The organism is Clostridium neonatale, from assembly GCF_001458595.1.
Taxonomy (GTDB): Bacteria; Bacillota; Clostridia; order Clostridiales; family Clostridiaceae; genus Clostridium; species Clostridium neonatale.
The window spans coordinates 749,731-865,073 of sequence record NZ_LN890328.1; the positions used below are offsets into that span (position 1 = coordinate 749,731).

General features: G+C 26.9%; 107 protein-coding genes and 2 other annotated features (2 of these 109 only partly in view). Of the genes, 83 read left to right on the plus strand and 24 right to left on the minus strand.

Annotated features, from left to right (window positions below):
- The 10 genes from BN2920_RS10640 to BN2920_RS10685 form a co-directional block, all read left to right on the plus strand.
- Window positions 1-80: the end of a glycoside hydrolase family 13 protein gene (locus tag BN2920_RS10640; RefSeq protein ID WP_058294985.1), read on the plus strand. Its footprint begins 1,651 nt before the window's first position; the window shows 80 of its 1,731 coding nt (coding positions 1,652-1,731); its start codon lies off the left edge, out of view; its stop codon occupies window positions 78-80.
- A gap of 189 nt (window positions 81-269) precedes the next feature.
- Window positions 270-803 (plus strand): hypothetical protein, encoded by a 534-nt coding sequence (locus BN2920_RS10645; protein WP_058294986.1) that lies wholly within the window; start codon window positions 270-272, stop codon window positions 801-803.
- A gap of 15 nt (window positions 804-818) precedes the next feature.
- Window positions 819-1,217 carry a GntR family transcriptional regulator gene (locus BN2920_RS10650; RefSeq protein WP_058294987.1) on the plus strand — a complete coding sequence of 133 codons (399 nt, stop codon included), beginning with the start codon at window positions 819-821 and terminating at the stop codon, window positions 1,215-1,217.
- Complete coding sequence (locus tag BN2920_RS10655; RefSeq protein ID WP_058294988.1) at window positions 1,201-2,094, plus strand: ABC transporter ATP-binding protein; 894 nt, start codon at window positions 1,201-1,203, stop codon at window positions 2,092-2,094. The genes BN2920_RS10650 and BN2920_RS10655 overlap by 17 nt, the downstream gene beginning before the upstream one ends.
- Entirely contained in the window at window positions 2,078-3,139 is a 1,062-nt protein-coding gene (locus BN2920_RS10660) for a hypothetical protein (protein ID WP_058294989.1), read from the plus strand. The genes BN2920_RS10655 and BN2920_RS10660 overlap by 17 nt, the downstream gene beginning before the upstream one ends.
- Before the next feature lie 261 nt (window positions 3,140-3,400).
- On the plus strand, window positions 3,401-3,928 hold the full coding sequence (locus tag BN2920_RS10665; protein WP_058294990.1) for an ECF transporter S component: 528 nt from the start codon (window positions 3,401-3,403) through the stop codon (window positions 3,926-3,928).
- Window positions 3,929-4,034: 106 nt separating this feature from the next.
- Entirely contained in the window at window positions 4,035-4,316 is a 282-nt protein-coding gene (locus BN2920_RS10670; RefSeq protein ID WP_058294991.1) for a hypothetical protein, read from the plus strand.
- Between the two features lie 208 nt (window positions 4,317-4,524).
- The gene (locus BN2920_RS10675; protein WP_058294992.1) at window positions 4,525-5,241 is read left to right on the plus strand and encodes a pseudouridine synthase; all 717 of its coding nucleotides are present in this window, start codon (window positions 4,525-4,527) and stop codon (window positions 5,239-5,241) included.
- A gap of 194 nt (window positions 5,242-5,435) precedes the next feature.
- Window positions 5,436-6,332 carry a MurR/RpiR family transcriptional regulator gene (locus BN2920_RS10680; RefSeq protein WP_058294993.1) on the plus strand — a complete coding sequence of 299 codons (897 nt, stop codon included), beginning with the start codon at window positions 5,436-5,438 and terminating at the stop codon, window positions 6,330-6,332.
- A 68-nt stretch (window positions 6,333-6,400) separates the two neighbouring features.
- Entirely contained in the window at window positions 6,401-7,723 is a 1,323-nt protein-coding gene (locus BN2920_RS10685) for a CCA tRNA nucleotidyltransferase (RefSeq protein WP_058294994.1), read from the plus strand.
- Between the two features lie 84 nt (window positions 7,724-7,807).
- On the opposite strand, the gene BN2920_RS21750 is transcribed toward BN2920_RS10685, so the two are convergent.
- The gene (locus BN2920_RS21750) at window positions 7,808-7,951 is read right to left on the minus strand and encodes a hypothetical protein (protein WP_172437799.1); all 144 of its coding nucleotides are present in this window, start codon (window positions 7,949-7,951) and stop codon (window positions 7,808-7,810) included.
- Window positions 7,952-8,090: 139 nt separating this feature from the next.
- Between BN2920_RS21750 and BN2920_RS10690 the strand changes: the two genes are divergently transcribed.
- Both BN2920_RS10690 and BN2920_RS10695 read left to right on the plus strand, forming a co-directional pair.
- On the plus strand, window positions 8,091-10,130 hold the full coding sequence (locus tag BN2920_RS10690; protein WP_058294995.1) for a penicillin-binding transpeptidase domain-containing protein: 2,040 nt from the start codon (window positions 8,091-8,093) through the stop codon (window positions 10,128-10,130).
- Window positions 10,131-10,213: 83 nt separating this feature from the next.
- Window positions 10,214-10,483 (plus strand): late competence development ComFB family protein, encoded by a 270-nt coding sequence (locus BN2920_RS10695; RefSeq protein ID WP_058294996.1) that lies wholly within the window; start codon window positions 10,214-10,216, stop codon window positions 10,481-10,483.
- Window positions 10,484-10,648: 165 nt separating this feature from the next.
- On the opposite strand, the gene BN2920_RS10700 is transcribed toward BN2920_RS10695, so the two are convergent.
- Window positions 10,649-11,206, minus strand: a complete 558-nt coding sequence (locus BN2920_RS10700; protein WP_058294997.1) for an NUDIX hydrolase — start codon at window positions 11,204-11,206, stop codon at window positions 10,649-10,651.
- Window positions 11,207-11,473: 267 nt separating this feature from the next.
- Here BN2920_RS10700 and BN2920_RS10705 point away from each other — a divergent pair, with 267 nt between their 5' ends.
- From BN2920_RS10705 to BN2920_RS10720, 4 genes are all read left to right on the plus strand, one after another.
- On the plus strand, window positions 11,474-12,601 hold the full coding sequence (locus BN2920_RS10705) for a DUF6348 family protein (RefSeq protein WP_058294998.1): 1,128 nt from the start codon (window positions 11,474-11,476) through the stop codon (window positions 12,599-12,601).
- A gap of 59 nt (window positions 12,602-12,660) precedes the next feature.
- Window positions 12,661-15,867 (plus strand): J domain-containing protein, encoded by a 3,207-nt coding sequence (locus tag BN2920_RS10710; RefSeq protein WP_058294999.1) that lies wholly within the window; start codon window positions 12,661-12,663, stop codon window positions 15,865-15,867.
- 28 nt (window positions 15,868-15,895) lie between these two features.
- A complete protein-coding gene (locus BN2920_RS10715; protein ID WP_058295000.1) occupies window positions 15,896-17,596 on the plus strand; it encodes a molecular chaperone HscC in 1,701 nt (566 codons plus the stop codon).
- A gap of 74 nt (window positions 17,597-17,670) precedes the next feature.
- Entirely contained in the window at window positions 17,671-17,853 is a 183-nt protein-coding gene (locus BN2920_RS10720) for a hypothetical protein (protein WP_058295001.1), read from the plus strand.
- A gap of 75 nt (window positions 17,854-17,928) precedes the next feature.
- Here BN2920_RS10720 and BN2920_RS10725 read toward each other — a convergent pair whose 3' ends face one another.
- Window positions 17,929-19,257: an MATE family efflux transporter gene (locus tag BN2920_RS10725; protein WP_058295002.1), complete on the minus strand. Its 1,329-nt coding sequence runs from the start codon at window positions 19,255-19,257 to the stop codon at window positions 17,929-17,931.
- A gap of 393 nt (window positions 19,258-19,650) precedes the next feature.
- Here BN2920_RS10725 and BN2920_RS10730 point away from each other — a divergent pair, with 393 nt between their 5' ends.
- From BN2920_RS10730 to BN2920_RS10745, 4 genes are all read left to right on the plus strand, one after another.
- Complete coding sequence (locus BN2920_RS10730) at window positions 19,651-20,016, plus strand: hypothetical protein (RefSeq protein ID WP_058295003.1); 366 nt, start codon at window positions 19,651-19,653, stop codon at window positions 20,014-20,016.
- Between the two features lie 163 nt (window positions 20,017-20,179).
- On the plus strand, window positions 20,180-21,046 hold the full coding sequence (locus tag BN2920_RS10735) for an SDR family oxidoreductase (protein WP_058295004.1): 867 nt from the start codon (window positions 20,180-20,182) through the stop codon (window positions 21,044-21,046).
- An 87-nt stretch (window positions 21,047-21,133) separates the two neighbouring features.
- On the plus strand, window positions 21,134-21,976 hold the full coding sequence (locus BN2920_RS10740) for a DUF2971 domain-containing protein (RefSeq protein ID WP_058295005.1): 843 nt from the start codon (window positions 21,134-21,136) through the stop codon (window positions 21,974-21,976).
- A gap of 241 nt (window positions 21,977-22,217) precedes the next feature.
- Window positions 22,218-22,742 (plus strand): GNAT family N-acetyltransferase, encoded by a 525-nt coding sequence (locus BN2920_RS10745; RefSeq protein WP_058295006.1) that lies wholly within the window; start codon window positions 22,218-22,220, stop codon window positions 22,740-22,742.
- A gap of 277 nt (window positions 22,743-23,019) precedes the next feature.
- Here the strand turns inward: BN2920_RS10745 and BN2920_RS10750 are convergent, their stop codons facing one another.
- On the minus strand, window positions 23,020-24,042 hold the full coding sequence (locus BN2920_RS10750) for an IS6 family transposase (protein WP_058293044.1): 1,023 nt from the start codon (window positions 24,040-24,042) through the stop codon (window positions 23,020-23,022).
- A gap of 123 nt (window positions 24,043-24,165) precedes the next feature.
- Here BN2920_RS10750 and BN2920_RS10755 point away from each other — a divergent pair, with 123 nt between their 5' ends.
- The 6 genes from BN2920_RS10755 (at window position 24,166) to BN2920_RS10780 (ending at window position 30,062) form a co-directional block, all read left to right on the plus strand.
- Window positions 24,166-25,053, plus strand: a complete 888-nt coding sequence (locus BN2920_RS10755) for a DMT family transporter (protein WP_058295007.1) — start codon at window positions 24,166-24,168, stop codon at window positions 25,051-25,053.
- 169 nt (window positions 25,054-25,222) lie between these two features.
- A complete protein-coding gene (locus tag BN2920_RS10760) occupies window positions 25,223-25,639 on the plus strand; it encodes a flavodoxin (RefSeq protein WP_058295008.1) in 417 nt (138 codons plus the stop codon).
- A 20-nt stretch (window positions 25,640-25,659) separates the two neighbouring features.
- Complete coding sequence (locus tag BN2920_RS10765) at window positions 25,660-26,298, plus strand: DUF3793 family protein (protein ID WP_058295009.1); 639 nt, start codon at window positions 25,660-25,662, stop codon at window positions 26,296-26,298.
- Window positions 26,299-26,677: 379 nt separating this feature from the next.
- A complete protein-coding gene (locus tag BN2920_RS10770) occupies window positions 26,678-27,211 on the plus strand; it encodes an NUDIX hydrolase (protein ID WP_058295010.1) in 534 nt (177 codons plus the stop codon).
- Window positions 27,212-27,322: 111 nt separating this feature from the next.
- Window positions 27,323-28,456 carry a DUF116 domain-containing protein gene (locus BN2920_RS10775; protein ID WP_058295011.1) on the plus strand — a complete coding sequence of 378 codons (1,134 nt, stop codon included), beginning with the start codon at window positions 27,323-27,325 and terminating at the stop codon, window positions 28,454-28,456.
- 136 nt (window positions 28,457-28,592) lie between these two features.
- The gene (locus BN2920_RS10780) at window positions 28,593-30,062 is read left to right on the plus strand and encodes an IS1182 family transposase (protein ID WP_058295012.1); all 1,470 of its coding nucleotides are present in this window, start codon (window positions 28,593-28,595) and stop codon (window positions 30,060-30,062) included.
- Window positions 30,063-30,145: 83 nt separating this feature from the next.
- On the opposite strand, the gene BN2920_RS10785 is transcribed toward BN2920_RS10780, so the two are convergent.
- The 5 genes from BN2920_RS10785 to BN2920_RS10800 all read right to left on the minus strand — a co-directional run bounded on the left by BN2920_RS10785 (window position 30,146) and on the right by BN2920_RS10800 (window position 33,215).
- Entirely contained in the window at window positions 30,146-30,709 is a 564-nt protein-coding gene (locus BN2920_RS10785; protein WP_058295013.1) for a manganese catalase family protein, read from the minus strand.
- Between the two features lie 3 nt (window positions 30,710-30,712).
- Window positions 30,713-30,979 carry a spore coat protein CotJB gene (locus tag BN2920_RS10790; RefSeq protein ID WP_058295014.1) on the minus strand — a complete coding sequence of 89 codons (267 nt, stop codon included), beginning with the start codon at window positions 30,977-30,979 and terminating at the stop codon, window positions 30,713-30,715.
- A 17-nt stretch (window positions 30,980-30,996) separates the two neighbouring features.
- Complete coding sequence (locus tag BN2920_RS21005) at window positions 30,997-31,164, minus strand: spore coat associated protein CotJA (protein ID WP_083498770.1); 168 nt, start codon at window positions 31,162-31,164, stop codon at window positions 30,997-30,999.
- A 183-nt stretch (window positions 31,165-31,347) separates the two neighbouring features.
- A complete protein-coding gene (locus BN2920_RS10795; protein ID WP_058295015.1) occupies window positions 31,348-32,391 on the minus strand; it encodes an NADH:flavin oxidoreductase/NADH oxidase in 1,044 nt (347 codons plus the stop codon).
- A gap of 83 nt (window positions 32,392-32,474) precedes the next feature.
- Complete coding sequence (locus BN2920_RS10800) at window positions 32,475-33,215, minus strand: NADPH-dependent oxidoreductase (RefSeq protein WP_058295016.1); 741 nt, start codon at window positions 33,213-33,215, stop codon at window positions 32,475-32,477.
- Between the two features lie 194 nt (window positions 33,216-33,409).
- Here BN2920_RS10800 and BN2920_RS10805 point away from each other — a divergent pair, with 194 nt between their 5' ends.
- The 3 genes from BN2920_RS10805 (at window position 33,410) to BN2920_RS10815 (ending at window position 37,152) form a co-directional block, all read left to right on the plus strand.
- Window positions 33,410-35,062 (plus strand): LytS/YhcK type 5TM receptor domain-containing protein, encoded by a 1,653-nt coding sequence (locus tag BN2920_RS10805; protein ID WP_058295017.1) that lies wholly within the window; start codon window positions 33,410-33,412, stop codon window positions 35,060-35,062.
- A complete protein-coding gene (locus BN2920_RS10810) occupies window positions 35,059-35,781 on the plus strand; it encodes a LytR/AlgR family response regulator transcription factor (protein WP_058295018.1) in 723 nt (240 codons plus the stop codon). The genes BN2920_RS10805 and BN2920_RS10810 overlap by 4 nt, the downstream gene beginning before the upstream one ends.
- A gap of 153 nt (window positions 35,782-35,934) precedes the next feature.
- Window positions 35,935-37,152, plus strand: a complete 1,218-nt coding sequence (locus BN2920_RS10815; protein ID WP_058295019.1) for an L-lactate MFS transporter — start codon at window positions 35,935-35,937, stop codon at window positions 37,150-37,152.
- A gap of 219 nt (window positions 37,153-37,371) precedes the next feature.
- On the opposite strand, the gene BN2920_RS10820 is transcribed toward BN2920_RS10815, so the two are convergent.
- Window positions 37,372-38,571, minus strand: coding sequence for an IS110 family RNA-guided transposase (locus BN2920_RS10820; RefSeq protein WP_058293047.1), 1,200 nt, complete (start codon window positions 38,569-38,571; stop codon window positions 37,372-37,374).
- Between the two features lie 427 nt (window positions 38,572-38,998).
- On the opposite strand from BN2920_RS10820, the gene BN2920_RS10825 reads away from it, so the two are divergent.
- The 17 genes from BN2920_RS10825 to BN2920_RS10900 all read left to right on the plus strand — a co-directional run bounded on the left by BN2920_RS10825 (window position 38,999) and on the right by BN2920_RS10900 (window position 55,085).
- Entirely contained in the window at window positions 38,999-39,889 is an 891-nt protein-coding gene (locus BN2920_RS10825; protein WP_058295020.1) for an NUDIX hydrolase, read from the plus strand.
- A gap of 36 nt (window positions 39,890-39,925) precedes the next feature.
- Complete coding sequence (locus tag BN2920_RS10830) at window positions 39,926-40,462, plus strand: cysteine hydrolase family protein (RefSeq protein WP_058295021.1); 537 nt, start codon at window positions 39,926-39,928, stop codon at window positions 40,460-40,462.
- Window positions 40,463-40,494: 32 nt separating this feature from the next.
- Window positions 40,495-41,295 carry a histidinol-phosphatase HisJ gene (hisJ, locus tag BN2920_RS10835; protein ID WP_058295022.1) on the plus strand — a complete coding sequence of 267 codons (801 nt, stop codon included), beginning with the start codon at window positions 40,495-40,497 and terminating at the stop codon, window positions 41,293-41,295.
- A gap of 262 nt (window positions 41,296-41,557) precedes the next feature.
- Complete coding sequence (locus tag BN2920_RS22660) at window positions 41,558-41,986, plus strand: hypothetical protein (RefSeq protein ID WP_479680406.1); 429 nt, start codon at window positions 41,558-41,560, stop codon at window positions 41,984-41,986.
- A gap of 101 nt (window positions 41,987-42,087) precedes the next feature.
- A complete protein-coding gene (locus tag BN2920_RS22665) occupies window positions 42,088-42,768 on the plus strand; it encodes an HD-GYP domain-containing protein (RefSeq protein WP_338132743.1) in 681 nt (226 codons plus the stop codon).
- A gap of 151 nt (window positions 42,769-42,919) precedes the next feature.
- On the plus strand, window positions 42,920-43,159 hold the full coding sequence (locus BN2920_RS10845; RefSeq protein WP_058295023.1) for a hypothetical protein: 240 nt from the start codon (window positions 42,920-42,922) through the stop codon (window positions 43,157-43,159).
- Window positions 43,160-43,230: 71 nt separating this feature from the next.
- Window positions 43,231-43,938, plus strand: a complete 708-nt coding sequence (locus BN2920_RS10850; RefSeq protein WP_058295024.1) for a response regulator transcription factor — start codon at window positions 43,231-43,233, stop codon at window positions 43,936-43,938.
- The gene (locus BN2920_RS10855) at window positions 43,910-46,201 is read left to right on the plus strand and encodes a sensor histidine kinase (protein ID WP_058295025.1); all 2,292 of its coding nucleotides are present in this window, start codon (window positions 43,910-43,912) and stop codon (window positions 46,199-46,201) included. The genes BN2920_RS10850 and BN2920_RS10855 overlap by 29 nt, the downstream gene beginning before the upstream one ends.
- 206 nt (window positions 46,202-46,407) lie before the next feature.
- Window positions 46,408-46,749: a hypothetical protein gene (locus tag BN2920_RS10860; protein WP_058295026.1), complete on the plus strand. Its 342-nt coding sequence runs from the start codon at window positions 46,408-46,410 to the stop codon at window positions 46,747-46,749.
- Between the two features lie 177 nt (window positions 46,750-46,926).
- On the plus strand, window positions 46,927-47,970 hold the full coding sequence (locus BN2920_RS10865; RefSeq protein ID WP_172437914.1) for an alpha/beta fold hydrolase: 1,044 nt from the start codon (window positions 46,927-46,929) through the stop codon (window positions 47,968-47,970).
- An 84-nt stretch (window positions 47,971-48,054) separates the two neighbouring features.
- On the plus strand, window positions 48,055-48,609 hold the full coding sequence (locus BN2920_RS10870; RefSeq protein ID WP_058295028.1) for a GNAT family N-acetyltransferase: 555 nt from the start codon (window positions 48,055-48,057) through the stop codon (window positions 48,607-48,609).
- 21 nt (window positions 48,610-48,630) lie between these two features.
- Complete coding sequence (locus BN2920_RS10875) at window positions 48,631-49,029, plus strand: DUF2500 domain-containing protein (RefSeq protein WP_058295029.1); 399 nt, start codon at window positions 48,631-48,633, stop codon at window positions 49,027-49,029.
- Between the two features lie 202 nt (window positions 49,030-49,231).
- Window positions 49,232-49,531 (plus strand) — a binding site (T-box leader).
- A gap of 125 nt (window positions 49,532-49,656) precedes the next feature.
- Window positions 49,657-50,946, plus strand: coding sequence for an aspartate--tRNA(Asn) ligase (gene aspS / locus BN2920_RS10880; RefSeq protein WP_058295030.1), 1,290 nt, complete (start codon window positions 49,657-49,659; stop codon window positions 50,944-50,946).
- A 171-nt stretch (window positions 50,947-51,117) separates the two neighbouring features.
- Window positions 51,118-51,399, plus strand: a complete 282-nt coding sequence (gatC, locus tag BN2920_RS10885) for an Asp-tRNA(Asn)/Glu-tRNA(Gln) amidotransferase subunit GatC (protein WP_058295031.1) — start codon at window positions 51,118-51,120, stop codon at window positions 51,397-51,399.
- Window positions 51,400-51,411: 12 nt separating this feature from the next.
- Window positions 51,412-52,851, plus strand: a complete 1,440-nt coding sequence (gene gatA, locus BN2920_RS10890; RefSeq protein ID WP_058295032.1) for an Asp-tRNA(Asn)/Glu-tRNA(Gln) amidotransferase subunit GatA — start codon at window positions 51,412-51,414, stop codon at window positions 52,849-52,851.
- A gap of 12 nt (window positions 52,852-52,863) precedes the next feature.
- Window positions 52,864-54,303, plus strand: coding sequence for an Asp-tRNA(Asn)/Glu-tRNA(Gln) amidotransferase subunit GatB (gene gatB, locus BN2920_RS10895; protein WP_058295033.1), 1,440 nt, complete (start codon window positions 52,864-52,866; stop codon window positions 54,301-54,303).
- Between the two features lie 131 nt (window positions 54,304-54,434).
- Window positions 54,435-55,085: a trimeric intracellular cation channel family protein gene (locus BN2920_RS10900; RefSeq protein WP_058295034.1), complete on the plus strand. Its 651-nt coding sequence runs from the start codon at window positions 54,435-54,437 to the stop codon at window positions 55,083-55,085.
- A gap of 33 nt (window positions 55,086-55,118) precedes the next feature.
- Here BN2920_RS10900 and BN2920_RS10905 read toward each other — a convergent pair whose 3' ends face one another.
- The 3 genes from BN2920_RS10905 to BN2920_RS10915 all read right to left on the minus strand — a co-directional run bounded on the left by BN2920_RS10905 (window position 55,119) and on the right by BN2920_RS10915 (window position 59,064).
- The gene (locus BN2920_RS10905) at window positions 55,119-55,481 is read right to left on the minus strand and encodes a YccF domain-containing protein (protein WP_058295035.1); all 363 of its coding nucleotides are present in this window, start codon (window positions 55,479-55,481) and stop codon (window positions 55,119-55,121) included.
- Between the two features lie 122 nt (window positions 55,482-55,603).
- Complete coding sequence (locus BN2920_RS10910) at window positions 55,604-56,704, minus strand: HD-GYP domain-containing protein (protein ID WP_058295036.1); 1,101 nt, start codon at window positions 56,702-56,704, stop codon at window positions 55,604-55,606.
- Window positions 56,705-56,895: 191 nt separating this feature from the next.
- The gene (locus BN2920_RS10915) at window positions 56,896-59,064 is read right to left on the minus strand and encodes a putative bifunctional diguanylate cyclase/phosphodiesterase (RefSeq protein WP_058295037.1); all 2,169 of its coding nucleotides are present in this window, start codon (window positions 59,062-59,064) and stop codon (window positions 56,896-56,898) included.
- A gap of 305 nt (window positions 59,065-59,369) precedes the next feature.
- Here BN2920_RS10915 and BN2920_RS10920 point away from each other — a divergent pair, with 305 nt between their 5' ends.
- From BN2920_RS10920 to BN2920_RS10970, 10 genes are all read left to right on the plus strand, one after another.
- On the plus strand, window positions 59,370-60,269 hold the full coding sequence (locus BN2920_RS10920) for a DUF5780 domain-containing protein (protein WP_058295038.1): 900 nt from the start codon (window positions 59,370-59,372) through the stop codon (window positions 60,267-60,269).
- A gap of 103 nt (window positions 60,270-60,372) precedes the next feature.
- Complete coding sequence (locus tag BN2920_RS10925) at window positions 60,373-61,722, plus strand: ring-infected erythrocyte surface antigen domain-containing protein (RefSeq protein ID WP_058295039.1); 1,350 nt, start codon at window positions 60,373-60,375, stop codon at window positions 61,720-61,722.
- A gap of 119 nt (window positions 61,723-61,841) precedes the next feature.
- On the plus strand, window positions 61,842-63,581 hold the full coding sequence (locus tag BN2920_RS10930) for a DUF342 domain-containing protein (RefSeq protein WP_058295040.1): 1,740 nt from the start codon (window positions 61,842-61,844) through the stop codon (window positions 63,579-63,581).
- Between the two features lie 272 nt (window positions 63,582-63,853).
- Window positions 63,854-64,603, plus strand: a complete 750-nt coding sequence (locus BN2920_RS10935; protein ID WP_058295041.1) for an ABC transporter ATP-binding protein — start codon at window positions 63,854-63,856, stop codon at window positions 64,601-64,603.
- A gap of 3 nt (window positions 64,604-64,606) precedes the next feature.
- On the plus strand, window positions 64,607-65,524 hold the full coding sequence (locus tag BN2920_RS10940; RefSeq protein ID WP_058295042.1) for a SufB/SufD family protein: 918 nt from the start codon (window positions 64,607-64,609) through the stop codon (window positions 65,522-65,524).
- 187 nt (window positions 65,525-65,711) lie between these two features.
- Complete coding sequence (locus BN2920_RS10945; protein WP_058295043.1) at window positions 65,712-67,469, plus strand: helicase-related protein; 1,758 nt, start codon at window positions 65,712-65,714, stop codon at window positions 67,467-67,469.
- Between the two features lie 283 nt (window positions 67,470-67,752).
- Window positions 67,753-69,486: an ABC transporter ATP-binding protein gene (locus BN2920_RS10950; RefSeq protein ID WP_058295044.1), complete on the plus strand. Its 1,734-nt coding sequence runs from the start codon at window positions 67,753-67,755 to the stop codon at window positions 69,484-69,486.
- A gap of 326 nt (window positions 69,487-69,812) precedes the next feature.
- A complete protein-coding gene (locus BN2920_RS10955) occupies window positions 69,813-71,144 on the plus strand; it encodes a D-alanyl-D-alanine carboxypeptidase family protein (RefSeq protein WP_058295045.1) in 1,332 nt (443 codons plus the stop codon).
- A gap of 225 nt (window positions 71,145-71,369) precedes the next feature.
- A complete protein-coding gene (locus BN2920_RS10960; RefSeq protein ID WP_058295046.1) occupies window positions 71,370-72,173 on the plus strand; it encodes a Cof-type HAD-IIB family hydrolase in 804 nt (267 codons plus the stop codon).
- Between the two features lie 2,183 nt (window positions 72,174-74,356).
- A complete protein-coding gene (locus tag BN2920_RS10970; protein ID WP_058295048.1) occupies window positions 74,357-74,887 on the plus strand; it encodes a 2'-5' RNA ligase family protein in 531 nt (176 codons plus the stop codon).
- 444 nt (window positions 74,888-75,331) lie between these two features.
- On the opposite strand, the gene BN2920_RS21400 is transcribed toward BN2920_RS10970, so the two are convergent.
- Window positions 75,332-75,487 carry a hypothetical protein gene (locus BN2920_RS21400; protein WP_157065774.1) on the minus strand — a complete coding sequence of 52 codons (156 nt, stop codon included), beginning with the start codon at window positions 75,485-75,487 and terminating at the stop codon, window positions 75,332-75,334.
- A 284-nt stretch (window positions 75,488-75,771) separates the two neighbouring features.
- Here BN2920_RS21400 and BN2920_RS10975 point away from each other — a divergent pair, with 284 nt between their 5' ends.
- The 4 genes from BN2920_RS10975 to BN2920_RS10990 all read left to right on the plus strand — a co-directional run bounded on the left by BN2920_RS10975 (window position 75,772) and on the right by BN2920_RS10990 (window position 80,414).
- Window positions 75,772-76,890: an SGNH/GDSL hydrolase family protein gene (locus tag BN2920_RS10975; protein ID WP_058295049.1), complete on the plus strand. Its 1,119-nt coding sequence runs from the start codon at window positions 75,772-75,774 to the stop codon at window positions 76,888-76,890.
- 197 nt (window positions 76,891-77,087) lie between these two features.
- Window positions 77,088-78,263, plus strand: coding sequence for a serine hydrolase domain-containing protein (locus BN2920_RS10980; RefSeq protein ID WP_058295050.1), 1,176 nt, complete (start codon window positions 77,088-77,090; stop codon window positions 78,261-78,263).
- 329 nt (window positions 78,264-78,592) lie between these two features.
- Complete coding sequence (locus tag BN2920_RS10985) at window positions 78,593-78,970, plus strand: hypothetical protein (protein ID WP_058295051.1); 378 nt, start codon at window positions 78,593-78,595, stop codon at window positions 78,968-78,970.
- Window positions 78,960-80,414, plus strand: coding sequence for a nicotinate phosphoribosyltransferase (locus BN2920_RS10990; protein WP_058295052.1), 1,455 nt, complete (start codon window positions 78,960-78,962; stop codon window positions 80,412-80,414). Before BN2920_RS10985 ends, BN2920_RS10990 begins: the two co-directional genes overlap by 11 nt.
- Before the next feature lie 91 nt (window positions 80,415-80,505).
- Here the strand turns inward: BN2920_RS10990 and BN2920_RS10995 are convergent, their stop codons facing one another.
- Complete coding sequence (locus BN2920_RS10995) at window positions 80,506-81,798, minus strand: NCS2 family permease (RefSeq protein WP_058295053.1); 1,293 nt, start codon at window positions 81,796-81,798, stop codon at window positions 80,506-80,508.
- 241 nt (window positions 81,799-82,039) lie between these two features.
- Between BN2920_RS10995 and BN2920_RS11000 the strand changes: the two genes are divergently transcribed.
- The 4 genes from BN2920_RS11000 to BN2920_RS11010 all read left to right on the plus strand — a co-directional run bounded on the left by BN2920_RS11000 (window position 82,040) and on the right by BN2920_RS11010 (window position 86,158).
- Window positions 82,040-83,362 (plus strand): ATP-binding protein, encoded by a 1,323-nt coding sequence (locus BN2920_RS11000; RefSeq protein WP_058295054.1) that lies wholly within the window; start codon window positions 82,040-82,042, stop codon window positions 83,360-83,362.
- Window positions 83,363-83,412: 50 nt separating this feature from the next.
- Complete coding sequence (locus BN2920_RS21755; RefSeq protein ID WP_172437801.1) at window positions 83,413-83,553, plus strand: hypothetical protein; 141 nt, start codon at window positions 83,413-83,415, stop codon at window positions 83,551-83,553.
- Window positions 83,554-83,892: 339 nt separating this feature from the next.
- Window positions 83,893-84,585 carry a response regulator transcription factor gene (locus BN2920_RS11005; RefSeq protein WP_058295055.1) on the plus strand — a complete coding sequence of 231 codons (693 nt, stop codon included), beginning with the start codon at window positions 83,893-83,895 and terminating at the stop codon, window positions 84,583-84,585.
- A complete protein-coding gene (locus tag BN2920_RS11010; RefSeq protein ID WP_058295056.1) occupies window positions 84,563-86,158 on the plus strand; it encodes a sensor histidine kinase in 1,596 nt (531 codons plus the stop codon). The genes BN2920_RS11005 and BN2920_RS11010 overlap by 23 nt, the downstream gene beginning before the upstream one ends.
- Window positions 86,159-86,230: 72 nt before the next feature.
- On the opposite strand, the gene BN2920_RS11015 is transcribed toward BN2920_RS11010, so the two are convergent.
- The 3 genes from BN2920_RS11015 to ilvB form a co-directional block, all read right to left on the minus strand.
- Entirely contained in the window at window positions 86,231-87,172 is a 942-nt protein-coding gene (locus BN2920_RS11015; protein WP_083498771.1) for a DMT family transporter, read from the minus strand.
- A 343-nt stretch (window positions 87,173-87,515) separates the two neighbouring features.
- Window positions 87,516-87,812, minus strand: a complete 297-nt coding sequence (gene ilvN, locus BN2920_RS11020) for an acetolactate synthase small subunit (protein ID WP_058295057.1) — start codon at window positions 87,810-87,812, stop codon at window positions 87,516-87,518.
- Entirely contained in the window at window positions 87,805-89,544 is a 1,740-nt protein-coding gene (gene ilvB / locus BN2920_RS11025) for a biosynthetic-type acetolactate synthase large subunit (RefSeq protein ID WP_058295058.1), read from the minus strand. The genes ilvN and ilvB overlap by 8 nt, the downstream gene beginning before the upstream one ends.
- Before the next feature lie 85 nt (window positions 89,545-89,629).
- Window positions 89,630-89,885, minus strand: a binding site (T-box leader).
- Between the two features lie 207 nt (window positions 89,886-90,092).
- On the opposite strand from ilvB, the gene BN2920_RS11030 reads away from it, so the two are divergent.
- Entirely contained in the window at window positions 90,093-90,932 is an 840-nt protein-coding gene (locus BN2920_RS11030; RefSeq protein WP_058295059.1) for a CPBP family intramembrane glutamic endopeptidase, read from the plus strand.
- 1,084 nt (window positions 90,933-92,016) lie between these two features.
- Entirely contained in the window at window positions 92,017-92,640 is a 624-nt protein-coding gene (locus tag BN2920_RS11035; RefSeq protein ID WP_058295060.1) for a hypothetical protein, read from the plus strand.
- A gap of 237 nt (window positions 92,641-92,877) precedes the next feature.
- Here the strand turns inward: BN2920_RS11035 and BN2920_RS11040 are convergent, their stop codons facing one another.
- Complete coding sequence (locus BN2920_RS11040; protein ID WP_058295061.1) at window positions 92,878-93,537, minus strand: class I SAM-dependent methyltransferase; 660 nt, start codon at window positions 93,535-93,537, stop codon at window positions 92,878-92,880.
- A 252-nt stretch (window positions 93,538-93,789) separates the two neighbouring features.
- Between BN2920_RS11040 and BN2920_RS11045 the strand changes: the two genes are divergently transcribed.
- The 7 genes from BN2920_RS11045 to BN2920_RS11075 all read left to right on the plus strand — a co-directional run bounded on the left by BN2920_RS11045 (window position 93,790) and on the right by BN2920_RS11075 (window position 100,096).
- Window positions 93,790-94,053 carry a DUF2087 domain-containing protein gene (locus BN2920_RS11045; RefSeq protein WP_058295062.1) on the plus strand — a complete coding sequence of 88 codons (264 nt, stop codon included), beginning with the start codon at window positions 93,790-93,792 and terminating at the stop codon, window positions 94,051-94,053.
- Window positions 94,046-94,819, plus strand: a complete 774-nt coding sequence (locus BN2920_RS11050) for a DUF2087 domain-containing protein (protein WP_058295063.1) — start codon at window positions 94,046-94,048, stop codon at window positions 94,817-94,819. The genes BN2920_RS11045 and BN2920_RS11050 overlap by 8 nt, the downstream gene beginning before the upstream one ends.
- A gap of 49 nt (window positions 94,820-94,868) precedes the next feature.
- Window positions 94,869-96,245, plus strand: coding sequence for an aldehyde dehydrogenase (locus tag BN2920_RS11055; protein ID WP_172437802.1), 1,377 nt, complete (start codon window positions 94,869-94,871; stop codon window positions 96,243-96,245).
- 406 nt (window positions 96,246-96,651) lie between these two features.
- Window positions 96,652-97,755 (plus strand): RNA ligase RtcB family protein, encoded by a 1,104-nt coding sequence (locus BN2920_RS11060; protein ID WP_058295065.1) that lies wholly within the window; start codon window positions 96,652-96,654, stop codon window positions 97,753-97,755.
- 12 nt (window positions 97,756-97,767) lie between these two features.
- A complete protein-coding gene (gene prfH / locus BN2920_RS11065; protein ID WP_058295066.1) occupies window positions 97,768-98,361 on the plus strand; it encodes a peptide chain release factor H in 594 nt (197 codons plus the stop codon).
- 24 nt (window positions 98,362-98,385) lie between these two features.
- Window positions 98,386-98,907 carry a hypothetical protein gene (locus BN2920_RS11070; protein ID WP_058295067.1) on the plus strand — a complete coding sequence of 174 codons (522 nt, stop codon included), beginning with the start codon at window positions 98,386-98,388 and terminating at the stop codon, window positions 98,905-98,907.
- Between the two features lie 358 nt (window positions 98,908-99,265).
- Window positions 99,266-100,096 (plus strand): IS1/IS1595 family N-terminal zinc-binding domain-containing protein, encoded by an 831-nt coding sequence (locus tag BN2920_RS11075; protein ID WP_058295068.1) that lies wholly within the window; start codon window positions 99,266-99,268, stop codon window positions 100,094-100,096.
- Window positions 100,097-100,585: 489 nt separating this feature from the next.
- On the opposite strand, the gene BN2920_RS11080 is transcribed toward BN2920_RS11075, so the two are convergent.
- The 5 genes from BN2920_RS11080 to BN2920_RS11100 form a co-directional block, all read right to left on the minus strand.
- The gene (locus tag BN2920_RS11080; protein ID WP_058295069.1) at window positions 100,586-101,290 is read right to left on the minus strand and encodes an ABC transporter ATP-binding protein; all 705 of its coding nucleotides are present in this window, start codon (window positions 101,288-101,290) and stop codon (window positions 100,586-100,588) included.
- A gap of 10 nt (window positions 101,291-101,300) precedes the next feature.
- A complete protein-coding gene (locus BN2920_RS11085; RefSeq protein WP_058295070.1) occupies window positions 101,301-102,068 on the minus strand; it encodes an ABC transporter ATP-binding protein in 768 nt (255 codons plus the stop codon).
- A complete protein-coding gene (locus tag BN2920_RS11090) occupies window positions 102,061-103,098 on the minus strand; it encodes a branched-chain amino acid ABC transporter permease (RefSeq protein ID WP_097919291.1) in 1,038 nt (345 codons plus the stop codon). The genes BN2920_RS11085 and BN2920_RS11090 overlap by 8 nt, the downstream gene beginning before the upstream one ends.
- A 10-nt stretch (window positions 103,099-103,108) precedes the next feature.
- The gene (locus BN2920_RS11095) at window positions 103,109-104,008 is read right to left on the minus strand and encodes a branched-chain amino acid ABC transporter permease (protein ID WP_247607737.1); all 900 of its coding nucleotides are present in this window, start codon (window positions 104,006-104,008) and stop codon (window positions 103,109-103,111) included.
- A 94-nt stretch (window positions 104,009-104,102) separates the two neighbouring features.
- Window positions 104,103-105,290 carry an ABC transporter substrate-binding protein gene (locus BN2920_RS11100; protein WP_058295071.1) on the minus strand — a complete coding sequence of 396 codons (1,188 nt, stop codon included), beginning with the start codon at window positions 105,288-105,290 and terminating at the stop codon, window positions 104,103-104,105.
- Window positions 105,291-105,598: 308 nt separating this feature from the next.
- Between BN2920_RS11100 and BN2920_RS11105 the strand changes: the two genes are divergently transcribed.
- The 10 genes from BN2920_RS11105 to BN2920_RS11150 form a co-directional block, all read left to right on the plus strand.
- Window positions 105,599-105,940: a zinc ribbon domain-containing protein YjdM gene (locus tag BN2920_RS11105; protein ID WP_058295072.1), complete on the plus strand. Its 342-nt coding sequence runs from the start codon at window positions 105,599-105,601 to the stop codon at window positions 105,938-105,940.
- A gap of 671 nt (window positions 105,941-106,611) precedes the next feature.
- Entirely contained in the window at window positions 106,612-108,477 is a 1,866-nt protein-coding gene (locus BN2920_RS11110) for an alkaline phosphatase family protein (protein WP_058295073.1), read from the plus strand.
- Between the two features lie 381 nt (window positions 108,478-108,858).
- A complete protein-coding gene (aat, locus tag BN2920_RS11115) occupies window positions 108,859-109,536 on the plus strand; it encodes a leucyl/phenylalanyl-tRNA--protein transferase (RefSeq protein ID WP_058295074.1) in 678 nt (225 codons plus the stop codon).
- Window positions 109,537-109,634: 98 nt separating this feature from the next.
- The gene (locus tag BN2920_RS11120) at window positions 109,635-110,510 is read left to right on the plus strand and encodes an AraC family transcriptional regulator (protein ID WP_058295075.1); all 876 of its coding nucleotides are present in this window, start codon (window positions 109,635-109,637) and stop codon (window positions 110,508-110,510) included.
- Between the two features lie 227 nt (window positions 110,511-110,737).
- Window positions 110,738-111,316, plus strand: coding sequence for an RNA polymerase sigma factor (locus BN2920_RS11125; protein WP_058295076.1), 579 nt, complete (start codon window positions 110,738-110,740; stop codon window positions 111,314-111,316).
- An 8-nt stretch (window positions 111,317-111,324) separates the two neighbouring features.
- The gene (locus BN2920_RS11130) at window positions 111,325-111,789 is read left to right on the plus strand and encodes an anti-sigma factor family protein (protein ID WP_172437915.1); all 465 of its coding nucleotides are present in this window, start codon (window positions 111,325-111,327) and stop codon (window positions 111,787-111,789) included.
- A 3-nt stretch (window positions 111,790-111,792) separates the two neighbouring features.
- Window positions 111,793-112,470, plus strand: coding sequence for a DUF2953 domain-containing protein (locus BN2920_RS11135; protein WP_058295078.1), 678 nt, complete (start codon window positions 111,793-111,795; stop codon window positions 112,468-112,470).
- A gap of 64 nt (window positions 112,471-112,534) precedes the next feature.
- Window positions 112,535-112,924 (plus strand): GerW family sporulation protein, encoded by a 390-nt coding sequence (locus BN2920_RS11140; protein ID WP_058295079.1) that lies wholly within the window; start codon window positions 112,535-112,537, stop codon window positions 112,922-112,924.
- A 412-nt stretch (window positions 112,925-113,336) separates the two neighbouring features.
- Window positions 113,337-114,503, plus strand: coding sequence for a class I SAM-dependent methyltransferase (locus tag BN2920_RS11145; protein WP_058295080.1), 1,167 nt, complete (start codon window positions 113,337-113,339; stop codon window positions 114,501-114,503).
- A 169-nt stretch (window positions 114,504-114,672) separates the two neighbouring features.
- Window positions 114,673-115,343 carry the 5' portion of a chemotaxis protein gene (locus BN2920_RS11150; RefSeq protein WP_058295081.1) on the plus strand. Its footprint extends 235 nt past the window's final position, so the window shows 671 of its 906 coding nt (coding positions 1-671); its start codon is at window positions 114,673-114,675; the stop codon falls past the right edge of the window.

The window sequence follows — 115,343 nt, forward strand, 5'->3', positions numbered from 1 at the left end:
TTGATTCTAAAGAACAATATATAAAAAGTGATTTAAAGTTAGCTCCTATGGATTTTAAAATTTTAAAAGTAATTAAATAGTATTTTAAAAAAGGGCTGTTGCACATTTAATAAATAAGTTGTGAAAAAACACTTATTTATGTTGTGCAGCAGTTCTTTTATGTGCTTAATAATTTTACACATAATATATTGACAATAAAATATTAGGGCTGTATAGTATTAAGTGTACTAATTAATATAGTACACTTAATACACGTTTGGAGGATATATATGAAAAAAGGAAAAATAGCAATAGGAGTTGTGGGATTATTATTAATTACAATTTTGCTTGGAACAAGCTCAGGGAATATTTATTTAAAAAAGAAACATTTTAATACTACAAATGAACTTCTTTACAATCTAGAAACAAACAAATTACAAAGTTATAATAAGCAAGGAGTGAAATATGAGACGGACAGCTCTAAAGAATGTATGTCTAAAAGAAAGAGACTAACATACTCAGATTTCTATCCTTCTAAGATAGAAATAAAGGATATTATTGATCTTGATGAAAAATCAAAGAAAGCTATATTACATGATTACTATAGATTTACAGAAAACTATTTAGTTAGCAATAGAAAAATTAATTTAATTGAGCCAATAAGATTAAAGGCGAAAGTTTATTATGATAGTGGAGCTTCATATGAAGATGGCAAATATATAGAATCATATTCGGAAGAAAATAGTGTAATAACATTAGTAGCCATTGATGAAGGTGAAGGTTTCGTAATCGACTATATTGTTTCTGAAGAAGAAATACAATAAGAAGAGGATGAATATATGATAAAAGTAGATCCTAGGAGTAGCACTCCAATTTATGAACAAATAGAGCTTGGCATTAAAGAGCTTATAATGAAAGGCGCATTAAAGCAGGGAGAAAAGCTTCCATCAGTAAGAGAACTTGCTTCAATGTTAACAATTAATCCTAATACTATAAGCAAAGCTTATGGTGAATTAGAAAGAGAAGGCATAATAGAAACATTGAGAGGTAAAGGAACTTTTGTAAGTGAAAATATAGAGGGAAAGGTTGATGAAAGAAGAATGGAAGAAATTTCAGGAAGCTTAAAAAAAATTATTCTTGAAGCAAGTTATAGTGGAATTACTAAAGAGGATTTTATTGATTTGACCTTAAAAATATTTTCACAATTAGGAGTTGATAATAATGATAAAAGTAAATAACTTGTCATTTGAAATAGATGAAAATAAAATTTTAAATGATATAAATTTAAACATAAAAGAAGGAAAAATATTTGGAATTATTGGTCCAAATGGAGTTGGAAAAACAACCTTACTTAGATGTTTAAGTGGAATATATAGTACTACAAATGGTGAAGTGCTATATGATAATGAATCTGTATATGATAATCCAAAAGTAAAAAGTAAAATTGGATATGTAGCAGATGAAAATATAATGCCTTCAGGATTTAAAGTAGAAGAAATAATTAAATATAATAAATTAGCATACGAAAGTTTTGATGAAAAAAGATTCAATGAATTAAACGAGATATTTAAAATTCCAAGAAAACAATACATCTTTCAATTATCTAAAGGTATGAAAATGAGACTCTCACTTATGATAGCACTTTCTATTAAAGCAAAATATTTAATTTTAGATGAACCAACATCTGGGTTAGATGCAATACTTAAAAAGAAATTAATAAACATCTTGTTAGATGAAGTATTTGAAAATAATACTACTGTAATCATAAGTTCTCATCATTTAAATGAACTAGAACAAATATGTGATGAAGTAGCTATTTTAGAAAATGGAATTATATCATATGAAAATTCAATAGAAAATATGAAAAATAAAATAAAAAAGATACAGGTAGCATTTAAAGAAGATATTGATGAAAAAGAATTAAATTTAAAAGGAACATTTAAAATAGAGAGAATAGGAAGAGTATTTACAATCATAACAGATGAATATGATGAAGAATTTATAAATAAACTAAATATGCTAAATCCATTGTTTGTAGAGCAAATTGATTTGAGTTTAGAAGATGTATTTATTTATAAGTTAGATAAGGAGGAGACAGATGAAAAAGTACTTTAATAAAGCTTTGATGTATCAGTGGTTTAATTCTACCAAGATAGCTATATTAATTGGAATATTAACGTGGGGATTTCTTTCAAATGAATTAATAAACTCTGGGATTTCTGATGTAAAGAGCATGATAGCATATAATGCTACAAATAGTTTTTACACATTTAGGATAGAACAGTATTTCCCACTGGGAGTAATATTTATAGCAATATATTTTATTGGACATGGTATAAATAAAAGAAATAATGATATGTTTTTATATAATGGACCATATACTAAAAAGCAATTAAGGATTAATCATCTTATATGTTTACTAATAACATTAATTTTATTTATAATGACATATGTCTATATAGCAATAATGGCTTATATAAGAAATATAGAATTAATGAGTATAGTTGATGGTTATTTTAATGTTATGGCATTTGAATTTCTAAAAGTTATTATATTAGGGACTATAGGAATATTATTTTTAATTATATGTGATTTATTATTTTCTAATATTGCAGCTTCAATTATAGGAATAGTATTTGTGTTGCCTATATCATGTATTGCTATAATAAATAAAATAAGCTTTATTATTAGTTATTTTGGGGTAAGAAAGGAGATTAGCATTATGGGAATAATAGATAGAAGTATTTATGGTAATGGATCATATATTTTGGCAAATCCTATTCTTAGAAGCATCTCTATTAGGAATATAAATTTAAAATATTTGTGTGTGGAAATTTTAACAATGTTAATTGTAATAGGGATAATGTTAATTATATTTAATATAAGCAGCAAAAATTATAAGCTAGAAAATAGTACAAAATTATTTACATCAAAAAAAGCAGAAAAATTTATTCTTATAATGCTATCAATTAGTGTGGGAATAGTTTTAGAGAGCTTAATAGCTAATTCAATTTTAAACAATATTTTATATATAAGAAATAATGGAATCTTATTTGGAAAAGATCTGATTTTTACTATGGGTGCAGAAATTATAACTATAGGAATATTAACGTTTATAATACTTCACATATGTAAAAGAGTTGTTAAGAAAATTTCTTAGAATTTTAATATAGAAAATTTAGTCAGTATATAGATTAATAGACATACAAAGAAATATATTGTATAATTTGTGATATGAGAAATGAATGGACTTTCTTTTTTAAGATGTCTGTTCATTTTTTATATTAAAGTTGTATAGGCAGTTACTGTACTTGGTGGACAACTACAGTATTTATTGTAAGTTACTCCAATTGACTCGTATATACTATGAAGATATATAATGAAAATGAACAATAATTTGGGGATGGAGGAAAGGATTTTAATGAAAGAGATACCGGCTGAAAGAATAATATTTAATATAGTACTTATAGTTTTTGGCATTGTATTGTCAATGATGATCAATGTGTTTAAAGGATTATATGGTATTATATTACCGATACATATACCAGTAATAATAGCAGGATTATTATTAGGACCAATCAGTGGAATTAGTGTTGCAGTTTTTACACCTATTTTAAGTAATATATTTTGTGGGTTTCCACATATTGAGGAATTATTTTTCATTATTTTTGAATTATTTTGTTATGGATGTATTGCTGGCTTTTTGAAAAATAAAAATATAAATACATATATTATTTTAATAATTTTATTCATATTAGCGAGAGTAATTTATTTTGGTGGGATGTGGTTTTTAGGGAATATTATAAATGTAGGTGATATTTCAATAAAAAGTATAATTAAAATAATAATAGAACAGATTCCAGGAATGATTCTACAAATTATAGTAATTCCTCCATTGCTAAAAAAGGTGAAGAGTGGTTTAGAAGAACTATATGGAGTTATCAGTTAATTTTTAAATAATATTATCCTATTCTATTTTATTTAAAATCACAATGAACAATTATCATTAGATTTGAATAAAATATATTAAACTAAAGAATAGGAGATGGTGAACAATGTCAAAGAGATCTAAAGATTGTTGTTGCTGCTGTAATAAATGTACTAGCTGTTGTTGTCAGCCTTCATGTTGCTGCAGTAATAATTGTTGCAGTAATAATTGCGGCTGTGGTAATAATGGTGGATTTGGTAACAATTTTGGCTGTGGAAATGGATTCGGCGGCGGACTTGGCTTCGGCGGAGGATGGTGGATTTGGATTTTATTAATCTTCTTCCTTGGCTTCGGTGGAGGCTGTGGCGGATTTGGTGGATTTGGAGGCTGTCCTGGAGTATTCTTCTAGTAAAACCAATAAATCTTACTGTAAAACAATAATTTAGACTAATTTTGTTTAAAGATGATAGAGGCGCTTAATAGAGCGTCTCTATTAATTTATGTCGAATATTATTTAAAGATATGTCATTGATTAATATTGATTGTTTAAGTATAATCAAAAATGGCTATATTAGAGTGTAATAACACAAATGTGTTTTAAATGGAGTGATAAAGTAATGGAAGAAAGACTACAGAAATATATGGCAAGTTGTGGAGTAGCATCAAGAAGAAAGTGTGAAGAATTAATACTTGCTGGAAAAGTAAAAGTTAATGGAATTTTAGTAAATGAATTAGGAACAAAAGTTAATCCAGAAAAAGATGTTATTGAATATTATGGAAAAATAATAAGCAAAGAAGAAAAGAAAGTATATATAATGCTAAATAAACCAGAAGGATATATATGTTCTGTTAAGGATGAAAAGGATAGAAAAACAGTGCTAGATTTAGTTAAAGTTAAAGAAAGAGTATATCCAATAGGAAGACTTGACTATGATAGTTCTGGATTGATTCTCTTAACTAATGATGGGGAAGTGTATAATAAGATAATACACCCAAGAAAAGAAATAATAAAAAAATATATTGTTATAGTCAAGAACAAAATTAATGAAAAAGATGTAAGAGCATTTAAAGAAGGAATTGATATTGGTGGATATATAACAGCACCAGCAACCCTTAAAACTATAAGCTATGACGAAGAAAAGAATATATCTACTATTGAGGTAAGTATACATGAAGGTAAGAATAGGCAAATAAGAAGAATGTGTTCAGCATTAAATCATGATGTATTATCTCTAAAAAGAGTATCTATTGGAGAAATAAAGCTTGCTTATTTAAAAAGAGGAGAATATAGGGAATTAACTGATGAAGAAATTGAATATATAAATTCCTTATAACCATATAAATTATTTCTTAATTTAAAAAGTTAGTAAGTTTTTATTAAAATTTCTTAAAGATGAATGGATTAAGTTATAATCCTGCAAAGTTTTAATATTATATTTAAAAAATAAGTTATTAGATTGAATATTTTAATAAATGATGATAGAATTAAGATAATATAATTCAATTTTAAAAAACAGGAAGGCTAAAAATGGATGAATTAAATAATGAAAATAGCAAAGATTTAATGAGATTAATTCAGGGGAAATTTATACGCTTAAGTAAAGGGCAGAAGCTTATAGCAGAATACATATTAAAAAACTATGATAAAGCAGCTTTTATGACAGCAGCAAAACTTGGAGTGTCAGTTGGAGTGTCAGAATCTACTGTTGTAAGATTTGCTAATGAGCTTGGATTTTCAGGGTATCCAAAGCTTCAAAAAGCGCTTCAGGAGTTAATAAAAAACAAACTTACTACAGTTCAGAGATTAGAGCTTAGAAATGATTATTTTTCTGATGGTGATGCTTTAAAGGGAGTTCTTAAAGCTGATATGGAAAATATAAGAGCAACATTAGAAAAAATAAATGAGAATGTTTTTGAGGATGTTGTAAAGAGTATATTTGAGGCAAAAAGAATATATATAATAGGTCTTAGAAGTTCAACTGCATTATCAGAATTTTTAGGATTTTACTTAAATATAATTCTTCAAAATGTAAAAGTAGTAAGCTATGGAATTTCAGATGTATTTGAACAAATGATAAATGTTTCAGAAGGAGATTTGGTAATAGGAATAGGCTTCCCAAGATATGCAGCAAAAACTATAGATGCATTAGCATTTTCTCAAGACAGAGGTGCTAAAGTAGTGGCTCTTACTGATAGTTTACTATCACCACTTGCAACTAAAGCAGATTATACATTGATAGCTCAAAGTAATATGGCATCATTTGTTGATTCACTAGTGGCTCCTTTATCAGTTATAAATGCTTTAATAATTGCTGTTGGAATGAGAGAAAAAGAGAATATATCTAATGTATTTGCTGGATTAGAAGAAATATGGCAAAATTATAATGTATATTCGTATAACAATAGAAATGTTGCAGACGACTAATGTAGAAGCAGTGCTTAATGCACTGCTATTTTAATATATTAGGTTGATATTAAAGGTAGGTGGAACGTTTGGATATAAAAATACAAAAGGATGTTAAATATATATTAAACCGATTAATAAAAAATAATTTTGAGGCCTATATTGTAGGTGGCTGTGTAAGAGATATTATTTTAAATAAAGAGCCAAAAGATTATGATATAACAACAAGTGCAAAGCCGGAAGAAGTTATTAAGTTGTTTGATAAGGTTATTTTAACAGGTATTAAACATGGGACAGTGACAGTAGTTTTAAATAATGAAAATTATGAAGTAACAACTTTTAGAATAGACGGTGAATATAAAGATCAAAGGCATCCAAAGGAAGTGAAATTTGTAACGAGCTTAAGAGAAGATTTGAGCAGAAGAGATTTCACAGTAAATGCTATGGCATACAATGATATAGATGGATTCAAAGATTATTTTAATGGTTTAAATGATCTAAAAAATAAAATAATAAAAACAGTTGGTAATCCAGAAAAACGGTTTTTAGAAGATGCATTAAGAATGCTAAGAGCAATACGTTTTTCTGCACAACTAAATTTTGAAATTGAAGAAGAGACTTTAAATGCTATAAAAAAGCTAAAAGACAATATTATAAAGATATCAAAAGAGAGAATTAGAGAAGAATTCAATAAAATAATTATTTATAATCCAAGAAAAATTGATCTTTTAAGAGAATGTGGACTTTTGGAATTTATAATAAAAGAAATGAGAAAGGCATATGGCTTTAATCAAAATAATATGTATCATGTTTATGATTTATATATGCATACAATTATTTGTATGGAAAATATCGATGCTAAATTACATTTAAGACTTGCTATGTTGTTGCATGATTTGGGAAAATTAGAAACAAAAACTACAGATGAAAATGGAATTTCACATTTTTATGGGCATGTGGAATGTTCGATAGAAATTGCAAAGAAAGTACTTAAAGGATTGAAGTATGATAATGTGACTATAGAAAATGTTCTGATTTTAATAAAATATCACGATTATCCTTTAAATGATAAGATAACAGTAAAACGTCTTCTTAATAAAATCGGAGAAGAACTTTTATATGATCTGCTAAAAGTTAAAAAAGCAGATATTTTAGGTAAGAATTCATTATATAAAGAGACTCAATTAAAAAATTTATTAGACATAGAAAAATGCTTAAATAATATAATTGAAAATAAAGAATGCTTTAATATTAAACAATTAAAAATAAGTGGGAATGAATTAATAAAAGTTGGTTTAAAAGGAAAAGAAATTGGAGAAATGCTCAATTATCTTCTTGATATGGTTATGGAAGATAAAGCAATTAATAATACAGAAGAACTCATAAAATTTGCAAAAGAAAAAATTAATTAGTTCATAATATAGAAATATCCAAGGTGCTTTTTGTATATAAAAGTACCTTGGTCTATTTTTTTAAGCTTTATTATATGTATAATTCTAAAAATGAGGATCTATTTCGTTTCTTTGAATTCTTTTTAAATCTTTTAGTCTTAAATGTGTTTTTTCCATTATAGTATCAAAAGATTCACCATCTATAATCATTTGTTTTGCTTGCTCATGAAGATTTTTCTCATCTTTCATAATTTGAACCTCCTTATAAATAATAATCATTATTTAGTTTATGAGGCTGACAATATTATATTCATAAAATCTTATATTGTTTAATAAAAAAATAAAATGTATAATTAATGTAAATATATGGAAAAGAAGAGGACGATTGATGAGAAAATCTAAAAAATTAATAACAATAATAGCTACAGGTATTATTTTATTTATATGGATAGTTTTAATAAGTAGATATGTTTATACTGAAAACAACAAACCAAAGGAAACATTATTAAATTATATAGAATGTTTAAATAATAAAGAATATGAGAATATGTACAATATGATATCAGTTCAAAGTAAAGCTGAATTTGATAAAGAGACATTCATTTCAAGAAATAAAAATATTTATGAAGGCATTCATGCAAAAGATATTAAGATAAATATTGAAGAGATAATTAAAAAAAATGATATGGTAACTATAAAGTATGAAAATATAATGGATACAATATGTGGAAAAATGAAGTTTGAAAATAGTGTAGAGTTAAATAAAGAATATGATAAAGGCTATGTGATAAATTGGAATTCTAATTGCATTTTCCCAGAATTGAATGATTCCGATAAATTAATGGTGGATACTCTTAGAGCAAAAAGAGGAGATATTTTAGATAGAAATAATGAAAAATTAGCTACAGATGGATATATACTTAATGTAGGAATTGTGCCTGGAGAAATTAAAAAAAATAATAAAAATTCAATAAATGAAATTGCAAGTATATTAGAAATGGATCATGATTATATACAAAATAAACTTAATCAGTCATATGTAAAGGATGATATGTTTATACCAGTTAAACTAATCAGTAAAGATGATAAAAGAGCTCAATTATTATCAAAAATAAAAGGAGTTATGATCAAAGAAGAAGAGGGAAGAATATATCCATATGGAATGAAATGTGCTCATTTAACAGGATATGTTCAAAACATAAGCAGTGAAGAATTAGAAAATAACAACGATAATGGGTATGATTCAAATTCGGAGATAGGAAAAAGTGGACTTGAAAAAATATATGAAGAAAAACTTCATGGGATTAATGGATATGATATATATATAGAAACAAAGGATCATATAAAGAAGAAATCTCTATCATATACGCCACAAATTAATGGAAAAGATTTAAAACTAACTATTGATATTAAATTACAAGAAACTATGTATGAAGAACTTATACAAGATAATGGAGCATCAGTTATATTAAATCCAGCTAATGGAGAGGTTTTAGCACTGGTAAGTACTCCAAGTTATGATCCAAATGATTTTATATTAGGTTTATCTAAGGAAAAATGGGATACTATAAATTCGGATAAAAATAAACCATTATTTAATAGATTTCAAGCTACATTTGCGCCAGGATCATGCTTTAAACCATTTACTGCGCTTATAGGTTTAGATACTAAAAAACTAGATTCAAATAAAGATAGAAGTATCAAGGGAATATCATGGCAAAAAGATAGTAGTTGGGGAAATTATTATATAACAAGAGTAAAGGAATATGAGGGAAAAAATAATCTTTTAAATGCACTTATATATTCTGATAATATATATTTTGGACAAATTGCGTTAGAAATAGGAAAAGATGATTTTAAGAAAAGATTAAATGAATTTGGAATAGGAGAAAAAATAAAATTTGAATATCCATTATTTAATTCACAAATATCATCAAATAATGAATTTAATACAGAAGTCCAATTAGCTGATAGTGGATATGGTCAGGGAGAAATATTAATGAATCCTGTACAACTTGCTTCAATGTATACCTTATTCTACAATGATGGAAATATATTAAATCCATGTTTAATTTATAATGACAATAATAAAGGAGCAATATGGAAAAAGAATGTTACTTCAAAAGAAAATGCACATATGGTATTAAATGATTTAGTTCAAGTTGTTGAAAATATAAATGGGACAGGACATGAAGTATACACAAAAGGTAAAAAAATAGCAGGCAAGACAGGAACAGCAGAAATAAAAAATTCTCAAAAGGATAATATGGGAACAGAATTAGGGTGGTTTATAGGTATGACAGTTAATGACGATAAAAATAACAATATAATAGTATTAACTATGATTGAAGATGTTAAAGAAAAGGGATCAAGTCATTATGTTGTCCCGAAGGCTCGAAAAGTTCTTAATATGGTAGAAAATAATTAAAAATAAAAAGTGTTTTGCATAAAGTAATTTATATTGTATAATATTTATAGGATAATAGAAAATGAAGGGGAAATAGATAAAAAATGGAAGAAGTCACTAATTATATGGAAAACTGGGTAAGAGATTGTATGGAAGAACTTTTGAAAAAAGATAACGGCTGTAGATGTGAAAAGTGCAAAAGAGATATTTTTGCATTATCTTTAAATAATTTAAAGCCATATTATGTAGCTACTGAAAAAGGAAGAGTTATGGCGAAGCTAGCTAATTCTGAAAATCAGTTTGAAACTGATATAATAATTCAGGTAACAAAGGCGATCAATAAAGTTCGTGAAAACCCTAGTCATAATTTTTAGTAATCGAAAGCTAAACAATAAAATATCATTTGATTTTGATAATTTTAAAGGTAAAGAGATAGGAAAGATGTATGGTATTTTAAGAAATTGATTATTCTTTAATAAAGTAATTAAAGAATAAATAAGGGTATCGATAAGTATAAACGATATCCTTATTTATTTTGACTAAAAGAACTTAAGTTTTTCATTAAATTTGCAATAAAGCTTTACCATATCAGGCTCGTTAGAATACTCATGTATTTTATCTATTGGAATCCATTTAACACCGCTATTTTCATCAGCTTTTATGAATAATTCATCACGTTCATCAGCCTCAAGTAAATACGCTACAGATAAATGTAAATGAGCAGAAACATATTTATTATTTTTTATATGACCAATTACTGGCAATACATCTAGAGAAAATATATTTTTAGAAAGTGGTTTTATATTTTGAATTCCTGTTTCCTCTTTTGCTTCTTTAATGGCAACATAAAGTAGATCAGAATCATTATCAGCGTGTCCACCAGTCCAAGACCATGTTTTATAAATATTATGATGCACCATAAGAACTTTGTTTTTAGATTCATTTATTATATATCCAGAGCTTGTTATATGTGCAAGTACATTTTCTCTGCTAAGCAAATTATCATAAATATCTAAACACTGCAATATAAGTCTTTTATCTGTTTCTTCTTGTTCGTTATATGGAATGTAATTTTTTATATCATTTATCCATTGCATATTGTTTCCTCCAATTTTCATACTGTTAAGTAATGAAATATATTTTATCATATTTACAAGAAGAAGTATATTTTCTTATATGGATTAAAATAGTATGTTTTTTTATTTAATTTATCAATAATGTATAAACTTAACGAAAGTAATTAAATTATAAGGTATTATTTTTAACTATATAAAATATTTTCCATTTAGTATAATATATTCATATAGAAAAAATACAATGATAACCTTAAGCAAATGAAAGAGAAAAGAAATAGGAGGAGCTTTATGAACAATAAATTAACAAATGAACAAATAGTATTAGAATCATTACAAAAAGTGGTTAATAACGGTGAAATTCTTGATAATAAATTATTTATAAAAGAAATTGATTTAATAGTAACAACTGAAATTGTAAGTATTAAGACTGAAAAGGATTTTGTGATGGCAGAGTTGATTTTTTCAATTAATAATGGAGAATTTAATGATGTGTTTATAGAGTCTACAGCAGGAATTGGTAAAAGTGAAGAAGAGGCATTAAAACAATGTTCAGTTAATTTTGCATTAAGCTGTCTTTTAACATTTATTGATAGTATGAATAACAGATATTCTGAAACTTTTGAAACACATTTTTTTGAAAGTAAGAAGTGGAATTTAACTAAAAGTGATCTACAGTGTATGGGGGATAGCATAAAAACAAACATAACAGATTTCTGGGAAATATTTGGAGGAAAATTAAAAAAGAGATTAGGAAATAAGAAATATAATTGGGTGAAGATATTTATTTGTAAAACATCCGATAATAATTATATATGTGAATGTAGAATTAATGGAACTTTAAATTTAGAAATCACAAATGACCTAAGAAATCTTGCAGAATCTATTGATTTTTCTGGAAATTTTATATCATTAAAACAGTTCTTTATAATAAAACAAAGTGATGAAACTTATAAAAAGGTGCCTTATAGTAAAGATGATATAATTAATTTTTCTAATAAAGCAATAGAGATAATTGCAAATTGTGATAGCAAAGAAAAATTTGATAATATTCTAAAAGACATAAGTAAAATAACAAATGATGAAAATCTTGCTTTTGAATTGAAAATTTTTATTCCAGAAATACTATGTGAATTGATTTTTTCAGAAGGAAAATATATTGATAAAATTATGTTCATAAATAATGATAGAAATATAGAGGTATATAAAAATCAATTTACAAGTTACTATAATATTTATGAAAGCGTATCTGAAAATTTATATAATAGAAAAATAACAAAAGAAAGTATAAAAAAAATAATATGTTTAAGTGCTACTTATGATGCTATAGAAAAAGTGTTAAAAGAAAATAAGCAATTAAGCAATTTTAGAGCAATAGGAGTAGGTATGAGAATTAGTGATAAGTATAGGCCTTTTTAAATAATACTATATAATCACATAACATAATCTATAATTTTAAAAGTCATATAGGAGGAGCAATGAATATTTGGGGTATATTAAACATTAACCCAACAAAGAACAAAGATGAAATAAAAAAAGCATATTTAAATAAACTTTCTGTTGTGCATCCAGAAGATGATGAAGAAGGATTTAAACTTTTAAGAAGATCTTATGAGGAAGCTTTGAAAGAAGCAGACAAAGATGAAGTAATAGATGAAGACAATACACCGATTGGAATCTGGATTAAAAAAGTAAATGAAGTTTATGATAAATTTTCTCTAAGAATAAATGAAGAAGCATGGAAAAATCTTTTAAACGAAGATGTATGTTATGGGATTGATACTAAAGAAGATGCAAGTGAAAAGCTTCTAGAATTTTTAATGGATAATTTCAGATTTCCACAAAAGATATGGATTTTATTAAATAATTATTTTGAATGGACAGAGCAAAAGGAAGAATTATATGAAAAGTTTCCATATGAATTTATAGATTATGTGGATAATAGAATAAAATATATTGATGTATTAAATTATGAATTATTTGAAAATATTGATGACAATAAAAATTATGACCAATGGATAGAATCTTATTATAAAATAAGAAGGGAATTAAATGAAAGAAACTTAGATGAAGCTAAAAAATCTTTAGATAATATTGAACAATTAAATATATTTCATCCATCACTAGAGGTTTTAAAAATAAGATATTTTATCAGTAACAATGATATTGAAAATGCACGAAGCATAAGTGAAAGATTAATTGAAGAATACGCAAATGAACCAGATGTTATGTATTCTATGGCAGAAGTTGAATGGATCGAAAAGAATGTGAATGAAGCAAAATTATTGTATGAAAAAGTGCTTGAAATTTTACCAGAGGACTATAATTCAATTTGTGGACTAGCTGACTGCTACTTAGAACTAGATGAATTAGATAAAGCTAAAGATCTATACTTAAATCTTATGAGAAGAAATTCATATGATGATTATGTTAGAAGAAAGATAGCTGAAACTAACGACAAACTTATAGATCAGTATAAAGAGAGTCATGAAGAAAAATCTCTATCTGAAAAATTTAATATAGCATGGTGTCTTTATGAAAACTATAGATATGATGAAATATTGGAATTATCAAAAGAGATAGATTGTGATGAAGAAAATCAAAGCCAATATTTTGATTTAATGGGAAGAACATATTCTTCTTTAGAAGAGTACTCAAAAGCATTGAATTATTTTAATATGTGGTGTGAAAAAATAGATACAAGAAATTCGGAAGAGAGAGATAATAATAGACAACTTGAATATATCTATTGCGAAAAAGCTAGAATTCTTATGAAGTTGGAAAAATATGAAGAAGCAATTAAAATTTGCAGTAATTGTTTAGAAATCAATAATAAGAATATAGGAAGCTTATATATAAAATCATATTCATTAAATAAGCTAAAAAAGTTTGAAGAAGCTTTAAAAATTAGTGAAGAAGCATTAGAACTAGATAATTCCAATGTTAAATTCCATATGAACAAAGCAGAATCACTGTATGAACTTGGCTATCATAGAGATGCTTTAGATTCTTTAGAAGAAGCAATAAATATATATCCATATAATTCAGAAGCGTATGCTTTAGAAATGGAAATTTATTATGAGCATTCAGAATATGAAAGAATACTGGAAATATATGAAGAAGTAGAAAAACAAGGCGTTGTAGACGATAAAATAAATTTATATAAATTGAAGACAATAAACAGCATGAAAAAATTAGATGAATCAGAAGAAATAGCTATAAATATTTTAAATTCAATTAAGGAAAATGATGATGTATGTAATATTGCTGATGAAGTATATTATGAATTATCATTGATTTATTGTGATAGACGTGATTATAAAACAGCTTTATCATATATAAATAAATCTTTTGATATAGATAAAAGAAAATTAAAGTTTTATTATTGCAGGGGATATATTTATAAAGCATTAAAGGAATATGATAAAGCAATTAAAGATTATGATTATGCAATAGATAGAGCTCCAGAAGACATATTCTCTTATTTAAGAAAAGCTGAAATTTATAGAATTCAGAATGACAAAGAAAAAAGTATAACTGAATATAAGAAGGTTCTAGAAATAGATTCTAAACATGAGTATGTTAATAATGAAATTGGAGAAATCTATGAAGAATTACATGAATATGATAAGGCTTTAGAATATTATAATAAACAAATAGAAGTAAAAAAGGAACCATATTATTTAATTAATCGTGGACTTCTTTATAAAAAAATAGATAGAGAAGATGAAGCAGTTAAAGACTATGAAGAGACAATAAAAATAGATCCTAAAAATCCACATGCTTACAATAACATTGGAGTTATTTATAAGGATAGAGGCGAATTTGAAAAGGCAATTCAATATTTTATAAAAGCAATTGAAGTAATGGATGATGATGTTTATGTTCAATTTTATAATAATATTGGAAAGTCATATAAGAACATAAAAGAATTTGATAATGCAATAAAATATTACGATGAAGGAATATGCAAATTAGAAAATGAGCCAAGTCTGTATTATAATAAAGCAAAAACTCTTATGGCTATGAGAAAATATGAAGAAGCAATAGAAGTATATATTGAAGGAGCTAAGCTAAATGATGCAGATAAAGAAGATTTTTATGATGAAATAGGTGATGCATATAAAGCACTTCAAGAATATGATAATGCTATTATATGGTATGAAAAGGTAATAAAATTAAATCCTAATCATAGTTTTGAATATAGACAGATTGGAAATGCTTATGAAAGAAGAAATCATTATGATACTGCAATTGCATATTATTTAAAGCAGATAAAAATAAATGATAATAATCCATTAAATTATATATGTTTAGCAGGAGCATATAAATATAAAAAACAGAAAATAAAAGCACGTATTTATTATAAAAAAGCTTTAAAGCTGTACATGGATAGGAATAGAGATTCATCATTTGATGTTTGTGAAATAGGAAGATGCTATATGGAGCTGAATAAGCATAAAGAAGCCGTTTTTTATTTGAATAAAGCTATTGAAAAGCCATGTAATAATTGCGATTTTGATGGATGCTATGAAGCGTATTATATATTAGGTGAAATGTATGAGAATGAAAAAGATTATGAAACGGCCTATAAGTATTATAAAAAAGCATATGATATACGAGATAATTTGGAAGAACATGTTGAAGCTTTAGAAAGAATGAAAAAAATTTTAAATATTGACTAAAACTTTTATTTAGTATTTGGAGGGTTATATGATTATAGGAATTGATCTTGGTACTACAAATAGTTTAGTATCATACTTTACAGAAGGTGGCCCAGTTATTATACCTAATAGGCTTGGAGATAATCTCACTCCTTCTGTAGTCAGCATAAATGAAGAAAATGGAGAAATATATGTAGGAAAAATAGCAAAGGAAAGAAAAATTACTCATCCTAATTTAACAGCAGATATATTTAAAAGAAGTATGGGAACAGAAAAGAAATTCCATCTTGGAGAAGAAGAATTCTCAGCAGAAGAGCTATCTTCATTTGTTCTCCGTTCTTTAAAAGAAGATGCAGAAGAATATTTAGGACAAACAATAAATGAAGCTGTTATAAGTGTACCAGCATATTTTAATGATGCACAAAGAAAAGCAACTCAAAGAGGTGGAAAACTTGCAGGTTTAAAAGTCGAAAGGATGATAAATGAACCAACAGCAGCTTCCATTGCTTATGGACTTCATAATGAAAATTTAAATACTAGGTTTTTAGTATTTGATCTTGGTGGAGGTACATTTGATATATCTATTTTAGAACTGTATAAAAATATTATGGAAGTAAGAGCAGTTGCAGGAGATAATTTCTTAGGTGGAGAAGATTTTACTGAAATTTTAGTTAATATGTTTTTCAATTCTAAAAAAATAAAATGTAATTCATTTGATACTAAACTTATTGAGCATGTAAGAAAGCAGGCTGAACTCTGTAAGCAGGAATTCTCGAATAGTAAAAATGTTATTATGAAATGTAAGATTAATGGAGAATTAATTGAACAAGAATTTTTCATTGAAGAGTATGAAAAGAATTGTCAGCTTCTTTTGGCAAAAATAAGAAAACCTATTGAAAGAGTACTAAAAGATGCTGCAATAAAGGTTAGAGAAATAGATGAGATAATATTAGTTGGTGGTGCTACGAAGTCATCAATTGTTAGAAACTTTGTAGGCAAGCTATTTGGAAGATTGCCAAATACTAATATAAATCCAGATGAAGCTGTGGCACTTGGCGCTGCTATTCATGGAGCAATGAAGGAAAGAAATGAAGCAATAAAGGAAATTGTACTTACTGATGTGTGTTCATATACACTTGGAACTAATGTTTCATTAAGAAGGGAGGATGATTCTTATGAATCAGGTCACTTTTATCCAATAATAGAAAGAAACACAGTTATTCCAGTAAGTAAAACTGAGAGGTTATATACAACATATGATAATCAGCCATCTATTAACATAGAAATACTTCAAGGTGAAAGTCGTTTCGCTAAAAATAATCTTTTCCTTGGTGAATTAAATATAGATGTTCCAAAAGGTCCAGCAGGAAGAGAAGCAGTTGATGTTACTTATACTTATGATATTAATTCAATACTTGAAGTAGAAGTAACAGTAGTTTCAACAAAGTTAAAAAAACGAATTGTAATACAAAAAAATGAAGGCGCCATGAGTGAAGAAGAAATTGAAGAAAGACTTAAAGAGTTAAGTTATCTCAAAATACATCCAAGAGATAAAGAAGAAAATAAACTTTTACTTGCAAAAGGTGAAAGACTCTATGAAGAAAGCTTTGGAGAGGCAAGACGTACTATTGATATGTATTTAAGAGACTTTGAGGAAACACTAGATAAACAGAATAAGCATGATATAGAGGTATCAGCAGAGGAATTAAAAAAATTTTTTGATATAGTTGAAAATGATGGACTTGATTAAAAAAATAAAAGAATAAGATTATTTTTCTTGGAGAAACTCTTATTATTATATTTAGTAATAAAGGAGAGTTTAGTATGAGTAATAAAAGTGATAAAGTTATTTCAACTAAATATGGAAAAGGAACTAATTATAATGATGAGATTGATGGATATGAGCTTGTAGATTATGATGAAGGATATAATTATTTGTCAAACAATGATGGAAATAAAGAGGTTTTGATGAGGATATTTCCAAATCCGGATTGGCAAAGGATATGAGTTTTTTAAAACTTTAAAGAAAATATAAGAAATTACCTTAGGAAGAACTCCTAAGGTAATTTTTTTAGCCGTAATTTATTCAGTTTTTTCTATTAGCATTCTTTTAATTAAAATTCTATACTTGATTGCCATTGGAATGGTTGCACCAATCCATGCAAAAGGGCTAGCAAGACATATACCAATATAGCCTATAAATGCAGGCAAAGTAAATGCTACAATAACCCTTGCAACAAGTTCTGCAACACCAGCCATCATTGGTATAAATGCATCACCAATTCCTTGAAGTGAGTTTCTATATATAAATAACATTCCAAGGATAGGAAGAAAGATAGCGACAGTATTAAGATACTGCTTACTGTAATTAAGTGCTTCAATTTGGTCACTGCTTATAAATAATGTGCTTAATGATTTACCGAATACAAATAATACTACAGCAGCAATTATACTAACCATTATAGTTATGATAGAACCTTTTTTTACGCCTTCTTTAATACGATCATATTTACCGGCTCCAAGATTTTGACCACAATATGTAGCCATGGTAGTTCCAAATGATATACCGGGCTGAGTAACTATTTGCTCAACTTTAGATGCAGCTGTGTATGCTGCGATAACAGTAGATCCAAAGGCATTCAATGCAGTTTGAAGAACCATTACTCCAGTTGCTGTAATTGAAAATTGAAGAGCCATAGGAATACCCACATTAAGGTGTTTTAAAGCAAAATTTTTATCCCATATCCAATCTTCTTTTTTTAATCTTAAAATCGGATATTTTTTTAATGCATATATTAGGCATAAGATACCAGAAATTCCTTGAGCAATTACAGTTGCATAAGCAGCTCCTCTTACCCCCATATTAAAATTTAATATGAAAAATAAGTCCAATATAATATTTAAAATTGAAGATAGAATAAGAAAATATAAAGGTGTCTTAGAATCACCAAGAGATCTTAATATTCCGGCAATCATATTATAAAATACAGTTGCACAAGTACCAGCATAAATTATAATTATGTATATTGTAGCATCATTTATAATATCGTCTGGTGTATTCATAAGTGAAAGTACAGGTTTTGCAGATAACATACTAGCAAGTGTAATTATAATAGTTGATATAATGCTTAGAATAGTCGATGTAGCAACAGACTTTCTAAGTCCATCCTCATCATTAGCACCAAAACGTTGTGCAATAATGACTGAAAATCCACCTGTTAGTCCAAAAGTAAATCCAAGAATAAGAAATGAAAGAGAACCAGTAACACCTACAGCAGCAAGTGCTTGTACTCCTACATATCTGCCAACTATTATGGTGTCAACCATACTATAAAATTGTTGAAAAACATTTCCTATAAGCAGAGGAATTGAGAAGAATAAAATTAGTTTAACTGGATTGCCAGTAGTCATATCTTTATCCTTTCTAAATATATATTAATCTACTGTAGAATATCATCGTTTATTTTAAAATTGCAAGAAAAAATTAATTGAATTTATTTTTTTATGACGTTGGGAATTTTGAGATATATAGAATATAAAATGACAAAAAAGTTTCCATAATTATATGGAATATTAAATTAGATAAAAGTGTCATAATAATAAAAGTATATAATGAACAGGATATTTGCATAAATATATGTTATTAAGTATTTAAAAGAATTTATATGGGTACTATTCTATGAGATAGCTTTTAATAAATAATTTTTTATGAAGGATTTTATAAAAAAATATAGAATAAGTAACATAAATAGTGTATAATTATGTTAATGTATGAAAACGATTTGAAGGTAAGGAGAGATTTTTTTGCTTTTATATGTAATAAATGTTTTATATGATGGACTAGTAAATTTAAATAAAGTTAAAAATGATATTAAAATAATGGAAGATGCAGAATACATATCTAGATTGGGAGAAGTAGACAAGACACATAACACTTTAGAGATTCATCAAAAACTTTTAAATGTAGTAGAAAGATTTAATAAATACTATATTTCTTATAATGATATAATGGATGTATTAAAGAAGTTATTGTTAAATGTTCATAACCAGTGGATAATTGATAGATATCACGAAACTTTTTATAAATATATATTTAAGGATAGAATAGAAATAGCATCTTTAATAAGTAGGAATTTATTAGCAGCAAATGAATTAGCTATAAGTGGATAAATTTTTATACTTTATTTAAAGGTTTACATTAATTTTGAATAACAAAGTTACAAATCATTTATTGAAGTAGCTTTGTTATTTTTTAATTATATATATGAATAATTTAAGTAAAAATAAACACAATAATATTTAAAATTGTGTTTATAGAAAGGAGTATTTAAATATGAATTTTCCAACTTCGTTTCCAAAGCAAAAGCAAAATATTCAGCCGGGACTTGAATATGAAATGAACCCAATGCCTATATTTGATGATCCAAAATACAATAGTTGTTGTGAAGTACTAAAAGATAAAGTAGCCATAATAACAGGTGGAGATAGTGGGATAGGTAAAGCAGTTGCAATTGCTTATGCAAAGCAAGGGGCAGATATAGTTATAGTTTATTATAATGAAAAGAAAGATGCAGAAGATACAAAAAAAATAGTAGATTCTATAGGAAGAAAATGTACCTTAATAGAAGGTGATATTTCAAATAAAGATTTTTGTAATTCAGTAATTGATTTAACAATAAAAGAATATAAAAAACTAGATATATTGATTAATAATAGTGCAGTACAATATGAGTGTAAAGATATAAAACAATTACCTGATGAGCAATTTGATAAGACATTTAAGACTAATGTATATGGGACTTTTTATATGACAAAAGCAGCAATGAATGTTTTAAAAAGTGGTGGATGTATAATAAATACAACATCAGTTGTGGCATATAAAGGAAATGATATATTAATAGATTATTCAATGACAAAAGGAGCCCTTGTAGCTTTTACTAGAAGTTTGGCTTTAGCTCTAGCAAAGGGAAAGACTGGGATAAGAGTCAATGCTGTTGCACCAGGACCAATATGGACACCTCTTATACCATCAAGTTTTGATGAGATAAAAACATCTAAACATGGAAGTACAACGCCAATGGGAAGGGCAGGGCAGCCAGTGGAATGTGCAGGTGCATATGTATTTTTAGCATCAGATTCAGCATCGTATATAACAGGCCAAACAATACATATAGATGGTGGAGATTTTTTAAATAGCTAGATGAAAAAAGTTATAAATTAAAAGCGGGATGGGAAAAGATATAAAAGTATATTAGATAATGAATTTTTTATTTATAAGGAGTATTAAATGGAATTAAAAATGGATTTTAATCAATTTAACAATATTGTAGAAAAAGAAGGGCTGGATTCCGCAATAAAATATAAGAATGAGTATATACCAAAAAGATTATTCCAATATAATGCTTTATTAGATAAAAGATATAATAATTATATAGAAAAGAATGAAAAAAAATTAGAGTCATTAAAGGAAAACAAAATTTATGTTACTAATTATAGATGCTTTAATGATCCATTTGAATTTGAAATGCTTTCAGTAGACATGGATAAATTACAAAAAGAAAATTATGATATTAAAGAAATAGATAAATTCTTAAATGCATTTAAAAATAAAATTCTTGTAGCATGTTTTACAACAATAAATGATAATATGCCTATGTGGGCACATTATGCTAACAATCATAAAGGATATTGTGTAGAATATGAGATAAATGATACAGAAAAAATATATCCTGTATTTTATGAGCAATTCAGAAATAATAATTCTAAAGAGTTAACAAATATGGTTAGAGAACTTTATGATTATTATAGTAATTTAAATAATCATAAAGAAGAATTCTATAAAATATTTTCTTATTTTTATTTATCTTTATGTTGTAAAAATAAGTTTTGGGAATATGAAAATGAGTATAGGATGTTATATAAAACAGATGAAATTGAAGTAAATATAGAAAAGGTAATTAAAATAGAAGATGAAGATATGAATGTAAAATCTATATATATTGGATATAAATGTGAAGATGATTATGTGAATGAATTGATTAATATATCAAAGAAGATAAAATGTAATGTATATAAGATGGATTTCAATAAATATGGTGTAGACTATAAATTAATAAGTAAGCAGATTTAAGAAGAGCATTAGTTACATATAAAAAAGAAAATAACTATAATTAAAATAAAAATGTGAGAGACAAGCTGAATTAATGTTTCTCACATTTAATTTTTATATTAGTAACTATAAAATATAAGTGGAATATTATATTTTATAGCAATAATTGTTAATATTATAATTTGAATAGATAAAAAAATGGATGCCACATTTATTAAACATAACAGGTATGCAGTGAGATCGATAGTTATAGGAGGAAGATATGATATCTTTAAGCAAAATAAAAGAAGATGATTTGTATCTATTGGGAAAGTGGCGAATTAATAATAAATTTTTAAACAAACATAGCTCAGAAATTCGACTTAATCTAGAAAAAGAAAGAATATGGTTTAATAAAATTATGACTGATGAACTGTGCAAATATTGGATTATAGATATTAATAATATAAAAATAGGTGTGATAAATATAAATAATATAGATATAAAAAATAAGGAATGTTGTTTAGAATATAGCATACAAGATATACATTTTAAAGAAAGAGATATGATTTATACTATAATATTTTATATTTGTGATTATATTTTTAATGTGATGAACCTGGACAAAATATATTGTAATGTTCATAGGTTTGATAAATTTAATATTAAACTTTTAAAAAGGATTGGTAATGAGATAAAAGATAGTATAATGTATTGTGATAAGGACTTAATTAATATATGTATAGATAGAAAAGACTGTCAAACTTTAAAAGATAAAGATTTTTTAGAAAAGATATTTATAGAATAAAATAATGAAAATTGACTAAAAAAAATAACTATGGTAATATATGCATGTTAATAGAATTTATTTTGATGGCTGAGAATTAGGTTATATCTAATTTTCAGCTTTTATTAAAATTAAAAAATATCAGATTCTGTTAGGTTGTTATGAAAAAATAGCTTAACATTTCGTAGAATTACTCGCTCTTTGAAAATTATATAAGTTTGATTAATTTATTGCATGGCAAACAAGCTTGCAATAAATAGGATTTTTGCAGGTTAATCAAAGATATTGATTAACTAAATTAAGCAGCAACAAACCAAGAATGTTTAGATTTGCTATCGCTAGCGAAGCCGGCAACTTCAGCTGGAGTATGATTGTTTAATGATCCATGAGGTCTTATAAAGTTATAGTGAAAGATAAATACAGATATTAAGTTATTAGCTTTCTCGAATGAATTAAAGCCTTTTTTAGCTTTATACCAAGCTTTAAAAGTTTTATTGAAAGATTCTATAAGATTATTACTTGTATCACTGGACATTGGTGCTACAGGAATATGCTTAGTATTTGGCAAAACTTTAGCTACAGCTTGATTATATGAAGGCAATCTATCAGTAATGAAATTACTAGGTTCACCAAACTTTTTAGCTTGATTAATTAGAGTAAAAGCAGAATCTTCACTACGTGATTTCGTAAGATGAAATGCTAATATGAAGCGTGTTTCTGAGTCTATAGCAAGCCATAGATAATACTTTTCGCCATTTATAAATACAACAGTTTCATCAGCGTGCCAATCGTCAGATTGAAGATTTAACTGATCTTTAAAGGAATCAGCTTTCAGATTGAAGAATGGTGCAAATTTATGAGCCCAACTCGCTATGGTTACATGGGATACTTTTATATTTGCTGTTGTATGTAGGAAATGTGCAATAGCTCGTGTTGATGTATTATTTAAGAAATATAATGTCAATGCTGTAAGAATAATATGTAACGGAAAGCGCATTCCTTTCATAGAAAGGGAGCCGGTTAGCTTTTCACTAGATGCATCATCAATATTTAAATTATGATGATGTACAATTACATGATTACATTTTTTATTGCCACATTTATATCGATTATAGTGCTTATAAGAATGATGTAAGAATGTAGATTTACCACATTTAGGACACGTGGGGTATTTTGATTTCTTCGGCATGCTGACAGAGTCAGGAGCGAATTGGCGTTTGCAGTTCTTACATTGATATTTTTGGTTAGCCTGCTTATCCAAACCAAACTTATATAGTTGGTCAGAGTGACAGCGAGGACATTTTACTTTAGTTTTGTTCATTGTTCTTCTCTCCTTTTCTAGGGGGATAATTGGTTCTAGTCAAACTTATTATATTTTCTAGTGTTGAGAAGAGCAATGTTCATATAACTTAACAGAACGAAATATCATGAAAGGATAATTAATATGAAATTTGATAGTTTAAGTGACAGAAGCAAGGGTATATTCTTTATTGTAATGTCAGCTTTTGGATTTGCTATGATGTCCGCATTTGTTAAATTATCAGGAGATTTACCATCACTTCAAAAAACTTTTTTTAGGAATATAGTTTCGGTAGCAGTTGCAGCATCGATAATTATTAAAAATAAAGGGACATTTTTTGGGAAGAAAGAAAATCAAAAGCTTTTAATACTTAGGTCAACACTTGGAACATTAGGAATATTATTTAATTTTTATTCTATTGATAAATTAGTGTTGTCTGACGCAAATATGCTAAATAAATTAAGTCCATTCTTTTCAATAATCTTTTCAACCATATTCTTAAAAGAAAAGATGAAGCCTAAGCAAGGAATTGTTGTAAGCATGGCATGTACAGGGGCATTTATAGGTTCATTATTTATTATAAAACCATCTTTTAATCTTGAAACTATACCGGCATTAATTGGACTTTTAGGCGGAATAAGTGCAGCAGGTGCATATACTTGTGTAAGAGGTTTGGGAAATAAAGAGAAACCGAACACTATAGTATTTTATTTTTCGTTCTTTTCAAGCATGGTTACGCTTCCGCTTATGTTAGGAGTATATAAACCAATGAGTATTCAACAACTAGCTTATTTATTATTAGCGGGTGTATTTGCAAGTTTAGGGCAATTTGGAATTACACTAGCGTATAAATTTGCTCCGGCAAAAGAGATATCAATATTTGATTATACAAATATTATCTTCTCAGCTTTAATTAGTTTAATACTTTTTGGCGTATTACCAGATTGGGTAAGTGTAGTAGGATATGTTATTATATTTCTTGCATCATTTGCAATATTTGCATTTAATAAAAAACTTGATAAGGAAAAATAAGATTAATGGCAACAGGAAAGCAAATCCTGTTGCCATTGATTTTATAAGAATATTTTAGTGATTTTAATTATATAAAAATTTTTTATATAAGACTTGACAACATTATCAATATAATTTAATATACTAATTGATAATGATTTTCAAAAATAATTGATAAGGGGATGGAAATATGAAAATAGTCTATTGGTCAGGAACAGGTAACACAGAAAAGATGGCTGAACTTATAAAAAGAGGAATTGAAGAAGCTGGCAAAGAAGCTGAAATGATTTCGGTTTCAGAAGCTAATGTGGAAGAGGTATTGAAAGAAGAAATTTTAATATTGGGATGTTCAGCTATGGGAGATGAGGTGTTAGAGGAAGGAGAATTTGAACCATTCATAGAGGAAATTTCAAGTAAAATCTCTGGTAAAAAGGTAGCTCTATTTGGCTCTTACGGATGGGGTGATGGCCAATGGATGAGAGATTGGCAAGAAAGAATGGAAGGTAATGGCTGCATAATAAATGAAGAACCGTTAATAATACAAAATGAGCCAGATGACAGAGAAGAAGAATGTATAGAGTTTGGTAAAAAAGTAGCTAATTTATAATTTGAAAGTGATGTGGCATAATGAAATATCTAGATTTTTATAATAAGTTAAATTCAATGGAAGATGATGAATATATAGAAAATTATCTCTTATATAATACTTCCTTAATTATTGCAGGTGTCAAGCCAGCAGTTACAATAACTGTAAAGAAAAGTAATCATAGATTATATAATAGTTGGGTTAAATTTGGAACAAATTTCATTAATGAAATTAATTTGGAATATACTGAATTAAGGGAAAATATGGACTATATAATATTAATGATTTACGATAGACATGTTCTTGACAAAAATCTAAATATAAAAGAAAATAAGGAATTCTTAATAAACTTAGGATATAAAGAGAATTTTATTATAGATGATTGCATAAAGAATTTAAAAAATAGATATAATAAATATCATTGTCCACATGAATTAGGATTATTTTTAGGGATACCATTTGAAGATGTTAAAGATTTTATGGAATGCAAAGAAAAAAAGTGTCTTTTATGTGGATATTGGAAGGTATACAACAATACGATTGAAGCAAAAAAGATATTTGATAAATATGATGAAATAAAAGAATATACTATAAAAAATATACTAAAAGGCAATAACTCATCGCATAGCCTTATAGTAAGTATAAAAGACTCCTTTTATAATAATGTTAAATATATATAATGCTCCAAGATTTATAATTTTTAGATGATAATTAATTTTGCACACAATTAATATATTATAAAAAAATATATCTTAAAATAATAATATATTTAAATATCCACACTATTCAAATATGTTATTAAAATTATTATTTAGTTCCGCACACAACTAAATAATAAAAGATAGATTAATATAAAAATGACTATGTATAGTAAACACAGTACAAATAATTCAAAATTTATTATATTTAATCAAATGCATTTCATAAGATTACCATAAGGTTTATAAGATAGATTTATCTTATAAACCTATTTTATTGTATATAAAGTATAAATTGAAGTATAATTAATATTATAAGATAATATTAAAACTTGATATTTTATTTAAGGGAGCATAGTTTATGGTATTTGATAAAATAATTGAAATAGAAAAAGTAAATGAATCCATAGGTAAAGTGAATTTTAGAGAAGCAGTAAGAGCGGTAATAATTAAAAATAATAAAATATTAATGGTAAATTCTAAAAATAAAGATTATAAATTTCCAGGAGGTGGAGTGAAAAAATATGAAGAAAAATTAGAGGCATTAAAAAGAGAAGTAGAAGAAGAAACAGGGTATGTTTGTTCGGACGTAAAAGATATTATAGGAATAGTAACAGAAAAAAGTAAAGACAGGTTTCATCACAATAAATTATTTAAAATGATATCTTATTATTATATTGTGGAAGTTTCTGATGTACAAAAGGAACAGAAACTTGATGATTATGAAAAAGAATTAGAATTTAAACCAGTTTGGATAAATATAGAGGAAGCAATTTTGCAAAATAAATTAATTATAGAAGATAATATATCAAATATTCCAAACTGGATATATAGAGAAACATATGTTTTGAAAGAAATTGAAAATGCTATAAATAAAAATATTTTAAACTTTTAAATCACCTATATTTTTTAAGGTGATTTATTTTAATAAAAAATTAAAATTTAAAAGCATACATATATAATTAAATATTGGTTTAGCCACACACATATTAAAAGGGGGATATGTATGTCATTTAAAACATATTCATTGAAATTGGATAATAAAAGCTCAATTGATTATTATAAAGATAGTAAAGCTGCAAAGGATTTATTTATGAATAAAGTTTTGCAGAAATGTAGTAAACTTATAAATGAATTTATGATGTTTATAGAAAGCAATGAGATTGAAAAACTACGATCTAGAGAAGAATATTTAATAGAAATTGTTTTAATAGGAGTTCTTGTTAATGAATACATAGATAATGCTAGAGCCTTTAAATATAAGCTCAATTATATTTTTACTATTTTAAATAGTATGCGAAAAAATGAAATATTAAAAATAAAAGTAGACAAGATAAGAGGAATATTGAATACGAAAATACTTTTAAAGTCTAAGAAAATAAATAAAGAAGTATCTATAAAAGATATGGAATATCTAATTAAGTGGCTTGAAGCTTCTGGAGACTTTAAAGAAGAAGGTATTAGAATAAAAAGATGGCATTTATTTTTTGTTGAATTAAAAGATGAAGATATATCAGAATTTATGATATTAAGCAATTTTTGTATAGATAATTTATATAGTATTTCTGAAGATATACTAAGCAAATATGTGGCTAATGTAGACTTGTATTTAAAAAAATATAAAAGAGATCATAAATACAAAGAGAATATTATATATTGTGGTAAAAGCAAATTACAGTATTATTTTAATATGGTCTGTAGTAAAATAATGAATGATATTTATAAAAATAGGTTTTTAAAAACCAGAGAAAAGATAGTTTTTTTACCATCTTGTATGAGGCAAAATAAATCAAAATGCTTAGGTATAAAAAGTGAAAAGGGGTTTGTATGCAAGTGTTGTTCAAAAAATTGTAATGTAAATATTATAAATGACCTAGGGAAAGCACTTCATTATTCTACATATGTAGTATCTCATGAAAGCTCATTTCTTAAATTGAAAGATAATAATAATGGTGAAATTGGAATTATTGGAGTTGCATGTGTCTTAAATTTAATTTCTGGAGGGTGGAAAGCTATTAGAATGGGTTTTATACCACAATGTGTAATTTTAGATGAATGTGGATGCTCAAAGCATTGGCTGGAAAGTTCTAAAATGAGTTATGCGAATACAGATTATATAAAAAAAATAATTAATGGATAGAAATATAAATATAAAAGAACTTTAATAGTATTAAAGTTCTTTTATATTTCAGAGTGTTGACAACTAACTTCAAAATGAAGTTAGTTGTTTATTTTTATGTTAAAATATGATAGTAAAAGTAAGGTGGTGTTTCATTATGATGGGAATTAAAAAGAAAGCAGATAGAACACAAATTGAAATGTTAAGTTTAGATGATCTTGTTCCTAAAAATCATTTAGTTAGAAAAATAGATGCAGCAATAGATTTAAGTTTTATTTACGATGAAGTAAAAGATCTATACAAGCCTTACGGGCGCGAAAGCATTGATCCAGTAGTTTTGATAAAAATAGTAATGATTCAATATCTTTTTGGTATCCGTTCAATGAGACAAACACTTAAAGAAATTGAGGTTAATTTTGCATATCGTTGGTATTTGGGATATAACATGCATGAACAATTACCTCATTTCTCAACATTTAGTAAAAACTATTCAAGAAGATTTAAAGATTCCGATTTATTTGAAACTATCTTTGCAAGAATATTGTGCGAAGTTAATAAATACGGTTTTATTGATGATGAGAATATCTTTATAGATGGAACACATATAAAAGCTAATGCTAATACTCATAAATATAGAAATGAAGTTATTGAAGAATCTGCAAGAGTATATGAAAAATCATTGAAAGAAGAAATTAATAAAGACAGAGAATTACATAATAAAAAACCACTTAAAGAAAAAGAAACTTCAGAAGAATTAAAAAAAAACATTAAAGTAAGCACTACCGATCCTGAAAGTGGATTATTTCATAAAGGTGAACATAAAAAAGTATTTGCATATACTGCTAACACAGCTTGCGATAAGAATAACTATATTTTAGGCTTTGAATTGACACCTGGGAATGTCCATGATTCAGTTTCATTTTGGGGAATATATGAAAAAGTTAAGAAAGAACATAGCAATGTGAATGGTATTGTTGTAGATTCGGGATATAAGATCCCTGCGATTGCGAAGCAAATAATTGATGATGGAAAGACACCAATAATGCCTTATAAACGCCCTATGACTAAACAAGGATTCTTCAAAAAATATGACTATGCTTATGATGAATACTATGATTGTTATATTTGCCCTAATAACCAAATATTAAAATATTCTACAACTAATAGAGACGGTTATAAAGAATATAAAAGTAACAAAAAGACTTGCGCTAATTGTCCATTTCTTAATCAATGTACTCAAAGTAAAAATCATGTAAAAGTAATATGCAGGCATGTTTGGGAAGAATACATGGAGCAAGTAGAAGATATAAGACATATAAAAGGTATGAAAGAAATCTATATGTTACGAAGTCAAACAATTGAACGTGTATTTGCGGATGCAAAAGAAAAGCATGGTATGAGATATACACAATATCGTGGAATAAAAAAGGTTAAGATGGAGCTTAACCTCTTATTTGCATGCATGAATTTAAAAAAATTAGCCACATGGCTGGATCGGAATGGATTATTGCCTACCGGTTCGGACAATTTATTGACCAATTTAATGAAAAATATAGAAAAAATTCTATTAATAATAGCAAAAGGGGTAAATGCAAATTTCATTTACCCTCTTTTGTCTACAAACTGAGAACTTTAATAGTATTAAAGTTCTTTTATATTTTACTTATATTAATTATTTTTTATAATATTTATATGAAATAAAATAGGATGTTATTTTTTACAAACATGATCTTGAACATCCATTAAAGCTTCGCCAAATCTTTGATAATGGACAACCTCACGTTCCCTTAAGAATTTTAACACATCTTTTATATCTTGTTCATCAGTTAAATTGATTAAATTTTCATAAGTAGCTCTGGCTTTCTGTTCAGCAGCCATATCTTCATGTAAATCTGCAATTACATCACCTTTAGCTTGAATATAAGTTGCGGTCCATGGATTGCCGGTAGCATCAGTATAAAATAATGCTTTTCTATGATCTGCATATTGACCGCCAAGGCCAGCTTTTTTAAGTTCTTCTACAGTTGCATTTTCCATTAGCTGATATACCATAGTTGCTATCATCTCAACATGGGCCATTTCTTCAGTGCCTATATCGGTTAATAATCCTTTGGATTTATTTGTTGGCATTGTATATCTTTGATCTAAATATCTAAGTGCAGCACCTAATTCACCATCAGGACCACCATATTGAGTAATTAAATACTTTGCCATATTAAGATCTTTACATTTTAAATTTATTGGATGCTCTAATGTTTTCACGTAATACCACATAACCTACTTATCCTCCTTATACATATTCTCCCAAGGCCAAGGTGTATTAATCCATTTTTCCGGATTTTCAATATAGCTTGATCCAAAGTTAGTTAATGGTCCATATTCTTTTTCATATTGACTAATTAACTCTTTTAATTTTGCTGATACTCTGCAATAATCTTCCTTGGCATTTGTATTATCAGGGTAATTGTCTAAGAATAAGTTAAGGTCAATAGCACAAAATTGATAAACTTGTATACTATTTAATAAGTCATTCATTTTACACATACATATCACCTCTCAAATTAACATTCACTAAGTTTACTTTTTACATAAGGGTCATAGAGAACTTTAAAAATTGTTCCTTTAGTAAATCCCTCTTTGCAAGAAAATAAATCTTCATATTTTTGTGGTAATATATATGCACGAGCATATTCATCAAATTTATGCATGCATTCTTCGTGTCTGTACATAAAATTTTTCCTCTCATATTTGTTGCTTATTCAATAGTTATATTATGCATGAAACTTATTTATGTGAGGGAAAATGACAATATTTTTATAAATTTAAAGTTTAAATATACTTATTAATATAGAATTTTATAATTTAAAGAAAAATAATATGTCCTAAAACAAAATGTTTTAGGACATATCTAATTATTTATTTTCAATTATTCTAGGAAATCCTCTTTTGTATTGGCTAGGAATAAGAATTTCCTTATTTAATTTAATAGAGGCTTCCAATGCCCAATATGGATTTCTAAGCATATCCCTTCCAATTGCTACAAGATCAGCATCATCATTTCCTATAATTGAATTAGCAAGCTCAGGATCACCTAATTTTCCAACTGCAATAACAGGAACATTTAAAGCTTCTTTAATTTTTCGAGCTAGCGGAACTTGATATGCAGCATGTGTTCCAGGTTTTCCAGAAGATCCAATTGGACCTTCTCCACCTGAACTTACATGAAATATATCAACACCAGCATTTTTATATTCTTTAGAAAATAGAATACTTTCGTTAATTCCATAACCACCATCAACATATTCTTTTGCTGATATACGCATAATTAATGGCATATCATTAGGCATTTCACTTTTAGATACTTCAACGACCTCTTTACCGAATTTATACAAATCTTGTCCATATTCATCAGTTCTCTTATTAGTTAATGGAGATTGAAATTCATGTATTAAATATCCATGAGCTCCATGAATTTCAATAGCGTCTACTCCAGCTTTTACAGCACGTCTTACTGATAGACGAAATTTTTCTATGATTTTTTTAATTTCATCAGTTGTAAGTTCATGTGGAGTCTTTGATTTATTATCAAAAGGAATTGGAGATGGAGCAACAGGAACTTTAGCATCTTCAGCTTTACGCCCGGCATGGGCTATCTGTATAGCAACTTTAGCTCCATATTTGTGGCATTCATCTACAATTCTCTTAATGCCAGGTATTTGATCATCTGACCATAGTCCTAAATCATAATCGGTAATACGGCCATCAGGTTCTACATCAGTCATTTCAATGATTATTAAACCAGTTCCGCCTATAGCTCGGCTTACATAATGTATGTAATGCCAATCAGTAGCAATTCCATCTTTATTTTCTACTGAATATTGACACATAGGTGGCATAACTATTCTGTTTTTTAATTTGAGGCTCTTTAGTTCATAAGGTGTAAATAAATCACTCATATTAAATTCTCCTTTCAGAAATTGGCTGATTGGTAAATTCTTTTTTATGAATTATACAATCAACCAACTGTTATAAATTAATATTATTTATTAGTAAACCCTTGCCTTTCCATAATAGCTTTAACTTTTGGGTAATAATTCAATTTGTAATATCCAGATGTTTGAGAACTCCAATTTTTTTCTTTATCATATCTTCCGATATCTTTTAAGTATGAAGCCATTTGATCATCATAAGAATCAATTGAAGATTCAACAATTTTTTTATCGTATTTATCAATATGTCTATAACTATTAAAAGGAATTCTTGGTTTTTTGTGCGATTTGTCAGCTGGATAACCAACTACTAATCCAACTACTGGAAAAGTATATTTTGGAAGTTCTAAAAGCTCAATAACTTTTTCTGGATTCTTTCTAATACCTCCTATTGGAACTACACCAAGTCCAAGTGATTCAGCAGCAATTGTAGCTGCACCTAAAGCTATTCCAGCATCGACTGATCCAACTTCAGTGCCTTCAACATATTCATGAACTACTTGTTCAACATGATTTTTTTTGGCAGCAAGGTATGTCCTATAGAAATCAATTAGAAAAACAAGAAAAACTGGGGCTTCTGCAACATGTGGTTGATTTCCAGTAAGCTCTGCTAATTTTTCTCGTTTAGCTTTGTCCTTAACTACGATTATAGTTGTTTGCTGACCATTTATTGAGTTTGGCATAGCTTGAGCTGACATTATTATTTCATCAATAATTTCATCTGGTATATCTTTATCTAAGTATTGTCTTATTGATCTATGATTTTTAATTATTTCTATTGTATTATTCATCTATATTTCACCTTCATTTATTTTTATATTATATTGTTATTAGAAATTATAGTCTTACTAAGAATAAAAATCAATAGATGTATATTAAATTTAATACAATTTAATTTTGTAATATACATTTATGGCTTATAATATATATTATAGAATTAATTATATGATATAATTTTTATAAATTATGGAGGTATTTAAAAAGCATGTTAGATTTATTATTCGAGTTTTTAGGTAGAATTACGCTTCTTTTAATATGTATATTTTTGTTGACTAGAGTGTATATTTTAAAAAATGTTTTTGCGAAGAAAAGCCATAGCAAAAAAGATAAAATAATAATTTCAATTATTTTTTCATTACTTGCCATATTTGCAACATATACTGGAATAAAAATTGATGGTTCTTTAATAAACGCTCGAATAATCACAATAGTAGCAGGTGGAGTACTTTTTGGACCAATTGTGGGAATTACAACAGGAATTATTTCAGGTATTCATAGATATCTAATAGATATGAATGGGATAAGTTCTATTCCATGTTTAATTAGCAGTATTTTAGCAGGTTTTATATCAGGATATGTATATAAAAAAGCAGATAGAAGTTTACAATGGATTGCAGCAATAGCCACTGGAATGCTATCTGAAACAGTAACTATGATATTAATAATTCTTATTAGTAAGCCTCACTCTATAGGATTTAGTATAGTATCAAAGATAGGTATTCCGATGATAATTGGTAATATTAGTGTTGGATTCATTATACAAATAATTCAAAGTATTGAAGATGAAAAAGAAAAATTAGCAGCAAGACATGCTAAGTTATCATTAGATATTGCTAATGAAGCTCTTCCTTATTTTAGAAACATAAATACTGATTCTCTAAATAAAGTATGTTCAATTATTAAAGAAAATATAGAAGCAGATGCAGTTGCAATAACTGATAAGAAGAATATTTTGGCTTATGTTGGATTTGGAAAAGAATATTATAAAATAGGACATGAAATAATAACTCAAGTTGCAAAGGATGCAATAGAAAACAATGAAATAATAATAAAAAATCATGGATTTCCAAGTAGAACAAGAATATTAAAATCTGCAATCATGCTACCACTTCATGACAAAAAAGATGTTATTGGATGTTTAAAAATATATTATATAAAAGAAAATAAAATAACTGAACCATTAATAAATCTTTCAACAGGTCTTGCAGAAATTATTTCAACATTAATGGAAATTGCTAAATTAGAAGATATTAAAAAGATGGCTGATAAATCAGAATTAAAAGCCCTTCAAACTCAAATAAATCCACATTTTCTATTCAATGCATTAAATGCTATAGCATCATCTATAAGAATAAATCCACAAAAAGCTAGAGAACTTATTATTAATCTTTCTAGCTATCTAAGATATAATTTAGAATTAAACGATGAATTTATAGATATAAATGATGAATTACAGCAAGTTAGAAATTATATAGAAATTGAAAAAGCTAGATTTGGAGATAAAATAAATGTAGTATGTGATGTAGATGATGTAAATGTAAAAATCCCAAGTTTAATAATACAACCGTTAGTAGAAAATGCTATAGTTCATGGTATTTTAAAGAACAAGGGAAAAGGAACTATAAAAGTAATTGTAAAAAAGCATCAAGAAGATGTTCAAATAATAATAATGGATGACGGGATAGGAATAAATGAAGAGATAATACAAAACATGTATAATGATGAGGTTCCAAAGGAAAATATAGGGCTTTATAATGTGAATTCAAGATTAAAACTTATTTATGGGCAGGGCCTTACAATAACAAGGCTTAATAAAGGAACTAAAATAGAGTTTTTTGTAAGGGAGGTAAAACAATGAAAGGAATAATCGTTGAAGATGAGTATTTATCTAGAGAGGAACTTAAATATTTTATTAAGAATTATAGCGGTATAGAAATAGTGGGTGAATTTGATGATGGTTTAGACGTACTTAAATTTCTTCAAGAAAATGAAGTAGATGCTATATTTTTAGATATAAATATACCCTCTTTGGATGGAGTATTTCTTGCAAAAAATATAAGTAAATTTGCTGTAAAGCCATATATTATTTTTATTACAGCGTATAAAGAACATGCAGCTGAAGCTTTTGAAATAGAAGCCTTTGACTATATACTAAAGCCTTATTCTGAAGATAGAATAATATCGATGCTTAGGAAACTTGAAATGAATTACAATCTTGAAAAAAATAAAAATAATGAAAATCATACTTTAGGAAAAATAAATCTATGGAAGAATGAAAAAATTATAGTTTTAGATATGGATGAGATATATTATTGTACTGCAAAAGATGGTATAACTTCTGTTTATACAAAAGATGAAGAATATTTAGTACATTCAAGTATATCTGAATTCTATAATAGTTTACCAAAAGATAAATTTTATAAATGTCATAGATCTTACATAGTAAATATAACTAAGATAAGAGAAATAATACCTTGGTTTAATAATACATATAATTTAAAACTTAATGGTATAGAAAAAGAAATACCAGTGAGTAGAAGTAAAATAAAAAAATTTAAGCAGCTTATGAATATATAAGTGTATTTTAAATACACATTTAAGCATTTCAATCATTTATTAATAGAATTGTCTATATTAGATGTATAATTAGCTAAACAATAAAGGTAATGTTTATTGAGATTATTTAAATACAGAAGATTTTATTATATATAATGAAGGGAGTGCAATAAAATGAAGAAGAAATTAGATAGTCGTTTGTTAATTATAATAGGTACTGTTATTGCACAGATAGGACTAGGAACAATATATACTTGGAGTTTATTTAATCAGCCGATTGCTGATGAATTTGGCTGGGATTTTAATAAGATATCAGTAACTTTTTCAATAACAAGTATTTCATTAGCATTTTCCACACTATTTGCGGGTAAAATTCAAGAAAAGATAGGAATTAAAAAACTTACAATAGTATCAGGAATTGTTTTAGGGATTAGCTTGCTTTTAGCATCAAAAATCAATTCAGTAGTTATGTTATATGTTACAGCAGGAATTATACTTGGTGCAGCGGATGGGATTGCATATTTATCCATATTGTCAAATTGCATAAAATGGTTTCCGGAAAAGAAGGGATTAATATCAGGAATTTCAGTTGGTGCATATGGAACAGGCAGTTTGATTTTTAAATATATTAATGGATATATGATAAATTCAAAAGGGGTATCTTCAGCATTTTTCTATTGGGGGATACTTGCCATGATATTAATAGTTGTAGGCGGTAAATTTTTAAAAGATGCCCCAGAGATTCAAGAAGAAACAAGTGGTACTTCAGGTGACAAAGAGTTTACGGTTTTAGAAATGTTAAAGACTAAGGAAGCTTACTTGTTATTCTTAGTATTTATTACAGCGTGTATGAGTGGCCTTTATGTAATAGGAATAGTAAAAGATATAGGCGTTGATTTGGTGGGATTAACACCTTTAGTTGCAGCTAATGCAGTAGCTATGGTAGCCATATTTAATACTATGGGCAGAATTGTTTTGGGTTCATTATCAGATAAAATAGGACAACTAAAAGTTGTTATGTATGCATTGGTAATAACAGCAGTATCAGTAATAGTTTTAAGTTTTGTACAGTTGAATTTAATAACATTTTTCGTATGTGTTGCAGCTATTGCATTTTGTTTTGGCGGATGTATCACAGTATTCCCAGGAATAGTAGGAGATTTCTTTGGGATAAATAATGAGACTAACAATTATGGCATCATATATCAAGGCTTTGGAGTTGGATCATTATTAGGAACATTTATTGCTACATCAACAGGTGGATTTAAACCAACATTTATAGCAATTGCAATACTATGTCTAGTTTCAATAATAATAATAGCTACAATAAATGCTCCACATAAGCACTTAGCAAAAAGTGCATTTAACAATAGGATAATATTAGAAAAATAATTGTGGCTATTGTTCATGAAATAAATATATTGTGTAGAATAAGAGTTTAGTGTAAAATAACCGAAATTCAATATATGATAGGCTCGATTGTAGGGAAATTTCAGCTAAAACCTGCTAAGAAAAATCAAGTTTTTTTTAGCAGGTTTTTTATATATTTTTTGCATGACAAATAAATTAAACAGAAATTCTGTTTAATTTAGATATAGATACTATCTAAATTTAAGTATTATAGACTTCTTTTACTCTAGCGTAGTATATTCTTAGAAACTTATTTAATGCAGCAATTTTAGCAACTTTTTTAGGTTTTCCTTCTGCTTCTTTTTTTAACATATATAAAAATATAGGATCATCCTTTGGTTTGGCACTTTTGATACATTTCATAATTTCATATCCAGTTTTTCGTAATAATGCAGAACCTCTTTTAGAAATACGACGTTTGTTTGCAACAAACTGTCCCGACTCAAAAGGAGGTGAATCAATACCCGTATAAGCTATCAAAGCCTTTTTATTATAAAAGCGTTTTAAATCACCGATTTCAGCAATTAAGCGTGGAGCCAATGTATCTCCAACTCCAGGCATATTTCTAACAACATTGTATTCCTTTAAACTACTTGCTAATTCTTGCATTTGTGATAATATCATAGATAGAGTTCTATCTATTTCGCTAAGAACTCGAACAGCTTCTAATACTAACATTTTGGTTGATGGGGTACTAGAAGATAGTGTAGGGATGCCTTCTTGTGCTAAAGCATATATCTGTTTTGCTTTTGTTTCACTTTGATGGTATCCTTTATTTTTTGCCCATTTAAAATAACTATTTATAAATTGCTTTTCATTTTTCTTGGTAATATTATCGTAATGCCAGTATTCTTTAACAAAATCATTTAATTTATCTTTCTCTGGCTTATCGGATCTATTTTTTAATAGATTTTTAATTCCTGGCATTGTTCTATCTAATAGATTACTTAGTACAAGTTTGCTCTCTATTCTCATAGCTATATAATGAGAATATTGCCTACCTAATAATTTTAATTCAGAATACACCTCATCTGTTGCTTCATAGTCAGTTAATTTAAACCAATTATCAATTCCATAATTAGCTATTTTGATAGAATCTAATTTATCAGTTTTACCTTTCCTTAATCCTATAGCAGAATATTTTTTCATAATTAATGGATTTATTACGGCTACAAATATACCATGATTTTTAAGATAAGTAAGTAGTGGCAAATGGTATGCACCGGTCGCTTCCATAACAACTCTAGTTTCTTCATTTAATTCAGAAATAGATTCAACTAATGCTTTTAAATCAGCTTCAGTATGATTTATTTCATGTGGTTCACTAATAACCTCACCATATTCTTTCAATATACATACTGTACTTTTTCCTTTTGAAACATCAATTCCAACACTAATCATGTTAATCCTCCTAAAAAATTATTGTAATTTTAATCCACCCACACTTATTACAATTCATTTTGGTTAGTTACACGAAAGCCGTACGGTTTCAACCTGCTTAATCGAATCTTTATAATAAGGGATGGCTGACAGTTTTAGCTACGGATGTTAAAACCCAATTCTAAAGTCGTCATACCAAATTACTCCCTTTATTATANGGTTATTCCACTCTAAACTTTCTACGTCCCTTATTTATGTTGTGTGACATCATAATTTTTATTTTTATATAAATTGAAATTCAAAATGAATTAAAATAAGTCCTGTTGATTAAAATATATGATATAATATTACATAGATAATATCAATTTTAAAGTATCTGATTAATACAATATATAAATTTAGAATAGTAAAATCTATATTTGATTTTAAAATCATAGAGGTGATCATAATGAAAGAGAAACAAATTTATAGTAGTGAAGAAGAGTTTTTAAAAGACTATGACTCTAATAAGTTTGATAAGCCTAGTGTTACAAATGATTTAATAATTTTTACAACAGAGAATATGGAAGAAGAGAATATAAGAAAAGTTCCCAGAAAAGGAATGCAGGTTCTTTTAGTTAAAAGAGATGAGTATCCTGAAAAAGGAAAGTGGGCAATTCCTGGTGGCTTTGTGCATATTAATGAAAGTTTAGAAGATGGCGCAACAAGAAAATTAAAAGAAGAAACAGGAATGGATAATGTTTATATGGAACAATTATATACTTTTGGTGAAACTAATAGAGATTCTAGAACAAGAGTAATAAGTATTGGAAATATAGCGTTAATATCTAAAGAGAATATTAATTATAATAAATCTAATAAAAATATGGAATCAATGTGGTTTTGGATAAATAAAAAAATATTAAATAAAGTAAATAGTGAAGATTATATTATAAATATATATGAATTAAGTTTGATAAGTGAAGATGGAAATATTGAAATTAAATATGAAATTACAGAGAAAATTGAAAAAAATATATTAAAAAGAAAAAATGAAATATATAACAATATTTTGGGAAAAGATGAATTGGCCTTTGATCATTATAAAATATTAGATTATGCTATTGATAGAATAAGAAATAAAGTTGAATATACTCCAATTGCTTTAAATTTACTTCCTAGATTATTTACTGTAAAAGAACTACAAAATGTGTATGAGGCAATTATGGGAAGAGAAATATTGAATTTTAGACGCAAAATGGGAGATATGATAATAGAAACTGATGAAATAATTGAAGGAAAACCATTTAGACCAGCTAAGATGTTTAAATATAATGAGGAATATGAACATAATTTTTAAGTAAGTAATATTAAGATATAAATAAAGGAGGAAATTATGAAAAAGATATTAGCAGTTATTGATTATCAAAAAGATTTTGTAGATGGTGCATTAGGGTTTAAAAAAGCTGAAACATTAGAGGCAGGTATATACAATAAAGTAAAAGAATATTTAGATAATAATAATAAAGTTGTATTCACATATGATACACATTTTGAAAATTATTTAGATACAAAAGAGGGAAAGCATCTTCCAGTTCCACATTGTTATTTAGGCAGTGAAGGTCATAATTTATATGGAAATTTAAAAGATTTTATAAATGAAGAAAATACAATACACGTAAAGAAAGAAGCTTTTGGAATAGCTCCTAAAGATATGATTAAACTTGCAGAAGAACTTGGAGATATTGATGAAATAGAGTTAGTAGGAGTTGTATCAAATATTTGCGTTATAAGTAATGTATGTACTTTTCAGGCACAATATCCTAATGCGCAAATAACTGTAGATAGTAATCTTTGTGCAAGTTTTGATGAATCTTTACATGAAAAAGTATTAGATGTTATGGAAGGGTTGCAAGTTCAAGTGATAAAATAAATTATAATTTTTAGATGGAGAGGGGCAATAAAATGAAAGAAAAAATAATTAGAGATGGGCATATACATTCGCCATTTTGTCCACATGGAACAAATGATTCTTTTGAAAAGTATATAGAAAAAGCAATAGAGCAAGGGCTTCAAGAAATAAGCTTTACAGAACATATGCCGCTTCCAGGATATTTTATGGATGATAAGAAATTTTTAGATGAATGTTCACCAAATGAAGAGCAAATAGAAAAATATTTTGAAGAACTAAAACTTATTAAAGAAAAATATAAAAATAAAATAAAAATAAATATTGGACTTGAAGTAGATTTTATAGAAGGATATGAAGATAAAACAACAAGGCTTTTAAATAAGTATGGAGAAAATTTAGAAGATGCACTGTTGTCACTACACTTTATAAAACTAAATAATGGTGAATATACAGATATTGATGGAATAAAAGGATTTGAAAGAGCTTTAGAAAACTTAGGATCAGTAGAAAATGTTTATGATAAGTATTATGAAACTTTACTCTTGGCAATACAAAGTGATTTGGGAACTTATAAACCTAAAAGAATAGGACATCCTAATTTAATACGTATATTTAATGAGTTATATCCAATTGAATATAAGAATAGATTTATATTGGAGGAAATAGTAAAAGCCATTAAATATAAAAATTATGAAGTGGATGTGAATACAGCTGGGATTAGAAAGCCATATTGCAAAGAACTTTATGTGAGCGGTATATTTAAAGAATTAGTTGAAGAATATAATGTAAAGAAAGTATATGGCTCAGATTCACACACAAGTAAAGATGTAGGGCGGGATTTTGACAAGGAATAATGGAACTAATAAGCAAATTTTTCATATATATTTCGAATTATTAATATTTAAGAAGAATTTCAAGTGGTAATGAGGAGGGATATAATATGAATAAGTGCTTAGAAGGTCTGATTGTATATTTTATTTGAGAGTTTGGAGATAAAGTAATATGAAAAATAAAATAAGAATACCTGCATATAATATAATTTTGGTTATTTATAAAGCTATTAATTCTATCGATGAAAAACTTTTAGATCATGGTAAAAGAGTTGCGTATATAATGATGAATCTTTTAAAATTCGAAAAGAATTATACAGAGGAAGAAATATTTGAAATATGTACTATTTCTATATTTCATGATTTGGGAGCATATAAAGTGGCAGAAAGAGAAAAATTAGCAGATGTAGAAGAAAATTCACCATTTAATCATGCTATCTATGGTTCATTATTTATAAAATATTTTTCACCTCTTTCAGATAAATATAAGATGGTACTAACACATCACTTTACCGAAAGATATTATAGAGAGAGAAATATAGATATTATATCAAAAGAGGGATTGTTGCTTAGTTTTGCAGATTATGTAGATAGAATAACAGTTAAAAATGGATATGTTGATATTAAGAAAAATAAATATATAATAGAAAATTATTCAAATAAATTTTTAGATTTATTAAATAAAGCAGATAAAGAANGAAAAATAAATATATAATAGAAAATTATTCAAATAAATTTTTAGATTTATTAAATAAAGCAGATAAAGAATATAGATTTATCTCAAAACTTAAAGATGGAACATATATAGATGAATTTATGGAATTCTTTAAGAAGAAGACATTTTTAAGAGAAGATGTTTTAGCGTATAGTAAAATGCTTGCATATTCAATAGATTTTAGAAGTGAAGCTACAGTAAAGCATACAATAGCTGTTGAAGCTATTTCTTATGAAATAGCAAAGTTATGCGAATTAGATGAAGAAACAGTTAATAAAATAGCGCTTTCAGCAACATTACATGATATTGGGAAAATAAGCATTCCAACTGAGATCCTAGAGAAGCCAGGTAAACTAACTAATGAAGAATTTGAAATAATGAAAAGTCATGCAAAGATAGGATACGATATATTAAGTGGACTTAATATCGATGATATAAGAGATATAGCAACGCTTCATCATGAAAAATTAGATGGAACTGGGTATCCATTTGGATTGAAAGAAGATAAATTAACTTTAGAGATGAGAATAGTAGCAGTCGCGGATATTATCAGTGCATTAATAGGAAGACGTAGTTATAAAGAAGAATTTAAGAAAGAAGAAATAATAAAAATATTGAATGATATGGTGAGCAATAAAAAAATAGATAAGAAAGTAGTAAATTTATTTGTAGAAAAATATGATTATGTAATTGGTCAAGCTAACATTAGATCTCAAGAGTTAATGCAGTCATATATAAATATAAAAAAAGAATATAATGAAATGTTACATAGATTTAGTTAGAATTTGAATTTTAAAGATAACACTTAAGGTATTGCAATTACTTTAAGTGTTATTTTATTTTTCTTTAGAAATTCTTTAGCTTTTTTAGATGTATATCTTAAATTTTTAGAATTACAATTTGTTTAGATCAAAAGAAAGGGGGAATTTGAGATTGAAAAAATTAATTATTATCTATATTGCTAGTTTATTACTTTTAATAAGTGAATGTGTAAATACATCATTTTTTTATATTTTTATATTGAATATAAAAGATAGTATTTTGCAGTTAAACTTTAATTTTGCAATTAAATTTATTTTAGTAGCTTTAGGGGGGATTATAATTACATTTTTAATTATAAATGAATGTGTAAAAAGAAATTCAACTATTAAATTAATAAAAAGACAAAGTTAAAATAAGTTATGATAATATATTATATGATTCTATAAATACTAATCATACAATTATATAAAGGTGGGAAAATAATGAAAGCATATAATATTTTAATAGTTGAAGATGAAAAAGAAATCTGTGATGGAGTTGCAATATATTTAAGAAATCAGGGATACAATGTATTTAAAGCTAATAATGGAATAGAAGGTCTTGAAATTATAGAAAAAGAAGATATACATTTGGCAATAGTAGATATAATGATGCCAAGGATGGATGGAACAACAATGGTTATGAAGCTTAGAGAAGAACATGAATTTCCAGTAATAATGCTTACAGCTAAATCTGAAGAAATGGATAAGATTATGGGACTAAATATTGGCGCAGATGACTATGTAACAAAACCATTTAATCCTATGGAATTAATTGCAAGAGTTAATTCACAGCTTAGAAGATATTTAAAATATTTAAATATAATAAATAATTTAGAGAAGAAAAATAATAATGTGGTAGTAGGTGGACTTGAAATAAATGTTGAAACAAAAGAGATATATGTTGATGGAGAAAATATAAAAGTTACACCTATTGAATTTAAGATTCTTCATTTATTAATGAAAAATCCAGGAAGAGTATTTTCAGCAGAAGAAATATACGAAAGTGTGTGGAAGGAGCAGGCAGTGAATACTGATACAGTTATGGTACATGTAAGAAACATAAGAGAAAAGATTGAAATTGATTCAAAGAATCCTAGATATTTAAAGGTGGTGTGGGGAGTTGGCTATAAAATTGAAAAACAGAAATAATACTGAAATAATAAAAAATAATTCTAATAAAAAAAATATTAATATCAATATAATTGCAATAATTCTTTTAGTTATAATTTCTGGTGGAATAATGCTTTTTTATCCAAAGTTAAAAGAATGTGCAAAAATGGATAAAACACAAATTTATGAAGATAACTATTTTTTAGATAAAATATATGATTCAAGTTATATGTTATATAAGGATGTTTTAGAACATAAAAAGGGCTCAGAAATATCAATTGAAGAAGCCTATATAAAAGAGTACTTAGTAGATGATTATTACCAAGATAATTATTATGGTACTGGGTCTTTTTCAGATGAATCTAATTATGAAGATGGGAATAGAGAAATAACAAAATCAGAGGTTAATATCAGTTTAGATAAAGAAATTGAAGCAGATAAGAAAAACATAGTAAGAAATTTAGATGAAAACTATCTGCAGAATAAAAGAACATTACAAAATGATTTAAGAAATGTACAATATGCAGTATTTGATAATGATAATAATTTAATAGCAAGTAATGTAGAGCAAGATCTTTTAAATATTGATAATATTAAAGAAAAATATGATTTTTATGTTGAATTAGCATTTAATAAAAATGGATTGGCAGATATATTAAAAAGTCATGGAATAGATGAAGATTTACTTAGTAATAGAATGTCAAATTATAATTATAACAAAAACGAAACCTATCAGTATAATTACACTAAGGCATCTTTAAATTCAATAAGCGATTGTAAATTTATATATGCAATTCCAAAAGAACTGAAATATGTAGATTATATAACTGAATTAAGAACTTCATATAATGAAGGCGTTGATCAAAATGTAATTATGGCATTTGTTGGTTCTGTATTTGTTGTCATTCTTATAGTATCCTTTTTTCTTCCATATAATAAAGGAAAAAATATAGTTGGTATAAGATTTATAAATAAGATTCCAACAGAAATAAATATAGTTATTTATATATGCTTGGCTTTGAGTATAGCAGCACTTTGTTTACTCGGACTTCAAAGCACTTTAGATGGAAATGCTATTAAAGCACTTAATAATTTGCGCTTAGGTACAGGTTATTCAAATACAATACTATTTATAGCAAATATCTTTATGTGGAGTATATCTATATATTCAATTTTTTCTGGAGTTATGTTATTAAAATATATATTTACAACAGGGCTTAAAACATATTTAAAAGAAAACATGCTTCTATGTAAGCTTTATAGATTTTTTGTTAGAAAAATAAATAATATTAGAAATGAACTATATCATTTAGATTTAAAGGATAAATCTAATAAAATGATAATAAAGATTATTCTAATTAACTTTTTAATACTATCATTAATTTCAGCAATTTGGATCTTTGGAATTGGCGCAGCGGCTATTTATTCTATTGTATTATTCTTTATAGTAACTAAATATGTTGACGATATAAAGATAAAGTTTTCAAAACTTTTAGACTCAACAAATAAAATTGCAGAAGGAAATTTAGGTATAGAAATAGATGAAGATTTAGGAATATTTAATCCAGTCAAAGAAGCAATTCTTAATATTAAGAAGGGATTTAAAAATGCTGTAGATGAAGAAGTAAAAAGTCAAAGAATGAAAACTGAATTGATTTCAAACGTATCACATGATTTAAAAACCCCATTAACATCAATAATAACTTATGTTGATTTATTAAAGAATCCTGAGATTACAGAAGAAGAAAGAAAATCATATATAGATACATTAGATAAAAAATCTCAAAGATTAAAATTTTTAATTGAAGATTTATTTGAAGTAAGCAAGGCTACAAGCGGAAATATTAAATTGAACTTAGTAAAAGTTGATATAGTAGAGCTTATGAGACAAACACAGATAGAGCTTCAAGATAAATTAAAAAATTCAAAACTTGTAGTTAGAAATGACTATCCGGAAAATAAAATAATACTTAATTTAGATAGTCAAAAAACTTATAGGGTATTTGAAAATCTTTTAAATAATGTAGCTAAGTATGCTATGGAAAATTCAAGGGTATATATAAATATAGTGGATAATATTGATACAGCAGAAATTACAATTAGAAATATGTCTGCAAACGAAATTAATTTTACACCTGATGAAATCGTAGAAAGATTTCAAAGAGGAGATAAATCAAGAAATACTGAAGGATCAGGACTTGGTCTTGCAATTGCTAAAAGTTTTGTGGAAGCACAAGGAGGCAATTTTAATATTGAAATTGATGGAGACTTATTTAAAGTAATAATTACATTAAAAAAATAATTTGACTTAAAAAACACTAAATTAATGAAATTTAATTATTTTGTTAATTTAGTGTTTTTTCAATTTTTTTATGTTTTTTATAAAAAAAATTAAAAACTATAAAAATGCAATTTATAATGGCTTTTATTATTTTTGTTTACTTTATGATAGTTGCACATATATAATTTAAAATATAGAATTAAATTAATATAAGATTGGAGAAATGTATGAATAAATTATTTCAAATTAAAGATTTAGAATTTTATGAAGAAGATTTCGTTGAAGATATACATGACTATGAAGACATAATTGATATAGTACAAGAGTTAAGTGAAGAATTAGATTATGAAATCATAGAAATTGCAGGATCCAATGGATGCTGCAATGATACTAAAAAAAATTATCTAGTTGAAATCATTGGATATGTAGATGAAAATGATGAATTTGTTACTAAAAATGAGCGTGATAAAATGGGCTTTATGGCTGATAAGAAACAATTTGATTTATTTGTGATAACAATACATAAGTGTACAGCATGTAATAAATGGGTTATTTCTATTTTAGAATAGTTTTAAATTTAGTAGTATAAAAAAATAAAATGCAAAAGATATATGCGTATAGATTTAAACTTAAAATTATGATTTTAAGTTTACGAAGGGACGCGTGAATATCATATGAAATTTTTAAAAAATAAAAAATATTATATTTATTCAAGAATTTTAATTTTTTTGATATTTACAATATTTTTGATAAATTGCATTTTTGTATCAGTTGCACAAAATATCAGTTATGCTATAAATACAGAAAATTTAATAAATGCAATTCATATTAATGAAAATCAATATGAAAATTTAATGGTTAATGAAGTAGAGCCATATTTAAATAAATTAATAGATCAAGGATCCTTCAAAGGTATAGAAGATAAAGATATATATTATGAAAATTATATTTTAGACAAAAATAAAGGAAACATTGTAATATCACATGGATATACAGAAAGCCTGGATAAATATCATGAAATAATATACTATTTTTTAAGAGCTGGATTTAATGTCTTTGGAATAGAGCATAGAGGGCATGGAAGATCAGAAAATCTTGGAGTAGATGATATTAGTCAGATGTATGTGGAAAATTATGAAGATTATATATATGATTTTAAAACATTTATGGATATAGTAGTGATGCCATATAAAAATTCAAAAAAAATATTTCTTTTTTCACATTCTATGGGTGGAGGAATAGGTGCAAGGTTCATACAGTTATATCCAGAATATTTTGATGCTGCTATTTTAAGTGCTCCAATGCTTAGCCTTAACACAGGCTCAATACCAGATTTTTTTACTCATTTATTATCAAAAGCTGCTATCGCACTTAATAAGGGGCATGTTTATGTTATTGGTTTTAGAAGATATTTACCAGAAGAAGATATGGATAAATGGGCTACATCAAGTAAGGTACGGCATAAATATTATGATGATTATGTTGAAAAAAAAGTAGAATTTCAAAAAGGTGGAGCAAGTTATAAATGGTTAAATGAAGCATTAGAGTTATGCAGAGAAACAACTAAAAAGAAAAATATAAAAAAATTAAAAATACCAATACTTTTATGTGAAGCAGGTAATGATATTTATGTTACACCTAAAGGTGAAAGAAAGTTTGAAAGATATGCAGAAAATTGTAAATTAATAAAATTTGAAACTTCTAGGCATGAAATATATAGAGAAGTTGATAAAATTCAAATTTCCTATTTAATATATGTTTTAAATTTTTATGAAGAAAATTTAAAATAGAACGTAATATAAATTAAGCTCTGCTTTATAGTGAAAATATTAAATTTCAACATTTGGTATAATAAATATAGGAGAGTATAAGCAATGAATGCAGAACTTATATTAAAGAGAAGAGATGGAGAAAAAGTAAAAGCTACAATCAAATTATTAGATATTTCATATTTAGATAAGATTTTAGAACTCCAGAAATATATATATGATTTATTAGAGGAAAAAGAGTTTTATTCGTGTTGCAGTGAAGAAGATTTAAAAAAAGATTTAACTGAGAGGGGTAAAATTTTAGGCTGCATTGTGGAGTCAACTGACGAATTAGTTGCTATTGGAGTATATGCAAAGTTTGGATATGATGAAGAAAATTATGGATATGACATTGGTGTTAAAGGGGAAGAGTTGCTATACATTGCAAATTTTGAATCTACAATTGTACATCCAGATTATAGAGGAAATAAGCTTCAAAAAATACTTATTGAAAAGCTTGAAGAATTAGCAAAAGCTGATAATATAAAGTATATTTGTGCTACAGCAGCACCAGATAATAAATACAGTTCTGATAATATTAAGGAGTTAGGGTTTGAAATTGTATGTGAAAAAGAAAAATATGGAGGTTTGAGAAGGTACGTTTTTATGAAGAGAATATAAATATATATTGGAGGGATGTAAATGGACTTATCATATAATGACTTTGGATATGGTTTTATGTTTAGTTTTGGGCAGGTATTTATTTTTATTATTTTTTGTATTGTTATAGGAACTTTTATATATAGAGCCATAAAGGGGCTTTCACAATGGCACAAAAATAATAATTCACCAGTTCTTGAGGTTAAAGCAACCGTAGTCAGTAAAAGAGCAGATGTTTCGCATAATGTTACAAATACAGGTGAAAATAATATGATGCATTCATCCACGACTTATTATTATATTACATTTGAAGTAAATAGTGGAGACAGAATGGAATTTTCAGTAACGGGAGAGCAATACGGTATGTTAGCTGAAGGTGATTATGGAACTCTAACTTTTCAAGGGACAAGATATAAATGCTTTTTAAGAGAGAAAAATTAAGTTTGTTTCCTTAATTAAATAAAGTTTTTGAGTATAATATATTAAAATATGAAATTATTAGAGAGACTAGTAAAATTGGAAGATTAAATTGAATTCTGATAATATTATATAACTTAAGAAAGTAAAGAGATAAAAAAATTTTAAAAAAAGTGTTGATTTATAAAAAAAAGTGCAATATAATGAATACAACATTAGGAAATGAATAAATGCAACGATAAAGAAAAGTAATTCTATGATGATTTTTAGAGAGCAGATGATGGTGGAATATCTGTATGAGTCTTGAATGAAAGAACACTTTGGAGCAGTTAACCGAAATTACAAGTACGTAATAGTAGACTTAGCCGGAATCACACCGTTAAAAGTGAAGGATATAGAGTAGTAGTGTGTTTACGAAAGTATCTCAAAATTTTTACATTATGCACTCTGTATTTATTAAGTGAACTTGTTATCAGGTTAAACAGGGTGGTACCGCGGAATATGATTATTATATCTCGTCCCTATGCGAAAGCATAGGAACGAGATTTTTTTATTGTTTAAATTTTAAACTTAGTAATAAAGGTTAAACACAAGAGATTTCTAAACATTTGTTTCGATAAAATTCAAAATAAGTAAAAAGGAGTAAGGGATATGAAAAGAACATTTATAAAAGATTTAAAAGTATGTGAAGAAGAAAAAGTATCATTAAGAGGATGGGTTCACAAAATCAGAGATTTAGCAAGTGTAACATTTGTAATGCTTAGAGATAAAAGTGGAATAATTCAACTTGTTTGTACTAAGGAACAAATTAAAGGTTTAAGACTTGAAAATTCAATAGAAGTTACTGGAATGGTTCGCGAAAATGAAAAAGCACTCGGAGGAATTGAAATAGAAGCTGAAAAAATAGATATGGTTGGAAAAGTTTATTACGATAAGCTTCCATTTGAGATTCAAGGATATAAAACCAAGGTTTCCTTAGAAACTCAATTGGATTATAGAACAATGAGTCTTAGAATACCTAAAAAGAAAGCAATATTTAAGATTCAAAATGAAATTGAAGAAAGTTTTAGAAGATTTTTTAAAGAAAATGATTTTGAAGAAATTCATACTCCAAAGATTATAAACTCAGGAACTGAAGGTGGATCTGAAATGTTCACTGTAGACTACTTTGGTAGAAGAGCATTTTTAGCACAAAGTCCACAATTTTATAAGCAGATGATGGTTGGAGCAGGATTTGAAAGAGTATTTGAAGTAGGATATGCATACAGAGCAGAGCTTCACAACACTTATAGACATTTAAATGAATATATAAGCTTAGACGTTGAAATTGGCTTTATAAAAGATGAAAAAGATTTAATGGATATTGAAGAAAACTTCTTAAGATATATGTTTAAGCACTTAAAAGAAACTTGCAAGGAAGAATTAAAATTATATGATACAGAGCTTCCAGATGAACTTAATATTCCAAGAATTCCATTAAGTGAAGCACAAGAAATATTACTAGCTGAGTATGGAAAGAAATCACCAGTTGGAAATATTGATAATGAAGGTGAATTGTTATTTGCACAATATGTAAAAGAAAAATATAACTGTGATTTTGTATTCTTAACTGAGTATCCAACAGCAAAACGCCCTATGTACGCAATGGAATGTGAAGATAATCCTGAAATTACTAAGAGTTTTGATTTAATTTACAAAGGACTTGAAATTACAACTGGTGGTCAAAGAATTCATGATTATGAAATGCTTAAAGGTAAGATGGAAAGACTTGGATTAGATTTAGAAGCATTTAAATTCTATTTAGATACATTTAAATATGGAATGCCACCACATGGAGGGTTTGCAATAGGTCTTGAAAGAATTACAAAGCAAGTTCTTGATCTTTCAAATATAAGAGAAGCAGCATTATTCCCAAGAGATATGAAGAGAATTGAACCATAAGTGACAGCCCAAATCTATGATTTGGTTGCTGGAACTTACTCGAACGAAGGAATGTGAGTCCGAGTTTCATAAGCAGAGAACCAAAATCTATGATTTTGTGTGAATCGCTTACTCGAATGAACGAATGTGAGTCCGAGTTTCATTAAAAAATAAAAAAATGAGGTGTTAAAAATGAACGTAACAATTGATGAAGTTAAATATATAGCTAAGCTTTCTAAGCTTAGATTTACAGATGAAGAAGCAGCAAAGTTTGCAAGCGAATTTGAAGGTATTTTAGAAAATTTCAAATATTTAAGTGAATTGGATTTAGAAATAAATGATGATGAAATAAAAAAAGAATTAAAACCTATAGTTAGAAAAGATGAAGTAAAGAAATTTGAATGCAACGATTTATTTAGAAATGTTAAAGAAAAACAAGATACGTACATCAAAGTACCAAAGATTATTGAATAGGTGGTGAAATAAATGAAAATGACATTAAAAGAAATGGTAGAAAAAATAAAGTCTAAAGAAATGACCAGTGAAGAATTAGTTAAATCTTATATTGAAAATATTTTAGAGAAAGAACCTAAAGTTAATGCTTTTTTAAGTCTTTCATGTGATGAGGCTTTAGAAAAAGCCAAAGAAATAGATGCTAAAATAGCAAAAGGAGAAGCACTTGGAAAACTTGCTGGAATTCCTATAGCTATTAAGGATAATATTTGTACAGAAGGTGTAAATACAAGTTGTGCATCAAAAATGCTTGAAGATTTTATTCCTCCATATGATGCAACAGTTGTAAAAAAATTACTTGAGGAAGATGCAATAATAATTGGAAAAACAAATATGGATGAATTTGCAATGGGATCTTCAACAGAAAACTCAGCATTTAAAAAGACTCACAATCCAAGAAATTTAGACAGAGTTCCAGGTGGATCATCAGGTGGATCAGCAGCAGCAGTTGGAGCGGATATGTGTCCGATATCTTTGGGATCAGATACTGGTGGATCAATAAGACAACCAGCTGCATTCTGTGGAGTTGTAGGTCTTAAGCCAACCTATGGATTAGTTTCTAGATTTGGTCTTGTAGCTTTCGGATCATCTTTAGATCAAATTGGTCCATTTTCACAAAATGTTGAAGATAGTGCTTATATGCTTAATGTAATAGCTGGAACTGACTTTTATGATTCAACAAGTATAAGAGATCTAGAAGTAAAAGATTATACAAAGAATTTAAAAGATGGTGTTAAAGGTATGAAAATTGGGGTTCCAGAAGAATTCTTTGGTGAGGGATTAGATGAAGAAATAAGAGAGACTGTAGTAAAAGCTATTGAAGTATTAAAAGAAAATGGTGCTAAAGTTTCTAAATTCTCACTTCCAATAATGAAAGATGGCCTTGCAGCGTACTATATAATGTCATCTGCTGAAGCATCAACAAATCTTTCAAGATATGATGGTATAAGATATGGATATAGACCAGAGGAATTTGTAGATGTTGAAGATTTAGTGGAAAGAAGTAGAACAGAAGGTTTTGGACCAGAAGTTAAGAGAAGAATCATGATAGGAACATATGCACTTTGTTCAGGATATTATGATGCATATTATAATAAAGCAGATAAGTTTAGAACTAAGCTTAAATATGATTTATCAAAAACATTTGAAAAGTATGATTTAATACTTGGACCAGTATCACCAGTATTACCATTTAAGATAGGTGAAAAAAATGCAGATCCACTTGCCATGTATTTAGCTGATATTTATACAATAAACGTAAACTTAGCTGGAATTCCTGCAATATCAATTCCGGGAGGCATATCAAAAGAAGGTCTTCCTATTGGTATTCAGCTTATGGGAGATATGCTATGTGAAGAAAAAATCTTTAAAGCTGCATATAGCTTAGAACAAAGCTTAAATGTTGAGTTATAGGAGGTAAGAAAAATGAACTTTGAAACAGTAATTGGTCTTGAAATACATGCTGAATTAAAATCTAAAACAAAAATATTCTGTTCATGCTCAACAGCATTTGGAGCAGAGCCTAATACAAATACATGTCCTATATGTACAGGGGTTCCAGGAACACTTCCAGTGCTTAATGAAGAAGTTGTAAATTTAGCAATAAAAGCTGGTACAGCTCTTGGGTGCAAAATAAATAAGTTTAACAAAATGGATAGAAAAAACTACTTTTATCCTGATCTTCCTAAAAACTATCAAACTTCACAATTTGATATGCCAATATGTTCAGGTGGTGTTATTGAATACGAATATGAAGGAAAAACAGTTAAGGTAAGATTAAATAGAATTCATATAGAAGAAGATGCTGGTAAGCTTATTCACGTAGAAGATGAACCAATTTCATTAATTGATTATAACAGAGTTGGCGTACCTCTTGCTGAGATAGTTACAGAACCAGATATGAGAAGTGTTGGTGAAGCTATAGAATTTTTAAGAAAGTTAAAGTCTATTTTAGAATATGCCGGCGTTTCAGATTGCCGTATGGAGCAAGGATCATTAAGATGTGATGCTAATATATCTTTAAGACCTGTAGGACAAGAAGAATTTGGCACAAAAGTTGAGCTTAAAAATATAAACTCATTTAGAGAGCTTGAAAAAGCTCTTAAAAAAGAAGAAAAAAGACAAAGAGAATTATATAGCTTTAATGAAGGATATAAAGTTGTTCAAGAAACTAGAAGATGGGATGCTGCAAAAGGAAAGACTATATCTATGCGTTCAAAAGAACAAGCACATGATTATAGATATGTAGTTGAACCAGATTTACCACCAATAATACTATATGATGAGCAAATAGATGTAATTAAAAAATCACTTCCAGAAATGCCAGAGGTTAAAAGGGAAAGATTCTTAAATGAATACGAGTTAACTGAAAAAGAAGTAGATATATTAATTTCAGATATGGGTCTTGCTATGTTCTTTGAAGCTGTCGCTAAAGAAGGAATAGCACCTAAGATGGCAGCGAACTGGATCCTTGGAGATATTTTAAGAATATTAAAGGACAGAAAGACAGAATCATTAGAAATGACATTAGATTCAGTAAACTTTGCAAAGCTTCTTAATGTTGTTAGTGAAGGAAAAATAAGCAATAATATAGGACGTGAGGTTCTTGAAGACATATTTGATGAAAATAAAGATCCAATAAAAGTAATTGAAGAAAAAGGACTTATGCAAATAAGTTCAAGCGATGAACTAGAAAAAATAGTTGATGAAGTAATAGTAGCTAATCCTCAATCAGTAGAAGATTTTAAGGCGGGAAAAACCCAAGCATCAGGATTCTTAATGGGGCAAGTAATGAAGAAGAGTCAAGGAAAAGCTAATCCTAAAGTTTGTAAACAACTTATTGATGATAAGTTAAGTAAACTATAATAAGATTTATATAAGAAAAAGCATCTAAAATTTTTAGGTGTTTTTTTCTTATATAAATTGTTTTTTTATCTTAAACAGTGTATTATAGACATGTTTGCAAGTAGATTCTTATAAGGGGGGATGACAGTATAATGACATATACAGAATTTATGGTATTTGTTATGGAAATGGTTGGAACAATAGCATTTGCATCTTCTGGTGCTATGGTAGGTATAAAGAAGAATATGGACATATTTGGAGTTAATGTACTAGGAATTACGACTGCAATCGGAGGTGGTATAATAAGAGATTTGATTTTAGGAATAACACCACCAAGTGTATTTAGAAATTATATATATGTAACAATATCAATTTTAATATCATGTATTTTGTTTTTAATTATATATATTAAAAATGAAATTTTAAGCAGTCAATTTTTAGAACACTATGAACAGATCATGATTTTATTTGATGCTATTGGACTTGGAATATTTACAGTAGTAGGAATAAATACAGCAATTAATATGGGAATAGAAGATAATATTTTTTTACTTACATTTGTTGGCGTAGTAACAGGTATAGGTGGGGGAATGATACGAGATATAATGGCTGGAGTAACTCCTTTTGTACTTGTAAAACATGTATATGCTTCTGCATCTATCATTGGAGCTATAAGTTATATATTATTTATTAAATTAGAGATAGATAATATTTTATCCATGGTATTAAGTTCATTAATTGTAATAGCAATAAGAATTGCATCAGCAAAATATAAATGGAATTTACCAAAGATAAAAAAATAGGATTAGATAGTATACTTACTATCTAATCCTATTTTAACGTATTTCTTTGCCAAACGGCATAAGGGAAAGCTTAGCTAATTTTAAAGACTGAGCAGCAAATGGAATTCCTACAATAGTAATGCATAAGAAAAATGCACTTAAAAGATTAGCTATACATAATTCTAAGCCACCAAATATAATCCATAATATATTTAAAAAGAGGCTTCCGATTCCAAAATTTGTTTCTACAACTTCTTTTCCAAAAGGAGCAAGCTGTAAACCTGCCATCTTGAAACATTGAAGCCCTATAGGTATTCCAATAATTGTTATGCACCAAAGTATTCCTGTAAAGAACCAGCCTATAGCATTAAAAAATCCACCGAAGATAAACCAAATAATATTACCTAAACAACTCATAATATCTCCTTTTAAAACATTATATATAAATACATGAAATATTATATATTAGAAAATAGATATTTTGTACAGTATATATGATATTTAAGAATATAATAAGAAAACCTTAATATATTTTTTGCTTAAAAAGCAAATTCTTTAATGTTAAGCTCTTTGCTTTTTAATAAGTCAATAATATCGTTATTTAGAATTATGATAGGGCGACTAAGGTCATTAACATTCATAAGTACAATTTGGGCTTTATCACCATTATCAAGAAGAACATCTTTTCCAATAAAGAAATTTAATATATTATTTATAAAAATGTTTGAATATCCATAATCTAATCTGCCAAAACTTTCTTGTTTTATTTTTTCAATTGCTTCAAATGGGTTTAGTTTTTTACAGTTTCCTCTAGAAGAATTTGCATTATCAAATGAATCAGCAATTGCTATAATTTTTGAAAATTCAGGTATTCTTTCAGAGGTTAATTTAAATGGATATCCGCTGCCATCCAGTCTTTCATGATGAAATAGTACACCTTGTGCTACAGACTTATCTAGGTATACTATTTCTTTGACAATGTTATATCCATGCTTTACATGTTCCTTATATTCTTCTCGTTCCGAGAAGTTCAAGGAAGCTTTTTTAGTTAGTATTTCTTTATTAATACGAGCTTTACCAATATCATGTAATAAAGCGGAAAATGTAAGTAGATTAAGTTGTTCTTCTCTTAGGCCTATCCAATTTCCAAGAAGATTGCTAAGAAGTGCAACATTAATTCCATGTCTGTAAATGGGATCATCACTACTTCCAAAGAACACAAGATCTTGTATTAGTGTGTTCGTATCTTTTGTTTGAGAGATAAGAACATTAGAGAATTCTCGAATTTCTTTAATATTAGAGTTTTGGAACATTTTAAGTTTATAAAAAATACTATTTAAAGCCATAGAAAGTTCATTATATTTTTGTTCCAAATTCTGTACTTGTTCTTTTAATGTTTTAGGAATGAAAGGTTTAACTTTTGAGCTGCCGTTTACAGCAACTTTTTCATCAGAATATATTATGCTATCATAAACAAAAATTGTTTCATTTGGAATTTCTTTTTTTATAGTAAGAATATCTTTTTCTTTTATAGGTGAATTTCTATAAGCCAAAACATTTCCATCTTTTAAAATGGATTTTGCTAACACCATACCAGGAGTTAATTCATTACAAGTTAAAATTTTTATATTACCATCCATACAATATCAGTCCTATCATACTATAATATATATTAAATATATATTATTAATTTCGATATGTGATGCAATAACTTAAATTTATGCAATTAGATAGATATTTATTTTTATAAATAATATATAAATTTTAGAACAAAGATATTTCCTGTGAATTTTATGATATTAAAATAGACTAAATAATAATCTACTCTATTTTAAAAATCATAATTAGAACTAGAAACTATCTTTTCAAATTCAGAAATAGGCATTGGTTTCGCAAATAAATAACCTTGAACCATATCACAACCAATGTTAGTTAAAAAATCACATTGTTCAATAGTCTCAATGCCTTCAGATATAACTCTTATATCTAATTTCTTTGCCATATCAACAATAGTTGAAACAATTATTTTTTCTTTTTTACTAATATTATCTCTTGGAAAAAATCCTTTATCTAATTTTAAGACATCAATAGGTAGATCTTTCAAAATATTTAGTGATGAATATCCAGAACCAAAATCATCTATTGAAAAAGTAAATCCATAATGTTTTAATTCACTAATGACTTTAAGTAATTGATTTATATTTTCAAAGAATGTACTTTCAGTAATTTCTAATTCAATAAGATCTGTTGGAAGATTATATTTATTTATTAAAGAAGTTAGTCTAGGAACAAAATTATAATCTCGTAAATGAATCCTAGATACATTTAAAGAAATAGGGACTAAACATCTTTTTTCATCAAGCCATTTTCGTAAAACTTTAAATACCTCTTCGTAAACATAAAAATCTAATTCAACCACAAACCCATTTTTTTCAAATAAAGGAATAAAATCCTTTGGAGGAATTAAATTTTCATCTGGTGGAAGCCAACGAACTAATGCTTCTGCACCAGAAATCTGTCTAGTAGATAAATCAATTTTAGGTTGAAGATATACTATAAATTCTTTATTTATAAGTGCAGATCTCATTTTATATTCAATTGATTTTTCTTTTGTAATTTTAGAGTGCAATTCACAACTATATACTGAATACGTACTTTTATGCGAATTTTTTAAAGTTTTTCTAGTGATGTTAGCTCTATCGATTAGTTGGATTACGTCTCTATTATTAGTGGATGCTAAGCTAATACCACTAATTAATGCAATGTTTATATTTTTGAATTTATTATTTTGAAGAGTTAGGATTTGCTCATTTAAAGAGTCTATCCTGTTTCTTAGATCCGTAATTGTATTATACTTAATTAAAAGTATAAATTTATCATCTCCATTACGACATACTAATTCATCTTCAGTTAAATTTGATGAAAATAATCTGGCAACTTCTGTTAAAAGTATATTCCCAGTTGAGTATCCTATATTTTCATTTATATATTTAAATTTATTTATATCAGAGAATACTATAGCAAAATTGTCGAAAACGTTACTGTCCAATATTTTTATTGCTTTGTCTTGAAATTTGGATAATGATAAAAGACCAGTTAAGGAATCTTTGGATTTAATTCTTTCGATAAAATTACCTATATTTGAAAGACATATTAATCTTATATTTTTATTGTTCGATAAATTTATCTTAGATACAATTGAGCTGACCCACATATTTAAATATGGATCAAAATATTCATTACTTTTGTTGTCATGTATATTTGAGTTCTCATTTAAAATAGGGCAATTCTCACATGGAGAATTTCTAGTTTTTAAAGTTTTATAGCATAATTCACCAAGCTTTACAGAAGGAAAAAGCTGCTTTAGATTTTCTCCTATAAATTCTAACTCATAGGAATTAGAATTTAGTGCATAAGTATATAAATTTTGACTTTTAGTAATGGAAGTAGCTATTTTTATTTCTTTTTCATAATCACTATTCTTATAAAATTTTAAAATATAGTTTTCAAAAAATTTACTAATTAATGAAAAATTATTTATTTCGTTTTCATTCCATTTATGAGGAGCAGATGTTAATGAAAAAATTAAGAAGCCAGTAAAATATGTGTTATATAATGAAAAACATATAAAAGATTGAGAGTGTAATTTTTTTACTAAAGGATAGAGAATATTATTTTTATCAAAATTTTTAAAATCATCACAAACAATAACTTGATGTTTTATTGATTGTATAAAATTTTTGCTTATATCACATGACTTAATTTTAGAGGGTTCCGATGTTTTGCTATGCCATTCATAAATTGAATTAAGAGCGGTAAGCTCTCTATTTGATCTTAATAAAATGATTTTATCTAAATTAAAATTATCTCCAATATAAGATAAAATTGAATTGATTATGGTATTATTATCATTTGACTCAGATAAAACTGAGACTATATAATTGGTCAAATTTTTGTTTAATCCAAAATTATTAGTGCTATTTGTAAGTATATTAATCATGTTTTCCCCCAAAATAATTTTATTGAAAATATTAAATATGTTAAATATGTTAAATATGTAATATTAATTCAACTATAGTATATCATAAACATAATAAATATAATATCATCTTATATTAAGATGATATTATATTTATTAGAAAAAAATTAGAAGTTTTTTTTCTAACTTCTAAAAATTATCATTTAATTGTATAATCATAGTATATGAATTAGAATAAAGAGAAAAACTTATAAAAAATATATAACATAGTATTATTCTAGTTTTTTATTATTATATAGTTAAGGAACTTAAGAGGGGAATAATTTATGAGTAAATATAAAACTATAGTAGCTAAGTTCATGATTTCTATAATATTAATATCAGGATTAATAGGATGTGGAAAAAGTAAAATAGAACTAATTAATGAAAACTTAAATTCTAGTAAGTATGAAGAAGCAATAAAGATATTTAATAACATAAAAGATGAAGAAGATAAACAAAAAGCAATAGAAATTATGAAAAAGCAAGATTCTATTTTGAAGGAAAAGTTTATTAATAAAGAAATAAATAGAGATACAGCGGTAGAATACTTAAATATATTGAAATCAGTAAGTGAAAATAAAGATGAAGTTGATAAAACAATAAATGAAATTGATGAACTTGTCATGTCTCAAGAAGCTTATGATGCAGGTATAAAGTCGATGAAAAATAATGAGTATAAAAAAGCAATAAATCAATTTTCAGCAGTTCTAGAAAATGATAAAAGCAATTACAATAATGCGCAAAATAAGATAAAAGAGGTTGAGGAATTGGCAAAGAGTACAATATTAGTCACCATAGATGAATGTAAAATAGCTTACAGCAATTCAAATAAAAAATCGATGTATCCAGATCAATTACAAATAAAAGTAACTAATCATTTTGATAAAACTATTAAAAATTTCAATGTTTGTTTTATAGGATATGATAGTGAGAACCATCCAATTGAAATACCAGGATATTTATCTGAAAGTCAAGGATTCGAATTTATGGGGACAGGTCAAAATGTAAATATACCTAAGGATGGAACTTGGGGAAATGGAACTATGGGGTGGAATATAGGCTCAAGTGAAAAATTATCAAGAGTTGAAGCAAATATAAAGGAAATTGAATTTGAAGATGGAACTATTTGGGCTAATCCATTATATGATTTGTGGATACAAAGATCCTTAGGAGAAGAATGGTGAGGATTACAGTAATATTAAGAAAAATAAAAATACTCTTAATATTATTGTTTTGATATAATATATTTAGAAAAATAGAATTAACACATAAATTAGGAGGATAAAAATGACTTTAAAAGAATCTTTAGTTTTTTCGTATCTTAAACATATAAAAAAGTGTAAAATTATACAAACTAATTGGGTTCCAAAGACTAAGGATTGGGATGAAGAATATGATAAAGCAAAGGAATTAATAAGAATAAGTAAAAACTATTTTAAAAATAAGTATAGAATCAATATATTTAAAAATATATCTTTGGATGATGATATTATCAAACTATATAATAATATAGATGCTTTTGGAATAACATTTAATAAAGACTATACACAAGATATATATGGTGTTATGTGCGAATTAAATGAAAGTTACAATAAAGTAAATATTGAAAATGTTTTAGAAAAAATATTTATAATTTCTACTTATCTTGTAAGCTATTTTAACAGAATAAATGGGAATATAATAATTATGTGTTCAAAATTAAATGATAAAATTATAAGAGAAATAGGAACTTATTATTTTGATATAAAGGAAATATTCAGACAAGTTAATCTTTCTTTTGAGGTAAGTATACTAATTAATGAAAAGTTTCAAGAAGAGGTTATAAGCAAACTGGAAAAAGTATGCCTAGATATAGATGAAACAGAAGAAGAAATTTATTTGAAAAGTTTAAAACTTCAAAAGCAACTTAATTATAAAAATAATGATATTGAAGAAAATAATGAATATGTAGAGAAAAAGATTAAAAGTGATGCAGAAGAAGAGACAAGCAGTACAATAGAAATTGAAGCAGTTAAACCTTTAGAAGAAAATGATTATGGGAATATTGATCATAATGTTAAAGAAACAAATAAAAACAAAATAAGTAAGTTAGATATTACAATAGATGAAGATATAAATGGAATACTATTTGATAATATAAGTAATATTGATGATAATAGAGAGAGCCATACTACAAAGTATTATATGAATAATAGAAATGTAAAAACTCAATTAAGAGTAGATGATGATTCAATAAGCAAAATAATAGAAGAACGGAATAGAAAACTTGTAGAAAATTTATTGAAGAATAAAAAACACGAAGGTGGTGAAATAAAGGATAAATATGATGATATAAAAATTGGAGAATTGGTTAAAAAGGAATTTGATAGATTATTTAGAGATGAAAGTGTACCTAAAGGAGAAATAAGAAAACTTCAAGAATATGATTACTGCAAAGAAATATTTGGAATTGATTACCCTGTATTAAAAGAAGTTGATATGGAGTATTCTTTAGAGGAACAAAGAAGAGATGAAAATGGAAATGCAATATATTATGGATTTATTGCAACAATATATGATAAAGATTATTACATATGTTCAGTGTGGAGTGAAGAAAACAGAAGAGACTTTTTAAGATGGATGAGTTTTTTAAGATAAATTATAAAGTGTATACCATAATTTTATAATATAATAATTATATTAAGAAAAAAATAGATACATACTTTAGGGGCAAGATAGTGATAAAAACGAAAGATTTTATATTGGGGGAGTATTAGATGAGCCTTGAAAGAGGAATAAAAGTTGTCAATGGTAATATAATTTTTCAAAATGATTGTAGTGATGAAAAGTTTACAATTAAGTCAAGAAAGTATATTAATTTATTCATAAATGATGAACTTTGCAAACAATTTGAAGAAAACGTAGTAACTAAAGATGATAAAATACACTATACCCTTGAAAAGTCAGAAGCTAAAAGGGAAATAAATATATTTATATCTGAAGATAAAATGAAAGCATATGTCAGGATAGAGTATTTACCAGAAATAGAATATAAGCTTAAGGATAAAGCATCGTTTATTAATTTGGCTTTATCAGTAGAAGAAGTAAGTAGAAAATATCCACCTAAGTATACTGTAGATGAAGTAAAAAAAATTCTTAAAGAAAAGAATGTGATTTTTGGCATTAAAGAAGCAGCATTGGAAAAAGCTATTTTAGGATGTAATGAAGAACTATTAATAGCTGAGGGAGAGTATCCCATACAAGATGTACCAAGTGAAGTGAAATTACTTTTTTCGCCAACAGAAATGCACTTTCCTGATCCAGAATCAAGTGAAACTATAGATTATAAAAATTTATTTAGAATATCTAATGTACGAGAAGGTGACAAAATAGCTGAAATAATTCCAGAGACCATAGGAAAAGATGGAAAGAACATTTTTGGGGAAATTATCAAAAAAAATTATGTTAGATTAACACCTATTACAGCTAACAAGGGATGTAAAATAGAAGAAAATGATATAATAGCCACTATAGATGGAAAGGCTCATATATCAGGAAGAATTGTAACTGTAAATCCAGTATTTACAGTTGAAAGTGTTAATATGGAAACATGTAATATAAATTTTTATGGTGATATTGAAGTATATGATAGTGTTAATGATCATATGGATGTTAATGCAGGCGGATCTCTTGATGTAAGCAATAACGTAAATGCTTCAAAGGTAGTTACAGGTGGGGATATAACTATACTTGGTAATGCTATAAGTTCTAAAATATTATCCGGACAGATTGATATAAGAAAAAAAGAATATGCTGATGTTTTGACTTTATATAAAGATATGATAAATGATATTATAAAAACTATAAGGCTTCTTCAGGCGAAAACCACAGCATTTGGAGCAAAGGATTTTATACAAAATTTAACTGAAGATAAATATAAAGATTTTCAAAAAATAGCATTAAAATTAGTAACTTTAAATATTAAAAATGAAACAAAAGGATCGGAATTAATAGAATATATAAAGGAAAAAGTTTTGGGATATAACATATTAAAGATGAAATCTTTAAATGACCTTACTATTCTACTTAATATTTTAGATAACGAAATAGAATATTACGATAAAAATAGCATTGTTCCTCTTGATATAAGAATTTCGTATTGTCAGGATTGTGAAATTAAATCTACTGGAAATATAATAATAAGTGGAAAAGGCGAATTTACATCAAAGCTAACTGCAATGAAAGACATAATGTTTACTAAGCCTGATTCAGTAGCAAGGGGTGGAATAATTTCAGCTGGAAATAGTATAGCAGCAGGAATTGTAGGAAGCAGAGCAGAAATTCCAACGACTCTTATAGTTCCAAAGGAAGGGAAAATAAGTGCAGTATTAGCATATCGAAATACAACATTTAAAATAGGAAATGTGTCTGCTAATACTGAAAGAGAATATGAACATGTACAGGTGTTTTTTAACAAAAAGACAAGACTAATAGAATTTCATGAGGATGCATTTTAAAAAGAAATCTCTAAATATTGGGATTTCTTTTATTTATTTAAGTTACTATATTCCTTTGAATTTATATTAAAAAAACTAAAGTACATAGTTATAGTGGAGATTTTTTATTAGTCATTTACATGATTGGCAATTATATTATCATTATGATATTATAATACAATAGAATATTTTCTAATAAATATAATTTTAGGATTGAATAATAAACTAAGGATAGAAAGGAGATAGTTACCAATAAGTTATATATTAATATTTAAAATTGGTGGCGAATAAGTGTGCTAGAACTAAGAAATATTTGTTTTGAAGTCCAAGAAGAAGGCTTCACTAAAAAAATTCTAAAAAATATTAATTTAAATATCGATAATGAAAAATTTGTCGCAATTACAGGTCCAAATGGTGGTGGAAAATCAACTTTAGCAAAAATAATTTCTGGAATTAAGATACCTACAAGTGGAAAAATAATATTTAATGGTAATGATATAACAAACATGAGTATTACAGAAAGAGCCAGATTAGGGATAAGCTTTGCATTTCAGCAACCAGTAAGATTTAAAGGGATAACAGTTAAAGAGCTCATTACTCTTGCAAGTGGGAACTCTGGATGCAAATGTAATACTTCAAACATAAAATTTGAAAAAAGTCCATGTGATTATTTATCAGAAGTAGGACTGTGTGCAAAAGAATATATAAATAGAGAAGTCAATGCAAGCCTTTCTGGAGGAGAATTAAAAAGAATTGAAATAGCAACTATTTTAGCAAGAAAAACAGAGCTTTCAATATTTGATGAGCCAGAAGCAGGAATTGATATATGGAGCTTTAATAATATGATAAATGTATTTGAAAAAATGCGTAAAGATATTAATGGATCAATCTTAATAATTTCTCATCAGGAAAGGATACTAAATATTGCAGATGATATTATAGTCATTGAAAATGGACAAGTAAAACAGAGTGGTAAAAAGTATGAGATTTTACCTAAGTTACTTTCAGCAGCAGATAGTTGCAGATTTTATAAAGGAGAATAAACTATGGAAGAAATGCAAAAAAACTTATTAAGTGAAGTATCAGGCCTCCATGGTATTCCGGTTGGGGCATATAATATAAGAGTGGATGGTCAGGCTCTTAGCATGAATTCTACTGCTAATATTGAAATTGTTAAAAAGAAAGATAAAAGTGGAATAGATATTTATATTAAACCAAATACAAAAAATGAAAGTTTACATATTCCGGTGATTTTGACACAGACAGGTCTTAAAGAGGTGGTATATAATGATTTTCACATTGGAGAAAATAGCGATGTAACTATAATTGCTGGATGTGGAATTCATAATAGTGGAGATAAGGAATCTGAGCATGATGGTATACATAGCTTTTTCATAGGGAAGAACGCTAAAGTTAAATATGTTGAAAAACACTATGGTGAAGGTGATGGAAAAGGGCAAAGAATATTAAATCCAGTTACTATAGTTGAAATAGATGAAAATGGATATATGGAAATGGATACTGTTCAAATTAAAGGTGTAGATTCAACTAAAAGAATTACAAAAGCTAAGTTGAATGAAGGCGCTAAAATAGTAGTAAAAGAAAAAATTATGACTCATAGAAATCAATTTGCAGAAACAGGATTTGAAGTTGAGCTTAATGGAGATAATAGCAGTGCACACGTTACATCACGTTCTGTTGCAAAAGATAATTCTAATCAAGTATTTTTAGCTGACATTAAGGGAAATGCTAAATGTACTGGACATAGCGAATGCGATGCAATAATTATGGACAATGCAACAGTAAAGGCTATTCCACAAATTCTTGCAAATAATGTTAATGCAAATCTTATTCATGAAGCTGCTATAGGTAAAATTGCAGGAGAACAATTAACTAAACTTATGACTCTTGGACTTACTGAAAAAGAAGCAGAAGAATGGATAGTTAATGGATTCTTGAAATAGAATATATTAAAATAAAATGATTTCTGATAATATTACAGAAATCATTTTTTATTTATTGGATATGTAAATAAAGTAATACATAAAATAAGCTAAATAAATTTATATATTTAGATATAATATATAATGAAGAGTTTATTATATAAGTTATATTAATACTAGCTACTAAAAATATAAGGGGTGTCAACATATGGGTAATAATGCAGCTATACGTGAATTTAAAAAGTATAAAAGTCAAATACATCAAATGAAAGAAGTGGCAGAGCACTCAAAGCCAGGAGCTCTTATAGAGCAGGAAAGTGCAATAAGAAAAAAGCTAAAAAAGCTAAAAGAATTTGAAAAGACAGGATTAAAAGACTTTGATGAAGTTTATGAATCGTATGAAGAGCTTTTAGAGTATGTATCAGAAAAGATGCTTAAAGATTATAATAAAAAGAACAATACTGAATTTGATTTCTTTGATGTTGTAAGAGGAAATTATAATAGTTTTCAGAATGTTGGAATAATGGCACTTCTTACAAAAATTCATATACCTAAACTTATCAGTCAGGAATTTGAAGAAAAGTTTCCTGCTAATCCTAAAGATGAATATTATCAAGCAAGACATATGAAAAGAAAGTTTTATATTCATTTAGGTGATACAAATACAGGTAAAACATACAATGCAATAGAGCGTTTAAAGACAGCTAAAAAAGGTGTATATTTATCGCCACTTAGAATACTTGCATTGGAAAATTTTGAAAAGCTCAATAATGAAGGAATTGTATGTGAACTATTAACTGGTGAAGAGGAAATTTTAAAAGAAGGTGCTACACATACATCTTGTACAATTGAAAAAGTAAACTTAAAAGAACATTATGATATAGCTGTCATTGATGAAATTCAAATGATAAGTGATCCGTTTAGAGGAATGGCATGGAGTAAGGCAGTTCTCGGACTTAATTGTGATGAAATTCATATTTGTGGAGCAGCTAATAGTAAATATATATTAGAAACAATATTAAATGACTGTAATGATGAATATGAAATAAAAGAATATAAAAGAAGTATTCCATTAGAGGTTGAATATAAGAATTTTAGATATGAAGATATACAAGATGGTGATGCCATTGTAGTATTTTCTAAAAAAAGAGTACTTGAAATAGCAAAAGAGTATTCAGATAAAGGTATAAAAACAAGTGTAATTTATGGGGACTTACCGCCAGAAGTTAGAAAAATGCAATATGAGCAGTTTGTAAAGAAAGAAACTAAAGTACTTGTAACAACTGATGCTATTGGCATGGGAGTAAATTTGCCAATCAGAAGAATTATATTTATGAGCATAAAGAAGTTTGATGGAGATGAAATAAGAGAACTTACATCACAAGAAATAAAGCAGGTAGCAGGACGTGCAGGTAGAATTGGTATATATGATGTTGGATATGTTGCATCCGTTTCAGGAAATGCAGAAATTATAAAATCTAAGCTTGAGAAAGAAGATAAGAGAATAGAAGCAGCAGTAATAGGACCATCAGAAGCAATTCTTCAAATAAAAAGTTTACCATTGAATGAGAAATTGGCTCTTTGGAGCACTAGAGAAGAGAAACTTGATTATTATACAAAAATGGATATAAGTGAATATATACTAATATTAGATAAATTAAAAAGGTATAAATTAAGTGAAGAAATACAATGGGATTTATTAAAAGTTCCATTCGATGTAGCTCGTGACGATTTAATGGAAACATTTTTAAATTATGTAGATGAGATTTTTGTAAATAAGCAAAAAGAGCTATTTAAGCCAGAATGTTATTCTGGATATCTAGAAGAACTTGAAATTTATTATCAAAAAATTAACATGTATTACTCATTTTCTAAAATATTCAATTTAAAATTTGATATAGACTGGGTTTATGATGAAAGAATAAAAGTAAGTGAAGAAATAAATGAAATTTTAGTCACGATATAATGATTTTAGGCAGCAAACTATAAATGTAGTTTGCTGCCTAAAATAGTTTCTTAAAAGATATTATATTATTATTTACAGTAAAAAATTGATTTTTTGAAACAATTATAATAGAAGTAAGGATGGTTCGTTAAATTGTTAATTTTTATAAATTATAACAATACTATATCTACTAATGTTAAGATTTATATGCATTTATTAAGAATAAAATATAAAAACATGCATCATATATTTTTTAAAATATAATTATTGGTGAAGTATTTTAATTTTAATAGGAGGAATTTATGTGAATGATGTTTTTATTAAGGACAAACCATCGAAAACTTTAATAAATTTGTATAAAGGAAATTATATTAAATTATTAATAGCACTAATATTTTTTATTATAAAAAGTTCTCCTGTATGGATAATGCCAATTGTTTTATCTAATATAATAAATTTAATTAGTAATTCTTCAGGAAATAATACAAATAAATTAATATTAAACATTGGTATTATGGTAATTTTAATTATTACAAATATCCCCACTAATTTAATATGTGCTCATTATAGAAGCTTAGCTATAAGAGATGTTGAGTCTAATATAAGATGTGATTTGGTTAGTAAATTGCAAATTTTATCAATTCCTTATCATAAGCATCTGCAAGTAGGAAAACTTCAATCAAAAATATTAAGAGATGTAGAAGCAATTACTAATTTATCTAAGCAGCTAGGGATTACAGTACTACCTATAATAATTAGCATTTCTGTGACTTTTTCTATAACTATTTTTAAGAATAAATATGTTGCCTTATTTTTTTTAGGGGCAATACCAGTAGCATTTTTTATAATAAGCATATTTGGAAAGAAAATAATAAATAAGAACATGCAGTTAAGAATAAATATGGAAGATATGTCTTCAGCAGTATCTCAAATGGTTGAAATGATACCGATAACAAGAGCGCATGCATTGGAAAAATTAGAGATAACAAGAGTTGACAATAAAATAAATAAGGTTAAAAAGATTGGATACAACGTAGATATATTGAATGAATTTTTTGGCTCATGTGGATGGGCTTCTTTTCAGATAATGCAGCTTGGATGCTTGATGTTTACATCTTATCTTGCATTAAATAATAAGATACAAGTAGGAGATATTGTTCTTTATCAAAGTTATTTTACTTCACTTTTAGGAGAAGTAAATGCACTTATTAATGTTTATCCTGATTTGGCTAAGGGATTTGATTCTATTAATTCTGTTTCAGAAATATTATTAGCAGATGATATAGAAAAAAATAAGGGAAAAACTAAAGTTAAAGATATCAATGGAAATTATAAATTTAATCATGTGTACTTTAAATATGATGATGGTGAGAATTTAGTATTAAATGATTTTAATCTTGAAATAAAAAAGGGTGAATGCATAGCATTTGTTGGAGAATCAGGTGGAGGAAAAACCACTTTGCTAGATCTAATTATAGGCTTTATAAAGCCTATAAAAGGTACTGTTTTACTAGATGGACAGGATATGCAGTTAATTAATTTAAGAGATTATCGAAAACATATTGCAGTAGTACCTCAAAATACAATGTTATTTTCTGGAAGCGTAAAAGAAAATATAACTTATGGTGTAAATGTAAGTGAAGAAAAATTAAATGAAATTTTAGAAGCGTCATGTTTAAGCGATGTTATATGTAAACTTCCAGATGGACTTAATACAAATGTAGGAGAACATGGAGGAATGTTATCTGGTGGACAGAAGCAGCGTATAGCTATAGCAAGAGCACTTATTCGTGATCCAAAAATCATAATACTTGATGAAGCAACTTCAGCATTAGATATTCAAAGTGAAGTTCATGTTCAAAAAGCGCTTAAAAATTTAACAAATGGAAGAACGACATTTATAGTTGCACACAGACTTTCTACAATTAAAGATGCAGATAGAATCATTGTGATTAATAATGGAACTATTGCAGAAGAGGGAAGTTATGAAGAACTAATAACTAAAAAAGGTGATTTTTATAATTTAATAAATAATTAATATATATGTTGAAAATCGAAATCTACATTAAATGTACAGTACGTATACTCAAGTATTGAATAAATCATATTGCAACATATATATAATAAAAAAGTCTTAGATTATTTCTAGGACTTTTTTATTATATTACTATACTACTTAGATTTTATAAGGAATAAATACTGTTAAATTTTAAGCACTGAATATTAGCAATTTAATTAAAAATTTAATTATAGAATATATCTTTATAAAAATTTTAAAATAATTGTAGAATATAAAAAATATTTATGATAACTTTAATAAGGATAATTTATTTTACAAAAAGATAATTTGATACGGAGATACTTATGATAAAAAAGATAAAATATTTAGTTATACTATTATTTTTATTTTGCAGACCTGTATATGGTGAAACCATTATTCCAGAAATAAATGCACAAGGTTATGCTGTAATTGATGCCGAGAGTGGCCAAGTTCTTTTTGGAAAAGATATTGATACTAAATTTGAGCCAGCATCGACAACAAAAGTAATAACAGCATTAATAGTACTTGAGAAAAGTGATTTATATGAAGAGGTTACTATAAGAGAAAATTTTACTGATATAGATGGTAGTGCTATAGGATTATTAAAAGGAGATGTAGTTACTGTGTATGATCTTCTTTTAGGCTTAATGTTGGAATCAGGGAATGATTGTGCCAATGCACTAGCTTATCATGTTTCGGGGAGTATTGAAGAATTTGCAGAGCTTATGAATGAAAAAGCAAGAGAACTCGGTGCAATAGATACAAACTTTAAGAATCCAAGTGGACTTCCAGATGAAGAGCATTATACAACGCCTAGAGATTTAGCATTATTTTTGAGAGAAGCTATAAAGAATACTGATTTTATAAATATTGCAACCACTGAGAATAAGACAATATCAATGATTAATAATTCAGAAAGAACATTAACTGTAAACAATAAAAATTATTTAATTAATAAGAATTCAGAATTTTATTATGAATATGCTCTTTGTGGAAAAAGTGGGTATACAATGAGAGCAAATCATACTTTCCTTGCGGCAGCAAAAAAGGATGGGAATACTTTAATTGGATCATTTTTAAAAGCAAGTGATAAAGAACAAAATTATAAAGACATGAAATCTATTTTTAATTATGGATTTAATAACTATTCTTTTATTGATCTTTATAATACTAATGAAAAGGTAGCTACATATTACATAACCAACAACGAAAGAATACCTCTATTTGTGAATGAAACAATAAAGTATGTTACTGAAAAAGGTAATGAAGACAATTTAAATTACAATTTAAAGATAAAGGATGATGATTTAAGTAATAAATCATTTAAAAAAGGTGAAAAAATATTAGATGGAACTATTTATGTAAATAATCAAGAATACATAGATGTTGATTTATATGCAGGTGAATCAAGAGATCTTAGAATAAGTTCAGAAAGTTCTAGTGATATAACAAAAACTACTCATAAAGAAGAAGTTAATGAAAATAAAGAAGAAAAAAATGATAGAAGTAATTTTGCTAAAATAGGTATATTAGGGATAATGGTTTTTATAGCACTTAGAATTAGAAGAAAAATTATATTAAAAAGGATTAAACGTAAAAAAATGTTAATGAGAAAAAAAAAGATAATGAGAAATATTAATAAAAGAAAAATATAAATTTATATAATAATTAAGAAGCTGTATCAATATGAGCTTAAAAGAAGAATACATGATGATAATAGCTTCTTTTATTTATGTTATTTTTTAGTTTTTTATGATGTTGAGAAATATATAGAATATAATATATAATAAAAGCAATAAATTAATAAGCAATATTATATAAATTAGAGATAGAAAAGCAGATTTTAAAATATTAAACAAGTAAAGAGAAAGAGGACGCATATGAAAAATAAATTTGATGGATATGTTATTTTTAGTGATTTAGATGGAACATTATTAAATGATAATAAAGAAGTATCAAAAGAAAATAAAAAAGCGATAGAATATTTTATAGAAAATGGCGGAAAATTTTCAATTGCGACAGGAAGGGCAATTGATTCTGTTAGTAAGTATATTGAAAGTGTAAAAACGGACTTACCTATAATTACTTATAATGGGGGTACTATTTATGATTATAATAAAAAGAAAATTATAAGTGAAAAAGTTTTAGATAAAGATAAAAAGGCATTAGCTTGTAAAATAGCTGATGATTATGAAAATATAGGGGTAGAAATATATGTTGGTAAAGACGTATATGTACTTAAAGATAATGGTATGTCTGACAGACAGGCAACAAGATTATTGAATTTAAAATATGATGTTCCAGAAAACATTTTTAATCTAAGTTGGAATAAGATTACTACTGTAGGTAAAATTGGATTGATGGATGAAGTTGAAAGTGAATTTTATAATAAATATAAAACAAAAGCTATAAGAAGTGGAGAATGTTTTGTAGAAATAGTACCAGATAATGCATCAAAGGGAGATGCATTAAATGAAATAATTAAAACTTATAACTTGGATAAGAAAAAAGTTATATGTGCTGGAGATAATATGAATGATTTGGAGCTTCTAATGGAAGCGGGAATATCATTTTGTCCTGAAAATGCATCAAACGAAGTAAAGAAATATGCTAATCATATAACTGTAAATAATAACGAGCATATTATACCCAATATTATAAAATGGATTGAAACAAATCTTTAAAGGAAAAGTCTTAGATGATTATGTATTTGATATGAATGAAGGCTTTCATAAGCTTGTAATATTCTTTTAAAGTTATATTATTAATATTGCAATAATAATTAAAATGCAGTAAAAACAGGTGGATTTTGAAAAAGTAATAAATCCTGAAAAAAGGGAAGTATAAATAGTATTATTAAAATAAGGGATGTCTAATTAAAATTTGTAAGTGAGACAGTCCCTTATTTTTTTATTATTAAAGTTAGAGAATTAAAAAGTATATTATCTACTGAAAAGCTGGAAAAATTCTTTGAAGTACATCCATAAGTTCAGGATAAAGTGCTAATAACTCTTTATTTAGCTTCTTAAGGTTACTAAAATATTCGTGAATTTCATTATTTGAACAGTATTTATTACTATTATTATAATCTGCTTCCCATACTTAAAGGCCTAAAAATGGATTTGCAGTTCCAACATATAATTTATTTTCACTGCTCACAAGAAGAGTTCTTCCGCCATAATTATTAGGATCATTTAATCCATCTAGGATTACTGGACTGAAATTTAATCCATCTTTTGAAGTGTAAATGTCAAATCCTNAAAATGGATTTGCAGTTCCAACATATAATTTATTTTCACTGCTCACAAGAAGAGTTCTTCCGCCATAATTATTAGGATCATTTAATCCATCTAGGATTACTGGACTGAAATTTAATCCATCTTTTGAAGTGTAAATGTCAAATCCTTTTGGATAATTATATTTACAAAGAAGTTTATAAATTTTCTTATAGGAATTTAAAAGTCTATTATAGTTCTCATATCCAAAATTCTTTATATAATCTTCTTTGTTATATTCAAAGCCTGTTATAAAAGTTCTTATATTAGTTGAACTGTCATAAGTTGTTATAACTAAATTACCTTTAAATTCTTTAATCTGCCATCCATAAACATTAAAGAAATTATTAAAACCTGAATTAAATCCAGAAAGACTTTTATTTCTTACGCCAGTAGATGGACACGAAGGTATAATAGGTTTGCCTCCAACGACTATTTCCCAGCAGTCATTTTTATCAATTCTAATTAAGTCAAAGCTTAGTGGGACGAATAAGGATAAAGGAAATCTTTTTGTAACAGCAACATATAAATGATCTTTAAATACTCCAGTAGACATTATATTTGTATTTAATGCATCACCAAAACCTTTATAAGCAACTAAAGTCCAGTCATTGTTTTTAGGATTGCAGTTATTTGATCTCCAAACTTCTGCACCATCTGAATTTCCAATACTTAAATAAAGCCTATTATTAAAAACACTAAGATCATCAATTCCACCAATTGGATTATTATTGGGAATAAATCCCTTGAACTTTGGGTTTATAACTAGCTTAAAAAGTTCAAATTCAGGATCTTTACTTGAATATAAATAAGGGACATTTCCTCCAATTCCTTCTTCAAGAGTTGCCATATATAATTTTCCATTAAAAGATGCAAATGCTCTTGAGCTTGTTCCTGAAACATTAGAAGTATTTATTTTTTTCCAATGAACACCATCAGTGCTTTTGAACACATAAACTTTTTCGCCCATAGAAGCAGCATAAATGGCACATGAGTTGTTTGATTTATGAGTTATCATTGCTCTAAATCCATAAATTTTATCTTTCGAACTGGCTTTAAATACTTTTTCCCATGGACATGATCCATCCTTTTTATATCTCCAGATTTCTGCATTGTTATCTGAACCTGTTACAAGTGATGGAGCAAGGTTTGGACTTTCTGTAAAGGCAGTGGTAAGTGATGAAATCATATTTCTTGAAGTGCCTACATATATATAATTTCCAAGCTCAGCCATGGACCATGCATAGCTATTTTGCCTGGAATTTTTTAAATTATTTATGTCAATACCATTAGTTTCTGTTATTTGTTTAAAAGTAAACATAAGACTCCTCCTTTGTGATATATAATTAGCAATTATACAATCCAATATATGTAAACAAACATATATAAGTGAACATAAAAATATTGAAGGAAATCTTAATTATAAATTATACTTAAGGAAGTGGTGATACTATGTTATGGGTCATAAGTATTTACATAAAATAAATTTATAATAGAAACGATAATGTAATAATTCATTAAATATTGAAAAAGCTATATACTATATTAAAAAATAATGAAATTATTATAAATGATATAAAGGGACTGATTGTATGAGATATGTAATAGTAAGCATTGTAAAAGGCGGAGCTGGAGAATTTAATAATAATATGAGAAAGGAGCTTTATGAAAATTTCAAAGCAAAATCTTCAAAACTGCCAGCACATTTTACAATAAAAGCACCATTTGAATATGATAAAGATATAGATGATCTTGAAAATGCAATAGAAAGCTTTTGTATGAGAAATAAAAAGACAAAATATATAATGGACAAATATAATCATTTTGATAAAAGAGTAATATATATGGAGGTCAAAATAAGCTATGAAGGTAAAAAAGTTCATGATGAACTTATAGATGTTTTAAACAAGTTTTCATATATTAGATTTAAAGAAAATGAAGGGAAAAATAAAATATTTCATGTGACTTTAGTCTCAAAAAAATTAACACTTATATATAACGACATTTGGGCTTATGTTAACAATTATCCTTTCAGATTTGAATGCTTATTTGATAATGTAAGTATATATGTGTGGAAGGATAATACATGGAAATTATACAAAGAATTTAATTTCCATGATTAAGTATAAAGATCTAGTAATTTGAAGTCTTATTTTGATCTTTAATATAGCTGTCACAGGACATGATCATAGCTATTTGAACATAAGGAACAAAATAAAATATTGGTATTATGAAAAAGCATAGGAAAAAGTTTGGTAAAAATGAAAAATATAAATTAGTTAAATCTTTTTAATTTTGCCTAAAAAATTTAGAGTTTGTTTTAAAAACTTCAGTTAAAGATTGATTCATGTCCATAAAGTAAAAATAAATTAAACATCCAAAGTGTCTTAAGTATAGAAAATTAAAAAATATAAGAGAGCTTATTAATAAAAGAGCTAGTATACACGATAAAATTCCGGACATCTTTATATCTGTTAACAAATAAAAATAACCATATCCCAATTTAAAAATAAGGAGAAGTATACTTAAACTATTATATAGTATAAGAACTGCTATAGAAATTATAATCAGTAAAATAAATCAGCTGTAACATTTATTGCAAATTTTATAAGCATTTCAGGAAGTATAATAGCCAAAAGAGAACCGAAAAATAAGACATATCCTATGATAATTTCAAGATGATTTGATAATAAAATTTTTGCTTCATGTTTTATATTTTGCATATAACCATTCCCCTTACATGTGTAATATAAACTATAAGTATATAATATAGTTTACCATATATTAAAAAAGTTGTAATTATGTAGATAAATATGTTTATGATATATATGATTATAAAGAGTAAAAAATAAATAATTAATAAGTTTTATATACAAATAATCATGATGAATTTTTAATTAATTGATAATGATTATTTAAATGCTTATACTATAGATAATGAAAAAAGTATTTTACATTTTCATGTATACGTTTTTTGATAAATACTACTTGATTATGGAGGAGAGAAATGGATATAGATTTAAAGACTTTAAAAATTGATGAAGTTAAGAACATCAAAATAAATGGAAGAACAACTAAAAAAATATCACCATTACCTTTGTTTTGGACAGGAAGTGGATTTGAAGTAAATGTAAGAGCACAGGAATTATGGATGGAAGTAGAGATAGATTATAATGAATATGAACAATGGATAAGTGTAGAAATCAATGGAGTATTTGTAAGTCGTCAAATGTTAACTAAAGGAAGATATTTTATATGTCTTTTTAGAGGAATGAATAATGAATTAGTTAAAAATGTTCGTGTATATAAAGATGTTCAAGCTATGCCAAAAGATAATGATTGTATATTTTTAATTCATTCACTTAGAACTGATGGAGAGTTTGAAAAAGTTGAAGATAAGAGTATGAAAATTGAATTCATTGGTGATAGCATAACTTCAGGAGAAGGAACAATAGGTGCTAGAATAGAAGAAGATTGGATTTCTATGTGGTTTACATCACTTAATAATTATGCGGTTATGACAGCCAAAAATCTTGATGCAGATTTTAGAATTATATCTCAAAGTGGATGGGGCGTACTTTCAAGCTGGGATAACGATCCTAAATGTGCAATTCCTAAATATTATGATAAAGTTTGTAGTGTAGTAAACGGAGAAAGAAATAAAGAACTTGGCGCATATGAAGAAAATGATTTTGAGTCTTGGCAGCCTGATTTTATAGTTGTAAATTTGGGAACAAATGATGGCGGTGCATTTAATTCACCAGAATTTAAGGATGAAAAAACTGGAGAAATTTTCAAGCAGCATCTTAATGAAGATGGAAGTTATAGTGAAGAGGATATTAAAAGGTTTGAAGATGCAGTAGTCAGATTTTTGTATAAACTTAGAAAATATAATAAAAATTCGAAAATTTTATGGGCTTATGGAATGCTTGGAATTCCAATGATGCCATATATTTATCATGCAGTAGATACATATAAAAAAGAATCAAGAGATACTAAGGTTTATATAACTCAGCTTACAAACACAACAGATGAAACCATTGGGGCGAGAAGTCATCCAGGAGTTTTGAATCATAAAGCTGCAGCTAAAGATTTAGTAGATGCTATTAAAAATTTACAGATATAATTATTAATCCTTAAAATTAATGAAAAATATAAAATTATATTAATAAATTAGAAAAAGTAAATTTTAATTATTTTAAGAACTTATGAAAAAAGTAAAAAATCAAAAAAATCATGATTTATAAATATTAAAAACTTTAAGTTAAAAATAGATATAAACGAATTTAATTATTCATGATAATAAAAAAAGGAGAAGATTTTATGAATAATAATTTTAAATATATTAAGGAAGAAATAGAAAAAGAAATACAGAATTGTAATATAAGCGGTGCAAGTGTATGCATTATTAAAGATGGAAAAGAAATATATAAAGATAATTTTGGATTTGCAGATAAAGAAAATAATATAAAGATGGCAGACGATACTATTTTTCGTATGTTTTCTATGACAAAGCCCATTACAGCCACTGCAATTATGATATTATTTGAAAGAGGGAAAATAGATTTATATGATCCGGTTTCTATGTATCTTGAAGGCTTTAAAAATCAAAAGGTAATAAAAGATGGTAAGCTTTCAGATGTTAACAGAGAAATGACTATTAAAGATTTACTTAATATGACCTCAGGATTAAGTTATGCTGATGATTCTACAGAATGCGGAAAGTGTATGAGTCAACTTTTTGATGATGTTAAAAGAAAGCTTGAAGAAGGAAGCCCTATAAATACTTTGGATTTCTGCAATGCAATAGGTAAAGTTCCGCTTGCATTTCAACCCGGAGATCAATGGCTATATGGAACATCAGCAGATATTTTGGGAGCAATAGTTGAGGTTGTAAGCAAGAAGAAGTTTAGTGAATTTTTAAGTGAAGAGATTTTTAAGCCACTTCATATGAAAGACACAGCTTTTTATGTTCCAGAAGAAAAGCGCCCAAGATTCGCACAAATTTACAAATATAATGAAGAAGAAAAAAGATTATATCCATATTTAGAAGATGCTTTGGGGTTGGATGGATATAAAGTTTCAACAGCTTTTGAAAGCGGTGGAGCAGGACTTGTTTCTACAATAAATGATTATAAAAAATTTGCACTTATGCTTTTAAATAAAGGAAAATATGAAGACACTAGAATTTTAGGCAGTAAAACTGTTGAGTTTATGACACAAAATCAACTTAATGAAAAACAAATGCAATCAATGAATTGGGAATCACTTAGAGGATACGGATATGGAAATCTAATGAGGATTCTAATAAATCAAGCAGAAGGTCAGACAAATGGATCTTTAGGTGAGTTTGGATGGGATGGTTGGACAGGAAATTATATAACAATTTCACCAAAGGATAATATGATGTTTATGTATTTTATCCAAAGATGTGATACTGGGACAAGTGTTTTTACAAGAAAATTAAGAAGCATAGTGTATTCAGCTATAAATTATTAAAAGATTTTAAAATCACAGAATTCTTAATTTTAAGATAAATAACTGAAATTAAAGAAAGTATAAAAAATTAATTTTTTATACTTTTTATCTTTTTTAAAATTTATATTGACATATACATTTTTTAGGAATAATATAAGTATATAGAGTTAACATCAAAATGAAATTAAGAAGCTGATAAGTAAGTATAAAGTGCAAATATTATAATTAAGAGTAGATGAATTTTTTTTGAAGTTACTTAATGTCGAAATGAATTTAACAAAGAATGAAGTAACAGCTATTTTTTTAAAGCCACTTAAATTCAAAATGAAAATAAGAAAGAAGGTATATTTATGAAAAATATTTTAACAATAATAATAAAGCAGATTTTAAATAATGAAAAATATAAATATCTGAATGTATCACATTTTGAATATAAAGAACATTCTAAAGCAATTTATAAGAATTCAAATGTGTATGAAAAAAATATAGCTGAACTTATTTTCTTGGTAGATACAGGTAAGTGGTTTGATGAAACTATACGTTTTGAAATGTGTATGTGTTCTAATAAAAATGTATTAGAAATTAAAAAAGGCTACAATGAAAATTGTACAGAATATCCACATAGAGAATATAGAAATATAGCTTTGGACATGATTTTTGAAATTGAGAATTTTCAAAATAAAAATAAATTATATAAAAATGAAGGATGTGTAAACTATGAATATTAATTTAGAAAATGAAAGAAATTTATCAATGTTGGTAGACTTTTATGAATTTACAATGAGTAACACTTTTTTTGTAGATAACCAAAAAGACAAAATAGTATGTTTTGATATGTTTTTTAGAAAAAGTCCTGATGATGCACAATTTTCAATAGCAGCTGGATTAGAACAATTTATTGAATATGTGAATAATATGAGATTTACAAGTGAAGATATTGATTATTTAAGAAAGAAAAATTTATTCAATGAAGGGTTCTTAGAATATTTAAAGAAGTTTAAGTTCACTGGGGATATTTATGCAGTAAAAGAAGGAAGTGTAGTTTTTCCTAATGAACCTATAGTAACTGTAAAAGCACCAGTAATAGAAGCACAACTTATTGAAACAATGCTGCTTTTAACAATAAATCATCAGAGCCTTATAGCTACAAAAGCTAATAGAATAGTAAGAGCTGCTAAGGATAGAACTGTTTTAGAGTTTGGTGCAAGAAGAGCACAAGGCTATGATGCAGCAATTTTAGGTGCAAGAGCCGCATATATTGGTGGAGTTCATGGCAGCGCAACAGCACTTAGTGATATAGAGTTTAATGTACCAGCATCAGGAACAATGGCTCACTCTTTTATTCAATTATATAATGATGAATACGAAGCATTTTCTGCATATGCAAAGCACAATCCAGATAATACAACATTATTAGTTGATACTTATAATGTACTTGAAAGTGGTATACCAAATGCCATTAGAGTTGCCAAAGAAGTTTTGGAACCAATGGGAAAGAGACTTAAAGGTGTAAGATTAGACAGTGGAGATTTAACATACCTTTCAAATAAATCAAGAAAGATGTTAGATGAAGCTGGACTTGAAGATTGCAAAATAGTAGCATCTAATAGTCTTGATGAAAAAATCATAAGTGAACTTTTAAATCAGAAGGCACCAATAGATATATTTGGTGTTGGAGAAAGACTTATTACTTCAAAATCACAACCTGTTTTTGGTGGAGTATATAAATTATGTGCAGTAGAAGAAAATGGAGAACTTGTTCCAAGAATTAAGATTTCTGAAAATGTAGAAAAAGTAACTAATCCGGGATATAAAACATTATATAGATTTTATGACAAAGATAGCAAAAAAGCTATTGGAGATGTAATAGCGTTACATGATGAAATAATAAATAAAGATGAATATGAAATATTTGATCCTATACACACATGGAAAAGAAAAATCTTAAAGAATTTTGAAGTAAGAAAAATGCAGATCCCTATATTTATAAAAGGAGAATGTGTATATGAAAGTCCATCAATTCAGGAAATACGAGAATATTGTGAAAGTGAAGTAGAAAGTCTTTGGGATGAAGTAAAGAGATTTGTAAACCCACAGGAATATTATGTTGATCTTTCTCAAAAATTATATGATTTAAAGCAAAGTTTATTAAAAAATCATAGTTTTAGATAGAAATAATAAAATAAATATAAATTATATAAAAATAGCTGTTTTTAAGCAGCTATTTTTATATAAAATTATTTCAAAAAAGTATGCATTAATTTTAATTAATATATGCTGATATAATAAAATATATAAAAAAGGCAACTGAGGCTATATACATAGGAAGAGAAACTTCATTTCCTTTTTTAATGCATATTTTACAAATTGGATAAGCAATAAATCCAAAACCAATACCATCAACAATGCTATATGTTAGCGGAGTTAGAACTATAATAAGAAAACTTGGTAAAAATTCGCTCAAATCATGGAAATTTATATTTCTTAAGCTTTGGCTCATAAGGCATCCAAGAATTATTAGTATAGGAGCTAAAACTTCATCTGGAATTATGCTTATAAAAGGAATAAAAAATAATGATATTAAGAACAATAAGCTGCATATTATAGCTGTAAATCCAGTTCTTCCACCATCAGCTATACCAGCAGTTCCTTCTGCAACTGAAACTGGTGGACTTGAACCTAATAGTGCACACCCTATAGTTGATATAGAAACAGCTTTTAAAGCTTTAGAAGTTTTCTCAGGTTTATCAAGCATAACATTTACTTGTGCATGAAGAATACCTAAATTTTCAAAAACTAATACTAATGTTAATGAAAAAGTTGAAATCCAAAAATTTAGATTATTAATGGCTGAGAAGTCCATGCTGAAGAATATATTTTTATATTCTTTAAAATCTGGCATAGTATATGTAAGACTCTTTAAATCTATGATCCCCATAAAAGACGCTATTATTGTTCCGACTATTATTGAAATTAAAAAACTTCCACGAACATTTCTAATAAATAAAATAATCGTTAGAAGCATAACAATTATAAATAAAATAACATTTGGTGATTTTAAATTACCAAGAGAAATTATTGTAGAACTATCTGCAACAACGATTCCTGATTTTTGAAGACCAAGAAAAGTTATAAAAAGTCCTATACCAATTGTTATACTTTCTTTTATGCTGTCTGGTATTCCTTCCATTAATAATTTTGAAATAGGAGTAACTGCTATAATTAAAAACAGTATACCTGAAATGAAAACTGAACCTAAAGCCTCATAAAACGTTAGTCCTAAATTATTTACCATTGTATAAGTAAATAAAGCATTAAGTCCCATTGCTGGCATGATTATAAGTGGTGCGTTACTAAAAAATGCAACCAATATTGTGCCTAAAGCAGAAGATAAGACTGTAGCTATAATAAGTGGCTGAACTTCAACATTTGAATCACTTAATATACTTGCATTGACTATAAGTATGTATACAGAAGCAAAGTATGATGTTAAAGCAGCTAAAGTTTCACTTTTAAAGCTAACATTGTGTTCTTTTAATTTAAAAAATTTTTCCATCCTTTCGACCTAACTTTCAAAATTCCCTCGCCCACCCACGTACAAACATAATTTTTATTATAGCATCTAAATTTGTTTTAGACAATATAATTTCATTTATAATATGTTCATTTAAGTGATTTTGGTTATTATAAAGCTATATTTGGAATATGTAACTTGAAATGATATAATTATGGATAAATATATAATTATTCATAATTTATAAGAAAAAGCATAAGCATAATATTTAGGGGGAAGGAAAATGGACACATATTTTGAACAAATAAAAAGGGCACATATAATGATAGATTCTTTATGCATATTTAAAAAGTTAAAAGATGATAATGTATTAATAAAATATAAAGCATTATTAAAATATTTAAGATATGATGATATAAGTGTTTCAGAAGGCATAACATTTTATAATGAATTTGTATATGAGCTTTTAGAAGAATCTAATGAGACTAATTTTAAAAAGTACATAATTGATAAAATATTTTTAGATAATAATGCGTTTACTAAAATGATAGACTGTAATGATTTAAGTCAAAAAAATATAGTAAATCAAGTTTCATTTGAACTTGAAGCTTTACAATATATATGTAGCATTGAATGTAAAACTATTAAAGATTTAATCTTATATAAGACAAAAGGAATAGATTTTGAAGAAGGCATAATTAAAAATTTAATTGAATGGGATTCAAAGAAAGGCATAGATGATTCAGAAAAATCTATTGATAAGCTAAAGAAAAAGATTATTGATTCTAATAAATGGTCAGAATGTTTAGAAGATATTATTGAATTTTATAAGAAGTTTGGAACTGGTGAGTTTGGTGAATATAGAGCTTTTGTTTGGGAGAGAGATGGAGGCAAAGCTTACCTTAGAGGTGTAAAGCATCCAGATCCAGTAAAACTATCACAGCTAGTTGGGTATGAAGACCAAAAGAAGATTATAATAAATAACACATTACAATTTTTAAATGGACATCCAGCAAACAATTTACTTCTATATGGTTCAAGAGGTACAGGAAAATCTTCAACTGTAAAAGCAATAATAAATGAATATTATGATAAAGGCCTTAGACTGATAGAGGTAGATAAGGACAGATTGACTGATTTTACAAAGATAATAGAAGTGTTAAAGGATAAAAATTTGAAATTTATAATATTTGTGGATGATTTGGTATTTCAAGATGGAGAAGCAAGTTATTCAGCACTTAAAACAATTTTAGAAGGTGGAATAGAAAGCAATACAAATAACATAATTATTTATGCAACAACTAATAGAAAGCATTTAGTTAAGGAAACATTTGAGGAAAGAAATAATGATATTCATGCCTCTGATACTGTTGAAGAGAAATTATCTTTATCAGACAGATTTGGAATTACTGTATCATTCTATTCACCAGATCAAAAGGAATACTTAGCTATAGTTGAAAGCTTAGTTAAAGAAAGAAATATAGAAGTAGATCCAGAATATTTAAGAGCTGAAGCGTTAAAATGGGTAAGATTTTATAATGGTCGTTCACCAAGAACAGCAAAGCAGTTTGTAAATTATCTTGAAGGAAATATGAAAATTAAATAATAATATTAAATTTATTGTGTAATAATAACTTTGAAAGGAGTTGATTACATTTGTCAAAAAATTCGAAAGATAAGTTAATTCAAAAAGGCGGATCTATGTCTCAATCCAAAGTTAAATCATATTCAGAAAATTCAGATTTAAGTGATAATACAATTGAAAAAGGAAGAGAAATTCCATACAATAAGCGTTAATTTTTGTAAATAGAATTTTACAAAATAAATTTTAAATTGCAATTTTTAAAATTCCATATATAATATATTACGTAGGGTTAAAAGCTATAGTAAAATGACTTTATGCAAGTTTTTCTTGTATATTAATTTTACTATAGTTTTTTATTTTTGTTAAAAAATAACTTTTCTTAAAATATTTAAATTTTAAATAAAATACTATTCTTTCGAAAATCTTAAGAATTTTAATGATAATTATGTAATTTTAATATATTAATATAAATACATAAGGGATTTATTTCTATTAATGATATAATTTAAAAGTGATGTGTAATATTTAGCTAAATATGGGGGCGATAGTGAATGAAAGACTATAATATTTTAGTGGTTGATGATGATGAGATGATAACAGAAGCCATTGAAATATATCTTAAAAATGAAGGGTATAATGTGTTTAAAGCATATGATGGAATAGAAGCACTTAAAATTTTAGAAGATGAGATAATTCATTTAATAATTATGGATATTATGATGCCCAATATGGATGGGACAAGAACTACTGTTAAAATAAGAGAAGAAAAACAAATTCCAATAATTATGCTTTCAGCAAAGTCAGAAGATACTGATAAAATATTAGGACTCAATTTAGGAGCAGATGATTATATAACAAAGCCATTTAATCCACTTGAACTTATTGCAAGAGTAAATTCTCAAATAAGAAGATATACAAGGTTTTCTTCATTAAAAGAAGATGAAAACTTAATAGTTATAGGTGGATTAACACTGGATAAAGAAAGTAAAGTAGTTACTGCAGAAGGGGAAGTAGTTAAACTTACTCCACTTGAGCTAAAGATACTTACACTTCTTATGGAAAATCCTAATAGAGTATTTTCAATTGAAGAAATCTATGAAAGGGTATGGAATGAACAGGTGGTTGGAAATGTTGATACAGTTACAGTTCATATAAGGCGCATAAGAGAAAAGATAGAAATAAATTCTAAAGAACCAAGATATTTAAAGGTGGTGTGGGGAATTGGATACAAAATTGAAAAATAAAAGTATTAGCTTTAATCTTCTAGTTCTAGTTATATCTATTAATATATTAATAATAACAGGATTTTTAGGAATAACACGTTATTATTATAGTAAGAGTGTAATAGCTACTGGATATATGATAGGGATATCAATAATTTTATCTTTATTAGTGGGAATTTTTATAATTAATAAAAAATACAAATTGGAATATAGAAATAATATAGTTGATTTGTTTTATAGTAAACTATTTATTGAAATACGAATTTTATTTATATTTATTGCAATGAACCTTATAGCGTATTTGCATGAAATATCAAATTATAGGGACTTTTTTTCTTATGATTATATTTCTGGATTTTTTATTTGTTTATTGTTAATATATGTTGCAATATGCGATGCATATAAAATGGGGTTAATTAATAAGAAAGAAGAGTTAGACAAATATATAAAAGACAAATCATTGATTTATTTTATACATAATAAAACTAGAAGTGGCTATAGTAAAATATGTAATGAGTTTAATGGTAATTTAATAATTAAATCAACAAAAAATAGGTTGTTATTAAAAATAGTATATATATTTTTATATGTTTTAGTTTTATTAATAACAGCACATCATATAGGATATCATTATATAAGATGGTATGATATATTTAGTATGAATATTGAAGAGATATTTTTAATCTTCATAAGTTTTCTGTTAACAGCAGTATTACTAGTTTATGTATTTACATTTGAATGTGATATCAATTATGTTCAAACAGCAGTAGGTAGCATTTTAAGTGGAAAATATAATAATGAAGCAAGCCTTAGTAAAGTTAAAATTTTTAAACAAATTGCTTATGATATAAAAAATATTGAAAATGGTTTAAACAAAGTCATAGAAGAAGCTGTAAGAAGCGAAAGAATGAAAGGTGAACTTATTACAAATGTTTCACATGATCTAAAAACTCCATTAACTTCAATAATAAATTATATAGACTTTTTAGATAAGGAAGATATATCAGAGGAAGAGAAAAAGAAATATATAAGTATTTTAAAGGAAAGAAGCAATAGGCTTAAGGTGCTTATTGAAGATTTATTTGAAGTGTCAAAAGCTTCATCAGGAAATATGGAATTAAATATGGAAAATATAGATTTAATAGCTCTAATTAGACAAACTTTAGGTGAGTTTGAAGAAAAAATAGAGAAATCAACATTGTCATTTATAAAAGAAATTCCATATGATAAAGTGATTATTTATGCTGATGGCAAAAAGACATTTAGGGTTTTTCAAAATATTATTTCAAATATACTTAAGTATTCTATGGATCATTCAAGAGTTTATATTAATGTAAGTGAAGAAGAAGAATTTGTATGTATAGTTTTTAGAAATATATCAAAATATCGATTAAATATGAATGAAGAAGAAATTTTAGAAAGATTTAAAAGAGGAGATTCTTCAAGAACAACAGAAGGTTCGGGACTTGGCCTTGCAATTGCAAAAAGTTTAATTGAGCTCCAAGGAGGAAAATTTGAAGTTATAATAGATGGAGATTTATTTAAAGTAAGAATAATGATTAGAAAAGAAAATAAAATTAATCTGATAAATTAGAAAAAACAATAAAAATATAATAATTACAAAATTTCTGAAAAAATGAAATTTTAAGTAATTATTATATTTTTATTATATAGGTAAAGTTGAAGAATTTTTTTTACCTGTAATATTAAATTTATTGATAATAGTAGAATTATGCTTAGTATTATTTTTATCTTTAGCTAAAATAATAGTTGAAATAACGATTAGTGTACTTCCTAAAATTAAAGCAAAGTTCAATTTTTCATCCAAGAAAATAACTCCTAAAAATATGCTCATAATAGCTTCAAAGGTTCCAAGAATTGAAGCAGAAGTTGAGCCAATAAGTTCAATTGCTTTAAGTAAAAGAATCATTGAAAATATAGTTGAAATTATAGATAGTCCTAAATATGAATATATGATTTCAAAATTAAATTTTAAGATTATTGAATTTGTAGAAGCACCATATATAATTAACCCGAGTGTTGCACCAAAACAAACATACATAGTTAAAACAGTATGATCTATGTCCTTTAGCTCTTTTAAAGATAATGTTACAACATTAATTCCATAACATAAGCCAGAAAATAAGGCTAAAATAATTCCAACTGTATTTAATGATTTATCTTCAAAGGCAATAAGACAGTAAACTCCTAAAATTGAAAGTATCAACGAAATAATCTTTTTATATCCAACCTTTTCTTTAAAAAACACAAAGCTAAGTAAACAAACTATTGCTGGATAAATATAGTGAAGAGTAGTCGCAAGTCCTACATCTAAATAATTATAAGATAAAAATAATGTCTCTGTAGTAATTGTATATCCCAAAGCACCCATGATAAATAAGATAAAAAATTGTTTAAAACTAATTTTGAGATTAATTTTTTTTATTTTAAGATAAATAAGTAGAACTACGCCTGCAATCAAAAATCTAAAAATAAGTGCAGATGTAGAATTAGAGCCGCTATCATAGGCGACTTTTGCGAAGATTGGCATTATAGCATAAGCTAATGATGAAAGAATAGCATATAAGATACCTTTATAATTGTCCACTTGTTTTTCCCCCTTGAAAAACTATAGAATTTATGTAGACTTTATATTTTATTGTATTAAAGAACAAAAGATAAAGTCCTTATACAGTATAAGGATTTTTTGGAAAACAATCAAGAGGATATATGTAAAAAATTTTACAAAAAATAAATAATGAACTTAACATTAGGTTTTAGTGGATAACAACCGAAATTCAATATATGATATGTCAACAGTAGAAAAATTTAAGTTAAAAATTTAAATACAATACTACACATATTCATATACCGAAATTCTTTGTTTTACCTAAGCTCATAATTTATAACACATTAATTGTCGATTAACGTGTTATAAATTTAATTTTTAGTTACTTTTCAAGTTTAAGAACTTTATCAAGATTTTCAAATACATTTTGATCATAATCTTGATGTAAATTAACTTCTAGTACATCATATAATTTTTCAACTTGTTTAATGATCTGATCTAAAACTGAATCGTTTTTAACAAGCAAGAACATTTTGCTTGTTGAACCATCTCCAACTTGAGCACACAAAATTCCTTCTAAGTTAAAAGCTCGTCTAGCAAATAATCCAGTAATATGACTCATCACACCTGGATGGTTTCTTACAAGTAATTCTAATAAATAGTACTTTGTATTAATCATTAAACTCTTCACTTCCTATCATTTCAATATTTGATTTGCCTGGTGCGACCATTGGAAGAATTTTCTCGCACTCTCCAATAGGTATATTTATTAAATAAGGACCAGGTATATTTAAAACTTCTTCTAATTTTTCTAAAGGATTTTCTTCGAAAGAAAAATCAATTGAACTAATTCCAAATCCTTCTGCAATAATCTTAAAGTTTGGGTTTGATATAAATTTTGAAGCGATGTAGTGACCACTAAAGAATAATTCTTGCTGTTGACGTACAAGTCCTAAATGATGGTTTGAAAGAATTATTACTTTAACATTAAGGTTGAAATCGGCTAAAGTTGCAAGCTCTTGAATATTCATAAGTATTGAGCCATCACCACTAAAGCAGATTACAGGAGTATTTTTGTTAGCTAAAGCAGCACCAATTGCTACAGGAAGTCCAAAGCCCATAGTTCCAAGTCCGCCAGAAGTAAGAAGTGTTTTTGGGGTATTAAATGGGTATCTTTGGGCAACCCACATTTGATGTTCCCCAACATCAGTAGTTACTATTGTAGATGAATCCACCTTTGATCCTATAAATGGTATTATATTTGCAGGATGCAATTGTTGCCCATAAGATGGAAGGGGATATTTTTCTCTAAAGCAGGCAATTCTTTGAGTCCAATGCTTTCTTTTTCTTTCATCTATATAAGGCAAAATTTCAATCAAAAAGTCCTTAACATTTGCAACCATTGATAAGTTGCTATTTTTTATTTTATTGATTTCAGATGGATCAATATCTATATGAATAATTTGTGCATTTGGACAGAATGTATTAATATCGCCTGTGGCTCTATCATCAAATCGTGTACCTAATGCTAGAATTAAATCAGCTTCATTTAATAAATAATTTGTATAAGGTGCACCATGCATGCCAAGCATTCCAAGATTTAAAGTATCATCATGAGGAATAGCACCTAAAGCCATTAAGCTTAATGATACTGGAATATTATTTTTTTTAGCAAGAGCATATAGTTCTTTGCTGGAGTCGCCATTTATAATTCCACCACCTGCATATATTATAGGTCTCCTAGAATCATTAATTAATTCAGCTATACATAATAATGTGGATTTTTTCAATGAAGTTTTTATTTTTTCTTTTATATGTGATGTATTCTTAGTATCATTAGATATAATAGAGTCTATTGTATTTTCTTGCTTTGAACTATTACTTAAAAAATATTCATCACATTCAATTATTGATGTTTGAATGTTTTTTGGAATATCAATAAGAACAGGACCAGGCCTACCTTCAGAAGCTATTTTAAAAGCTTCTGGAATAATAGTTAATAAATCATACGGATCTCTAACTAGAAAATTATGTTTTGTAATTGGAATGGTTAGTCCATAAGCATCTACCTCTTGAAAAGCATCAGTACCTATTGCACTTAAGGAAACTTGTCCAGTTATTGCGATTAGAGGAATAGAATCGAGCTTAGCATCTGCAATAGCAGTAAGCAAATTTGTGGTTCCAGGTCCAGAAGTTGCAAAGCATACCCCAGGTTTATTTGTTGTTCTAGATATACCTTGTGCAATAAATCCTGCACCTTGTTCATGACGTGCCAGTATATGTTTGATTTTTTTACTTTCGTATAAAGCATCATAAATTGGAAGATTAAAACCACCAGGAATACCTGCAATATATTTAACACCTTGATTTTCTAATAATTTAATTAATATTTCAGCTCCACTATACTTCAAATAAATCACTCCTTTGCTATTATAAACTTTGTAATGGAGTTATAAAAATAAAACATTTGTATAATAAAAAATCCTCATCCTAAAAGTATAGGACGAAGAACGAATCACCGCGGTACCACCTAAATTTGTATTGAGAAATACACACTTTAATATAATACAGATAACTATTTATCGATATTATTGCCTTTTTAACGGTAGGCATCCGTTTAATTCTACTCTCTAAACGATTTCCTTTAAAAGTTCCAAGGCTACATTCAATATATTAATCACAAGAATTCACACCAACCATTCTTTCTCTTTGCATCAAATATATATCTACTTTTCCTTTTCATTACATTTAAAATATGAAGTTTATAATAATTATATTCAAAAATGTTTCATATTGTCAATAATAAAATAAAAAAATTAATAATTTATGATTGTTAATTATTCTTTAAAATAAATAATTAGAATGATATATTATATAAAATAATATATATAGATGTATTAAAATGGTATAATATGAGAAGAAATCATTTTACTTAATAGAGAAAGGACTAAAACATTTTATGAAGAATAAGTTAAAAACGTTAGGAAAATGTCTGTTATTTTTTATAATATGGATTGTACTTGTTGTAATAACAGAAAGATTTTTTAAGCTATATATTCTGGTTGATTTTATTGGAAAATCAGATGGGACAATGCAGCTTTATCATGAAATTATATCTTTATTAGCAACTATAATAGCCACGTGTATTTTAATATTTGTAGTTGATAGAAAAAGAAAGATAAAGATATTTAAATTTGACGCAATTGGAATAGATACGTTGATAGGGATGGGATTAGGCCTTGGATATAGTGTATTAATAATTGTTATTTTATATTTCATAAAAAGTGTATCATTTGATATAAAAAATGCTAGCTTTTATTTGGAATTAGTAATGTGGATAATAGCATTATTGATTCATTGCATAATGGTACATCTATTAGTACGAGGATATGTTTATAGAATCATAGAAAAAGAACAAAGCGAGTTATCTGCAATAATGATAACAGGCATTATCTATATGATTATACATATAAAATATTATGATTTAGATATATTAACTATTTTTAATATATTCACATTAGGAATTATTTTTTCATTTATATTATCTATATTTAAAAGTTTATGGTCTGTCATAATAATGGATTTTTCTTATACTGTTGTTTTAGGACTTGGGACAGGTCTCATAAAGCTTACAAGTAACTATCCAGTATGTGTTTCTTCAAGCGTTTCAAATTATAAGTTTTTTTCTTTTGGCACATATGGATTGCTATCAGGTATTTTAATTACAATTATTAATTTAAGTTTGATAATTGTATTGATGCTTTTAAAAATAAAAAATAACTCATCTTCTAAAAAGTAATGAGTGTTGTACAGAGGATAAATAAAGGACGTAGAATCATGGTTTAGTGGATAACAACCGAAATTCAATATATGATATGCTCGATTGCGTAAATATTTCAGCCAAAAATTCTAATGAAAGAGGTTGTGCCCAAAACAGTTTGCTCCAACAACAAGTGTTGGACAAACAATTTTGGAACAACCTCCAGCCTCTTTCAAAGAATTTAAAGGCTAAAATATTTAATGCAATACTACGCATATTCATATATTGAATTTCTTTGTTTTTCTCTAAAATCATAGACATCTAATTTATTTTAGTTATAATTTATGTGGCTACTTATAAAATCCAAGTATTCCCCAATATATAAGAAAAGTTCCGAATTACAGCATAGCTGCTCTTTGGCATATAATGCTTGCTGAGGTACGAACTTAGCAGTATAGCCCCTATTCATATAATGATGAATAGGTTTCCTTATAAGTGCACATTCGTAAGGATTTATATTCTGATATTTATAAATCTATATCTTTTAAAAAATGGTAAAATATTAACTTTTAAATCTTTAATATCTATAAATAACTATTCCTTAATTTAAAAATGTATTTATGTATAGCTGCAATAATACAGATACTCTGAATTTAGATGAAACAAAGAAATAAAGCTCTTATGTGTGCGGTGTCTTGCATTCAAAAATTGAGCTTTAGAATTCTTCATGTAGACTTGTTCCACAATTGTTTGTCCAACGCATATTAAAGGAAACATCTTCATCGGTAAATGAAGATGGGCTATACTGCTAAGTTCGTACCTCACTAAGCATTATATGCCTTGGAGCAAACATTTGTGGGTGCAAGTCTGCATGTTTGAATTCTTAGCTTCATTTTTGTAGCAAGCGAGCACCTCATAAGAGCTTTATTTCGGTTATTCACACTAAACTCAGTACGTCCTTTATTTAAATGGTTTAGTATTCACTTTTATAGAATGAAATTTACAAAGGTATGTTTAATTTATATTTCTATATTTATTTAGGTGAAGATATTCATATTATAGTAAAGAAAGAATAAAATATTCCGAAAATAAGTTAACAAATACTAGATAGGGAAGTGATTATATGAGTGATAGAGACAGTATTTCCAAAATAAGTAGTGTGAAAGACTCGAGTAATGTGTATGATAAGAGTAATTTACGTAAAAAGAATAGCTTATATACAGAATGGAATTTCCCTAATCAAAAAGGTTCATCAAAAAATAATAATCTAATGAAAAATAAAAAACATGAAAAAAAGGGATATGAAAATAACTTATTGGATGATGACAAAATAGAAATTGATTTCTTTAGTGATATACAGGAAAATATAGAAAGAACAAAAGAAGAAATCATTGCATGTAAAATAGCAAGAGGAGAATATGTATCTAAAGAAGACTTATATGATCTAAATGAAAACAATCCAGAATTAATAAAAAAAGCAATTGTAGTGGGAAAGCAGAGAAAACGATTGGAAGAAAAATTAAGATTTGTAAATAACAATATGGAAGCTCAAAGTATTGTATTTAGATATAAAGAATTAGCAATTAAGAGTAGCATGACTAATGATGGAAAATCACTTGATGGGGGAACAACTAAAGTAATAATGCTAGCTGCCATAGATAAAGTAGAATATAAATACAAAAATAATGTATGGGATGGAGATAATATAGATCTTGAAATTAATCTAATTGAAGCTGGAATTAATTAAAATATTAAAAAATATAAATAAAAAATCCACTATAAAAAGGCCAAAAATGACTATGTTTTTTAGAAAATATTTTTAATGTAGAAAGTATTTCCGATTTAGAAAATATTTAGATGAAAGCTTATTTACAAATTATGCAAATTTACGTTATAGTTAAAAATCGCAGTATCCAATAAATGAACTACATGCTGTCAAATAGATAGTATGTAATCGAGAATTATGGATTTGCGATTTTTTTTATTATTTTAATCTAGCAGTTAAAATCCATACAAATTTATTCATTTGCACAAAATCTACCCTAAAATCTTCACTTTCAAATGCTTCAGACAGCACCTTATGAGTTGTATAAAATTCGGTTTCTAAATCATGTGCAAGAGATAGGTAGTTATTATTATAAGATTCATTAATTAAAATATCTCTTGTTTCAAGGGTCTCATACATAGTATCTGCAATTATTACATTTCCATCAGATTTTAGTTTTTCTTTAAATAGTTTTACCGCATTGTATTTTTCATCATCAGTTAGATGATGGAAAGCATAGCTGCTGATTATTGAATCAATGCTATGGTTTGCTATTGGTAAGAATAAAAATGTGCCATAGGCAAAGTTTAGTGAAGGGTATTTATTAGCTGCAATACTACGCATTTTAGAATTTGGTTCAAAACCAGTAACATTATAGCCAGCCAGGCTGCAAGTGTATGTTAAATTACCAGTTCCAGAACCAATTTCAATAACACTTGCCCTTTTAAATTTTGCAATATGAAGTGTAGTTTCTGATAGTATTTTATCATAATTTTGAAATACTTCTTTATATTCACCATCAGTAGTAGTTATGGTATCGTCATAGGTATCAGCCCAATCATCAAATAAATCATTAAATCTATTATCGGATGTATTCATTAACAATGCTCCTTTCAATAAATATTTAAATAGACATTATACTTAGTATATAGTATATAAACATTTCAAATATTTGTAACCTTATTTATTTACTCTGATATAAAATTGATATTAAAATATACATGTATAAGTTATATTTATAAATATAAAATAAACAAAAGTGATAAATGTTTAATTATCTATAGACAAAATTTAAAATTGTTTATAAAATATAATTAGAAGAATAGATTGTATATTAAGGAGGCAGAATTTATGGATAATATACAAAGGTTTTTAGATGAATGTGGTAAAATTAAAACCTGGCCATCTAAAAAGGACAAAAAGATTGAAATTTTAAAGTATTTAAGCAACAAATTTGAATATGATAAGTTTTATACTGAAAAGGAAGTTAATGCAATCATAGATGAAATCCATACGTTTAATGATTATTTTTTACTACGACGCGGAATGATTGATTACAAATTTTTAAGCAGAACCAAAGATGGTGCTAAATACTGGAGGAATAAAGATGAGTAATGAAAAAGAAAATCAACAATTCTGGAGTTCATCTATAGAAGAAGTGAAGAATGGATATATAGAGGACAAAGATGAGTATAAATGCTTAATATGTGGTGAAAACTTCACTAAAGGCAGAATATATGAAGTAAAATCGCTTTTGTATGATGCGAAAAAAGCAACTGAATTTCATATTGAAGAAAAGCATATAAGCATGCTTGATTATCTAGTTAATATGAATTCAAGCTTTACTGGAATAACAGATGTGCAAAAAGACCTTATAAATATGTTTTATTCAGGACTTTCTGATAAGGAAATTTCAGAAAAAATAGGCATAGCTCAGTCAACAATAAGAAATCACAGATATAAGCTTCGTGAAAAGGAAAAGCAGTCAAAAATTTTTCTTGCAATGATGGAGCTTTTAAATGAAAAAACTGATAAGAAGATAAATAATTTGGATAAGGGAAGCATGTGTGATGCACATAAAAGTGCAAAATCTGTAGATGATAGATTCAATATAACTGATAAGGAAAAAGAAAAAGTTAAAGAGACCTACTTTAATGAAGATGGTTTTTTAAAAAGCTATCCAGCGAGAGAGAAGAAAAAGATTATAGTTCTTGAAGAAATAGTCAAAAATTTTAATAAGGATCGTAAATATTCAGAAAAAGAAGTAAACAGGATCTTAAAAAGAATATATGAAGATTATGCAAGTATCAGGCGTGCCTTAATTGAGTATGGTTATCTAGAGAGGAATAATGATTGCTCAGAATATTGGATAAAAGAATAAAAGAGTTTAAAAGTTATAAAAAATTATAAATTTATCAATTTGGGAGATTTTGATGGAATTAAAAGAATTATTAAAAAAACAGAAAAATTACTTTTTTGATGGAAACACATTAAACATAGATTTTAGAAGAAAAACGCTAATAAATTTAAAAAATATAATTAGTGAAAATGAAGAAAAAATACTAGAAGCTTTAAATAAAGATCTACGTAAATCAAATTTTGAAAGTTATTTAACAGAAGTTGGACTTGTTTATGATGAAATTAACCTTCATATAAAAAACATTCATAAGTATGCCAAAAGAGAACGACTAAAGAATTCAATAATGTTTTTCCCAAGTTCATCGTACCTCTACAAAGAGCCTTATGGAAATGTGCTCATAATTGGACCGTTTAATTATCCTTTTCAGCTTGTATTGATTCCGTTAATTGGTGCTATTTCTGCTGGAAACACTGTAATAATTAAGCCTTCTGAACATAGTACACATATTTCTAATTTACTAGAAGAGATTATTAATAATAATTTTGATGAAGAATATATTAAAGTTGTTGGAGCAAATGAAGGAAAAGAAATTGTAACAGAACTTTTGGATATGAATTTTGATTATATTTTCTTTACTGGAAGTACTACAGTTGGGAAAATAGTCATGGAAAAGGCCACAAAAAGACTTATACCAATAACATTAGAGCTGGGTGGTAAGAGCCCATGCATTGTAGATAAAGATGCAAATTTAGAAATGGCAGCAAAGCGCATAGTTTGGGGAAAATTATTAAATTGTGGTCAGACATGTATAGCACCAGATTATTTGTATGTTCATAAGGATATTAAAAATGAACTTTTAACTTTCATGGTAAAGGAAATACACAAACAGTACGGAGATGATTTAAGGAAAAGTGAAGACTATACAAGGATTATATCTTCAAGAGAAATAAAAAGGTTATCTTCATATTTAGAAGATGGATATGTATTTTATGGTGGAAAATATAATGAAGAAGAACTTTTCTTTGAACCTACAATATTAACTAATATAAAAGAAAATAGTAGAATATTAAATGAAGAAATCTTTGGACCAATACTTCCAGTTTTAGAATTTGCAGAAATAAATGAAGTTATAGATTATGTAAATAATAGAGATAAACCTCTTGCAATGTATTATTTTTCAGAAAGCAAAGAAAAAGTAGAAGATATATTAAAAAGAATTTCAAGTGGCGGAGCTACAATAAATGATGTAACGCTCCATGGTGGTTCATGTAATGTTCCGTTTGGAGGTGTTGGACCTAGCGGAGTTGGAGCGTATCATGGAAAGTACAGCTTTGATGTATTTACTCATAAAAAGGGTGTAATAAATAGAAAGACATTTATGGAACTTCCCATTAGGTTTGCACCTTTTAATGATAAAATCAAGCTTTTGAGAAAGTTTATGAAATAAATAAAATTATTTCTAAGTATTGACAATTATAAGAGGCTGTCTTAATATAATACTGTAAGATTTATTTCTTATTAATTATGAAAGGATGTGTTTTATATGATGGTAAGTAGATGTGAGGTAATAACTGAATAATTTTATATAAAGCAACAGCCTATTTATATTTATTTTTAAAGAATTTATGTTATATAATACATTTTGTGTATTATTAAATTTTGCAGATATTAAAAATGAATTTTTTCCGTGGCTTTTGTTGTCACGGATTTTTTATACCTTTTTTAGGAAATATCATTTAGCAATTTCTATTAAAAATCTAATAGGCAAGGCATATGAAGAAAGAAATAGTTAAAGATGAAATGAAAAACTTTATACATGCCTACATTCATAATTAAGAGGAGAGAAATATATAATGGACAAAATAAAAATAATAAAAAACGATAAATGTTTTATTGAAAGTAATGCAATAGAGCAACTAAACAGCGTTTCAAATTTAGAAAATGTAATAAGAGCAGTAGGGTTTCCAGATCTTCATTATGGGAAGGGACCCATAGGTGCAGTAATAGATGTTAAAAATAAAATATATCCACATTTGATAGGGAATGATATTGGGTGTGGAATGATGTTTATAAAAAGTAATATTATTAAAAGAAAATTCAAAAAAGATAAAATTCTTAGAAAACTTGAAAAAATTGAAAATCTTAAGAATATTGAAAATATCAATGATTTTAATAATTTTAATGATTTTGATGATTCGAGTAATTCTGAAGAAAAGTGTCCAATTTTTAATTTTGGAACTATTGGTGGTGGAAATCATTTTGCAGAATTTCAAATTTTAGATGAAGTTTTTGATAATGAAGAGTTTGAGAAATTAAACTTTAATAAGGATGATATCATGATGCTTGTTCATTGTGGCTCAAGAAATTATGGTGAAGAAATTTTAAAGAAATATTTAAACTATGATGGATTAGATTGTAATTCTGAAATTGCAAAAGAATATTTAAAAGAACATGATAAAGCTCTTGTTTGGGCAAAAATCAATAGAAAAGAAGTAGCTGATAAACTTACTAAGTATTTGGGATTTAGGATAGAAAATGAAGTGACAATTGACTGTTATCACAATTTTGTTGAACAAAAGGATGATATATTTGTTCATAGAAAAGGTGCTGTAAGCAGTGAAAAAGGGATGGTAGTTATTCCAGGATCAAGAGGAAGCTTAAGTTATATTGTAATGCCAACAAATAATAAAGAAATTTCAGGCTTTTCATTATGCCATGGAGCAGGCAGAAAGTGGCCAAGAAATTTATGCAAAGGAAGATTAGAAAATAAATATACAAAAGAATCAATAAAAGAAACAAAATTAAAGAGCAGTGTAATTTGTCATGATTCTAATTTACTTTATGAAGAAGCAGTTGAAGCGTATAAAAATATTGATGTAATAATTAATTGCCTTGTAGAGTATGATCTTATTAAAGTTGTGGCAACTATGAAGCCCTTAATTACATTTAAAGGTTAGGGGTCTGTTAAGTTGAGATTACAAATAAGTGCAGGTAATGGTCCAGAAGAATGTGAATTAGCTGTAAGAAAATTTTTAGATTCTATTAAAAAGGAATTTAAGAATTTAGAGATAGTTGAAACAAGTAAAGGTAAATATAAAGACACATATAAATATGTGGTAGTAGAAAGTACCGATGATTTATCATTCTTGGAGGGCAGTATTAAATGGATTTGTGAAAGCCCTTATAGAAAGAATCATAAGAGAAAAAACTGGTTTATTGATGTGTCAGTAATAAGTGGGATACAAGAATATTATTTGGATGAAGATTTAATAAAATTTGAGACTTTTAGATGCAGTGGAAATGGTGGACAAAATGTAAACAAAGTTGAAAGTGGGGTTAGAGCGATTTATGAACTACTTAATTTAATTGTTGAAGCGACAGAAGAAAGAAATCAAAAAATGAATAAAAATATAGCGATCAGAAAATTAGAAAAAGCAGTTAAAGATCTAAATAATAAAGCCTTAAAGGATAATAGCTGTGAAAGATGGCTGGAAAATAAGGCTATTGAGAGAGGCAATGAAATACGGATATATAAAGGAAAGAAATTTTTGAGAATTAAATAAGATACAAAAAGAGGAGTGGTATAAATGGGACAAAAAATTGATGAATTATTTGTAAGACTGGCAAAACTTTTTAGGACGATTGAGGAAGAAGGTCTTATTTCAGTAAAGCTTATAGATGAAAATGATATTGTTCATGAATTTTATAATAAGAGTGTGAAGATGGTTTTGGAAGGCAGGGGATCAGAGCATATTGATTTAGTTCTTTCATTTGAATTGGCTAAGTCTATTAGAAATACAAAAATAGATGATGAAAGTATCCAGTGTATGATTCTTATAAAAAAATTAATAGAGCCAATAAGAAGTTGTTTGGGATATGATGATATCATAGAATTCTCTAAGATTTGGGCAAGTACAGAAAAATATCATAAAATAAATGATGAAATACTACAAAAATATATTAACAGAGAGTTTGAAAAGCAAAACCCTCAGGAAGTATGTAGAATGAAACTTGATAATATTATTGAAGTAGAAAAAATAGATAAAGAAATACTCAAGAAATATATTAACAAAGTTTGTGAAATACAAGAGTTATTTAAGGATGATTAGAAGTAGACTTGCTGATATTATTGAAAAAAAGAAAATGAAAATGGGAATAAATGATTCATAGTTAAATAAAATTGGAAGTTTCATATAAAAAGTATATGATGTAGAACTGAGTTTTGGGATGACAGTTATTTGTTAGCTCTAAACTCATATATACATCATTTTTTATTTTGAAATTATTTTATAATTTAATACTGGAATAGTGTCAATGTTATTACTGGTTTAGGATTAGTATTAGTTCTTAAATTCTATAAAGAGATGTTTTAAAAAAATGTTGTCAAGTTTAAAAAAGCTGTTTTTTGGCAAGTATCATAATAGTAGTTTGATTTTAAATAATTTTATTTTTATAAAGGAGATTATTATGATACAAGAAGATATCAATCTTGAACAATTAAGAAAACATACAGGATATCTTTTGAAATATGATATTTATAAAAACAGATGTATTAATGAATGTCCAAATTGTAATGGGAGAAGCTATATTAAATTTGGAAGATATAATGGAATACAAAGATATAAATGTAAAGAATGTGACAAAACTTTTTCTAGAACCACGAAAGCTTTATGGAGCTATTCAAAAAAGCAGCCAGAAAAATGGGTTGAATTTATGGAACTAATGCTTCAGAAGAAGTCTTTAAGAGCATGTTCGAAAATATTAGAAATAAATATAAGGACAGCTTTTATATGGAGACATAAAATTATGAAGAAAATGTCTCAAGATATAAAAGATGATAGGCTAGAAGGAAAAGTTTTTATAACAAAAGCAATGGAAAAGGAAAATTTTAAAGGATGCAGAAATATTACTACTTCAAAAAGAAGAAATGTGTGGATTGTAGCTGCAAAAGATAGACGTGATTCAATGATTATTGCGCCAGTATGTAAGGAGCTTTGGGATGAAAATAATTTTAAGAACTTAGTATATTCAAAAATAAAAGAAGCTTCTTACATAGTCCCAGACTACGACAGGTATATGATGAATACTGCAAAGAAACATAATAAAGGAATAGTTTTAAATGCATATAAAGAGGAATGTGTAAAAAATTTTAGAAGGAATTTAAAAATATGGATAGGTGGATTTAAAGGTGTAGCAACAAAATATTTAGAAGGATATCTTTCATACTTTATTATTTTTAATGTGTATAGAAAATTCAATAGTCTTGATTTAACATATAATTTATCTCAAAAAGTATAATATGTATGTTGTAATTAATATCATTGCTTGTGCAATATAAGCGAAATTTAAAGGTAATATATTTCAAAGATCTTTTATTATATGTAATATAAGTATTAAGGCACGTACATAATAGATAAAGATAACTTTAACAACATTAGTTTAAAACATTAGCCCATATGAAATTGTAACAATATATATGTATAGTACTAATTTTATTTATGCTTAATTACAACGATTACGAGAATATAATTAATACTTATATACTATAAGCTGCTACATTGCTGTAACATAGCAGCTTATACTTAAAAATAAACTCTGGAGTCATTACATAAATGGTTGTTAACAAAATGTTTGCTAAATTTTATATTGATGAAAACGGTGTTGATTTCAACCAGTGGTATTTGGATTATTAGTTAATTTTTTTGCAAAGTCAGCAGAATTTAAGACATTTATTTTGATGGCATTCATTAAATTTTGAATGTCTATTGCAACAATAAAAAGGCAATTTTAAGCACCTAGGTAAGCTTTTCTGATTATGTCATCAGCAAGAAGTTCTTTTGCGTTTCCAGTCATGCTCACATGACCAGTTTCAAGAACATAAGCTCTGTCTGCAATTGAGAGAGCCATTTTAGCATTTTGTTCTACTAATAATATGGTTATGCCTGTGTCGTGAAGCTCTTCAACTATTTTAAAAATTTCTTTTACAAGAAGGGGAGATAATCCCATAGAAGGTTCATCCATAAGAAGAATTTTAGGCTGCGACATTATAGCACGTCCCATTGCAAGCATTTGCTGTTCACCACCACTTAATGTGCCAGCTGTTTGTTTATAACGTTCCTTAAGTCTTGGAAAGCGTTTATAAATATCATATATATCAAGTTCAATTTTTGGCTTATCTTTTCTATAATATGCACCCATTTTTAAATTTTCTTCTACTGTCATTTGAGAAAAAACATGTCTTCCTTCTGGAACATGAGCCATGCCAAGTGTAACAATATTGCTTGGATCAATTTTTCTAAGGTCAGTATCATTATAAGTTATTGATCCTGATGTAGCATCCTTAAGTCCTGTAATTGTGTTAAGTATTGTAGTTTTTCCAGCGCCATTGGCACCAATTAATGAAACTATTTCACCTTCATTAACTTCAAGGTTAACATTATGAATTGCATGTACTGCACCATAAGATACATTTAAATTTGAAACTTTTAACATAAGTATCCTCCTATTCTCCAAGATATGCTGCAATAACTTTTGGATTATTGGCAATTTCATTTGGAAGTCCTTTAGCTATTGTTACACCATAGTCGATAACTATAATTCTTTCACAAACATTCATAACAAGGCTCATATCATGTTCGATTAGTAAAATCGAAATATTAAATTTCTTACGAATCAAATTAATACATTCAAGAAGTTCAGCAGTTTCAGTTGGATTCATACCAGCAGCAGGTTCATCCAAAAGTAAAACTTTCATATCGGTTGCAAGAGCACGTGCAATTTCAAGTTTACGCTGCTGACCATAAGGAAGGTTATCAGCTAAATAGTCAGCTTTGTCTTCCATATTAAATAATGAAAGAAGCTCACGTGATTTTTTATCAATTTCTTCTTCTTCATTCCAGTAAGATCCTAATCTAAAAATAGCATGTGGAATAGAATACTTCATATTTTTATTAAATGCTACTTTTACATTATCAAGAACAGTCATTTTTTTAAATAATCTTATATTTTGAAATGTTCTTGCAATGCCTTCATTAACAAATTGATAAGTTTTTTTACCATTCATTTTTTTGTTATTTAAAGTAAGCTTACCATAAGTAGGCTTATATACTCCAGTAAGAAGATTGAAAATGGTCGTTTTACCAGCTCCATTAGGGCCTATAAGTCCAACAAGTTCACTTTCGCCAAGTTCCATATTAAAATTATCAACTGCTTTTAATCCTCCAAAAGCAATTCCAAGATTTTCAGCTTTTAATACTACATTATTACTCATTAATTACACCGTCCTTTTTTTCATCTTGTATATACTGAACTTTTGATGATGCATCTTTTGGTTTACGTAAAATGTATTTATCAATAAATTTAGTTAATGAAAATTCATATGTTCCAAGAAGTCCGGATGGTTTAAAAATCATAACAAGTATTAAAACTATAGAATATAAAAGCATACGATATTTTGAAAAGGCTCTTAAAGCCTCTGGCAAAATAGTTAGTATAATAGCAGATAAAACTGAACCAGTAAGTGAGCCCATTCCACCAAGAACAACCATAACTACATATTCAGTGGATTTCATAAATCCAAGTCCGCTTGCATTTAAAACTGTTAAATGATGTGCAAAGATACCGCCAGCAATTCCAGCAAAGAAAGCTGCAATACTGAAAGCTAATACTTTGAAGAATGTATTGTTAAGTCCAGATGACTCAGAAGCTATATCATCTTCCCTGATTGCAAGTATAGCACGTCCATATCTTGAACGAACAAAAGTAAATAGAACGCCTACAATAAGCGCAGTAATCCAAAATATAACATATATATTAGATAAATTATCAATTCCTATTAATGATTTTCCACCACCAGTTATTTTTAAGTTTTGAATGATAACACGTATTATTTCTCCAAATCCAAGCGTTATGATTGCAAGATAGTCACCACGCAGACGTAATGCAGGAATACCAACTAAGACTCCACAGAATCCAGAGAAGATGCCGCCACCTAAGACTGCAATGAAAAATCTTGCCATATCAGGCATTGCAAAACTTTTTAAACTCATTGAAATTAAAGCTGAGGTATAAGCACCAATTGCTAGAAATCCAGCATGACCTAAAGCAATCTGCCCAAGAAAACCTGTAGTAATATTTAAAGATGTAGTAAGTATAATATTTATACATGCAAGTACGATTATTCCTTGAATATAGCTTGATATTAAATTACCTTTAACTAAAACAACAAGAACTATAAACGCTATAATTAAAGCACCTAGATTAATAAGAGTTGATCTTAATTTTTCTTTTGGCATTTTCATAAATTATCACCTACACTTTCTCACCTATATTTTTACCAAGCAGTCCTGTTGGCTTAACAAGTAAAACTATAATTAGTATTCCAAATACAAAGGCATCTGCAAGCTGTGAATTTATATATGCTTTAGTCATACTTTCAACAATACCTATGACAAATCCACCAACCATAGCACCAGGAATACTACCTATACCTCCTAAAACAGCAGCAATAAATGCCTTTAATCCAAGCATCATGCCCATATAAGGTTCTACTTTAGGATAAGAAGCAACATACATTAATGAACCGACAGCAGCAAGTGCAGATCCAATTGCAAAAGTTAATGAAATTGTTCTATTTACTTTTACTCCCATTAGAACTGATGCTTGCCTATCTTCTGAAACAGCACGCATAGATCTTCCAAGTTTTGTTTTCTTGACAAATAATTGAAGAATAAGCATGACGATGATACTTATTGAAATTGTAAGAACTGAGCTTTGGGTAATAGAAATACCACCTAAAGCTACATTATCTTTTGAAAACATTGCAGGTACAGATCTTGGCGAAGAAGTAAATAATACTAAACATAAATTTTCAAGAAGTAAGCTCACAGCAAGAGCAGTAATTAATGAAGAGAGGGAACCAGCACCTCTTAATGGTTTATAGGCAATACGCTCAACAAGCATTGCTAAGATTGCACACATTATTATTGCAGGGATAACACTAATATATATAGGAATTCCAAAAGCGCTGCAGAATGGAATGGTGAAAACTATAATATATCCTCCAACCATTATAAAATCACCATGAGCAAAATTTATTAACTTAATGATTCCATAAACCATGGTATATCCTAAAGCGATTAGAGCATAAACACTTCCAATTTGAAGCCCATTTATGAGCTGTTTAAAAAATATTATAAAATTTGCATCCAATGAATACACTTCCTTTCTTAATATAAAAATATAATTAAGGAGTACTTCAATTTGAAATACTCCTTTTGAATTTGTTGAAAGATATAATTAAGTTTTATTCAACAGTAGAATTCCAAGTGTATTTTCCGTCTTTAATTTCTATAATTGCAGCACCTTTCTTAGGATTTCTATTTTCATCTAAAGCTATATTTCCAGTAACACCTTCATATGTCATTCCAGTCATTGCTTTTACAATAGATGCATCATCAGTAGCGCCAGCCTTTTCAAGTGCTTCTTTAACCATATAAGTTGAATCATAAGCTAATGCTGCTAAAGCATTTGGAGTTTTACCATCGTATTTATCTTTATAAGCTTTGATAAAGTTTTGAACTTTTTCAGAAGTATCATCAGAAGAATAGTGGTTTGAGAAGAAACAATTATTTAATGCTTCCATAGAGCCAGAATCAGTTGCCTCAATTACACCATCCCATCCATCTGCACCAAGTATTGGGCCAGTATATCCAGCAGCTCTTGCTTGAGAAGCAATTAAAGTATCAGTGCCATAGTAATCAGGAACAAACAATACATCAGGATTTAATGAAGCTATTTTTGTAAGCTGAGTATTAAAGTCAACATCACCATTTCCGTATCCTTCAGTAGTTGTAATTTCTAATCCTGAATTTTTACCAGCACTCTCAAAAGAATCTTTAAGACCAGTAGAATACTCATCAGTAGTGTTATAAAGTATTCCAGCAGTTTTGGCTTTTAAATTTTTAGATGCAAATGTTGCCATAATTTCACCTTGGTGTGAATCTGTGTAACATGCTCTGAATATACTATTTCCAAGACCAGTTATAGCATCATTTGTACTGGTTGGAGTAAGTATTAATTTACCATCTTTTGCTGCGACAGAAGCAATGGCAGATGTATCAGCAGAAGCAACTGATCCGATTACTGCAACAACTTTATCTCCTTTTAATTTGTTGTAACAGTTAACAGCTTCAGCACTATCATGTTTATCATCAAGATATGTTGCTTTAATTTGTTTTCCAAGGACACCTCCGCTGGCATTTATCTCATCAATAGCAAGTGCAATTGCATTATTAACGGCTATACCATAATCTGATAATGCACCACTTGATGGTGAAATAACTCCTATTGGAATTGTGTCACCGGATGCTGTGGATTCACTAGATGATGACTCGGACTTTGAATCAGATGGAGATGATGATGTACTACCACAAGATATAAAAGTAATAGACATAAGTACTCCTAAAACTAAACTTAATACTCTTTTTTTCATAAAATAACCCCCACTCAAAATAAAAAAGCAAAGATGCAGAAAATAAATGCATCTTTGCTTATTGGATATATTATAAGAAGTATTATATATAATAGCAATAGAAAAGATGAATAAATTAAACAAAATAGGAAATAACATCAAAAAAGTAAAATAAAAACAGTTTTTAATATTAAATTGTTAATATAATAAGGATATGATATTATATTAATCTATGAGTATAAATATCTTAATAATAGATATTTAATATCTTAATTAGATTTTTATATATACTTATAAGTAATTATAACAAGAGAGAAAGGAATGAATTTATGCAAGCTTTGCCAAAATGCCCAAAGTGTAATTCAGAATATACTTATGAGGATGGAAATATTCTTATTTGTCCAGAATGTGCATATGAATGGACTTTAAATTCAGAAAACCAAAATACTGATGATGTACTTGTTGTTAAAGATTCTAATGGAAACATATTAAACGATGGAGATTCTGTAACAATAATAAAGGATCTTAAAGTTAAAGGAAGTTCTTCTGCTCTTAAAAAAGGAACTAAAGTAAAGAATATAAAATTAGTAGAAGGCGATCATAATATTGATTGTAAAATAGATGGTTTTGGGGCAATGCAGCTAAAATCAGAATTTGTTAAAAAATTATAAAAACATCTACTATGGCTGTTATGTGATATGTATGGATTAAATCCATATTTTTATTGCATAGCAGCTTTTTTTATTATTATGAAGCAATAAAAAATTTACTATATATGTTGCAATTAGTTTTCTACATTTTGTATGCTGGTATCTACTTAGGGTGTAAATATTTTAAATGTAATTTTATTATTGCAATATATATAAGTTCCAATAAAGTTACTTCATATGAACCATATATCCTTTTGGGTTTAGGGCAGATTTTAATGAAGATTCTTAATTAGAACATATATATTAATATATTTTCTGCTTTGTATAATGATGTGTTTTAAGAAAATGTTGGTAAACAGACGATTAAAAATTCAATGCCAGTATTTTGCATATCTTAAGATAAGTAAAAATTATTTAACAACATTTATCTAAAACATATTCCTATATATTTATGAAATAATATATTAAAAATATATTACAAACATATTACAAAAAGCTTGTATACTCTGAAATTTCCTAGGTGCTTTAGAATGCTATTTATTATTTAGTTAAAAGAAGGAAGATATGTCAACGTAAAAGCATTGATAATAATTTGATACAGTGATAGTATATGATATAGCAAGAAAGTTTTAATATGAATTTAACAGAATGCAAACAAAAACTTAATATGGGGGGATATAAATTAATAGGTTATGAAGAATATTTTATATAATTTAAAAGAAAATTTTAAGAGATACGATTTCAAAATAGCTACTATATTATTATGTTTATCACCACTAATATCATTTTGGTCAATAGAAATGCTTCAAGGTGGGAATATATTTAAATTAAATATAAATGCTATTTTAGCAAATATATTTTGTTATGTGTTTGTGTATGGTATTTTATTTGCATTAATAAAAAGTACTAGATACACAACAATAATAGGAAATATTTTATTTTTTATAATAGGTGTTTCAAATCATTTTGTAGCAGAATTTCGTAATACACCTATTTTACCATCAGATTTACGTTCATTTAAAACAGCAGCAAGTGTAGCTGGAAATTTCACATATAATTTTTTAGACTATAAAATTATAGTGCCATTTATAGTTTTACTGTTAGTTTTAGTTATTTCTATTTTCAATAAAAATTATACATGGAAAAATAGTTTAAAAAGAAATTTAGCTTTAGTAGCTGTTTTCTTAGTTGTTGGAACTACAAGTGCTGTTACAGTATACAAAACTGATTTTCTAAAGAATATTGGACTTACAGTAAACCTTTGGGAACAAAATGTTGGATATAGAGAAAATGGCTTTTTTGCAAGCTTTATAAATAACAGTAAATTTTTAATAGTTGAAAAGCCGGAAAATTACGATCCAAATACAATTGGGCAAACAGTTTTAGCTAGTAGTGACAGTGATAAAACCATGGAAGTATTTTCAAACAATGTTACTACACAATCTAAGAAACCCAATATAATTGCAATTATGAATGAATCTTTTGGAGATCCAAGTGTAATTGCAGATTTTAAAACAAATGAAGATTATATGCCATTTATCAGGAACATGAGTGAAAATACAATAAAGGGAAATATGCTTGTATCAGTTTTTGGAGGTAATACATGTAATTCAGAGTTTGAGTTTTTAACAGGAAACAGTATGGCCTTTTTACCAGCTGGTAGTATTCCATATCAGCAATATGTTACAAAACCTATGGGAAACTTAACGAGTATATTAAATGAGCAAGGATATGAAAGTACAGCAATACATCCATATCCAGGAACAGGTTGGAACCGTAACACCGTATATAAAGATTTTGGTTTTAGTGAATTTTATGATTCAGAAGATTTTGTAGATCCATCTTATTATAGATGCTATATAAGTGATGAAAGTAGTTATGATAAAATTAAAGAAGTGTTAGAAGATAAAAGCGATGATAAACCTAAGTTTATATTTAATGTAACTATTCAAAATCATGGTGGATATAACTTTGGTGAAGATGTATTTGAAAGTGATGTTAAGATAACTGACATGAAAAATACAACTCAAGCAAATCAGTTTTTAAGCTTAGCAAAACGCTCTGATGAAGCATTTAAAAATCTTCTTACTTATTTACAAGGAATAGATGAACCAACAATTGTTGTTTTCTTTGGGGATCATATGCCTCCAATTGAACAAAAATTCTATGAAGAGATATATACAAGAAGAGGAACTTCTTTATTTTCATTAGATAATTTAGAAGATCTTCAAACAAAATTTACAGTTCCATTTAGAATATGGGCAAATTATGATATAGAAGAACAGGATTTAGGTACAATAAGTGCAAATTATTTATCATCTATATTATTAAATACAGCTAATTTAGAAATGTCAGATTATAATAAATTCTTACTTAAGCTTAGAGAAGAGATTCCAGCAATGAATGTTAATGGATATATTGGAGCTGATGGAAAGTATTATAAATATGATGAAGAAAGCCCATACAGTGATGATATAAAAGAATACGAGAAGTATCAATATAATAATTTATTTGATAAATCTCATAAAGATGAAGAAAAATTTAATGTTAGTAAATAATGTGAAAGAGGATACATCATAATTAAGTGATTTTGATGTATCCTCTATTTATATTTTGAATCGTAATCATTTATTATTATATTGATAATATCATCATTCCAATTTATATCACAATAGATGCTTTCTACATACATACTATACCAAACTTTTAATAACATTATTGGATCTCGAGCGTTATTATAAAAAACATAACTTGAGTTAGATATTGCTTTTTGAGTATAGTATATATTAGTTTCTAATATATACTAAATAAAAGGACATATGATATTATATAAATAGAAAGAATAATGATATTTGTATAGAAATGCTAAGTTTATTATAAATAGACAATAAATTTAAAGAAAGGACTGCAATAAAATATAGCAGCGCGGTAGAGTTTAAATGGCAGTTTATAGATTACCACAAGAATTAATATTTCCAGATCCAGAACTTTCGGAAGAGGACGGACTTTTAGCAGTTGGTGGAGATTTATCAATAGAAAGACTGATTCTTTCGTATTCAAATGGGATTTTTCCATGGTATAACGAAGGTGAACCTATTTTATGGTGGTGCCCAAAACCTAGATTTATATTAAAGCCAGATGAAGTTAAAGTATCAAAATCAATGAGAAAAATAATTAAAAAGAATATATTCGAAGTTAAATTTAATACAGATTTTGAAGGTGTAATAAATAACTGTAAAATTACACGTGAAGATGAAGAAGGAACCTGGATAACAGAAGATATGAAAAGTGCATATATAGATTTATTTAAAGCTGGATATGCAATGAGTGTTGAAACATATTTAAATGAAGAATTAGTTGGTGGACTTTATGGTGTTAAAATTGGAAAATGCTTCTTTGGTGAATCTATGTTTTCAAAAGTAAACAATAGCTCAAAAATTGCACTTATAACTTTAGCTGAAAAATTAAAAGAAGAGAATTTTGCTTTTATAGATTGTCAGGTTCATACAGATCACTTGGAAAGTATGGGCGCAAAATTCGTTGAATGGGATGAATTCAAAAGAATGCTCAATGATTATTGTTCGATTTTTCCATATGTAGATACGCAAAGTGTATGAAGAGTAATTAATATGAAATTGAAATGGACAGAAGAGAGCAGAAAATGACAAGATTTAATTATGTCCATGATATAGAATATTGGTGAGAGGTGATGTAAATGGAATGGACAGAAAGCTTAAAGAGGGCAATTAATTATATGGAAAAACATCTGCTAGAAGATATTGGAGCAGATGAAGTGGCTGATCAAGTATATATGTCATCGTTTTATTTTCAGAAGGGATTTAAAATTATGACAGGGTATTCTATAGGTGAGTATATTAGGAATCGCAGGCTTTATATGGCCGCGTTGGAGCTAATATCAAATAAGGAAAAAATAATTGATTTGGCATATAAATATGGTTATGATAGTCCAGAAAGTTTTACAAAAGCATTCAGCCGTTTCCATGGAGTATCTCCAAAACAACTGAAAGGAGATACAAGAAAAATAAAGACCTTTTTACCTCTTAAAATTATTGTATCAATTAGAGGAGGAAACGATATGGATTATACAATAGAAAAAATGGACGTTATTAAAGTAATTGGGTGTGATAGAAATTTTGCTTACGAAACAGCTTACACTGAAATTCCAAAGTTCTGGGAGGAATTTTCTAAAAATTGTATTAATGATAAAAATAGTAAAGAAACTAAAAGAGTAATTGAAGAATGTATGATTGGGCAATTTGGAATATGCATTGAAGATGCACCAGGAAAGAAAGAATTTCGTTATATGATTGCAGGAAAATATAATGGTGGTAATATACCGAAAGGAATGAAAATATTTGAAATTCCGAAAGCAAAGTGGGCGAAATTTAAATGTACAGGTCCTCTGCCAGGATCATTACAGTCTGTGAATACTCAAATTTTTAAAGAATGGTTACCTGGTAATCCAGATTATGAGATTGAAATGGGAATAAATGTTGAGTGGTATTCATGTGGAAATTGTAATTCTTTTGATTATGAAAGTGCAATATGGATTCCAGTAAAAGAAAAATAGAAGAGAAGTAAAGATTAGGGCGCTGTCACATTAAATAATCTGTGATAGTTCCTTTTTTTCTGCACTATAAATTTAAGTTATTCTTTTAAAGTAAGAGGTAAAATTAAAGAATGAAGAGAAGTGTTATGAAAAATTTCAAATAAGTGAAACTTTTTATAATTTATAAGTGTATGGTTATATATAGATTAATATTAAATGAAGTTCATATTAAAAGTGGGGGAATAAATGTGGAGGTAGACAAGAAACTCATTGAAAAATGTAAAGAATATGATAAATATTCATTTATGAAATTGTATAATATGTATGAAAAATATTTATATTCTTTATGTTTCAATTATGTACAGAATCCGCATGATGCACTTGATATGGTACAGGAAATATATATTAAGGTTTTTAAGAATATTGACAAATTTGATACAGAGATGCCATTTCATCCATGGATAAGAAAAATTTCAGTTAATACATGTTTAAACTTTACAAGAACAATTAAAAATAATGTGGTATCTATGAATGTATGTATAAATGACATTGATGGTGAGGTAACATTAGGAGATACATTTGTGTCAGAAGAAGATGTTCTAGATGAAGTTATTAATTTAGAAACTAAAACCATAATAAAAAAATATCTTACTGAGATGCCAGAGGAATATAGAATGGTTATAGTTCTTAGATATTATGAAGAATTATCATATAATGAAATAGCAGAACTTATTGGAAGGCCATTGGGGACCATAAAAACTGAAATTTATCGTGCAAAAGCTATTCTTAAGAAAAAACTTGAAAAAGTTATGGAGGTGAATAAATAATGTGCAATATGGACAAGCGATTGTTATATTCTTATGCAGATAATTCAATAGAACCCTTGGAAAAAATAATTTTGGAAGAACATTTGAAATATTGTAAGGAATGCGCGCAAGAATTAATTGAAATAAGAAATATGGAAGGTAAACTAGCAGCTTTTGATTTTGAAGATATTGAAATTCCACAAAGGTTATCAGATTTAAGTGAACTTATTATCGATAACTGCTTAAATGAAGTTGAAAAAGAAAAACCAAAAATAACATATAACAATTATAAAGAAAGTATACGATTAATGAAATCCACAATTTTAGATGGATATAAGCTTAGATATAATAATCCGTATGATAAGCTGATAAAAAAGAATATTGCCATAACTACTAATATTGTAAAAAAATCAGCAGGAAGGTACTGCCAAAGTAAATTTGAAAACAGCAAACTAGCAAAAAGTAAACTGTATAAAATATTAAAGGCGGTGTAAAAAATGGCAATATTGCTTTTGGGATTGAAAATCATAAGTGTAGTATTGATAATAATTTCATTAATACTTACAGCTATAATTTTTGTACCATTTAGATATATAGTTAAAGGATCCATTGATGAAGGATTTTATGGAAATGCATGTGTTAAGTTGTTATTTGGATTAGTAAAGCTTATTATATCAAGAGAAAAAGAAAGTTCAAAAGTAAAAATGCAAATAAGTTTATGTGGGATAAATATTTCGATGGCAGATAAAAAAAAATTTAAAACCAGAGAAACCAAAAAGTCAGAAATAAAAGAAAAAAGCTCAAAGAAGATTCAATTTAATAAGAATCTTTTTAATATACTTTGCAACTATACGAAAGAAGTTTTAAATATAATTAAGCCCAAATATATAAAAGCAGATGGAATTTATGGATTTGAAGATCCATCTATGACGGGTATTTTATCTGGACTAATAAGCATAATAAATACAGCTTATCCAAACAACAACATTAATCTTTTCCCCAGATTTGAAGAAGAAGTCTACCATATTGAACTAGAAATCATGGGAAAAATTTTAGGATTTATAATTATATTTAAAACTATTCATCTTTTAATGAAAAAAGATATTAGAAAAATAATCTTTTCAAAAAAAGAAAAAAATATGAAACATTTAAAGCCAAAGATGTGTATTAAATAGTATAAAACATATTGATCAATATAAATTATAAATTAATAAGTTAAGATTTTAGGAGGAGAGATTTATGGAAAATAATTTTAAAGAAAGCATTGATTCTATATTTAGTAATTTTGAAAGATTTATAAAAACAGAAACTGTAGTTGGACAACCCATAGTTGTAGGAGAAGTAACTCTTGTACCAATTATTAGCGTATTCTTTGGCTGTGGAGCTGGTGGAGGAAAAGGAAGCGATAATAAAAGTATAGATAGCGATGGAGCAGGCGGTGGCGGTGGTGCAAGAATTACTCCTGATGCAATTGTTGTAATTAAAAAAGGTGAAGTAAGCATGCTTCCAATTAAAAGTAAAAATAATTTAGAAGCATTAATTGAAATGGTTCCAGAGATTATAACAAAAGTAAGTATGAAAAAAGAAAAAGAAGAAAAAAATCAGAATAATAAAGAAGATGAAGAATAAAAAATAAAAGAAGATATAACATATATATAGCCTCAATTTAATAATACTGCGATTAGATTTATAAAAATTATGAGAAAATTTAATTGTAAATAGTATTAGTAAGGAGGTATAAATATATGACTGCAAGAGAACTTACTATAAAAACAATAAATGATATAAAAAAAGAAGATTAAAAGGTGAAAAGGAATATATGGCATACCAAAAAGAAAAGAACTCAAGAAAATTGAAAAATTGGAGTGTAAAGGTTGGAGGGGGCCGCTGGTAGATAAAAACAAATATATAAGAACAAATTTATTGTATTTCATATTTTATGTTTGAAATAATATCTTTACAATATATAATAATATAGTATACAAAGTTATAAAAATCTTTTGTATACTATATTATTTTTTATGATAGGTGTGTTATATAAATGGAAGATTTAATAAAAGCAATAGATGATATGTTAAATGATGAACTGATAAAGATAGTTATAAGCAATAAAATAAATAAAGAAAATAAGTATAATAAAATAAGTATATTTTTAAAAGAAAATAAGAAAAAGGAATATTATCAAATTGAAAAGTATACTGATAAACAGGTATTTCATGAGAATATAGAAAAAGAAGAACTTAGAGATAAGATTTTAGAGTTTGTTTATAATAATTATAAGCAGCTTAACGGATGGTCAGAGAAAACAACTTTTGATATGAAGATTTCTAAAAAAGGTAAAATTCTTTTAAGTAAAAGTAAAACTAATAATACTAAACTGTCAAACAAAAGTCATAATAAAGAAAAGAATTATATACTTAAAGAAGGTACAATAATAAAACCGCTTATTGATTTAGGGGTATTTACTAAGGAAGGAAAGGTTGTTAATTCTAAATATGATAAATACAAACAAATAAACAGATTCATTGAAATAATCGATGATGAAATAAAGAAAAAAGATTATAAAGAACTTACTATATTAGATTTTGGGTGCGGAAAATCATATTTAACTTTTGTGCTTTATCATTATTTTGTAGAAATAAAAAAGATAAATGTTAAAATGATTGGTTTGGATCTTAAGGAAGATGTTATAAATAAATGTAATAAAATTGCTAAAGCATATAATTATGAAAATCTTCATTTTGAGCTTGGTGATATAAATGGTTTTAAATATAATAATAAAGTAGATATGGTTATAACGCTTCATGCTTGTGATACAGCTACAGATTATGCACTTTATAATGCTATAAAATGGAATGCTAAAATGATTTTTTCTGTACCTTGTTGTCAACATGAACTAAATGCTCAAATGAAAAGTGAAAATTTAAATATACTAACAAATTATGGAATAATACAAGAAAGAATTGCTGCACTTATGACTGATAGTATTAGAGGAAATCTTTTAGAATATATGGGATATAAAACTCAGCTATTAGAATTTATAGACATAGCTCATTCGCCTAAAAATATATTGATACGAGCAAGCAAAAACAAAGTATCAGATGAAAAGAAAAATATAGTTTTAAACGAAGTTAATAATTTAATTAAAGAATTTAATTTTAATCCAACTTTATATAAATTGTTAAAGAACGATGGTTGTATCTTATAATTCAACAAAATATAAAAAATTCTATACACATAAATTAAAATATCTTCAATATGTGATAATAATTGAAGATATTTTTTGATTTACATTATATGAAGAATGTTGAATAAATGATATAATCTTATTATTAGGAGAAGATGACTAAATATATAAGCGTAAAGGGGTAGATGTTATGGAAACTAAAAATGACATATTATTAGAATCAGGAACAGGAGAATTGGAGATAATAGAATTTGTGGCAAATGGCAATCATTATGCAATTAATGTTGTTAAGGTTAAAGAAGTTATTGAAATGCCAAAGGATGGATTAACAAAGCTTCCAGATCCTAGACCTGAAATAGCAGGACTTATTTTATGCAGAGATGAAATATTAACATTAGTAGATTTAAAATATATTTTAACAAAGCAAAAATCAAAAAATATAGGTGCTAAAGTTATAATATGTGAGTTTAATAAAATAAAGGTAGCATTTAATATTGATGATATTATAGCTGTACATCGTATTAAATGGGAAGAAATAAGAAAACCAGATGATTTATCAGAAAACTCATTGTCTGTAGGGAATATTCTTCTTGGAACAAAAGTTTTGATAATGCTTGACTTTGAAAAAATAGTTACAGATATTTGTCCAAGCTCTGGAATAAGTGAAGACAGACTTGTAAATGTAGACTATAAAGATAGATCAAATATAAAAGTCATGCTTGCAGATGACTCAGCTTTAATAAGAAGACTATTAAAAGATACATTAACCAAAGCAGGATTTAGAAATTTAAGAATTTTTGATGATGGACAGCAGGCTTTAGATTATTTAACTGAACTTAAGGCTAAAAAAGGTGAAAACTT

Excerpts from the sequence above, each read along its gene's own strand:
- BN2920_RS10645 (WP_058294986.1), top strand. The coding sequence starts at position 270 with ATGAAAAAAGGAAAAATAGCAATAGGAGTTGTGGGATTATTATTAATT.
- BN2920_RS10650 (WP_058294987.1), top strand. The coding sequence starts at position 819 with ATGATAAAAGTAGATCCTAGGAGTAGCACTCCAATTTATGAACAAATA.
- BN2920_RS10655 (WP_058294988.1), top strand. The coding sequence starts at position 1,201 with ATGATAAAAGTAAATAACTTGTCATTTGAAATAGATGAAAATAAAATT.
- BN2920_RS10660 (WP_058294989.1), top strand. The coding sequence starts at position 2,078 with ATGAAAAAGTACTTTAATAAAGCTTTGATGTATCAGTGGTTTAATTCT.
- BN2920_RS10665 (WP_058294990.1), top strand. The coding sequence starts at position 3,401 with ATGAAAGAGATACCGGCTGAAAGAATAATATTTAATATAGTACTTATA.
- BN2920_RS10670 (WP_058294991.1), top strand. The coding sequence starts at position 4,035 with ATGTCAAAGAGATCTAAAGATTGTTGTTGCTGCTGTAATAAATGTACT.
- BN2920_RS10675 (WP_058294992.1), top strand. The coding sequence starts at position 4,525 with ATGGAAGAAAGACTACAGAAATATATGGCAAGTTGTGGAGTAGCATCA.
- BN2920_RS10680 (WP_058294993.1), top strand. The coding sequence starts at position 5,436 with ATGGATGAATTAAATAATGAAAATAGCAAAGATTTAATGAGATTAATT.
- BN2920_RS21750 (WP_172437799.1), bottom strand. The coding sequence starts at position 7,951 with ATGAAAGATGAGAAAAATCTTCATGAGCAAGCAAAACAAATGATTATA.
- BN2920_RS10690 (WP_058294995.1), top strand. The coding sequence starts at position 8,091 with ATGAGAAAATCTAAAAAATTAATAACAATAATAGCTACAGGTATTATT.
- BN2920_RS10695 (WP_058294996.1), top strand. The coding sequence starts at position 10,214 with ATGGAAGAAGTCACTAATTATATGGAAAACTGGGTAAGAGATTGTATG.
- BN2920_RS10700 (WP_058294997.1), bottom strand. The coding sequence starts at position 11,206 with ATGCAATGGATAAATGATATAAAAAATTACATTCCATATAACGAACAA.
- BN2920_RS10705 (WP_058294998.1), top strand. The coding sequence starts at position 11,474 with ATGAACAATAAATTAACAAATGAACAAATAGTATTAGAATCATTACAA.
- BN2920_RS10710 (WP_058294999.1), top strand. The coding sequence starts at position 12,661 with ATGAATATTTGGGGTATATTAAACATTAACCCAACAAAGAACAAAGAT.
- BN2920_RS10715 (WP_058295000.1), top strand. The coding sequence starts at position 15,896 with ATGATTATAGGAATTGATCTTGGTACTACAAATAGTTTAGTATCATAC.
- BN2920_RS10720 (WP_058295001.1), top strand. The coding sequence starts at position 17,671 with ATGAGTAATAAAAGTGATAAAGTTATTTCAACTAAATATGGAAAAGGA.
- BN2920_RS10725 (WP_058295002.1), bottom strand. The coding sequence starts at position 19,257 with ATGACTACTGGCAATCCAGTTAAACTAATTTTATTCTTCTCAATTCCT.
- BN2920_RS10735 (WP_058295004.1), top strand. The coding sequence starts at position 20,180 with ATGAATTTTCCAACTTCGTTTCCAAAGCAAAAGCAAAATATTCAGCCG.
- BN2920_RS10740 (WP_058295005.1), top strand. The coding sequence starts at position 21,134 with ATGGAATTAAAAATGGATTTTAATCAATTTAACAATATTGTAGAAAAA.
- BN2920_RS10745 (WP_058295006.1), top strand. The coding sequence starts at position 22,218 with ATGATATCTTTAAGCAAAATAAAAGAAGATGATTTGTATCTATTGGGA.
- BN2920_RS10750 (WP_058293044.1), bottom strand. The coding sequence starts at position 24,042 with ATGAACAAAACTAAAGTAAAATGTCCTCGCTGTCACTCTGACCAACTA.
- BN2920_RS10755 (WP_058295007.1), top strand. The coding sequence starts at position 24,166 with ATGAAATTTGATAGTTTAAGTGACAGAAGCAAGGGTATATTCTTTATT.
- BN2920_RS10760 (WP_058295008.1), top strand. The coding sequence starts at position 25,223 with ATGAAAATAGTCTATTGGTCAGGAACAGGTAACACAGAAAAGATGGCT.
- BN2920_RS10765 (WP_058295009.1), top strand. The coding sequence starts at position 25,660 with ATGAAATATCTAGATTTTTATAATAAGTTAAATTCAATGGAAGATGAT.
- BN2920_RS10770 (WP_058295010.1), top strand. The coding sequence starts at position 26,678 with ATGGTATTTGATAAAATAATTGAAATAGAAAAAGTAAATGAATCCATA.
- BN2920_RS10775 (WP_058295011.1), top strand. The coding sequence starts at position 27,323 with ATGTCATTTAAAACATATTCATTGAAATTGGATAATAAAAGCTCAATT.
- BN2920_RS10780 (WP_058295012.1), top strand. The coding sequence starts at position 28,593 with ATGATGGGAATTAAAAAGAAAGCAGATAGAACACAAATTGAAATGTTA.
- BN2920_RS10785 (WP_058295013.1), bottom strand. The coding sequence starts at position 30,709 with ATGTGGTATTACGTGAAAACATTAGAGCATCCAATAAATTTAAAATGT.
- BN2920_RS10790 (WP_058295014.1), bottom strand. The coding sequence starts at position 30,979 with ATGTGTAAAATGAATGACTTATTAAATAGTATACAAGTTTATCAATTT.
- BN2920_RS21005 (WP_083498770.1), bottom strand. The coding sequence starts at position 31,164 with ATGTACAGACACGAAGAATGCATGCATAAATTTGATGAATATGCTCGT.
- BN2920_RS10795 (WP_058295015.1), bottom strand. The coding sequence starts at position 32,391 with ATGAGTGATTTATTTACACCTTATGAACTAAAGAGCCTCAAATTAAAA.
- BN2920_RS10800 (WP_058295016.1), bottom strand. The coding sequence starts at position 33,215 with ATGAATAATACAATAGAAATAATTAAAAATCATAGATCAATAAGACAA.
- BN2920_RS10805 (WP_058295017.1), top strand. The coding sequence starts at position 33,410 with ATGTTAGATTTATTATTCGAGTTTTTAGGTAGAATTACGCTTCTTTTA.
- BN2920_RS10810 (WP_058295018.1), top strand. The coding sequence starts at position 35,059 with ATGAAAGGAATAATCGTTGAAGATGAGTATTTATCTAGAGAGGAACTT.
- BN2920_RS10815 (WP_058295019.1), top strand. The coding sequence starts at position 35,935 with ATGAAGAAGAAATTAGATAGTCGTTTGTTAATTATAATAGGTACTGTT.
- BN2920_RS10820 (WP_058293047.1), bottom strand. The coding sequence starts at position 38,571 with ATGATTAGTGTTGGAATTGATGTTTCAAAAGGAAAAAGTACAGTATGT.
- BN2920_RS10825 (WP_058295020.1), top strand. The coding sequence starts at position 38,999 with ATGAAAGAGAAACAAATTTATAGTAGTGAAGAAGAGTTTTTAAAAGAC.
- BN2920_RS10830 (WP_058295021.1), top strand. The coding sequence starts at position 39,926 with ATGAAAAAGATATTAGCAGTTATTGATTATCAAAAAGATTTTGTAGAT.
- hisJ (WP_058295022.1), top strand. The coding sequence starts at position 40,495 with ATGAAAGAAAAAATAATTAGAGATGGGCATATACATTCGCCATTTTGT.
- BN2920_RS22665 (WP_338132743.1), top strand. The coding sequence starts at position 42,088 with ATGGAATTCTTTAAGAAGAAGACATTTTTAAGAGAAGATGTTTTAGCG.
- BN2920_RS10850 (WP_058295024.1), top strand. The coding sequence starts at position 43,231 with ATGAAAGCATATAATATTTTAATAGTTGAAGATGAAAAAGAAATCTGT.
- BN2920_RS10860 (WP_058295026.1), top strand. The coding sequence starts at position 46,408 with ATGAATAAATTATTTCAAATTAAAGATTTAGAATTTTATGAAGAAGAT.
- BN2920_RS10870 (WP_058295028.1), top strand. The coding sequence starts at position 48,055 with ATGAATGCAGAACTTATATTAAAGAGAAGAGATGGAGAAAAAGTAAAA.
- BN2920_RS10875 (WP_058295029.1), top strand. The coding sequence starts at position 48,631 with ATGGACTTATCATATAATGACTTTGGATATGGTTTTATGTTTAGTTTT.
- aspS (WP_058295030.1), top strand. The coding sequence starts at position 49,657 with ATGAAAAGAACATTTATAAAAGATTTAAAAGTATGTGAAGAAGAAAAA.
- gatC (WP_058295031.1), top strand. The coding sequence starts at position 51,118 with ATGAACGTAACAATTGATGAAGTTAAATATATAGCTAAGCTTTCTAAG.
- gatA (WP_058295032.1), top strand. The coding sequence starts at position 51,412 with ATGAAAATGACATTAAAAGAAATGGTAGAAAAAATAAAGTCTAAAGAA.
- gatB (WP_058295033.1), top strand. The coding sequence starts at position 52,864 with ATGAACTTTGAAACAGTAATTGGTCTTGAAATACATGCTGAATTAAAA.
- BN2920_RS10900 (WP_058295034.1), top strand. The coding sequence starts at position 54,435 with ATGACATATACAGAATTTATGGTATTTGTTATGGAAATGGTTGGAACA.
- BN2920_RS10905 (WP_058295035.1), bottom strand. The coding sequence starts at position 55,481 with ATGAGTTGTTTAGGTAATATTATTTGGTTTATCTTCGGTGGATTTTTT.
- BN2920_RS10910 (WP_058295036.1), bottom strand. The coding sequence starts at position 56,704 with ATGGATGGTAATATAAAAATTTTAACTTGTAATGAATTAACTCCTGGT.
- BN2920_RS10915 (WP_058295037.1), bottom strand. The coding sequence starts at position 59,064 with ATGATTAATATACTTACAAATAGCACTAATAATTTTGGATTAAACAAA.
- BN2920_RS10920 (WP_058295038.1), top strand. The coding sequence starts at position 59,370 with ATGAGTAAATATAAAACTATAGTAGCTAAGTTCATGATTTCTATAATA.
- BN2920_RS10925 (WP_058295039.1), top strand. The coding sequence starts at position 60,373 with ATGACTTTAAAAGAATCTTTAGTTTTTTCGTATCTTAAACATATAAAA.
- BN2920_RS10930 (WP_058295040.1), top strand. The coding sequence starts at position 61,842 with ATGAGCCTTGAAAGAGGAATAAAAGTTGTCAATGGTAATATAATTTTT.
- BN2920_RS10940 (WP_058295042.1), top strand. The coding sequence starts at position 64,607 with ATGGAAGAAATGCAAAAAAACTTATTAAGTGAAGTATCAGGCCTCCAT.
- BN2920_RS10945 (WP_058295043.1), top strand. The coding sequence starts at position 65,712 with ATGGGTAATAATGCAGCTATACGTGAATTTAAAAAGTATAAAAGTCAA.
- BN2920_RS10955 (WP_058295045.1), top strand. The coding sequence starts at position 69,813 with ATGATAAAAAAGATAAAATATTTAGTTATACTATTATTTTTATTTTGC.
- BN2920_RS10960 (WP_058295046.1), top strand. The coding sequence starts at position 71,370 with ATGAAAAATAAATTTGATGGATATGTTATTTTTAGTGATTTAGATGGA.
- BN2920_RS10970 (WP_058295048.1), top strand. The coding sequence starts at position 74,357 with ATGAGATATGTAATAGTAAGCATTGTAAAAGGCGGAGCTGGAGAATTT.
- BN2920_RS21400 (WP_157065774.1), bottom strand. The coding sequence starts at position 75,487 with ATGCAAAATATAAAACATGAAGCAAAAATTTTATTATCAAATCATCTT.
- BN2920_RS10975 (WP_058295049.1), top strand. The coding sequence starts at position 75,772 with ATGGATATAGATTTAAAGACTTTAAAAATTGATGAAGTTAAGAACATC.
- BN2920_RS10980 (WP_058295050.1), top strand. The coding sequence starts at position 77,088 with ATGAATAATAATTTTAAATATATTAAGGAAGAAATAGAAAAAGAAATA.
- BN2920_RS10985 (WP_058295051.1), top strand. The coding sequence starts at position 78,593 with ATGAAAAATATTTTAACAATAATAATAAAGCAGATTTTAAATAATGAA.
- BN2920_RS10990 (WP_058295052.1), top strand. The coding sequence starts at position 78,960 with ATGAATATTAATTTAGAAAATGAAAGAAATTTATCAATGTTGGTAGAC.
- BN2920_RS10995 (WP_058295053.1), bottom strand. The coding sequence starts at position 81,798 with ATGGAAAAATTTTTTAAATTAAAAGAACACAATGTTAGCTTTAAAAGT.
- BN2920_RS11000 (WP_058295054.1), top strand. The coding sequence starts at position 82,040 with ATGGACACATATTTTGAACAAATAAAAAGGGCACATATAATGATAGAT.
- BN2920_RS11005 (WP_058295055.1), top strand. The coding sequence starts at position 83,893 with ATGAAAGACTATAATATTTTAGTGGTTGATGATGATGAGATGATAACA.
- ilvN (WP_058295057.1), bottom strand. The coding sequence starts at position 87,812 with ATGATTAATACAAAGTACTATTTATTAGAATTACTTGTAAGAAACCAT.
- BN2920_RS11030 (WP_058295059.1), top strand. The coding sequence starts at position 90,093 with ATGAAGAATAAGTTAAAAACGTTAGGAAAATGTCTGTTATTTTTTATA.
- BN2920_RS11035 (WP_058295060.1), top strand. The coding sequence starts at position 92,017 with ATGAGTGATAGAGACAGTATTTCCAAAATAAGTAGTGTGAAAGACTCG.
- BN2920_RS11040 (WP_058295061.1), bottom strand. The coding sequence starts at position 93,537 with ATGAATACATCCGATAATAGATTTAATGATTTATTTGATGATTGGGCT.
- BN2920_RS11045 (WP_058295062.1), top strand. The coding sequence starts at position 93,790 with ATGGATAATATACAAAGGTTTTTAGATGAATGTGGTAAAATTAAAACC.
- BN2920_RS11050 (WP_058295063.1), top strand. The coding sequence starts at position 94,046 with ATGAGTAATGAAAAAGAAAATCAACAATTCTGGAGTTCATCTATAGAA.
- BN2920_RS11060 (WP_058295065.1), top strand. The coding sequence starts at position 96,652 with ATGGACAAAATAAAAATAATAAAAAACGATAAATGTTTTATTGAAAGT.
- BN2920_RS11070 (WP_058295067.1), top strand. The coding sequence starts at position 98,386 with ATGGGACAAAAAATTGATGAATTATTTGTAAGACTGGCAAAACTTTTT.
- BN2920_RS11075 (WP_058295068.1), top strand. The coding sequence starts at position 99,266 with ATGATACAAGAAGATATCAATCTTGAACAATTAAGAAAACATACAGGA.
- BN2920_RS11080 (WP_058295069.1), bottom strand. The coding sequence starts at position 101,290 with ATGTTAAAAGTTTCAAATTTAAATGTATCTTATGGTGCAGTACATGCA.
- BN2920_RS11085 (WP_058295070.1), bottom strand. The coding sequence starts at position 102,068 with ATGAGTAATAATGTAGTATTAAAAGCTGAAAATCTTGGAATTGCTTTT.
- BN2920_RS11090 (WP_097919291.1), bottom strand. The coding sequence starts at position 103,098 with ATGAAAATGCCAAAAGAAAAATTAAGATCAACTCTTATTAATCTAGGT.
- BN2920_RS11100 (WP_058295071.1), bottom strand. The coding sequence starts at position 105,290 with ATGAAAAAAAGAGTATTAAGTTTAGTTTTAGGAGTACTTATGTCTATT.
- BN2920_RS11105 (WP_058295072.1), top strand. The coding sequence starts at position 105,599 with ATGCAAGCTTTGCCAAAATGCCCAAAGTGTAATTCAGAATATACTTAT.
- BN2920_RS11110 (WP_058295073.1), top strand. The coding sequence starts at position 106,612 with ATGAAGAATATTTTATATAATTTAAAAGAAAATTTTAAGAGATACGAT.
- aat (WP_058295074.1), top strand. The coding sequence starts at position 108,859 with ATGGCAGTTTATAGATTACCACAAGAATTAATATTTCCAGATCCAGAA.
- BN2920_RS11120 (WP_058295075.1), top strand. The coding sequence starts at position 109,635 with ATGGAATGGACAGAAAGCTTAAAGAGGGCAATTAATTATATGGAAAAA.
- BN2920_RS11130 (WP_172437915.1), top strand. The coding sequence starts at position 111,325 with ATGGACAAGCGATTGTTATATTCTTATGCAGATAATTCAATAGAACCC.
- BN2920_RS11135 (WP_058295078.1), top strand. The coding sequence starts at position 111,793 with ATGGCAATATTGCTTTTGGGATTGAAAATCATAAGTGTAGTATTGATA.
- BN2920_RS11140 (WP_058295079.1), top strand. The coding sequence starts at position 112,535 with ATGGAAAATAATTTTAAAGAAAGCATTGATTCTATATTTAGTAATTTT.
- BN2920_RS11145 (WP_058295080.1), top strand. The coding sequence starts at position 113,337 with ATGGAAGATTTAATAAAAGCAATAGATGATATGTTAAATGATGAACTG.